General features: G+C 68.1%; 80 protein-coding genes and 7 pseudogenes (1 of these 87 only partly in view). 37 read left to right on the forward strand and 50 right to left on the reverse strand.

Annotated elements, in window-relative coordinates; translation table 11 throughout:
* Positions 1-591, forward strand: the 3' portion of a protein-coding gene (locus DN051_RS38530; RefSeq protein ID WP_053760419.1) for a FadR/GntR family transcriptional regulator. 159 nt of this gene lie to the left of the window's left edge; only the last 591 of its 750 coding nucleotides appear in the window; its start codon lies off the left edge, out of view; its stop codon occupies positions 589-591.
* Positions 592-672: 81 nt separating this feature from the next.
* Here the strand turns inward: DN051_RS38530 and DN051_RS38535 are convergent, their stop codons facing one another.
* The 12 genes from DN051_RS38535 to DN051_RS38590 form a co-directional block, all read right to left on the reverse strand.
* The gene (locus DN051_RS38535; RefSeq protein ID WP_162625083.1) at positions 673-3,264 is read right to left on the reverse strand and encodes a right-handed parallel beta-helix repeat-containing protein; all 2,592 of its coding nucleotides are present in this window, start codon (positions 3,262-3,264) and stop codon (positions 673-675) included.
* 184 nt (positions 3,265-3,448) lie between these two features.
* Positions 3,449-4,240 carry an SDR family NAD(P)-dependent oxidoreductase gene (locus DN051_RS38540; protein WP_112441518.1) on the reverse strand — a complete coding sequence of 264 codons (792 nt, stop codon included), beginning with the start codon at positions 4,238-4,240 and terminating at the stop codon, positions 3,449-3,451.
* A gap of 26 nt (positions 4,241-4,266) precedes the next feature.
* Entirely contained in the window at positions 4,267-4,608 is a 342-nt protein-coding gene (locus DN051_RS38545) for an L-rhamnose mutarotase (RefSeq protein WP_112441520.1), read from the reverse strand.
* Between the two features lie 2 nt (positions 4,609-4,610).
* Positions 4,611-5,453 (reverse strand): carbohydrate ABC transporter permease, encoded by an 843-nt coding sequence (locus DN051_RS38550; RefSeq protein WP_112441521.1) that lies wholly within the window; start codon positions 5,451-5,453, stop codon positions 4,611-4,613.
* Positions 5,450-6,301 (reverse strand): carbohydrate ABC transporter permease, encoded by an 852-nt coding sequence (locus DN051_RS38555; RefSeq protein WP_246041179.1) that lies wholly within the window; start codon positions 6,299-6,301, stop codon positions 5,450-5,452. Before DN051_RS38555 ends, DN051_RS38550 begins: the two co-directional genes overlap by 4 nt.
* Positions 6,302-6,364: 63 nt before the next feature.
* Complete coding sequence (locus DN051_RS38560; RefSeq protein WP_234388877.1) at positions 6,365-7,639, reverse strand: ABC transporter substrate-binding protein; 1,275 nt, start codon at positions 7,637-7,639, stop codon at positions 6,365-6,367.
* A gap of 44 nt (positions 7,640-7,683) precedes the next feature.
* A complete protein-coding gene (locus DN051_RS38565) occupies positions 7,684-9,129 on the reverse strand; it encodes a hypothetical protein (protein ID WP_246040762.1) in 1,446 nt (481 codons plus the stop codon).
* 20 nt (positions 9,130-9,149) lie between these two features.
* Positions 9,150-10,034, reverse strand: a complete 885-nt coding sequence (locus DN051_RS38570; protein WP_112441527.1) for an amidohydrolase family protein — start codon at positions 10,032-10,034, stop codon at positions 9,150-9,152.
* A complete protein-coding gene (locus DN051_RS38575; RefSeq protein ID WP_112441529.1) occupies positions 10,031-11,044 on the reverse strand; it encodes an aldo/keto reductase in 1,014 nt (337 codons plus the stop codon). The genes DN051_RS38570 and DN051_RS38575 overlap by 4 nt, the downstream gene beginning before the upstream one ends.
* 5 nt (positions 11,045-11,049) lie before the next feature.
* Positions 11,050-12,069, reverse strand: a complete 1,020-nt coding sequence (locus DN051_RS38580; RefSeq protein WP_112441531.1) for a hydroxyacid dehydrogenase — start codon at positions 12,067-12,069, stop codon at positions 11,050-11,052.
* A complete protein-coding gene (locus DN051_RS38585; protein WP_112441533.1) occupies positions 12,066-13,340 on the reverse strand; it encodes a mandelate racemase/muconate lactonizing enzyme family protein in 1,275 nt (424 codons plus the stop codon). The genes DN051_RS38580 and DN051_RS38585 overlap by 4 nt, the downstream gene beginning before the upstream one ends.
* A 199-nt stretch (positions 13,341-13,539) precedes the next feature.
* Entirely contained in the window at positions 13,540-14,391 is an 852-nt protein-coding gene (locus DN051_RS38590; RefSeq protein WP_053760431.1) for a fumarylacetoacetate hydrolase family protein, read from the reverse strand.
* Positions 14,392-14,575: 184 nt separating this feature from the next.
* Here DN051_RS38590 and DN051_RS38595 point away from each other — a divergent pair, with 184 nt between their 5' ends.
* The gene (locus DN051_RS38595; RefSeq protein WP_112441535.1) at positions 14,576-15,385 is read left to right on the forward strand and encodes an IclR family transcriptional regulator; all 810 of its coding nucleotides are present in this window, start codon (positions 14,576-14,578) and stop codon (positions 15,383-15,385) included.
* 16 nt (positions 15,386-15,401) lie between these two features.
* Here the strand turns inward: DN051_RS38595 and DN051_RS38600 are convergent, their stop codons facing one another.
* Positions 15,402-16,589, reverse strand: coding sequence for a GntR family transcriptional regulator (locus DN051_RS38600; RefSeq protein WP_112441537.1), 1,188 nt, complete (start codon positions 16,587-16,589; stop codon positions 15,402-15,404).
* A 352-nt stretch (positions 16,590-16,941) separates the two neighbouring features.
* Here DN051_RS38600 and DN051_RS38605 point away from each other — a divergent pair, with 352 nt between their 5' ends.
* Positions 16,942-18,819, forward strand: a complete 1,878-nt coding sequence (locus DN051_RS38605) for a right-handed parallel beta-helix repeat-containing protein (RefSeq protein ID WP_112441539.1) — start codon at positions 16,942-16,944, stop codon at positions 18,817-18,819.
* 364 nt (positions 18,820-19,183) lie between these two features.
* Here the strand turns inward: DN051_RS38605 and DN051_RS38610 are convergent, their stop codons facing one another.
* Entirely contained in the window at positions 19,184-20,032 is an 849-nt protein-coding gene (locus tag DN051_RS38610; protein ID WP_053760435.1) for an endonuclease/exonuclease/phosphatase family protein, read from the reverse strand.
* Between the two features lie 550 nt (positions 20,033-20,582).
* Complete coding sequence (locus DN051_RS45335; RefSeq protein WP_162625084.1) at positions 20,583-21,404, reverse strand: hypothetical protein; 822 nt, start codon at positions 21,402-21,404, stop codon at positions 20,583-20,585.
* A gap of 845 nt (positions 21,405-22,249) precedes the next feature.
* Here DN051_RS45335 and DN051_RS38615 point away from each other — a divergent pair.
* The 3 genes and pseudogenes from DN051_RS38615 to DN051_RS38625 all read left to right on the forward strand — a co-directional run bounded on the left by DN051_RS38615 (position 22,250) and on the right by DN051_RS38625 (position 23,857).
* On the forward strand, positions 22,250-22,702 hold the full coding sequence (locus tag DN051_RS38615) for a hypothetical protein (protein WP_112441541.1): 453 nt from the start codon (positions 22,250-22,252) through the stop codon (positions 22,700-22,702).
* Positions 22,703-22,807: 105 nt separating this feature from the next.
* Positions 22,808-23,029 (forward strand): annotated as a pseudogene (locus tag DN051_RS38620) (transposase); the annotation flags it as partial.
* A 468-nt stretch (positions 23,030-23,497) separates the two neighbouring features.
* Positions 23,498-23,857 (forward strand): hypothetical protein, encoded by a 360-nt coding sequence (locus DN051_RS38625; protein ID WP_162625085.1) that lies wholly within the window; start codon positions 23,498-23,500, stop codon positions 23,855-23,857.
* A 109-nt stretch (positions 23,858-23,966) separates the two neighbouring features.
* Here the strand turns inward: DN051_RS38625 and DN051_RS45340 are convergent, their stop codons facing one another.
* From DN051_RS45340 to DN051_RS46810, 3 genes are all read right to left on the reverse strand, one after another.
* Positions 23,967-24,320, reverse strand: a complete 354-nt coding sequence (locus tag DN051_RS45340) for a hypothetical protein (RefSeq protein ID WP_162625086.1) — start codon at positions 24,318-24,320, stop codon at positions 23,967-23,969.
* Between the two features lie 176 nt (positions 24,321-24,496).
* Positions 24,497-24,727: a hypothetical protein gene (locus tag DN051_RS47915; RefSeq protein ID WP_425471702.1), complete on the reverse strand. Its 231-nt coding sequence runs from the start codon at positions 24,725-24,727 to the stop codon at positions 24,497-24,499.
* Positions 24,724-25,287: an IS701 family transposase gene (locus DN051_RS46810; RefSeq protein WP_425471703.1), complete on the reverse strand. Its 564-nt coding sequence runs from the start codon at positions 25,285-25,287 to the stop codon at positions 24,724-24,726. The genes DN051_RS47915 and DN051_RS46810 overlap by 4 nt, the downstream gene beginning before the upstream one ends.
* A 46-nt stretch (positions 25,288-25,333) precedes the next feature.
* Here DN051_RS46810 and DN051_RS45345 point away from each other — a divergent pair, with 46 nt between their 5' ends.
* The 3 genes from DN051_RS45345 (at position 25,334) to DN051_RS38650 (ending at position 27,830) form a co-directional block, all read left to right on the forward strand.
* Positions 25,334-25,591: a hypothetical protein gene (locus DN051_RS45345; RefSeq protein ID WP_162625087.1), complete on the forward strand. Its 258-nt coding sequence runs from the start codon at positions 25,334-25,336 to the stop codon at positions 25,589-25,591.
* 46 nt (positions 25,592-25,637) lie between these two features.
* On the forward strand, positions 25,638-27,044 hold the full coding sequence (locus DN051_RS38645; RefSeq protein ID WP_112441547.1) for an IS1380 family transposase: 1,407 nt from the start codon (positions 25,638-25,640) through the stop codon (positions 27,042-27,044).
* A 489-nt stretch (positions 27,045-27,533) separates the two neighbouring features.
* Positions 27,534-27,830, forward strand: coding sequence for a hypothetical protein (locus DN051_RS38650; RefSeq protein ID WP_112442803.1), 297 nt, complete (start codon positions 27,534-27,536; stop codon positions 27,828-27,830).
* Between the two features lie 62 nt (positions 27,831-27,892).
* On the opposite strand, the pseudogene DN051_RS47920 reads toward DN051_RS38650, so the two are convergent.
* A pseudogene (locus tag DN051_RS47920) lies at positions 27,893-28,447 on the reverse strand (hypothetical protein); the annotation flags it as partial.
* Between the two features lie 70 nt (positions 28,448-28,517).
* Between DN051_RS47920 and DN051_RS38660 the strand changes: the two are divergent.
* From DN051_RS38660 to DN051_RS38670, 3 genes are all read left to right on the forward strand, one after another.
* On the forward strand, positions 28,518-28,907 hold the full coding sequence (locus DN051_RS38660) for a hypothetical protein (protein WP_112441549.1): 390 nt from the start codon (positions 28,518-28,520) through the stop codon (positions 28,905-28,907).
* A gap of 181 nt (positions 28,908-29,088) precedes the next feature.
* Positions 29,089-30,669 carry an IS1182 family transposase gene (locus tag DN051_RS38665; protein WP_112437672.1) on the forward strand — a complete coding sequence of 527 codons (1,581 nt, stop codon included), beginning with the start codon at positions 29,089-29,091 and terminating at the stop codon, positions 30,667-30,669.
* Positions 30,670-31,182: 513 nt separating this feature from the next.
* Entirely contained in the window at positions 31,183-31,896 is a 714-nt protein-coding gene (locus DN051_RS38670; protein WP_199314810.1) for a formylglycine-generating enzyme family protein, read from the forward strand.
* Positions 31,897-32,219: 323 nt separating this feature from the next.
* Here the strand turns inward: DN051_RS38670 and DN051_RS38675 are convergent, their stop codons facing one another.
* Positions 32,220-33,458 carry a DNA topoisomerase subunit B gene (locus tag DN051_RS38675; protein ID WP_112441551.1) on the reverse strand — a complete coding sequence of 413 codons (1,239 nt, stop codon included), beginning with the start codon at positions 33,456-33,458 and terminating at the stop codon, positions 32,220-32,222.
* Between the two features lie 509 nt (positions 33,459-33,967).
* On the opposite strand from DN051_RS38675, the pseudogene DN051_RS45355 reads away from it, so the two are divergent.
* From DN051_RS45355 to DN051_RS38695, 5 genes and pseudogenes are all read left to right on the forward strand, one after another.
* Positions 33,968-34,040 (forward strand): annotated as a pseudogene (locus DN051_RS45355).
* Between the two features lie 73 nt (positions 34,041-34,113).
* Positions 34,114-35,268 carry a leucine-rich repeat domain-containing protein gene (locus tag DN051_RS38680; protein ID WP_112441552.1) on the forward strand — a complete coding sequence of 385 codons (1,155 nt, stop codon included), beginning with the start codon at positions 34,114-34,116 and terminating at the stop codon, positions 35,266-35,268.
* Complete coding sequence (locus tag DN051_RS47365; protein ID WP_199314812.1) at positions 35,265-37,211, forward strand: ankyrin repeat domain-containing protein; 1,947 nt, start codon at positions 35,265-35,267, stop codon at positions 37,209-37,211. Before DN051_RS38680 ends, DN051_RS47365 begins: the two co-directional genes overlap by 4 nt.
* Complete coding sequence (locus tag DN051_RS38690; protein WP_112441554.1) at positions 37,208-38,422, forward strand: AAA family ATPase; 1,215 nt, start codon at positions 37,208-37,210, stop codon at positions 38,420-38,422. The genes DN051_RS47365 and DN051_RS38690 overlap by 4 nt, the downstream gene beginning before the upstream one ends.
* A gap of 11 nt (positions 38,423-38,433) precedes the next feature.
* A complete protein-coding gene (locus DN051_RS38695; protein WP_112441556.1) occupies positions 38,434-39,654 on the forward strand; it encodes a vWA domain-containing protein in 1,221 nt (406 codons plus the stop codon).
* 383 nt (positions 39,655-40,037) lie between these two features.
* Here the strand turns inward: DN051_RS38695 and DN051_RS38700 are convergent, their stop codons facing one another.
* On the reverse strand, positions 40,038-40,745 hold the full coding sequence (locus tag DN051_RS38700) for a hypothetical protein (RefSeq protein ID WP_162625089.1): 708 nt from the start codon (positions 40,743-40,745) through the stop codon (positions 40,038-40,040).
* A 754-nt stretch (positions 40,746-41,499) separates the two neighbouring features.
* Here DN051_RS38700 and DN051_RS38705 point away from each other — a divergent pair.
* Positions 41,500-42,261: a GNAT family N-acetyltransferase gene (locus tag DN051_RS38705; RefSeq protein WP_063797332.1), complete on the forward strand. Its 762-nt coding sequence runs from the start codon at positions 41,500-41,502 to the stop codon at positions 42,259-42,261.
* A 71-nt stretch (positions 42,262-42,332) separates the two neighbouring features.
* Here the strand turns inward: DN051_RS38705 and DN051_RS38710 are convergent.
* A pseudogene (locus tag DN051_RS38710) lies at positions 42,333-43,090 on the reverse strand (transposase family protein).
* 138 nt (positions 43,091-43,228) lie between these two features.
* On the opposite strand from DN051_RS38710, the gene DN051_RS38715 reads away from it, so the two are divergent.
* On the forward strand, positions 43,229-44,131 hold the full coding sequence (locus tag DN051_RS38715) for a hypothetical protein (protein WP_162625090.1): 903 nt from the start codon (positions 43,229-43,231) through the stop codon (positions 44,129-44,131).
* Positions 44,132-44,501: 370 nt separating this feature from the next.
* Here the strand turns inward: DN051_RS38715 and DN051_RS38725 are convergent, their stop codons facing one another.
* The 6 genes from DN051_RS38725 to DN051_RS38750 all read right to left on the reverse strand — a co-directional run bounded on the left by DN051_RS38725 (position 44,502) and on the right by DN051_RS38750 (position 51,211).
* Positions 44,502-45,401, reverse strand: coding sequence for an aminoglycoside phosphotransferase family protein (locus DN051_RS38725; RefSeq protein WP_112441562.1), 900 nt, complete (start codon positions 45,399-45,401; stop codon positions 44,502-44,504).
* 269 nt (positions 45,402-45,670) lie between these two features.
* On the reverse strand, positions 45,671-46,717 hold the full coding sequence (locus tag DN051_RS38730) for an ABC transporter ATP-binding protein (RefSeq protein WP_112441564.1): 1,047 nt from the start codon (positions 46,715-46,717) through the stop codon (positions 45,671-45,673).
* Positions 46,710-47,723 (reverse strand): ABC transporter ATP-binding protein, encoded by a 1,014-nt coding sequence (locus DN051_RS38735; protein WP_053756908.1) that lies wholly within the window; start codon positions 47,721-47,723, stop codon positions 46,710-46,712. The genes DN051_RS38730 and DN051_RS38735 overlap by 8 nt, the downstream gene beginning before the upstream one ends.
* Complete coding sequence (locus tag DN051_RS38740) at positions 47,720-48,607, reverse strand: ABC transporter permease (RefSeq protein ID WP_246040764.1); 888 nt, start codon at positions 48,605-48,607, stop codon at positions 47,720-47,722. The genes DN051_RS38735 and DN051_RS38740 overlap by 4 nt, the downstream gene beginning before the upstream one ends.
* 83 nt (positions 48,608-48,690) lie before the next feature.
* Positions 48,691-49,620 (reverse strand): ABC transporter permease, encoded by a 930-nt coding sequence (locus DN051_RS38745; RefSeq protein ID WP_112441567.1) that lies wholly within the window; start codon positions 49,618-49,620, stop codon positions 48,691-48,693.
* 1 nt (position 49,621) lies between these two features.
* Positions 49,622-51,211, reverse strand: coding sequence for an ABC transporter substrate-binding protein (locus DN051_RS38750; RefSeq protein ID WP_112441569.1), 1,590 nt, complete (start codon positions 51,209-51,211; stop codon positions 49,622-49,624).
* A 318-nt stretch (positions 51,212-51,529) separates the two neighbouring features.
* Here DN051_RS38750 and DN051_RS38755 point away from each other — a divergent pair, with 318 nt between their 5' ends.
* The 5 genes from DN051_RS38755 (at position 51,530) to DN051_RS38775 (ending at position 57,593) form a co-directional block, all read left to right on the forward strand.
* Positions 51,530-52,501 (forward strand): 2-hydroxyacid dehydrogenase, encoded by a 972-nt coding sequence (locus DN051_RS38755; protein ID WP_112441571.1) that lies wholly within the window; start codon positions 51,530-51,532, stop codon positions 52,499-52,501.
* Between the two features lie 169 nt (positions 52,502-52,670).
* Positions 52,671-53,945, forward strand: coding sequence for a glucarate dehydratase family protein (locus DN051_RS38760; protein WP_053756903.1), 1,275 nt, complete (start codon positions 52,671-52,673; stop codon positions 53,943-53,945).
* Positions 53,946-53,961: 16 nt separating this feature from the next.
* Entirely contained in the window at positions 53,962-54,939 is a 978-nt protein-coding gene (locus DN051_RS38765) for a 2-hydroxyacid dehydrogenase (RefSeq protein WP_246040765.1), read from the forward strand.
* Between the two features lie 123 nt (positions 54,940-55,062).
* A complete protein-coding gene (locus tag DN051_RS38770; RefSeq protein WP_246040766.1) occupies positions 55,063-55,974 on the forward strand; it encodes a 5-dehydro-4-deoxyglucarate dehydratase in 912 nt (303 codons plus the stop codon).
* Between the two features lie 413 nt (positions 55,975-56,387).
* Positions 56,388-57,593, forward strand: coding sequence for a hypothetical protein (locus DN051_RS38775; RefSeq protein ID WP_112441576.1), 1,206 nt, complete (start codon positions 56,388-56,390; stop codon positions 57,591-57,593).
* A 239-nt stretch (positions 57,594-57,832) separates the two neighbouring features.
* Here DN051_RS38775 and DN051_RS38780 read toward each other — a convergent pair whose 3' ends face one another.
* The 3 genes from DN051_RS38780 to DN051_RS38790 form a co-directional block, all read right to left on the reverse strand.
* Complete coding sequence (locus DN051_RS38780) at positions 57,833-58,492, reverse strand: SMI1/KNR4 family protein (protein ID WP_053756397.1); 660 nt, start codon at positions 58,490-58,492, stop codon at positions 57,833-57,835.
* A 76-nt stretch (positions 58,493-58,568) separates the two neighbouring features.
* Complete coding sequence (locus tag DN051_RS38785; protein WP_112441578.1) at positions 58,569-58,928, reverse strand: hypothetical protein; 360 nt, start codon at positions 58,926-58,928, stop codon at positions 58,569-58,571.
* A gap of 321 nt (positions 58,929-59,249) precedes the next feature.
* Entirely contained in the window at positions 59,250-59,978 is a 729-nt protein-coding gene (locus DN051_RS38790) for a TetR/AcrR family transcriptional regulator (protein WP_112441580.1), read from the reverse strand.
* Positions 59,979-60,121: 143 nt separating this feature from the next.
* Here DN051_RS38790 and DN051_RS38795 point away from each other — a divergent pair, with 143 nt between their 5' ends.
* The gene (locus DN051_RS38795) at positions 60,122-61,060 is read left to right on the forward strand and encodes an NAD-dependent epimerase/dehydratase family protein (protein ID WP_112441582.1); all 939 of its coding nucleotides are present in this window, start codon (positions 60,122-60,124) and stop codon (positions 61,058-61,060) included.
* Positions 61,061-61,316: 256 nt separating this feature from the next.
* Here DN051_RS38795 and DN051_RS38800 read toward each other — a convergent pair whose 3' ends face one another.
* From DN051_RS38800 to DN051_RS45995, 9 genes and pseudogenes are all read right to left on the reverse strand, one after another.
* On the reverse strand, positions 61,317-62,039 hold the full coding sequence (locus tag DN051_RS38800; RefSeq protein WP_112441584.1) for a hypothetical protein: 723 nt from the start codon (positions 62,037-62,039) through the stop codon (positions 61,317-61,319).
* Between the two features lie 371 nt (positions 62,040-62,410).
* Positions 62,411-62,574: pseudogene (locus tag DN051_RS47925) on the reverse strand (Tn3 family transposase); the annotation flags it as partial.
* A 25-nt stretch (positions 62,575-62,599) separates the two neighbouring features.
* Positions 62,600-64,141, reverse strand: a complete 1,542-nt coding sequence (locus tag DN051_RS46820; protein ID WP_246040767.1) for a DUF2637 domain-containing protein — start codon at positions 64,139-64,141, stop codon at positions 62,600-62,602.
* 167 nt (positions 64,142-64,308) lie between these two features.
* The gene (locus DN051_RS38815) at positions 64,309-66,150 is read right to left on the reverse strand and encodes an AfsR/SARP family transcriptional regulator (RefSeq protein ID WP_112441588.1); all 1,842 of its coding nucleotides are present in this window, start codon (positions 66,148-66,150) and stop codon (positions 64,309-64,311) included.
* Between the two features lie 701 nt (positions 66,151-66,851).
* Entirely contained in the window at positions 66,852-67,409 is a 558-nt protein-coding gene (locus DN051_RS38820) for a hypothetical protein (protein WP_112442805.1), read from the reverse strand.
* 281 nt (positions 67,410-67,690) lie between these two features.
* Positions 67,691-67,873, reverse strand: coding sequence for a hypothetical protein (locus DN051_RS38825; protein WP_112441590.1), 183 nt, complete (start codon positions 67,871-67,873; stop codon positions 67,691-67,693).
* A gap of 600 nt (positions 67,874-68,473) precedes the next feature.
* Entirely contained in the window at positions 68,474-69,301 is an 828-nt protein-coding gene (locus DN051_RS38830; protein ID WP_246040768.1) for a replication-relaxation family protein, read from the reverse strand.
* Positions 69,302-69,537: 236 nt separating this feature from the next.
* The gene (locus DN051_RS38835) at positions 69,538-72,177 is read right to left on the reverse strand and encodes an ATP/GTP-binding protein (protein ID WP_112441594.1); all 2,640 of its coding nucleotides are present in this window, start codon (positions 72,175-72,177) and stop codon (positions 69,538-69,540) included.
* A complete protein-coding gene (locus DN051_RS45995) occupies positions 72,153-72,755 on the reverse strand; it encodes a hypothetical protein (protein ID WP_246040769.1) in 603 nt (200 codons plus the stop codon). Before DN051_RS45995 ends, DN051_RS38835 begins: the two co-directional genes overlap by 25 nt.
* A gap of 252 nt (positions 72,756-73,007) precedes the next feature.
* On the opposite strand from DN051_RS45995, the gene DN051_RS38845 reads away from it, so the two are divergent.
* Positions 73,008-73,514, forward strand: a complete 507-nt coding sequence (locus DN051_RS38845) for an NUDIX hydrolase (protein ID WP_112441598.1) — start codon at positions 73,008-73,010, stop codon at positions 73,512-73,514.
* Positions 73,515-73,906: 392 nt separating this feature from the next.
* On the opposite strand, the gene DN051_RS38850 is transcribed toward DN051_RS38845, so the two are convergent.
* From DN051_RS38850 to DN051_RS38880, 7 genes are all read right to left on the reverse strand, one after another.
* Positions 73,907-75,052, reverse strand: a complete 1,146-nt coding sequence (locus DN051_RS38850) for a C40 family peptidase (RefSeq protein WP_112442807.1) — start codon at positions 75,050-75,052, stop codon at positions 73,907-73,909.
* 5 nt (positions 75,053-75,057) lie between these two features.
* A complete protein-coding gene (locus DN051_RS38855) occupies positions 75,058-77,829 on the reverse strand; it encodes a hypothetical protein (protein WP_112441599.1) in 2,772 nt (923 codons plus the stop codon).
* A gap of 1 nt (position 77,830) precedes the next feature.
* Positions 77,831-78,187 carry a hypothetical protein gene (locus tag DN051_RS38860; protein WP_112441601.1) on the reverse strand — a complete coding sequence of 119 codons (357 nt, stop codon included), beginning with the start codon at positions 78,185-78,187 and terminating at the stop codon, positions 77,831-77,833.
* Positions 78,184-80,868 carry an ATP-binding protein gene (locus DN051_RS38865; protein ID WP_112441603.1) on the reverse strand — a complete coding sequence of 895 codons (2,685 nt, stop codon included), beginning with the start codon at positions 80,866-80,868 and terminating at the stop codon, positions 78,184-78,186. The genes DN051_RS38860 and DN051_RS38865 overlap by 4 nt, the downstream gene beginning before the upstream one ends.
* The gene (locus tag DN051_RS38870; RefSeq protein ID WP_112441605.1) at positions 80,865-81,449 is read right to left on the reverse strand and encodes a hypothetical protein; all 585 of its coding nucleotides are present in this window, start codon (positions 81,447-81,449) and stop codon (positions 80,865-80,867) included. Before DN051_RS38870 ends, DN051_RS38865 begins: the two co-directional genes overlap by 4 nt.
* Positions 81,446-81,721, reverse strand: a complete 276-nt coding sequence (locus DN051_RS38875) for a hypothetical protein (protein ID WP_381284337.1) — start codon at positions 81,719-81,721, stop codon at positions 81,446-81,448. Before DN051_RS38875 ends, DN051_RS38870 begins: the two co-directional genes overlap by 4 nt.
* A 68-nt stretch (positions 81,722-81,789) precedes the next feature.
* Positions 81,790-82,725: a conjugal transfer protein gene (locus DN051_RS38880; RefSeq protein WP_112441609.1), complete on the reverse strand. Its 936-nt coding sequence runs from the start codon at positions 82,723-82,725 to the stop codon at positions 81,790-81,792.
* Between the two features lie 259 nt (positions 82,726-82,984).
* On the opposite strand from DN051_RS38880, the gene DN051_RS38885 reads away from it, so the two are divergent.
* A complete protein-coding gene (locus DN051_RS38885) occupies positions 82,985-83,230 on the forward strand; it encodes a hypothetical protein (RefSeq protein ID WP_342781507.1) in 246 nt (81 codons plus the stop codon).
* Between the two features lie 361 nt (positions 83,231-83,591).
* Here the strand turns inward: DN051_RS38885 and snpA are convergent.
* A pseudogene (snpA, locus tag DN051_RS38890) lies at positions 83,592-84,245 on the reverse strand (snapalysin); the annotation flags it as partial.
* Between the two features lie 942 nt (positions 84,246-85,187).
* Here snpA and DN051_RS38900 point away from each other — a divergent pair.
* The 7 genes from DN051_RS38900 (at position 85,188) to DN051_RS38930 (ending at position 93,158) form a co-directional block, all read left to right on the forward strand.
* The gene (locus DN051_RS38900) at positions 85,188-86,579 is read left to right on the forward strand and encodes a Mucin-2 (RefSeq protein ID WP_112441613.1); all 1,392 of its coding nucleotides are present in this window, start codon (positions 85,188-85,190) and stop codon (positions 86,577-86,579) included.
* Positions 86,580-86,660: 81 nt separating this feature from the next.
* Positions 86,661-87,128, forward strand: coding sequence for a DUF4265 domain-containing protein (locus tag DN051_RS47930; RefSeq protein WP_425471704.1), 468 nt, complete (start codon positions 86,661-86,663; stop codon positions 87,126-87,128).
* 1,043 nt (positions 87,129-88,171) lie between these two features.
* Complete coding sequence (locus tag DN051_RS45360) at positions 88,172-89,230, forward strand: hypothetical protein (protein WP_162625092.1); 1,059 nt, start codon at positions 88,172-88,174, stop codon at positions 89,228-89,230.
* A gap of 262 nt (positions 89,231-89,492) precedes the next feature.
* Positions 89,493-90,026, forward strand: a complete 534-nt coding sequence (locus DN051_RS38915; protein WP_246041180.1) for a hypothetical protein — start codon at positions 89,493-89,495, stop codon at positions 90,024-90,026.
* 319 nt (positions 90,027-90,345) lie between these two features.
* Positions 90,346-91,554: an acyltransferase family protein gene (locus DN051_RS38920; protein ID WP_112441617.1), complete on the forward strand. Its 1,209-nt coding sequence runs from the start codon at positions 90,346-90,348 to the stop codon at positions 91,552-91,554.
* A 199-nt stretch (positions 91,555-91,753) separates the two neighbouring features.
* Entirely contained in the window at positions 91,754-92,071 is a 318-nt protein-coding gene (locus DN051_RS38925; RefSeq protein ID WP_112441619.1) for a hypothetical protein, read from the forward strand.
* A 583-nt stretch (positions 92,072-92,654) separates the two neighbouring features.
* Complete coding sequence (locus DN051_RS38930) at positions 92,655-93,158, forward strand: hypothetical protein (RefSeq protein WP_162625093.1); 504 nt, start codon at positions 92,655-92,657, stop codon at positions 93,156-93,158.
* Positions 93,159-93,508: 350 nt separating this feature from the next.
* Here DN051_RS38930 and DN051_RS47935 read toward each other — a convergent pair.
* Positions 93,509-94,516: pseudogene (locus DN051_RS47935) on the reverse strand (AraC-like ligand-binding domain-containing protein).
* Between the two features lie 377 nt (positions 94,517-94,893).
* On the opposite strand from DN051_RS47935, the gene DN051_RS38940 reads away from it, so the two are divergent.
* The 3 genes from DN051_RS38940 (at position 94,894) to DN051_RS38950 (ending at position 114,992) form a co-directional block, all read left to right on the forward strand.
* On the forward strand, positions 94,894-95,691 hold the full coding sequence (locus tag DN051_RS38940; RefSeq protein ID WP_112441624.1) for an ALF repeat-containing protein: 798 nt from the start codon (positions 94,894-94,896) through the stop codon (positions 95,689-95,691).
* Positions 95,692-97,884: 2,193 nt separating this feature from the next.
* Positions 97,885-114,702: a non-ribosomal peptide synthetase gene (locus DN051_RS38945; protein ID WP_162625094.1), complete on the forward strand. Its 16,818-nt coding sequence runs from the start codon at positions 97,885-97,887 to the stop codon at positions 114,700-114,702.
* A gap of 77 nt (positions 114,703-114,779) precedes the next feature.
* Complete coding sequence (locus DN051_RS38950) at positions 114,780-114,992, forward strand: MbtH family protein (protein WP_281289071.1); 213 nt, start codon at positions 114,780-114,782, stop codon at positions 114,990-114,992.
* Between the two features lie 99 nt (positions 114,993-115,091).
* On the opposite strand, the gene DN051_RS45365 is transcribed toward DN051_RS38950, so the two are convergent.
* A complete protein-coding gene (locus tag DN051_RS45365) occupies positions 115,092-115,250 on the reverse strand; it encodes a hypothetical protein (protein WP_162625095.1) in 159 nt (52 codons plus the stop codon).
* Between the last annotated feature and the right edge of the window lie 93 nt (positions 115,251-115,343).

Genomic DNA, 115,343 nt, shown 5'->3' on the forward strand with positions numbered 1-115,343 from the left:
TACGAGGTGAGCCGGACCGTGATCCGCGAAGTGACGACGACCCTCGCCGAGAAGGGGCTCGTCGCAACTCGTCAGGGCTGGGGCACGGTTGTGCTCGACCAGGAGCAGTGGAGCCTGCTCGATCCGCTGATCCTCGACGCGCTGTTCCAGCGGAAGGACCGACTGGTTTTCCTGGACAACCTGATCGAGATCCGGACCACCCTGGAGTGCGCCATGGCGGCGAGGGCGGCCAAGCGCATCGACGGTGATCAGGCGGCGGCGCTCTCCGCCAAGCTCGACGAACTGGCGGCGTTGAGGGACGACGCGACGGCCTACTCGCGAGCGGACATCGAGTTCCACGAGATCATCCATCGCGCCTCGCAGGACGCGTTCGGGCGGGCCATCGTCTCCAGCATCCAGGGCAAGGCGGTCCGATCGCCCCAGTACAGCGGGCATCCGACCCGCGAGGACATCGACGTGACGCATCAGGCGCACGAGCGGATCGCGGCCGCGGTCATCGAGCGGGACGCGGAGGCGGCTGCCGACGCGATGCGGGAGCACATCACGTCGGCGTGGGCCCGGCGCCGTCCCGTCGACCCGCTCAAGCAGTAGGTTCCGCTGCGAGAACGGCGGGACGCGCACCTGTCGGGCGACGGATGCACCGCCGGCCATGGCCGAGGGTGCATACGCGCGTCACGGCCGTCCGATCCCCTTCGCGGAGACACGGCGGTTCCACTCTTCGATCCACCTGGATCCGTACGCCTCCGCCACCGCCCCGGAGTCCGAGAACTTCATGGTGGCGAGGTCCAGGCCCGTCTCGGCCACCGAGGAGGTGAGCACACTCCCGGTGTTGACCTTGTCGCTCCACCGCGACGGCTTGTACACCGAAGCCGGCTCGGAGAACGCTGCTGTCGGCTCGACGAATCCGGTGTCGCCGACGACCACCGCATGGTCGATCTCGACCCGGGAAGGCACCCAGACCGAGTCCGGGTCGTCCCACACCGTGGCCCGACTGCATCCGTTCGTGCCCGACGTGGAGTAGTCGGCTGCCTTGCAGTCCTTCCCTGTGGTGGTCACCCGTGGCACGTACCACTCGGTGATCTCCGGGTAGGAGATCGGTTTTCCGTCCGAGTACGCGTGCCTGCCCCTCGTGTAGTGCCGGTGCCAGGCCGCGACCGTCTCCGGTGTCGCGCTGTACTTCTCGCCGGCGCGCACGTCGAGGAAGGTGTTGAAGCGGCTCAGCAGTACCCAGCTGTTGTCCAGCGGGAGGGACTTCTCGCCCTTGCGGTGGTAGATGCCGCCATGACCCGCGTGCTTCACGCCGATGAAGACGTTGTCGTTCGCGGTGTTGCTGTGACCGGAGTTGAGGTTGACCCCGGAATGCGCGCCGTTCACCACGTTGTGGTGGAACCGCACGCCGGAGGCGCCGTCGTCCAGGTACAGGGCGTCGTTGGTCCCACCGATCTTCTCGAAGTGGTTGTAGGCGACCTCGTTGCCCAGGTAGGTGAAGTCCCGACCGGCGTAGACGACACCCTGGTCACCGGCGTTCTTCACCACGTCGTAGAAGTGATTGTGGTTGACCCGCATGTCGTTGCCCATGATCTGCACCGCCATGTGCGGGGCGTCGTGGACGTAGTTGTACTCGAAGGAATTGCCCACCCCGTACAGGTAGCCCGCCGGAGTGTACGTCGCCAGCTTCGAGAAGCGGGTGATCTCGTTGCGGCGGGCGATGTTGTTCCCTCTTTCGAGGGTGGCGCGGTCGCCGCCGCCCAACAGGACTCCGCCGCCGCCGAGGTCGTGCAGGTAGGAATTCTGCACGACGTTGTCGTGCCCGCCCTGCACGGTTTCGTAGTCGGGCATGGCCGTGATGGTGTCCGTCGTGCGCCCGATACGGATCGCGTCCATGCTCACGTTGGAGATGTCGACCCCGTCGACGAGCGTTCCGACGGCGTCGAGGAGTTGCACGCCGCTGATGAGCGACCCGGTCATGGTGAGTCCCCGCAGCGTCACGCCGCGGGTGCCGTCGAGCAGGAAGAAGTTCTTGTCGAATGTCTGGAGTGTGGTGACCTTGCCCTCGACGGTCCCGCCCTCGGGCTTGTAGTACAGCATGTGGTTGTCGTGGTAGCGGTCGATGTAGTACTCGCCGGCCGTGTCCATCTCCGACAGGACGTTGAGCACCTTGACCTTGGTCCACGCGTCCTGCGGAATGTACATCGAGGGGTACTTGGTGTAGAGCCTGTCGTCGCTCCAGGACAAGATGCGCACCATGTCGTTGGCGTAGTTGTTGCCGAAGTACCCCGACAGCCAGCCCTCGGTCTCGGCCTTCGTGTTGTCGACGTCCTCGATCCAGCGCGGATCCAGTTGCACGGGCACGTCCGTGTAAGCACCGAAGCCGCGGGTTCCGAGATCGTCGACGACAGGCTCTGCCTCCGGCGCCCAGCGCTGGTAGCGGTCGTCGGCGAGTGCCCGGCCCCCGACCGTTAAGATCGACGGCGTCATGCGCCGCATCTCCTGCGGAGACCAGGTGTCCCGCTGCCCGGGGTCGTCATGCAGCTGCTTCTTGTCCTCGAACTGGGCCCTCGGGGTGGTCCCGGAGAAGTTCCAGTCGTTCTGCGGGCCGAAGCGGGCGTCGAGGTCCACGTTGACGAGATCACGGGGAGTGTCGGCGTCCCACTTGTCGCCCGTACCCCACAGGTGACAGTCCGTCTCCGTGGTCGAGCACGTGTTGCCGTTCGGGTACTCGGCCAGGACCTGGGCCCTGCCACTGACGACGAGTTCGGGCGCGAAGGGCTGCTGGACCCAGTTGAAGCCGTTCTTGTAGAGCGTGCCGGGATCGATGCCTGCCGCGCCCAGGTCGTAGACCCAGACTCCTTGGCGCAACTCGGTCGTGTCGAGACGGTTGTGTGAGGAGTACCGGGGCTGGGCGAGCGTCTCCGCGGGGAGGTCGGAGAGCCTCTTCCAGCCGTCGGCCGGCAGGTCGTGGGACCCGGTGATCGTCACCTTCTCGTTCTGGTACGCGGTGTACGTGACCCACGAGTTCTCCGGTCCTGTGAGCCGGACCGTGTCGTCCAGGACGTAGGTGCCGCCGCGAATGAGGACCGTGCCCCGCGCATGGGCCGTGGTGCGGCCGGCCAGCGCGTCCCGGGCGGCGGCGATGGTCCGGAAGGGGTCTTTCCTGCCACCGCTGTTGTCGTCGTTGCCATCGGTGGCCGAGACGTAGACGGTCAGCTTTCCGCCCGCGCTGGTGGCCGACGACGCGACGGCCGGTCCGGCGAGTGTCGCCATCAATGTCAAGGCAAGGCCGGTGGCGGCAATCCGTGCTGGTCTTGGCTCAGTTCTCATCATTGAGGAACCTTTCGAGCACATAACACATGTATGACATGTGCACAGTAGGGTGATCGACGACCGGGGACAAGCGGTCGGGCAGAAGAAGTCGGCGTCGGTCCATGTGCCCCGCCGCACCGTCAGGTCAGCTCTTCGCGGGCCGCAGTCGCAGGCCCTGCATTCCGCCGTCGACGGCGAGGGCGGTGCCGGTGACGGACGCTGCCGCGGGGGAGGCCAGATACCCGATCGCCGCCGCGACCTCCTCGGCGGACACCAGTCGCCCTGTCGGCTGCCGGGACTCGAGTGCCTTGCGCTCCACCGCGGGGTCCTCGGAGCCGGACAGCAGACGGTCTATCCAAGGGGTGTCGGCCGTACCGGGATTGACACAGTTCACGCGGATGCCCTCGCCTATGTGGTCGGCAGCCATGGCGAGCGTCAAGGACAGCACCGCTCCCTTGCTGGCGCTGTACAGCGCGCGCTGTGGCAGTCCCGCTGTTGCGGCGATCGAGCAGGTGTTGATCACCGCTGCGTGCCGGGAGGCGCGCAGATGAGGCAACGCGGCGCGCGTCGTGCGGACCATGCCCAGGACGTTGACGTCGAGGACCCGTGCCCACTCCGCGTCGTCGTTGTCCGCCACCGTGCCCTGGGCGCCGATGCCTGCGTTGTTGACCAGGATGTCCAGGCCGCCCAGGCGCTCCGCGGTGTACGTGACCGCGGCACGGACCGATACGTCGTCGGTGACATCGCACCGTACGGAGAGCAGCAGTTCCGCGTCGTCGGCCGGGAGGGACTCCGGGGCGCTGTCGAGTACGGCGACCCGGGCGCCGCCCCGCGCCAGGTACCGGGCGGTCGCGAGCCCAATCCCCGATGCCCCTCCGGTCACCGCAGCGGCGAGACCATCGAACGCGAGAGGCGGGGGAGCGGGTATGTTCGGCATGTGGGTGTTCCTTTGGGTGCTGTTGATCAGTCCAGATGGAAGAGTTCCTCGCTGTCCACCCACCGCTCCCGCGGCCCGGCCGAGTCGAGGGGCTGCTGGCAGGGGTCGGTGAGAGCCCACCAGCGCTGGGTGTCTGGGTCGCCGGCGATGGCGGCCATGTCGGCGGCGTAGTCGTTGCCGGTGTACTCGTAGTAGGCGAACAGGGTGTCGTCCCGCAGGAAGATGGAGTAGTTCGTGATGTGGGCGCGAGAGAGTGCGTCCAGCACGGGCTGCGGAACGGAACGGTGCAGTTCGCGGTACTTGTCGGCGTGTTCCGGACGCAGCCGGATCACAGAGGCGACCCGACGGGGCGTAGGACGTTCGGACATGGCTATCCCTTGACGGCTCCTGCGGCCAAGCCGCTCATGATGTGCCGCTGCATCACGATGAAGATCACCAAAATGGGGATCACCGCGAGCAGCAGAGTGGGGAAGACCTTGGTGTAGTCCGTGGAGTACTGGCCCACGGCCGCGTACACACCGGTGGTGACGGTGTAGATGCCGCTGCCCGGACCGAGGATCATCTGCGGGCTGGCGAAGTCGTTCCAGACGCTCAGCGAGTTGAGGATGAACACGGTGGCGATGATCGGCCGCATCAGCGGCAGGATGATTCGCCACAGCGTGTGGTACTTGCCGGCGCCGTCGATGGCCGCAGCCTCGTCCAGCGACCTGGGCAGCACCCGGATGTACCCGAAGAACACGAACAGCGTGAAGGGGATGGTGGTGGCCGTCATGAACAGGATCAGCCCGGGCAGGGTGCCCATCAGCCCGATTGCGCGCAGCACGAAAATGACCGGCACCAGGATCACCTGGGTGGGTATGAACATGCCCGCGATGAAGAAGAACAACAGCAGCCGGAAGACCGGCTTCGGTGTGCGGGCCAGCGCGTACGCTGCGGGGGCGCACACCGCCATGGCGATGGCGTTCACGCACAGCACCAACGCCAAAGTGATGCCGTAGCCCTTCAGAATGCTGAAGTCCGGATTGGTCCAGGCGTCGGCCAGGTACTGGAACGTGGCCGTGCCGGGATTCAGCGAGAAGGGGTTGGCGAGGATCTCCTGCTGACTCTTGAAGGTGTTGATGACCAGGATGTACATCGGCACGAGCATGCCGAGGGACACGAGACAGATGAATGCCACGCGGACCGTGGCTGCGGTGGAGGTTGTCTTGTTCATCCGATGGACTCCGCGTCGTCCTCGGCACGCTTGCGCAGCACGAGAACGGTGATGGCCAGGACCGCAGCCGCGAGAATCAGCACAACGGCCTGGGCCGAGGCGACGCCGATGTTCCGTTGGGGGAAGGAGACTGCGAGGATCGAGTAGGCGAGGGTCTTGGTCGACCCGGCGGGCCCACCTCCTGTCAACGACACGACCACGTCGTACGTCTTCAGCAGGGAGATACCCGAGGTGATGACGGCCACCGTCACAGTGGAGGCCAGGGAGGGCCAGGTCACGGCACGGAATGTGCGCCACCGGCCGGCCCCGTCGATCCGCGCCGCCTCCAGGAGATCCGCCGGCACCGCCTGCAGGCCCGCCAGATAGAGGATCAGCTGGACGCCGAACAGCGACCAGACGATGACCAGGATCATCGACCACAGGGCCCAGTCCGGGTCACTGAGGAACGGCAGGCTGTCGGTTCCGACCTTCTCCAGCATGGTGTTGACCACGCCTTGGGGCCCGAGGACGGCTTGCCACAGAAAGCCCACCACGAGCGCGCTCAGGACATGCGGGTAGAACATCACCACCCGACCGAAGGTGTTGAACCGGTTGGTGCGCTGCAGCAGCAGTGCCAGACCCAGCGCGGCCAGGTTGACCAGGACCGCACCCACCACCGCCACCACGGCGGTGATCACCATGGTGTCGGTCATGTCGGTGGAGCCGAAAATCGTCCGGTAGTTGTCCAGACCCACGAACTCCGGTACTCGGGTGGGGAATCCGTTGTACTCGGTGAAGCTGTAGTAGAAGGCGTAGATCACCGGTACGACCAGCAGCGCGACGTAGATGAGAACCGCGGGGATGAACATGCTCACGCCGACACCGGCGTTGCGCCACCCCCGCGGCTTCGCGGGAGATGTCCGTTCCATGGATCAGCGGTTCTCTTCGACCCACTGGTCGATGGCCTTGGCGGCGTCGGCCGGGCTGGCTCCGGTGTACAGGCTCTGGGCGACCTCGGTGAACTTCGGGTTGAAGCCCGTGACAGGCAGCCGGACGTTGCCCTGGCCCTCGCCGACGGCCACCAGCTCGGGGGCGGCATCGAGGACGCTCTGGATCTGCGCGTCGATGTCCGTCTGCTTCAGTCCGGAGTCCTTGCGGAACACCCCGTCGGAGCCCAGCTGGGCCTCGATCGCCTTCGCGTCGGTGACCAGGTACTCCACCAGCTGCTTGGCGCCGTCCTCGTCACCGATCCCCTTGCGGATCATGTACGGGTTGGCCATGGTGGCGCCCTGCGGACCGGGGTAGGCCTTGCCGTCCGCCGTCGGCGGGGAGATGACGCCCACCTCGAAGGGCAGGTCCGTGGCCTTGTTGAGCGTGGCGGCGAACCAGCTGCCGTTGGTGTAGAGACCGACTTTGCCCGCGATGAAGTTGCCGTCAGCCTGCGACGGGTTGAGCCCGGCGTCACTCTTGGCTATGTAGCCGGCGTCGATCCAGTCCGAGTACATCTCGAATGCCGGCTTGTACGCCTCACCGACCGTGAGCTTCTCCTCGGAGACCGCGGTCTGCCACTTGGGGTGCAGCTGATTCAGTGTCGGGTGGTAGATCTGCTGGAGCTGAAGGCCGGTCTGGTAGTCCCCGGCGGTCTGCATCGGGGTGACACCGGCCTTCTTCAGGTCGGGAAGGTACCCGGCCAGCTCGTCCCAGGTGGTGGGTGGCTTGCTGATGCCGGCCTTCTTGAACGCGCTCTTGTTGTAGTAGATCAGCGACTGGGTCTGGGTGCCGACGCCGACTGCGTAGTGCTTGTCGCCCAGGGCGTACTCGTCGAACATCGGCGTGTTCTTCGCCCAGGCCTCGTTGCCCAGGTCGAGGAGTTCAGGCGCCGTATCATCGTCCGGGAAGATCGACTGGATGACGTCGGGCGCGGTGCCGGCGGCCAGCTGCTGGGGGAAGGACTCGGCCACGGACTTGCCGGTCGGGCCCTCGATCTTCACCTTCAGGCCGGTCTTGTCCTCGAACGGCTTGACCAGGCTCTCCCAGTACGCCTGATCGAGGTTGTCCGTGAGGTTGACCATCATCCGGATCTCGCCGTCCTCGCCCACGGACGAGCCGGTGCCCGACGAGCAGGCGGCCACCAGGAGGAGCGGCACCACGCAGGCCATCGCGGCACCGTAGGTCCTGCGCGCTCTGCTGATTGACGTCATTGTCATTTCTTTCTTCCTCGATGGTGAAAAGCCGGCAGTACGGTCGGTCGTCATAGCCGTCCTCGGTAGGGCAGGGGGCCGACGGCCGTGATGTCGGTGGGCGCTTCCCCGCCGTCGACGCGGTAGATGCCGTCGTTGGCGACGAAGAACTCGGGGACGTCCGGGTAGCGCAGTTCCTCGGGCAGAGGCTCCCGGCCGGTCCAGGCGAAGAACTCGCGTGTGAAGGTGTCCCTGTCCTTACGTCCGTAGAGGTGCAGATCGCCTGCGGTCAGCGGACTGCGCACGCTCCAGTGGAGACCTGACTCGGCCCAGTAGGAGCGGTCGCTGACCAGGACCGACTGGCGCTCCCGCGGGGCGAACACCCGGTCCCAGAACGCGTCGCCCGGACCGAGCCTGGCCATGAGGAACAGCAGGTCGTGGGCGTGCCAGGCGGTGCTGGGTGCGACATCGGCCTCGTTGTGCCAACCGCTCGCGGAGGCGAAGTATCCGGCCGGTGTCTGATAACCGGCGTAGGTGGCGAGGCAGGCTTCGGTGAACGCCTCCAACTCCGGGTCCGGGCCCTCTGCCAGGACCTCGTGGATGCCGTACAGGGTCAGTCCCATGCCCGCGATCAGCATCGGCGTGTCGGTCTTGAGGGCACGGTCGCCCTTGACGTGCCAGTAGCGGTGGTAGCGGGTGGCGCCCGTGTCGTCGGTCCACGCGGACCGTGCCACGTGCCGGCACAGCCGCCGCGCTTCGGCGAGCAGGTCTTGATCGCCCTGTGCGCGATACCCGAGCACCAGGGGGACGATCATGAGGCCGTAGTACTCGGCGGGTTCCAGGATGCCGCCTTCGGCCCGGTCCCGGGTCGTGCGGAAGGCGCCCGCGCTGTCCGCGTCCGGCACGCCCCGGTGATGGAAGAGCCGCACGAGCTCGGCCAGATCTTCCGGGATCTGGTCCGCGTACGTCTTGTCGTCGCCGAGTTCGGTGTAGAGCTGCTTGACCCAGACCCGGGCGTACTCCTGGTTGCAGGTGCCGTCCACGCCGGGCCGCCCGTCGCCGTAGATCTTGCAGGCATCCAGGTTGCGCCGCACGGAATCCAGGGCGGCGGCCACCTCGTCGGCGGGCAGCAGATGACCGGCGTGTCGCAGGGCGAGCAGCATGCCCAGGCCTCCGACGGCGTTGTGAATGAGGCCGTTGGTCGCCGACTCACCCACCTGGAAGCCGATGTGCCGGTACTGGCCGTCGGGTTGCATCTCGGTGGACTGGTAGCGCAGCAGTCGGCGCAGCAGGGCGATGCCCCGTTCGTCGGGCTGCTGAGCCAGGGCCTGGCCGTAGGCGCCGACGGCCGGGCCCGCGAAGGTGGTGTGGCCGCTGGTGAAGTCAAGGAAGGTGAAGGGATTGGTCCCCCACACGCTGTGGTTGTGGAAGCCGTTGATCGCGCCTTGCCGCGTCACCCAGCTGTGCAGCCAGCCGGCGAGTGCGGCCGTGTCCGGCGCGGTGGTGCGGTGTTCCATGGCGTTCCTTCCGGAGCGGTTCACACGGTGGCGTCACGTGCTGCGTTCAGCAGGGTCGGGTCGATGCGGTAGAAGCGGGCGGCCGTGCCGCCGAGCACAGCCGCGCGGTCGTCGGGTCCGAGACCTGCCAGCAGTTCCGCGCAGGTTTCCCAGGTGCGTCGGTGCCCCCCGGCCAGCAGGGAGATCGGCCAGTCTCCGCCGTACATGAGACGGTGCGGGCCGAACAGTTCGAGCGCGTCCTCGAAGAACGGCCGGACCGTGTCGGTGGTCCACGAGTCCAGGGGACCGCGGGCGGAGTAGAGCCCGGAGACCTTGGCGTGGACCTGGGGGTGGTGCGCGGCGGCGGTGAGTAGCTTGCGCCATCGGGCGTGCTCCTCGCGGTCGCCGCCGATGGGGGGTTTGCCGAGGTGGTCGATCACCAGCCGCAGTTCGGGGTGCCGTGCCGCCAGTTCCGGTACCTGCCTCAAGGCGCCCGGTGACGCGGTGACGTAGTCGAAAGTGAGGTCGCGCGCGGCCAGCAGGGCGAGCCCTTTGCCGACGTGGGGGCGGACGATCCACTCCGGGTCGGGCTTCTCGTGGATGAGCGCGCGTACGCCCACCATGTGCGGGTCGCACCGCAGCTGTGCGAGGCGGGATCGGGCGCGCCCTGGGTCGTCCAGTGGGACCCAGGCGACGACGGCGACGACTTCCGGGTGGGTTGCCGCGGTGGCCAGCATGTGGTCGGTGTCCGCGTCGTTGTCGGCGGCCTGTACGAGGACGCTCGCGGTGACTTCGGTGGCTTTCAGCGCCGGTCGGGCGTCCGTGAACCGCATGGCGCGGTTGATCGGTGCCATCGCGGGCCCCAGCCAGTCGTAGTCGGCGCGGGCGGGGTCCCATACGTGCAGGTGGGCGTCGATGACGATCATCGTCGTCCCCTGCCGGTGTGTGAGGGGGCGGTCGTGGAGGCGTCGTCGGGGACGAGGCCGAGAGCCGCGAGTTCGTTCCAGAGCGCATCCGGTATCGCTGCCGACAGCCGGTCCGCGTTCGTGCGGGACTGGGCGGCGTCGCGGGCCCCCACCACCACGGAGACGACCGCTGGGTGCCGCATCGGATGGGCGATTGCGGCTTGCGGCAAGGTGACCTGGTGGCGTTCGCAGACGTCCGCTATGGCCGCAGCGCGGTCGGTCAGCTCACGTGGGGCGGGCAGGTAGTCGTAGGTGGCGCCGGCCGGGGGACGGGGTGCGGCGAGGAGGCCCGAGTTGTAGACGGCCGCCGCGACGACCCCCACGCCGTGCTCCAGGGCGAAGGGCAGCAACTCCTCACGAGCGGAGTGGTCGAGCAAGGTGTGCCGGCCCGCCACCATGACGATGTCGACGTCGCAGTGTCGGATGAACCGGGTGAGCATCTCCGCCTGGTTCATGCCGACGCCGACGGCCTTCACCAGCCCTCGTTCACGCAGTTCGATCAGGGTGCTGATGCCGGTGGTGGACGCCTCGGGCCAGTGGTCGTCGGGGTCGTGGAGGTAGACGATGTCGACGTGGTCGAGGCCGAGACGTTCCAGGCTGCCCTCGAGCGAGCGCAGGATGCCGTCCCTGCTGAAGTCCCATGTGCGGCGGAACGCCGCGGGCACCGCGAACCCGCCGTCATCCTCCCGGTGCGCCGTCTCCGGGCTGGGCACCAGCAGCCGGCCCACCTTGGTGGAGACGACGAACTCGTCCCGCGGGTGGTGTGCGAGAGCGGCACCGAGCCGCTGTTCCGACAGCCCCAGTCCGTAGTGCGGAGCCGTGTCGAAGTAGCGGACGCCGCTGTCCCAGGCCGCGTGGACGGCTTCGTGGGCGTCGGCATCACCGACCCGGCGGGCGAGGTTGCCCAACTGGGCCGCGCCCAGGCCGAGTTTTGTGAGTTCGGGGAGACGTGCGGAAGTGCGGGAACGCATCGGCCTCACCGCACCCTCTTACGTGCGGAAGCCGCCAGGTCCTCAGGGTGGGCGAACGGCTTTCCGGCCGTGAAGCGCTCCACCTCATCGGTGACGGTTTCCCCGATGCGGTGCAGCTCACCGCCCATGGAGCCGGCCAGATGCGGGGTGAGCACGACGTTGTCCAGGGTCCACAACTCACTGTCCGCCGCCGGTGGTTCCGGGTCCGTGACGTCGAGCACCGCGTCGATACGGCCGGTGCGCAGCTCCCTGATCAGGGCGTCCTGGTCGACGACGGCGCCTCGAGCGGTGTTGATGAGCGTGGCTCCGTTGGGCATCAGTGCCAGTTGCCGCGCGCCGATCTGACGGCGTGTCTGTGGCGTGAGGGGCTGGTGCAGGGAGACAACCCTGCTGCGTGCCATGAGGGTGTCGAGCGGCACCAGGCGGGTGCCGAGTCGGCCGGCCTGCTCATGGCTGAGCGTCGGGTCGTACAGGAGGACATCCAGGTCGAAAGGGCGGAGCAGGGAGAGGACCGCGCGGCCCACGGTGGAGGCGCCGACGACGCCCACGGTCTGCCGGTAGTTGCCGAGGTCTGTCGGCGCGGCGAAGTGGTCGGGCCGCTTCCTGGATGTGCGGTAGGCGTGTTGGGCGAACAGGATCCGCTTGTTGGCCAGCAGAATCATTGCCAGCGTGTACTCCGCGACAGGGGTGGAGTTGGCTGCGCGGGCGTTGGCTGCGACCACTCCGCTGGTGGCGAGGGCCGCTGGGTCCTCCAGGCATGTTGCGGCCACGCCGCCCGCGTAGATCACGGCCCGCAGCCGGGAGGGCGCGGCCAGGTGAGCGGTCCGGACGACGGGTGCGTCCCAGCCCGCGATCAGGATTTCCGCGTCGGCCAGTGCCTTGCGGGCCGGCGCCGAGTCCAGTTCGTCGAGGACCAGTTCGGTGTCGATGTCGGTGGCACGGCGCAGCCGGGCCAGGGTTTCCGCGTGGAAGAGGGCGCGGGGCAGCCGTGGGTTCATGGCGAAGACGGCACGTGGTCGCGTCATGGGGTGCCCTCCCTCTCTGCGTCATCGGTGAGGGCAGCACGGCCCGTGAGGCCTCGGGGTACGGCGGGCGCTCCCGGGAAGGGGTAGGTGTCCACCGGGTTCGGGACCACGGTGCCCTGGTTCGTCGCCGCAGGTTCCGGTACGAGCCGCAGGCCGGCGGTTCGCGGCCGCACGTGGGGACCGTCGGGATGAGACCAGCCGACGACGGAGAGGTCGAGTCCGGCCAGGGCGGCTTCGTCGACCGTAATGCCCAGGCCGGGGGTGTCACCGAGCACGATCCCGCCGTCCGCGATCACCTGGTCCACGGTGACACCCACCGGTGACCCCGTGTCCTGTACTTCGCTGACGAGATGGTTGGGGATCGCAGCTGCGGCATGGGCCAGCGGATTGGCGTGGTAACCGACGGGACTGACGGGCAGGTCGTGGCTGTGGGCGAGTGTGGCGACGCGCAGGAAGTGGGTGATGCCCCAGACTCCGGCAGTCTGCACGACTTGCAGGGCGTCGGCGGCCAACAGGGGACGGAACTGCTCGAGCCCGGTCAGGTTCTCGCCGGAGGCGACAGGGGTGCGCCCGGCTCGGGCGACCGCCCGATGGCCCGGCACGTCCCAACGCCGGACCGGTTCCTCGATCCATGCCAGTTCGACATGGTCCTCGATACGGGCGAGCAGCCGGACAGCCTGGTGTCTGCCCCAGGTCTCGTTGACGTCGAGCATCAGGGCGGGGGAGCGGCGGTTGCGGCGCAGTATCTCCGCGACCGCGTGCAGCCGGGCGATGTCGCGGTCCGGGTCGAGACCACCTTTGATCTTGGCGCCGGTGAAGCCGCGGTCGGCCCAGCTCGAGTAGAGGGTGGCCAACTCCTCGTCGCCGAGGGCGATGTCGAGCCCCGATGCGTAGCCGGGCACGAAGCGGTCTCCTGCGCCCAGCGTCCGCCACAGCGGCTCGTCGGCCATCTTCGCCTTGAGGTCCCAAAGGGCCATGTCGAAGGCGCCGATGGCGCCGAAAGCGGCGCCGCTGTGACCGCTCTTGAAGGTGTGCGCCAGCATCCGGTCGTACAAGGCGGTGACAGCACGCGGATCCTGCCCTTCGAGGGCGGGAAAGACCCGCTCGGCGTCGGCGTGCGCACCGAGACCGACGCCGGTGAGGCCGCCGTCGGTCTCGACGAGCACCACCGGGACCTCCGTGATACCCCCGGCGACAACGCCGTTGGCGTCTCCGACGGGGCGGCCCCAGTGGTGCACCGTCCGGAGGGTCCGGAATCCCGTGATCTTCAAGTGCTCCCCCTCTGTGTGCGCGCTCGCGCCCCGTGCCTGTGGCAGTGGTGGGGGAGCGCGCCGGTACCTGCGTAGTGACGGGAGAATCGCGTGGTGAGGACGTCAGGGAGGGGCATGTAACGGCCCCTCAACGCAGTCGTAACGTATCATACAAGTGATGAGTTGAGGTCCGTCGGCAGTGAACTTCCGGGGCTGTGGACTAGGCGGCTGCAAGGGCCTGGCGCTGCCGCCCCAGCCCTTCGACTTCGATTTCCATCACGTCGTCAGGTCGTAGATACGGAAAGCGCCCTGACAGCGCCACGCCTTCCGGGGTACCTGTGTTGATGACGTCGCCGGGTTCCAGGACGAGGTACTGGCTCAGGTCGTGCACGAGCTGTGCGACGGAGAAGATCATGTCCGAAGTGCTCGAATCCTGGCGCGGTTCACCGTTCACGAACGAGCGCAGCCGGAGATTCTGCACGTCGGGCACGTCGCCGGCCGGGACAAGGTACGGGCCCAGCGGGTTGAACGTCGCCGCGGACTTGCCCTTCGACCACTGCCCGCCGGAGTGCTCCAACTGGAAGGCGCGCTCGGACACGTCGTTCGAGACCGTGTAGCCGGCCACATGGTCGATCGCCTGCTCGGGGGAGTCCAGGTACTGCGCCCGCCGCCCGATGACGACGGCGAGCTCGACCTCCCAGTCGGTCTTCGTCGAACCGCGAGGTATCCGCACCTCGTCGTAGGGGCCGACGACCGTGTTCGAGGGCTTGAAGAAGATCACCGGACGGGTGGGCGGCTCGCTGCCGGACTCGGCGGCGTGGGCCGCATAGTTCTGCCCGATGCAGATGACCGCGCCGGGTCGTGCGACCGGCGGTCCGAACCTCAGCCCTTTGCCGTCGAGTACGGGAAGACTGCCGTCCGTCAGCGCGCGCCGCGTCCGCGCGATGCCGTCTCCTTCGAGGAACGCGCCGTCGATGTCGGGCGCAAGGGCGGACAGGTCGCGTGTGAGGCCGTGGTCGTCGATGACGGCGGGACGTTCCCGCCCGGGCTCTCCGAGTCGTACGAATCGCATGGTGCGCACCTTTCGGTGGAGGCCGGTCTCGGCTGAATCGGACAAGGGCAAGCGGGCTGGACGGCGCACCGATCCGAACACCTGTTCGGCTTGGTGGATTCCGCGGACAGTATCGGTGTACAGGGCCGTCAGGTGTCAATATGCTGCCGATCTGTCAACTGGCTGACACTCAAAGGGCGAGAGCATGGCTGATCGAGCAGGATCTGTGTGGGCCAGCGCCACACCGGCACCGGCCGTCCTCAGAGCGGGCGCAGTACTCGACGCGCTGGCACGGGTCCGCGGCCGCGCTGTCACACCGGCCCAACTGGCCGCCGCCGCAGGCGGAATACCACGCGCGTCCGTCGTCAACATCTGCGCGGCACTCCAGGAGTGCGAGCTGGTCAGGGCCGTGGAGGGCGGCTTCGTACTCGGGCCGGGCCTGCTGCGGCTGTCCCAGGCCTACCTCGACGCACTGGATCCCGTGCGCGCCTTCAGGGAGGAGGTGGGCCGGCTCGGCGACCGGGAGGAAACCCTCCAACTGGCGACCCTGGAAGGCGCGGACGTGGTCTATCTCGCCGTGCACGAGGGCAGCGTCCTGATACGCCCGACCAGCAAGGCCGGGGCCCGGCTGCCGGCCACCTGCACGGCCCTGGGCAAAGCGATGCTGGCGGGCATACCCGAGGACGAGGTGCGCGCGCTGCTGGCGGGCCGTGAGCCTTTCGAGGCACGCACGTCCTGGTCGCTCACCACCCTCGACGCGGTGCTCACCGAACTGCGCCGCGCTCGTACGGTCGGCTACGCGATCGACGATCAGGAAACCGCCGAGGGTATCGTCTGTGTGGCGGTGGCCGTACCCGGACCGGCGACGGGTGGCCGTCCCTTCGCCGTCAGTTCGTCACTGCTCAAGTCCCAGGCGACGCCTGACCGGATGGCCGCCGTCGCCGCCCTGATCCGGGCCGTCGTGTGGCGGATGGCCGGCAAGGGCGAACGGCTCACCGGCGACGTGGACGCGTGAAAGGCGAGAGCCTGCCTCACGCCTCTCCGGTGAGGCGGCCCCCATCAGCGCTGGGGGGCGAAGACCCGGGGCCCGCCGAAAGGTAGCGGAACACCTCGCCCGCGGCATGGTCGGCGAACATCGGCCCGGCGATGTCGGGTGTGCCGGACCGCAGGACGTCCAACAGTTCGGCATGGTGCTCCGCCACCTCGGTCCAGCCGCCGACGAAGCGCGGGTCGCCCAGTACGTGCAGCTCCCACAGGCTGGACTCGATCAAGCGCCACAGCCGGATCAGGGCCGCGTTCCCGGTGGCCTCGCACACGTGCCGGTGGAAGGACATGTCGGCGTCCCGGAGCGCCCCGATGTCGCCCTGGGCCGCCGCACGGCGCAGCCGATTCACGTCGTCGGCCAGCAGACGCGCATGCTCAGCCTTCAGGGACCCGGCCACCCGGCCCGCCGCGTACTGCTCGAACATCACCCGGATGTCCCGCACATCCTGCGCCTGCCGTTCGGGGATCCGGGCCACGTAGGTGCCACGATGCGGCTGGGAGACCACCAGGCCCTCATGCGCCAGGCGCTTGAGGGCTTCACGTGGCGGGGCCTGGCTCGTGCCGAACCGGCGGGCGATCTCCGACTCCACGAGACGTCGGCCAGGTTCGAGCCGACCGTTCATGATCCATCCGCGCAGCTGCGCGTAGACGTGGTCGGAGAGCAGCTGACGTGGCATGCGAGCCGTTCCAGGTACGGGCTTGCCCTCCTGCTGCCCCGACTTCGGACCGCTCCGGCGCTTATGCGCCAACGGTGGGCCCGGACGCCTCGCCTGCTGCTCGCGCCAGATCCGGGCAACCGTGGACTGCGACATGTCCAGCGTGCCCGCCAGAGCGCGTGTGGACGGCACCGGCCCGCCGTCGCCGACCCGTTCGAGCAGCGCGGCGATATGCGCCTCCGCTCGCTGCCGGTGGCCGCTGCGCGGCCGCCCTGAACGAGGAGCGTCCCTGAGCCCGGGCACGCCCCGGCTCAGAAACCGTTCACGCCACTTCGCCACTGTGGCGGGGCGCACCCGGAGCTGCTGCGCGATCTCCGCGTCGTCCAGCCCTTCGGCACATGCCAGGACGATACGGCTGCGCAACCGCATGGCTCCGGGGGGTTGCTCGGCGAAGCCTGTGAGTGCCGCCCGGTCCGCTTCGCTCAGCTGCGGAAACGCCGGTGGATCCGGAACGGCCATGATCCCGCCTCCATTGAATTCATGGACTTATGACTCGTGAAGACCTCGATGGTGCTCGCGAGCCCATCAACTTATCGCTCCAACCAGTGTGTTGACGGCGCCCCGGCGCAAGGCCATTAATTGGCGTTGCTCGATCAGTGACCCACTAGAGCGCGGTCGACGGCATGGATGGCGAGCTCGGGCTCCCTCCGGCGCGAGACCAGTGGCCCGGCCGCCGCAGGCGACGACCGGCCGGCCGCAGCGGACCCGCACCACCGAGGCGGTCGTGTCACACCAGCCCGGACGTGTGCACCCCGTCCAGCCGTCCCATCCCGAAGACGCGATATCACCTTTCACGTGACGAGGAGGCCTCGTGCCATTTCTCCCTGCACGACGAAAGCCCAAACTGCCACTGCTGCTGGCAGTCGGCACCCTGCTGGTCACCGGCGCGGTGCTGGAGGTCCCGGACGCGAAAGCAAGTGCGGCCGGCTGCAAGGCCACCGAACTCTTCGTCGCACCCGGCGGAAACGACAGAGGCAAGGGGAGCAAGAGCAGCCCCTTCAAAACCATCGAACGAGCCCGTGACCACATACGTGACAAAGGTCTGAACCAGTCCGGCCGCATGCGCTGCGACATCCACGTCAACCTGCGCGCCGGCGACTACCCGGTCAAGCGCACCGTCGACCTCGACGACCGCGACTCCGGAACCCAGGGACACCGAGTCGTCTACCGCTCGTACGACGGCCCGGGCAAGGCCCGGGTGACAGGCGCCGAAGCCGTCACCGGCTGGAAGGAGTACAAGGACGGCATCTACCGGGCCGACGTCGGCACCGACCAGCCCTTCTACACCCTCTTCGAGGACGGCAAACGGGCCACCACCGCCCGCTACCCCAACCGCGCCGCCGACGACAAATGGTCCCCCTACATGACATCCGTGCTCAAAGAGCCCGAGAAGGAAGCCGTACGCCAATGGCTGTACTCCAACCCCGGTGAGTGGGACCTCGACTGGGACCTCAGCAACGCACAGGTGATGATCTGGTCGGGCGGCAGCTGGAGCTGGTTCACCGACACAGTCCCGATCCGGGACTGGAACCAGCCGAAGAACCAGATGACGCTCAAGTACTGGACCCGCTACGCCCTGATCAACTCCCGCGGCGGCTCCCGCTACTTCCTGCAGAACTCCCTGGACTTCCTGGACCAGGCAGGCGAGTACTACATGGACTTCAAGGCGGGCCAGCTCTACTACAAGCCACGCGGTGACATCGACGACGTCACGGTGCTGCGCCCCACGGTCAAAACACTCTTCAACCTCGCCGGGGCCGACCCGAGCCGACGGGTGGAGGGCATCACCCTTGACGGACTCACCCTGCAGTACACCGACTTCGTCGACTGGTACCGATCCGGGTGGATCAGCGACGGTGACTCGGGCTACCCGCACAAGTACCCCGAGTACGATCGCCAGATAGAGCTGCCGCGCAACCGCTTCGGCGCCGTCACCGTGACCAACAGCGAGGACATCACCCTGTCCCGGCTGCGCATGTCCGACACCGGCTACCACGCCGTCTACGCCCTGTTCGCCAACGACGGACTGACGGTCCGTGACAGTCTCCTGGAGAACATCGGCGGCGACGGAATCAAGGTCGAGGGTCCCTATCCCGGAGAGGGCAACACCTCGAACGGCCACCTGCTGACGAACAACTACATCACCCATTACGGCGAGCTGGTCCCCGGCGACGCCTCCGGCATCGAGTTGATGAACACGGGGCACAACACCGTCAGCCACAGCCACATCAAGCACAGCGCCCGCTACGGCGTCAGTCTCGAGGTGCGCCCCGAGGTGGCACCCAAGGACAACTACGCCCGAGGCAACACCTTCGAGTACTTGCGCATCGAGGAAGCCGGTCTGGACAGCGGTGACATGGGCGCCTTCTACACGTACGGCGTCAGCAACGTCGAACCGCACACCGTCGACAACCATGTGCGCCAGGTCGTCATCGGCGACGTGATCCCGGACGCCTCGATGCCGGACAGCGGAACACGGGGTGTGCACATGGACGCCGGCGGCTGCGGCTTCAGCTTCGAGGACATCGAGGTCGGGAAGACAACCGACCAGTCCTACCAGAGCTACCAGTGCAACACCGTTGAGAACGGCAACTGGGAAGCCGACTTCGACCCGTCGCGCATGGAGTACGACAAGATCGGCGTCACCGACGACTTCCCCTACCCCCTGCCGGACGGCGACACCCAGTGAGGAGCGACTGACAAGGCCGTGGCCTTGCCGGCGCAGCGCCACTCGGCGCTGCGCCGGCCGGCAGCGGATGCTGTCGGCGCGGTCATCACCTCGGCCGTGCCCACAACCTGCTCCCGGTGAACGACGGCACGGCTTCGGACCACCGCCGGTGAAGGACGCCACCGCAGCACGGCGACTCCGGGACGGGCCTCGCAGGCCTGTCCTCCGGTCCGGTGCGTTCCAGCCTGCCTCCACCAGGGTCGGCTCGATCTGGGAGGTCCCTCATGAGTGGTGCCTCCAGATTCTTGATCGCCTTATCCCTGGCCTTGTTGCGGACTGGTCTGCCGAGGGCAGCCGGCAGCCAGGCCACTCCTGTGACCGTCACTCAGGGCGCGACGAGGACCTTGCTGAGCAGCGGAAGGTGGTCGGAGGCCGTCGGGTTGCTCGTGATGACGCGGGTGACAAGCGGCGTCACCTTACGGGTCGCATAGATGAGGTCGATTCGCTCGGTGGGGGCCTCGGCCGGGTACGTCGCACCATCGCCGCGACCGTGCACCGACTTGGCCCACGCGTCGGTGTACGCCTCCTGCAACGGCTGCGACTCAGGGGCGGCGGGCAGCGCGTTGAAGTCACCCACGAGGATCCCGGGCTTCTTCTCGCCGATCAGGTCCACGATCTGCGCAGTCTGCTGAAGGCGGTCGGTCTGCGAGCTGGCGGCCAGGTGGGTGTTGTAGACCTCCACATTCTTGCCGTGGACGTCGAGCGTGGCGTGCAGCAGACCGCGCTGCTCCTGGCCCGGCGACTTGTACAGCCAGGTGTTGTCGGAGGCGGTGATCGGGTACCGCGACAGGATCGCGGTGCCGTACTGAACGCGGTGACCGCCGGGCGTCGGCGGGACGTTGTCGATGTTGGCGCCGAAGACCACGTGGTAGCCGAGCAGAGCCGCCAACTCGGCGGGCTGGTCCGCCCAGTCGCTGCGCGCGGAGTAGTGCTTGTCGACCTCCTGGAGGCCGACCACGTCGGCGCCGCTGCGGCGGATGACATCCGCGACGCGCCGCAGGTCCAGGACGTCGTCGGTGCCCTGAGCGTGGTGGATGTTGAACGTCATGACGTCCAGCACGCGGGGGCCGGGGACCCCGTTGGCGGAGATCTCCTCTGCCGAGGCAGGACTGGCGGATCCGGCGGCGGCGAGGGCGACGACAGCGGCGAGTACGGACAGGGTCCGGCGGAACATGAAGGGCCTCCTGGTACAAGTTCACCAACAATCCCGATCATGACCCGGTCCGCTGACGTGCCGTCGACTGCAATGTGAAGACACGTAGCCCCGCCGGCAACGGCGGGGAGTCGGCAGGCCGATCCCGACCCTCGGGGCTCGCATACGCCTGGCCGAGACCAGTCGTTCGGTGACTGTTCCCTTGGCCCGCTGGGTCGATACCGCGGTCCGGTTCGATGGCTCGCTCCACCCGCCCGAGCGACGGGTATCCCGTACGCGTTCACCGGGCTGTCGGTGATTCGCGGGCGCGGCAGACATCAGGCTCAAGAGACACGGGCCTGAACGCGGCTTCGTCGTCGCGCGGGCTTGGGCAGGCGTCGGTGTGGCCAATGGTGTTGGCGTGGGGAGCTGCTCCCTCTCCGGGATACTCTGCCATTTGGCGTCTTGGCGCTGCCCTAGTAGGAGGCGGGCCTGCCGCCCCTACTTGCCGCACAGCAGCTGGGTGTCGAGCACGACAGCTGGGTGTCGAGCACGACTGAATCCAGGGTGAGTCGGCGGGTGCCCTTTTGGCTCACCGGCAGCCACCGGGCGGGCATGGGTTGTAGCAGCCGCCGGGAGGACATCCGCCCTTTTCGCCTGGGGAGGAGTCGGATTCTTCGCCGGTGTTTCCCTCGTTGCTGCTTCGGTCATCGTCGGACGATCCGATGTCGGAGTCAGGGGCAGGATCTAGATACTCGGGATTCTTGGTGGGATCCTTGTACAATCCCTTGGTCGGTGGGCAGACTTGGCCCTTTTCGACTGCGTGGAGTGTGATCTCGGGTCGGTACTTAAGTGCTTGTCCAGCTTCGATGCTCTGGAAGCAGACCTTCCAGTCGGCGAAGTCACCAAACTTGTTGTCTCGGTCGTAGCCGTACTCGTCCTGATAGGCCGCCTCAAGGACAACGGGACCGCCATCGGTCCCCAACATCTCCACAGCCTTGCCGTAGGTGATGCCTTCCACGGTGGGCATCTCAGGCCACGGGATGGGCTTGCCGTCCTTCTTCGGGCACGGGGCTCCAGGCGTCACGGCCGCGAACTCAACTTTGCTCAGGGTCACTCTCTCGAAGCACACTCGCCAGTCGGCACTTGGGGTCTCGTCCAGCTCGCTGGCATCGTGGGCTGCCCCGCTCAGGCCTGTCTGCTTCACTCGTGTGAGGGCCGTGTCCACGAGTTCGCCGACCTGGCTCCCGATGGGGCTCGGCGTGGCCGTGACTGTAACGGTGGCTGCCATCTCCGGGATTGCTGACTCCTTGTCCTCGCAATCCTCACCACACGATCTCACCAGAAGGAGCAGTAACACGATGGCGAGGACAGACACGCCAGCAAACCATTTGCCACTCTTGCCTGTTGCCATTTTCTCTGGCACCCCCTCCGGGCCACCCCGGTGTGCACGCGTTCGCAACCATTGAGCGGGGTAGCCTTATGGCACACCGCCCTTACCGCCACTGAGCATGTCACTGTCGCCGGTGATGAACAGGAAAGTGAAATGCGTGCTCTGTGTTTTATCGGAGCGGGCGGCGTAGCGGCAACCGGTTCATTGATCCTTGGTGCGAAAGTGGTACTGATTGCGCACACGTGGGCCGGAGAGTGCCATACTTCCCCCCCCCGGTACTCAGGCACAGGGGTGCCAGCAGGGGATCTTCGGAGGATGCGGCCGGCTTGTGTCCTGAGATTGGGAAGCCTGGTTTTCGGCGGCGGATACTGCTGGCCTGCCACTGAACTATGCACGTGCTTCCCCCAGTCCACAGCCAAGCCCCCGTAGCATCTGGCACGTCAGTGGCTCAACACCCTCTCCGGCGCCCCATCGCGGCCTGCACTGTCGCGGAAACTTGGAGGTCTATGGGTTGACATTTGTTCGTTGGCAAGCGGAACTCCGCCACAGTGGCGGATGCGCCGACCGATCAGGGCGCGGTGTGCCGGCGAAACCCATCAGCGGGTCTCTGTCGCGCTGTCTGGCAACGTCCGTCTGATTGAACCGCGCTGGCGGAAGCGGTGAAGTGGCTCTGGGTTATGGCCTCTTCGTCCCGAAGCAATTTGGAGTGAGACGGATCCTTGGGATGCTGTGGTTCCCATCTATGTTGATGGTCCGCAGACGTACGCGCTTGTTCGCCGTTGTTCGTCTGCGTTCTGACGCCGTTAGTACTCCAGCCGTAGATCGTGATCACGGGTGTGAAGGTCGCCCGTCGGTAGCCTGCGTGTGTGGCTGAGACTTGGGACGAAGCGCAGCTGATCGCGGACGGCTTCGAGTGCGTGTACGCCGAGTTGGAGTGGTACGACGGACCGCGAGTCGGCCTTGCTGACATCGGCGGGAAACCCCACTGCTTCGACGGCTATGGCCAATACCTCGGCGACGAGGCTGACGAGTACCGTGTCTGGCCCGCCAGCGAGGCCGCGGTGCAGTGGGTGCGCGAACAGTGGGCGATCTTCGCCCGGTGGAACCAGCGCCGTGAGGCCGGGACGGTCACGCTTGAGAGTCATCCGAGCCACGGGGGAATCGATGCTCGGTACGACGAATTGACACTGCTACTGACCCCGCACCGCCAGCCACCGGACGACTCGCGTCGGCTAGTGGGCGAGCGGCGGTTCACCGCCGGTGCCCGCTACCAGGTTGAGGGGCTCGACTATTGGTTTCGGTGGCGTCCAACCAGGTGAGGTTGCCGGTGATCATTGGGTGTTGCGTGGACATCCAATGATCACCCGGCGGCCTCGGAGGCCAGCGCAGTACAGGCCCGATGGCAAGAAGCGTTCGAGGGTCTGATGAGCCGGATAACAGGCCGGTTCACCAGGGTCGAACCGCGGCGACGAGTACGGCGGTTGGTACTTGGGTTGCTGTCGGACCTGCCGCGCAAGAACTGCTGGACCCTGGCCGAACGCGCAGGCGACGCCAGCCCGGACGGCATGGAGCACATGCTGCACCGCGCGAAGTGGGACACCGATGCGGTCCGTGACGACCTGTTCGATCTTGCTATTGACGCCTTGTGCGGTACATGCCAGCATTCCAACGCACGTGACCTGAATCACAGCGACTTGAACATTCACGAGGGGATCACCTTGAGAAAAGCCATCCCAGTCTTGGGCGTCGCCAGTGCCACGATCGCCGGCATGCTGACTTTCGCGACGCCCGCAGCGGCCCATCAAGCCAGTGCCTATGTCTACACGTGGGGCGGTTTGGTGACGGCCGCGCAGGTCACGGTCTACAACGGCCACCAGCATGGGCATGTCTGCGACAAGGATGACGACGGTATGGGCGTCTACGGGCGCTTCAAGGTCACCGGGGGCGACATCTACGACGTTGCCGATTCCGATGGCGAGGGGGGCATCTGCCCCGGGTTCACCGCGCCGAGCGGTAAGTACATCACCGCGTTCGAAGCAGTCTTGCGGAGCGATCCACCGCGCAGTTCCGGCTGGAAGACGCCCTGAAGACGACCCGTCACGAGGGAGATCACGTTGAGAAGAACCACCTCATTCCTTACCGTTGCTGCTGCCTCGGCAGCCGGCGTGCTCGCCGTTGCGACGCCCGCGGCGGCCCACTACGGCTCCGCCTTCGTCAAGGACGCGGACGGAGAGCTGCTCGGGTCGATCTGGTCGTCGTACGACCACAAGACGGGGGTGGTATGCGACGAGAAAGCGGACGGTGTGGGGGTCTACGGCCGCTTCAAGGTCACCGGCGGCAAGATCTACGACGTTGCCGACAATGATGGGGCCGGCAACAGCTGTTATGAGTTCGTCGCGCCGACCGGCACTGTACTCACTCAGATCGAAGTTGTCTGGCGGGGCGGGCGTACTTCCGGCTGGCAAAGCGCCTGACGGCGGCTGTCGAACGGCCAGGTGCGCAGGCGCCTGGCCGTTCGCGCGTGACTACAGACCTTGACGGTTCGAGTTGTCAATTAGTATTCCAGCTGTAGTTCGCGATCTTTCATGCCTGGGTGGCTTGTCGCTGGTGGTGGCTGTCCTGGGATCGGGCCTGGTGGCGGCGTCGCCAGTGGGACCAGTCGAGCCGGTGGGCCGTATCGTGGACGTGTTGGACGACGAGCGCAATGAACAGGCGCTGGATCTCGTTGCAGGTGAGCGATATCAGTCCGTCGGGCCTGGGGTCGCGGGCGTGTTCGTCGGCACGGACGATCGTGAGGAAGGCATGGGCGAGCATCGCGAGGGTGACCCAGCGGTGCCGGGATGTCCAGCGTCTGACCCGGTGTTCGTCCGGTCGGGCCAGGCCTTTGCCGGACGGGAAGATCTCCTCGATCGTCCATCTGCGTCCGGCAACCCGCACCAGGGTGGACAGCGGAACCCGGATTGCTGAGTAACAGCGGAAGAAGGCGAGTTCGCCGGTGCGCCGGCCCTGCGGCGGACGAGCAGGTGGTGGTGACCGGGCCGGTCGTCGGCGAAGTTGGCCAAAGCCCAGTCGTAGAAGCGGTGGCCCTTGGCTCCGGCGCCGGCGGAGAGCTTTTACCAGGCTCGCTTCGGCAGCTTTTTGACCAGGGTGTCAGCCCGGAGCTTGCCCGCACGGGTGGTGATCTGGTGGTCGCGGGCGACGGCGAGGACGTAGCCGATCGCGTCTCTCCAGCTCGGTTCGCAGGTGCGGATTGCCCCGCAGACCTCATCGCCGGCGACCCAGGAAGCGGGAACACCGGCGTCCAGGGCGCAGCCGATCATACGTGTGGCGAGTGCAGGTTTCATCGTGAAGCCGACAGTGTCGGGCATCCCGGCATCCCGGCATCCCGGCAGCGGGCCGGGTCCTCGGTCCAGGAGCGCGGAACGTACAGTTCCCGGTCGATCGCCGCATGGCCCCGCCGGGTGGAGTAGGCGAGATAAACAGCAAACCTGGCTGTTCTCGATGCGTCCGGCGGTGCCCGCGTACTGACGCTGCACGCCCACCGTGGCGGGCCCTTCTTGAGATCACCGGTCTCGTCGACGACCAGGACTGCTGTGGCGTCGTGCAGTTCCTCGACGACGAAGCCACGGATGTCGTCGCGTACGGCGTCGGCGTCCCATTTGGCCCTCGACAGCAGATGCTGCAGTCCGTCCGGGGTCGCGTTCCCGGCATGTTCGGCGAGCGGCCAGCAGTTCTTGCGCGGCAGGTCCGACAACAAGCCGAGCACGAACGCCCCTGCCCGCCGCCGTGGTTCCACCCGGGCGAACCGTCCCGCGATACGGCCCATCAGGACCTGGAACGTCTCCTGCCACCGGGCAGGATCTATGCTGTGACCTGCGGCGACCGTCTGATCTTCTGTCTTCACGCACCGATGATCACCGGTGGCTGCACCCGTTCCCAGACCGGCCCTGATGAGCAGGATCACGGTCGGGGTCGAAGTGCCAGCTCTGGAGTTGAGTCGGCCGGTGCACATGTCCTCCCGAGAGATCCGCATACCCCTGAATGCGGTCGTTGCAGTCCTGCAGGACCTGAACGAGTTCGTGGTTTCCCTCGACCAGCTCGGATCCCGCATCGCATTCGGAACTGCCCACGAGCCTGCGCGTTTCATCTGGGGTTGCGTCCGGATCATGATCGGAAAAGCGAAAGTGCCTTCTGAGCTGCAACGATGAGGCTTGTCTAGGGTCTCGATCGTTCCAGCGGGAAGGCACTTTCTGCGTGCACACTACCCGGTCACGCCCCAAGCTCGTCGTCAGCGCCGACGGGCACGGGGTGGTCAGCCATGCCGGCTCGCGTCTACTCGCGGATCTGGCCGACGCCACCGCACTGACCAGCGCTTTCTCCGACGCTCTGTGCCGACTGCGGCCTCGTGGCACCGGGCACGACCCCGGCCGCGTCGCGGTGGACCTCGCGGTGATGCTCGCCGACGGCGGCGAGGCGATCGCCGACCTGGCCGTGCTGCGCGACCAGCGCGACGTGTTCGGCCCCGTCGCCTCCACTCCGACCGCCTGGCGGGTACTGGCAGGCATCGACACCGCGACTCTGAACGCCCTGCGGGCAGCTCGGGCCAGGGCCCGCGAGGTCGCCTGGCTGCAAGCAGACGAGACTGGACACGCCATACCCGCCTCGCAGGCCGGAGGCCGTGAACTGCCCGGCCTGGTCCTGGACATCGACGCCACCCTGGTCACCTGCCACTCCGAGAAGGAACAGGCCGCCGCCACCTACAAACGCGGCTTCGGCTACCACCCACTGCTCTGCTTCCTGGACAACACCGGCGAGGCCCTGGCAGGTCTCCTGCGACCGGGCAACGCCGGAGCGAACACCGCAGCCGACCACGTCGCCCTCCTCGACCAGGCCCTCGCACAGATCCCCGACGCTCACCGCCACGGCACCCCAGTCCTCATCCGCGCCGACAGCGCGGGCAGCGCCAAAGCCTTCCTCGCTCACATCCGGGCCCTGCGGGAACGCGGGATCCACACCTTCTTCTCCGTCGGGTATCCCGTCACCGAGCCAGTCCGTCGCGCGATCCGGGCCCTGCCCGAGCACGTCTGGCACCCCGCGCTGGAACAAGACGGTGCCTTGCGCGCCAGTGCCGAGGTCGCCGAGCTGACCGGCCTGGTCGACCTCACCGGATACCCGGACGGCACCCGCATCATCGTCCGCCGCGAGCGTCCCCACCCCGGCGCCCAGCTGTCCCTCTTCGACCAGGACGAAGGCATGCGCCACCAGGTCTTCCTCACCGACTCGCCCGTCGCAGGCAGCGGCTCGATCCAGCACCTGGAGGTCCGCCACCGTGCCCACGCCCGGGTCGAGGACCACATCCGCTGCGGCAAGACCACCGGCTTCGGTCGCTTCCCCTCCCGCCACTTCGCGATCAACCAGGTCTGGCTGGAGCTGTCCCTGACCGCGGTCGACCTGCTGGCCTGGACGCGAACCCTGCTACTGGACGGCGAGTTGGCCACCGCCGAGCCCAAGAAGCTCCGCTACCGGCTCCTGCACGCCGCAGCCCGGATCACGGGCGGAGCCCGTCGCCTACGGCTACGGATCACCACTACCTGGCCCTGGCGCCACGAGCTGACCGCCGCGTTCAGCCGCCTCGTCGCACTGCCCCGACCGGCCACGTGACAGACAAGACCGCCACTGACCACCCACGACCCGAGGACCCAGGAGCACCCGGCCATCGCGCCGGGCCTGCGGCATGCCCACCATCCAACAGCAGCCCCACGACCTCCGGCACGGGCGTTCACCCAGCTCAGCCGACCCGAACCGAAACACGGAGGCGAGCACACCATCGGTAAGTTCATCGTCGACTGGGATGTCGCCCGGCGCCTGTCCCGAGCACGACACGTCATCAGTGTCGCGCTGGACGAGCAACTGAGCGAAGAAGACAACGCCGAGATCGATGCCCCGTGTGATCAGGGCCGCTTCTACGGCATGGACAGCACCATCAGCCCCTCCACTGACCACTTCAGCTGAGGCACCAAGCGCATCGGGCCGGACCAATCGAGACGGGGATCAGTTCGGCCCGAGGCCTGGTACCGGGCTAGCAAGATCACGATCTACAGCTGGAGTATTAGACACTCAAGAGTCCCGGGGCGCGATACAGTGCGCGCCGTGGACATACCTGGCTGGTTGGTCTGGATCGTTCTCGGTCTGGCCGTCTTGCAGGCCCTCGGCCTCGTTCCCGTAATCCGGCGACTGCGCGGATCCGATCCGTCGGTGCGCTTGAACGCGCGCCTTGATCTGCTGGACGTCGTCGGCTCTCTGCTGCTCCTCGGCGGGCTGCTGCTGAGTTTCGCAGTGGCGGAATCTTGGTTCTGGCTCACCGTCGCCGGCTTCGCGCTCATGGCTGCCGTCTACGCTGCGAAGGGTGTCCACTGGCTCGGCGCTCGCCGCCGTCCCACGACCTGATCCAGATGACAGGCTCTAACCGCTAGATGATCTAGTCCAAGGGATCAGTGATCGTAGGCGATGCGGCCTCGGTGCCTTTCGAGGTGAAGCTGTTCCTTGAGGGTCTCGTTGATCGATTCGATGACCTGTCGCAGCGGCTTGAACAGGCCTGCGCCAGGCCGTTCCCGTTGAAGGGCAGCCTGCAGCAACTGGACTCCATGCTTGGCTAGTTCGCATTCGAAACCACGGCCGAAGTGGTTCTTGTCGCCGATGAGAGTCTGTCGGGGGCGCCCCTCGCGGAAGCTCGTTGTGGCTCCACACCGAAGGGGTGGTGGCCAGGATCCGGTTGACGCTTCGTATCAGATCGGCGGCCTTGCGCGGCCGCTTGTTGTAGCCGGGCTGCTGGGGCAGGTAGGGGAAGAGGTGGTGCAGGTGGGCACGGGCATGGCGGAGCCACTTCGCCTCGGAGGCGTAGCCGAGTATGGCCTGATTGTGGCGAGGGTGACCAGTGCGGCATCGCTCAGGCGGGGCGTAATGCCGACCGGCGGGCACCACGGCGCCGGGGGGATGCTCCTTCAGCATGTCGTTCGGGTCGTCGCATAGGGTGCTGTCGCGAGGGTGTCCACGTCGTTCGTCACAAAACGATCTTGGACACCCTCGTTCTCGTCTCCGCAGACACCCCTTGGACGACACCACCAGGAGGAACCAGTGTCATACCCGCCGCTGCTCACCCCCGACGAGAAGCTCGCCGACGCGAAGAAGCTGTTGAGCCTCCCGCCTATCGTCGTGATCTGCGGCTCCACCCGCTTCATGACCGAGATGAACGAGGCCGATCTGCGGGAGACCAAAGCCGGAAAGGTTGTCGTCAAACCGGGCTGTGACATGAAGTCGCAGCACGAACTTTGGGCCGATCCAGTCGAGGCCGAGGCACTGAAGGTTGGACTCGACGATCTGCACCGGGCGAAGATCCGGCTCGCTGACGAGGTGCTCGTAGTCGGCGACTACATCGGAGACAGCACCCGAGCCGAGATCGCCTACGCCCGGTCGCTGGGCAAGCCCGTGCGGTTCACGCACCCCGAAGTCGACGCTGACGCCTGACCACCCGCTGCCGCCTCGACAACCAGGGCCGGCAGCCCGCCGCCTGACCGTCTCGCGGTGGCTTCGGCCCCGCCCACCCCGCACCCTCCGCAGTCATCCCTTGGAATTGATCATCTAGAAGGCTGCTGAAAATCTCGGGTTCTGGCCCCGGCTCGGTGGAGTTGGGGCCAGTCTTGTGAGCATGCAGGGGGAATGGGCTGGGGAGTTGGTCGGGCCGGATGTGTGGGAGACCTGCCGGGAGTTGATCCCGGCCGGGAGTGTGTTCGCGTTCCTGGCCGAACATCGCGAGGCGCTGTTCCCGCCGTCGATGTTCGCGGACATGTATCCCTCGTCCAACGGGCGGCCGAGTCTGCCGCCGCAGGTGCTGGCCGCGACGGTGGTGTTGCAGAGCCTGCAGGGGCTGTCGGATTTCGAGACGGTCCAGGAACTGCGGTGTGACCTGCGGTGGAAGGCCGCTTGCGGGCTCGGGCTGTACGACATGGCGTTCGATCCGTCGCTGCTGACGTACTTCCGGCGTCGGCTGCGTCATTCGGCCGATCCGATGCGGATCTTCACCAAGGTCAAAGAGGTCGTGGCCGCGACCGGTGTGCTCAAGGGCAGGCAGCGGCGGGCGCTGGACTCCACCGTGCTCGATGACGCGGTGGCCACCCAGGACACCGTCACCCAGATCATCTCCGCGATCCGCCGGGTGATCCGCGAGGTTCCCGGCGCGGAGGAGGTGGCCGCGGGGCACTGCCGGGCGCACGACTACACCGACCCGGGCAAGCCGAGGATCGCCTGGGACGACGAGTCGGCCCGCGCCGCGCTGGCCGACGCGCTGGTCACCGACGCCCTCAACCTGCTCGGGCGCCTGCCCGAGCAGAACCTGGGCGAGAAGGCGGCGAACGCGGTCGGCCTGCTGGCCCTGGTCGCCGGCCAGGACGTGGAACCCGCCGAGGACTCCGACGGGCGCGATGGCCGCTGGCGTATCGCGAAGCGCACGGTGGCGGACCGGGCGGTGTCCACCGTCGACCCCGACACACGGCACATCCACAAGAACCGCACCCGTCACCAGGACGGCTTTAAAGGGCATGCGTCTTTCGAGCCGGAGACCGGCCTGTTCACGGCCGTCGCCCTGACCAGCGGCTACGGTCCCGACAATCACGAGGCCGCCGTCGCCTGCGAACTTCTGGAGGGGGAGGACGGCGAGTTAACCGTGCTCGGCGACTCTGCCTACGGCACCGGGGACCTGCGCGCACAACTGCAGGCCGACGGCCACACCCTGGTGATCAAGCCGCCACCGCTGCGGCAGGCCGTCCCCGGTGGCTACACCATCGATGATTTCCGTATCGACCAGGCCGCCGGCACCGCAACCTGCCCGGCCGGACACACCGCCAACCTCGGCCAGATCAAGGCAGGCAGCGCCCGCACCGCCCAGTTCAAGCGCGCATGCACCGGCTGTCCCCTGCGAGAGCGCTGCACCACCTCCAAGACCGGACGCACCCTCAACGTCCACCCCCACTACGAGCTGCTGGCCGCCGCCCGGTCACAGGCCGCCACCGACGTCGGCTGGCAGGACGAATACCGCCGATGGCGGCCACCTGTCGAACGCGCCATCGCCTGGCTCGTCGCCAAGGGCAACCGCCGGGTTCCCTACCGAGGCGTCATCGCCAACAACATCTGGCTCCACCACCGCGCCGCCGCTCTCAACCTCCGCCGACTGATCACCCTCGGACTCACCCGCACCAACACCACCTGGCACCTCGCCCCTGCCACCGCATAGCGAAAAGGGCCGCCCGGCCTACGGCCGGACAGCCCCACAACAAGATTTTCAGCAGCCTTCTAGGCGCACTACTTCTTCTTGGCCTGGGTCTTGCTGGGGACGCCGACCTGCCACCCGCAGCAGGACGCGCGTCACGGTGCCAACACGCAGTGGTCCGAGAAGGAGCGCGGGGCGCGGTGGCGAACATCAACTTGGGCAGCGGCGGTCATTCGTGGCCGCTTCGAGCGCTGAACTGGGCGAACGTATGGCACGCGTTCCTTCTGGGCTCGACTGCCTTCACGGTGGTTCGCTGCTGCTCCCCGCTCGATCTTGTGCGGTAGTGATGCCGAGCAGCGGCTTCCAGGAGGAGATCAGTTGGCCACGCCCCATTCCTCGATCCCCTCCTTCAGCCCGGATGCCCGACTGCTAGCGTCCCGCACCATGTGGGCTCGAGAGATTGTGGCCGGCCGACCAGCTTGGCGGCACACCCCCTCCGGTGTGATCTTCCGGGCTGTTCCCGGTGGGACGTTCCGGATGGGCTTGTCCGACGCGGAACTGGACGCAGTTCGTGCCATCGAGCGGGCCGACGGCGCTGATGACGACCTCGAAGCGTTCTTTGCCGGGGCTGTTCGGGCCCGGCCGGTGCGAGAAGTACGGGTCGAGCCGTTCCTGATCGCCCGGCATCCGCTGACGGTGACGCAAGTACGGCACTGGCTGCCCGAGTACGAGGATGGTTTCGCCGACTCGGCTTCGAGCACGGCCCGGTTCGAGACTGACTTGGATGGCCTGCTTGGGACGTTGCCGTTCCGGCTGCCCAGCGAGGCGGAGTGGGAGTATGCGGCCCGGGCAGGTACGACAACCCTGACCTTCCACGGGGATGAGAGGCCGGACGAGGACCAGGTGCTGGACGACTTTGCCGACGAGGAGCGCACTGCCGCGGCTGAGAACGCCTTCGGGCTGGCGGCGATGGGGTCGGCAAACGAAATCTGTGCTGACGAGTGGATCCCGCATTTCATGGACGCGCCGGTGGACGCACGCCCGCGCACCGGGGACGGACCGCGGGTGGTGCGCGGAGGGGCCGGCGACCTGTATCCGTGGCAGGGCTGCGACGAGTGGCTGCTGTTGCTCTCCGCCACCCGCTACGAGTTCCAGGACTTCACCGCCGTCCGCCCGGTTGCACCTGTGCCAACCGGGCAGGGGCATGCAGAGCACACGGCCAATGGACCGGACCAGGCCAGTACGTTGTGACGAACGAAAGTATGGAATGCGCCGCGCTGAGTGAGGGGCGCTGGCCGCCGGGGGACGGGGCCGGCACAAGGTGCTCAATGCGGGAAAACTTCCGCGACTGCTACCGCATGAGCCTGCTGAACCCTGACGCCCCCGGCACTCTCCTGGAGGATCAGGATGCAGGGTGTGCCGGTACGGCGCGGGCGATCACATTCGTAGCGAAGAATCGCGCGTCCTCCCTGCCAGGCGGGTAAGGGTTCTGATGCCTGATCGAGCGTGCGTGCGCTGCCGACCACCCTGCCCGTCCCGCTTCCCGGGGAACCGGCAGGGTGGTTCGTTCCTGGTCAGTCCCGGCGGGCATCCTGGACGACCTGGTTGATGACGGCTGCGGCCTGCTCCGGGTGTTTCTTCAGCCACCCGCCAAGGTATTGCGGGACGGCCTGGCCGACGCAGTCGCGTACTTCGGAGTTGCCCAGCACACCGCTCGTGGAGCCCTGGAACTCGGGACGGTCCAGTTTCACCGAGACGACCGCTGTGAGGCCCTGGCCGATCCGATCGGCGCCAAGGTCGGGGTCTGATGCTGTCAGCAGCCCGTGCTCCCGAGCGTAAGCCGTGACTGCGGCCGCCACCCCGTCTCGGAAGCCCGCCGTGTGCGTCCCCTCGTCGGTAGGCCGGCTGTTGGCGAAGCTCCGGACCCGCTCCTCGCGGGAGCCACACCAACGGAAGGCGACCTCCATCACCCCAGCCATCCGCGGGTCCTCGCGCTCGACGGCGACGGTGTCCATCAGGGTGGGCGTCACCCTGTCGCCGTCGAGATGGACGACGAAGTCCCGCACCCCGCCCGGGAATCGGAACCGCGCCGAACGGGACTCACCCGGGCGGCGCCGGTCGGTCAGCGAAACGTCCAAGCCCTGGTTCAGGAAGGCCAATTCTCTGAAGCGCTCCGCCAGTCCCTCGAACGAGCACTCCGCGGTTCCGAAGATGTCGGCGTCGGGCCAGAAGGCAATGGTTGTACCGCTCCCGGTCGCTGGCCCCGCCTCACTGAGAGGGATGACGGCCTCGCCGCGCTCGTACTCCTGGACCCAGCGGACTCCCTCGCGCCGCACCTCTGCCGTCATCCGCCGCGACAGAGCATTGACGACGACAGGCCCCACACCACAGAAGCTGAGCGGCACTTCGTGGCGTCTGTGGAGTGCCGACCAGGGGCGCATATGGGTCAGCAAGGCTTCGAGCCCGGGACCGCCGGCGCCCTCCGCCTCGTCGATGGGCAGGCCCAGCCCGTCATTGGTGACACACACCCCGCCGTCGGATGTGAGGGTGATGTCAACAGAAGTGGCATGGCCGGCCAGGAGCTCGTTCACCGCCAGGTCCGCGACCTCGAACACCATCTGGCGCAAGCCGCGTTCACTGGTCGAGCCGATGCACATCCCGGGCCGCTTTCGAAAGGCATCCAGCCCCTCCAGTACTTGGATGTGGCTGGCGTCGTACCCGGTGAATCCCTCGCTCACCATGTCCCCTCCGATGGTGTTCAGCAGAGAGTTCCAGGCTAGGCGAATCCCTGGAAAACACCAGTTCAGAGCCATCTTGGGATGGTGTGGGCGGGTGTGTGAGCGACTGCCCGAGGGCGTTCGACCCAGGCGTCGCGAATGGTCGCCGGAGTGCGGTCGCGGGCCCATGGAGCGCGTGTACACCATGGTTTCCAACGGCCCTGAGGGCATGAATTTCGGCTTCGGTCGGGCCCGCCCCTGTGCGGCGCCACTCCCCGGCTGGCAGTTCAGCTCGCGGGGAGACTCCAAGGCTCCGTCTCGTCCTCGTCCTCCTCGCGTCCGGTCACATCCTGTTCGCGCAGCGGCTGCTGGCCGCCGCCGGCCAGGGCGGAGGCCGGAAAGCTAGAGCGGCGGCCGAGTACGTCCCTGCGTCACAAGGCCGTGCGGCCGGTTCGCGACCGCCTCTGGCCGATTGCCGGTGCCCGCACCCCGGAGAACTTCCGGATTCCGACTGGCACCCATGGTCGGAACTCACGTGGTGGATCGAGGCTGACACCCGCGAGTTATCGAACTCCTACGCGATTGTGGCTATGATGATCCGCAGCAAGGCCGTAGCGCAGAGGTCGTCGCGCCCACGCATCGAGCTGGAGGACGTCGGTTCGAATCCGACCGGTCTTGCGCCTACTTGATGTGGACGACGTGAAGGTCGACGCGGAACGCCGGTCCCCGGCGACAGACCGGTGGAGTGGTGATGGCCCAGTTGACAACGCCCGTACGCTGCCCGGCGATCGAGCACCCCGATCTGCCCTTGGCTGATCCCGCGCGACTCGTGCCCTTGCTGGACCGCCTCGCGGACGAACGCTCGGTCACCGGTGACGAGACCTTCCCGCTCGGCACCCTGCGCGCCGACGGCCGCGTCGACCTGTGCAAGCAGGGACTCGGCTTTGACGGCGCTGCCCGCCTCGTACCCGCGGCTCTTGCTTCCCCGCACTCCACGCATCTGCTGCTCGGCACCAACTCCCTCGGAGACGAGGGCGTGCGCTCCCTTGCCGAGGCTTTCGCCGAGGCGGGCCGCGCCGGTTCCGGTCACGGGGTGCGCACCCTGTATCTCGGCTGCAATCGCATCGGCCCGGCCGGTGTGACCGCCCTCGCCGAGGCACTCGCCGATGACAACACCGTCCGGGCTCTGTGGCTCAAGCGGAACCCCGTCGGCGAAACCGGTGCCCGCACCCTCGCCGGACTACTGCGGCGCAACACCACGCTGCGCACCCTCGACCTGGTCAACTCCGGTATCGGAGCCGAGGGAGTGCGTGTCCTGCTCGAGACGCTCCTGGACCGCGAGGCCCCGCTCGAACGCCTCTTCCTCGGCGGCAACGGCCTCACCGCAGCCGAAGCGCCGCTGCTCGCCGCGCTCGTCCGCGACGCCGGAGTGCGTGAGCTCTACGTCCCGGCCAACCACCTCGGCGACGCGGGCATCGCGGTCCTGGCGGCCGCGCTCGATGCCGACCGCCCCGTCCGGTTGGGCCTCGGCGGCAATGGAGTCGGCCCTTCCGGCGCACGAGCCCTCGCGGACGCACTCGACGGCATCGACACCCTTGATCTCGGACGTCCCATGTCCGAACGCAGCCTCGGCGCCCCGGGCAACACCACCGGCGACGGCGGCGCCCACGCGCTCGCTACAGCCCTCCCCGGCAGCCCCCTGCGGCGCCTCGAACTGCGCCACACCGGCATTACCGGCCGCGGCGCGAAGACGTTGTTGTCCGCCCTGGACGGCGGACATCGCCTCGAATACGTGGGCCTCGGTCCAGGGCTGCCGCGACGGATCAAGCGGTCGTTCTTCGAACAGCTTCACCCGGCCCGCCTTACACACCCCGACCTGCGCGCGATCGGCAGCCTCTACCGATGAGCCGGCACACGACACCGCTGCCCGCAGCACTCTCGCCCGTCGACGCCTCCTCCTGGGCTCGTGTCCGCCGCTTCGCCGTGCCAGGCTGGATGATCGAGTCTGCCACCGAGGCCAGGCTGGCTGGCGACTGGCGGGCAGCCTGTGCCGCGGCCGCCGTCGACGTCCCGGACGATCTCGACCCCGAGCGCGTGGCCGACCGCCACGGCCCCGAAGTGGCCGCCCAACTGACCGACGACTTGCGCTACTTCGCACCCGATCTGCTGCGCTGGCATCTGCCGCGCACCCTCGGCGGCCACACCACCCACGCCGCCTGCCGTCGCATCGTCCTCGCTCTCTACGGCACCGCCGGACCCGTCCTGTCCGTGACGAACCTGCCGATGCTCAAGGGGCCGCAGCGACTGCGCCTGCACCTCGGTCCCGCCCGCCCGGCCGGCACGACCGACAAGCTCCACGGCGTGTCGTACGGCACGGAGGACTGGACGTGCGCCCGCCGCTTCTGGGACGCTCGGCGCGCAGGCGAATTGCGCCTCAGCGCCGGTCCCGCCGCCACCGGCCGCCTGCCGTTCGTGCGTCCGGACGGCACCCCGCTCACCCCGGACGAACTGCCCGACACGGACCCGGGGAGCGCCGACCCGGCCGCTCGCGCCGAATGGATCGCCGTGCTGCAGGCCCGCGGTGCGCACGTCGAGGCGTATGCCGCTGCCGGACTCGAACTCGACCTCACGCCCCCGCCCCGGGAGCGACACTCCTTCCGGGACCTCGACGTCGCCGAGCTCGTCACGTACGGCGCCGTGGACCTCGCCCGTCTCGCGCCCGAACTCCGCCTGCTGTGGAACGCCGGACGCGGTACGACCTTCCGCGTACCCGTGCACTGGCGTGCCCACCTCTGGGCCACCCTGGACGTCACGAACGCCGACGAGCCGGCCGTACGGATCGTGGGCCGCGAGCGTCGCCGGGAAGAGGGCACCACGATCCTGCCGTCGTACGCCTGGCAGCGCCTCCCCGACATCGGCCTGTTGCGCGCGGGACGGATCAGGCCCGAGGACCTGCACCCGCTGGTGACCGCCGCGCTTTTCCCTGAGGCGGCTCCCGCCACCGGCCCGGCCGGCCCGCAGGCGGCCGACCCGGTGCGGGTCCGCTGCGGCGGCGTCTGGCACGAGGTCGTCTCCAGGAACGGAATCCTCGACATCCCGCACACGCGGGAGGAGCAGCAGCGTGAACGGGCCCTGCACACCTTCGGCGGTACGATCTCCGGCTGCTTCGCCACCCAGCTCGCGTGGACGACGGGCGAGGGGCGGCTGCCACGGGCGCTGCAGGCCCAGCGGCGCGAGCTGTTCATGTACGTCCAGCACGGCGACGTGCCGGCGGTCATGGGCCTCCTCGACGCCGGCTGGGACCCGCATGTCAGAGACGGCAACGGGCGCAGCCTCCTGCACCTCCTGCACCTGCTCGACCACCGGGAGCTCCTGCCGCGGCTGCTCGCCGCCGGGGTCGACCTGGAGGGGCAGGACAAGAAGTACTGCACACCCCTGCAGAACGCAGTCGCTCACGGCGGTTCGGCCGCACTGGTACGGGACCTCCTCGACGCGGGCGCCCGCATCGACGTCGTCGACGAGATGGAGCTCTCGCTCGCCCAGGTGATCCGCCGCTACCGGCGGACCGACCTGATGTTCCTGCGCCGCCGCGTGCAGAAGGAGCATCCGGGCATCGGCTCCGAGTGGTTCGAGGAGTACCAGGACGAGCGGGAAAGGGACGAGGAGCCGGGCTGGGACGAGGAGCCGGGCTGGGAAGAGGTGCCGGAGCCGGATCCGGTTGACGGACCGTACCCCTCCCAGGAAGCCGACCCGTTCGGCGAGAGCGACCCCTTCGACCCGCCGCACCCCTCCGGTCCGGCCGCTGACCCTACCGGCCCCGAGGCCCACGACGAGGACACTCCCGCATGACGACCAGTTTCGCCGCGCCCCGCGCCGACGGCGTTCCCGCGCCGCTCGCCGCCGCTGACGCGCTCAACGCCCGACTGCGTGACACCCGCACCGAGGCCGGCGGCAATCCGCAACTGGAAGCCCTTGCCCTGGCCGTGACGGCGAACCAACCCGTCCTGCTGTGGGGTGAGCCCGGCATCGGTAAGTCCGCCGGCATGCAGCAGCTCGCCGACGCGCTCGGCGTTCAGCTGGAGACCGTCGTGGCCAGCGTGCACGAACCCTCCGACTTCGCCGGCCTGCCGATCGTCGGCGACGACCCGGCCACGACCGGCGTACCGATGGCCCCTCCGGACTGGGCCGTCCGGCTTGCCCGTCGCGGCCACGGTTTGCTGTTCTTCGACGAGCTGTCCTCGGCGCCGCCCGCCGTGCAGGCCGCTCTGCTGCGAGTGGTCCTCGAACGCCGTGTCGGCAGCCTCACTCTTCCCGAGTCGGTGCGGATCGTCGCCGCCGCCAACCCGCCCTCCAGCGCCGCCGACGGCTGGCACCTCAGTGCGCCGCTCGCCAACCGTTTCGTGCACCTCGACTGGACTCACGATCCGCGCACCGTCGCACGCGGCATGGCCGGCATCTGGCCCCAGACCGCTCTGTCGACCGTCGACCCCGCCCGTGTCTCCAGCGCGATCGCTCGCGCCCGAGGGGTCATCTCCGGCTTCCTCACCGCCCGCCCGGGCCTGGTCCACCACATGCCGAAGGAGGCCGAGGGACGCGGCCGCGCCTGGCCGTCCCCCCGCTCCTGGGAGGCGGCGCTGCGGCTGCTCGTCACCGGTTACGCGTCCGGCGCCGGGCAGCAGGCGACTGCGGCCGCCGTCATCGGCGCCGTGGGCGAGGCCGCCGGCATCGAGTTGCTGTCCTACCTGGAGAACCTCGACCTGCCCGACCCCGACCGCGTGCTCGCCGACCCGTCCGCTTTCGCGCTGCCAGACCGCGGCGACCGTCAGTTGGCCTTCCTCATCGCCGTCGTCGCCGCCGTACAGAGCGAACCCACCCGCTCGCGCTGGGAGGCCGGCTGGGAGGTCCTCGCCAAGGCCGTCGACGCCGGGGTCCCCGACGTCGCCGCCCGCGCCGCCCGCGACCTCGCCGTGATGCGCGAGCCGGACTGGCCCATCCCGGCGGGCATCGACGCCTTCCTGGAACTCCTCCAACTCGCGGGCGCCCTGCCCGGCGCACGTTGAGCGGCGCCCCCGTGCCCGCCACTCCCGCGACCACCGGCGGCGAACTCGCACCGGAACTGGACCGAGCCAAGCTCCTTGCCGCGCGCTACAAGGCAGCCGAGGCACGCCCGTACCTCGCCTCCGCCCTCTACGCCCTGACGATCGTGCCCACCAGCCAGGTACGCACCATGGCCGTCGACCGGCACTGGCGGTGCTACGTCGCACCCGCCTTCGTGGCGGCCACCGCGATCGAGGAACTGGCCGGCGTGTGGATCCACGAGGCGGCCCACCTGCTGCGTGACCACCACGGCCGGGCGGAGTACCTGTCGGCGACCGACCAGCGGGACCGGCTGCGAATCAACATCGCCCAGGACTGCGAGATCAACGACGACTTGCTCACCGACGGACTGCGCCTACCCGAAGGCCGCATGGAACCGGGCCTGTTCGGTCTGCCGGACGGCGGACTCTTCGAGGAGTACCTGCCCGGCATCCCCGCGTCTTCGCCGCACAGGCTCGACTGCGGTTCCGGCGCGCACGGCGTTCCGGCACCCTGGGACCTCGGACAGGGCGGCTCCGACAGCACCAGCGGTCTCAGCCCGGTCGAGGCCGAAGCCCTGCGCCGCCACACCGCCGAGGCGGTGCGCGCTCACCACCGCTCCCGCGGCTCGGTCCCGGCCGGCTGGCGCCGCTGGGCCGAACAGACCCTCGAGCCTGTCGTCGACTGGCGCAAGGCGCTCACCGGCGCCGTCCGCGAGGCCGCCTGGGCGGGCGGCGCCGTCGACTACACCTACCGGCGCCCCTCGCGCCGTACCCCCGTTCTCGGCGGCCGGGTTGTACTGCCCAGCCTGCGCCGGCCGCTGCCCCGGGTGGCCGTCGTCGTCGACACGTCCGGCTCCATGGGCGACGACGACCTCGCCGCAGCCCTCGCTGAGATCTCCGGCGTGCTGCGCGAGGTCGGTATCGGCGGCAACCGGGTTGCCGTCCTCGCCTGCGACGCCGATGTCCAGGCCGTCGCCAGGGTCACCGCCGTCGATCAGGTCGAACTCGCCGGAGGCGGCGGCACCGACATGACCGTGGGCATCCGGGCCGCGCTCGCCGCCCCCGAGCCCCCGCAGATCGTCGTCGTCCTCACCGACGGCCACACCCCCTGGCCCGACGAGCCCGTCAGGTGCCGCCTCATCGTCGCCCTGATCGGACCGGACGCGCCGCAGCCCCCGGCCTGGGCGGAGACCGTGCGGATCACACCGGCCTGAGCCCACTTGCCCAGTCGTCGATGCCGGGGCCGCTGCTTTGCTCCCGCTCGCCCAGTTCGACTGCGGCGTCCATGTGCGAGGCGTGTGCACCGCCACCGGGGCGAGCACCCTGCGGCGACAGATGGACGGCCGTGCAGTCCCATTCAGCCTGCGTGGCCTGAGTTGACGTCAGCCTCGGCCGTGCACTTCCCGCGTTGATCGCCAGCCTTGGACGCCTGCCCGATCCCGACCCGCAGCGTGGGGACGAGCGGCCCCGCCACCGCTCGTCGCCAGGTTCAAGAACCGTCCGAACGGCGGCACTTCAACCTGACATGCGGCCTCGATCAGGAAATTCGCCGACCGCGCTCGTCGGCCCCGAGTCAACAATTTCCGGATTCACGTTCTCAAGATTTCTTGTCAAAGGAAAAGTGGGGCCAGTTGCGAATCGCCTGGCCTACCTCAGGATCAACATCCGCGAGTGCGTCCGCAATCTGAGCAGTGGAAAGAACCGGTCCGACCAGAATATCCCGGAGCCGGCGGAAGCCCTCGGCCCCAGCCGCACCCCATAGCCGCTTCGCTATGACTATCAGGCCGACTTCGAACCATACATAGTTGCAGACCCCGGCATCACCGTTGCCCTCAACCGGCTCCCGGATGCGTTCCAACTCCTGAACCGGCCACTTGACAGATGAACTCCAGGTCGCCTCGACGAAAGCGTCCAGAGCAGTTATGTGATCGGATTCCACTTCTGTGATGTAGCCGAGCATGCCGAGGTTGGCGAAGAGCTCTTGAGCCCAAAACGACTGCGGGGCTTTGTCCCACCCTTCTCCATGCGAAAGGTGGCTTATCTCATGAGAAATGAAAAAGTCGGCGAACCGAGCCGGATCCAACTCGCCCCCGAATGCCGTGAGCGCGCTCTGGCGGCGTTCCGGTGTTATCCCGGGCCACACCATTTCGATAAAAGTCGCCCAGAAATCGGGCTGTTCTTGACCTATGACGACACGAGTGGAGCCGGCGTGAACCACCCCGTACCCCGAGTACTCCGCGACCTGGCCCCACTGCTTCTCACCCACCACAAGAACCGGTGGCAATGACGGTGCGCCGACGGTCAAGGCCAGCCACTCCGACGTCCGCTGCGCACGTTCTGCAACTGCTCGCCCTCGCTCAATTCCGCCGGGACTCACGTAGACCTCGAAAGGAAATCCGTCAACCGACTCTAGCCCGGTTTTGTCAATTGGAGATCCGTCAGTCATTCCGTGTTCCGATCGTCGATATTTGTACTGAGTCATAAGATTCGTTGCGGCGTGACAGTCGATACCGTGCGGTAAGGGTGGCGGCATCGAATCCACTCCCCGTAGATGACCAGACCTTATATCGAATCCGGGGTTGTCGACCCCTCTTCCTGCAGGTTGGCTCTAGAATTCAATTGATGTGACTTCCTCGTACAATTTGCCGATGCTGAGCGCTGGAGAAGGTGTCCTATGGTGGTGCTCTTCCCCGCTGCCGTCGCCTCTTGCTGGAGCAAGTTCGCTGTATCAACAGGGTCTTCTGGCTCCGCGGCGCGGCGGTTGCATTCTTGATAGCGATCCTCGCCGTCGGGCCGATCGGCGCCGACGTACTCCGTACTTTGGTGATCCTCTTGAATTTGGGCGACACCGCTTTGGAATCTGCGCGCCAGAATTGACCACCCCGGCCGAGATGTTTATAGTCGCATGACTTGCCAGTCAGCAACGATACGGCCTTGAAGGCCGCCGATGTCATGGCATGACATGAAAGAATGCCGGGCTACGAACCGAATGCCTAGGGTAGCAGTGAAAGCCGATCCGTGCGAAAAAGTCGCGGTCCGTGCTCTGGAGATCAAATTCTATGATTGCGTCAACGGTTACCGACCTTGAGCCCCAGCTTGCCAACTTTCGAGAGTACTGGCTGGGCTGGGGGCAGGAAGCCAGCGCCGATGATAGCCTCACCTATTACCGTAGCGGCGTCGCAAATGGCCAACTCAACGGAGTTCTTCGACTGCAGAAGAGTCACGAAATAGATATATCTGTCGCTCGGGCAAAGAGTTGCCTGGCTGGCATGCCGTGGCTGTGGTGGGTAGGGCCGGACAGTGAGCGTTCCGTCGCCGACAAGCTTATTGCACAGGGCGCCGAAAGAATCGGCACAGTGCCGATCATGGCTGTTCCACTGGATCGAGTCGCCGAGGTTGCAGGACCGCCGGACCTGAAGATCGAGACCGTGGAGAGCTCTGATTCTCTCGTTGAATGGGTTCGAACATACTGTCCGTCATTCGGCATCGAGCCAGAACTGCTGGACCTTGCTGTGCGGGTTGAAGCGGGCCGATCAGATTCTTCTCGAGTGGTTCGTTTCATTGCCCGTATCGGTCAGGAAGCCGTAGGGACCGCGCTTATGAGGGAAGCTCACGGAGTGGCCGGGATCTACGTGGTGTCGACGGCGGCATCCCACCGCCGCCAGGGTATCGGTGCACTGCTTACCTCCGCGGCCTTGGATGCGGGGCGGCAGAGAGGGCTGCGTATCGGCTCTCTTCAATCCAGCCAACTGGGCGCACCCGTCTACGCGCGCATGGGGTTTGAAAAGGTGTCCGAGTACCAGCTTCTTCACATTTCTTGACCTGCTCACTGGCCTAGCAGCGGCTGACACAATGAGGTGGATCGTCGCTGAGTGAGCCCTTTCCATCTTGATCAGGTGGCTGGTTCGAGTGCGACGACGGCATGGCCGATGGCGGTGATCCGGGTGGTCGCTGCAGCGGAGCTTCCTCAGGAGGCGCCGGCATTTGAGGGTAGCCATTCCGCGTTCACCGAGGCTGCGGATCTTGGCGTGATCGCGGTTGTGATGATGACGACGCCAGCCGCGCAGGTTCTTGCCTCGGAACGGGACGCGGACAGCAGGGCCTGCGCCCTGATACCCCTTGTCAGCCCAGCACTTGACGTCGTCAGCGGCGAGAGCGGCGGGAATGCCGTGGGTCCGGGCCGCGGTCAGATCGTGCACGGCTCCGGGTAGCGCGTCCGAGGCCCAGATCAGGCGGCCGGCTGGATCCGCGAGGACCTGCACATTCATCCCGTGGTGCTTCTTCTTCCCCGAGTAGTACGGCCGGTCGGCGGCGATGCGGTCGATCGGCGGCACGGTGCCGTCGAGGATCACGCACGCCTTCTTCCGCACCGTCGTCATGGCCTGTTGCAGCGTGGGCGCGAGAGCGGCCAGGAGGTCGACGGCCTCGCGTATGTACCGGTGGACCGTCGCGATCCCGATGCGGAAGCCTGCTGCGGAGGCGGGCGTAGGTGTCACCGCAGCGCGGGTGGGCCAGGACGAGCACGGCCTGCCGGCCACAGGTCAGGCGCCGCCACCGGGAGCCGATCCGACGGCGGTAGCCTGCGAGGAGACCGGATTGGTGCTGCAGAGTGCGACTGGACAGGTCGATACCGGACGGGTAGACAAGCACGCGGAAGCTCCTGACAGATTGGTGATCTTGGTCGACAACCCGCCTACCAGGGGCTTCATCCTGTTATCAGCCCAACGGCGTACTGCTGATGCAGGCAGAAAAGGCTCAATGTCAGTGCCGTGCTGTTCACTTGGCCGCGTGGACACCTCTGCTTTGCGCGCCCGTCTGAACGACGCCTGGCGCGCGCCCGAATTGCACTGCCCGCTGCCCAATCATGGGGCAGGGCATGTCTGTGTGCCCAGTGACGCGGAGGATCTGGCCGAGCTGGAGCGCGTCGCTGCGGAAGTGGTCGACGGGGCGGGTCTGCCTGTACGTGCGTGGGTCGTCGGGGGTAGGGCGGCAGGGGTGCCCGACGGTCCGCCGGTGGGCGGGGAGGGTGGGCTCCCTATCGGCGGGGAGGGCGGGCTGCTGGAGCTGCGCGGGTGGGTGCTGGCCGAGCACTGGTTCGGTTACGGTGTGACGGCCACCGCCGATGGCCCGCGCCGCGTCGTGATCCTCGCCCGGCGCGCGTTCACCCGCCGGCCCGGTGTCGGGTGGGTGGAGTTGCTGAGGGAGGCCACCGGGTGGACGGAGCCCGATCGGTGCGGCGTCGACTGGGCCGCGACGGAGGCCGCGCTGGGCACCGCGCTGCCCGGTGACTACAAGGACATCGTCGACGCCTTCGGCGCGGGCAGCTTCGACGAGTACCTGGACCTGCTGGTGCCGGGTGCGCTGGGCACGGATCTGGTCTCCTGGGGCCAGAACATGGCGCGGTACGCCGACCTGTTCCGGCCATACCCGGTCCACCCCGCCCCCGGCGGCCTGCTCACATGGGGGACCTCCGAGCAGGAGCAGACCTTCCACTGGCTGACCGGACCGGCCGATCCCGACGACTGGCCGGTTCTGGTGCAGTACCCGGACGGTGAGTGGCAGCGCTTCGACTGCGGCACCGGCGAGTTCGTGCTGCGCCTGCTCACCGACCGCACCCCGCCGTTCGCCTTCCCGCCCTCAGCCGGACCGTTCCCCCACTGGTTCGCCTCATATGAGCTGCCGGAGGGCTAAGTCCTTTCTAACCCCGGCTGTCAGCGCCGCTGACCATGCTCGGCGAAGCGTCTGGGCCGTCGGGACCGACTGCGGATCTGCTGCTCATGGACTCGCTACAGATCGGTTCGGTCGTCAGCAGGCCGATGAGCACAGGTATGCAATTGGAAAAGGCTCAGTGCCGTGTCCGAGAGGGTAGTTGAGCGTTCGGACGTGCGCGGGGACCTCGCCGTGAATCGTGTCGGATGAGCTGCGGGACCGCCTGGAGGCGCTGCTTCCGCGGCGTGAGCGGCGCTCCGGTGGGAACGGCGGGCCGACAGCCACGAAGCGTTCCTCAAATTTGCTTGTTGCTTGATCAACCACCGGCAGCTACGTCATTGTGTTGGCGTTGCTAGCCGATGATGGCTTGGGTGATCTGCCGGGTCGTCTGGGCGGCGACCCGGGGGTTGACGGCGGCGTAGGTGGTGTAGGCGTTCAGGCCGGTGGCCAGGGCCCAGCCGCGGCCCCGCATCCAGGTGGCGTCGTCCACGCCGAGCGCATCTCGGAAGACGGCTCGGCTTTTTGCCGACATCAAGGTGAAGGCGATCATCAGGTCGCAGGCAGGGTCGCCCATGCCGAGCCCGCCGAAGTCGATGACGGCGCTGAGGCGGCCGTCGGAGGTCAGCAGGTTTCCGGTGTGGAAGTCGCCGTGAAACCACACCGGAGAGCGGTCCCATCCAGGCGTGCTCAGTGCCGCGTTCCACAGTTCCGTCATCGTTGTCGTGTCGAACACGCCGTCGACCTCGGCGATGGCGTCCCGCGTCGCGCGGTCCCGGACGGACAACGGGCGGCCGGTGAGGTCTTCCCTGGTGTTATCGGCGGTCATGTCCCCGGGTGCGAACCGCTGCAGGGCGGCCAGGAACTGAGCCAGTTCAACTGCGGCCCTGGAGGAGTTGCCCAGTGCGTCGACGGTGGCCACCTCGCCGTCCAGCCAGCGGAACACCGCCCACGGCCACGGATATCCGAAGTCGGGGTCGCCCACCCCTACTGGTACCGGGATGGCCAGGGGAAGGTGCGGGGCGAGTCGGGGCAGCCACTGGAATTCCTTCCTGGCTTGCCCGATGGCTCCGGCATGGCGGGGCAGCCGGACGGACAACTCGTCGCCCAACCGGTAGATCACATGGTCGGATCCAGCGGGGTCGAGCAGCTTCAGGGCCAGCCCTGCCCACTGCGGGAACTGCGTGTCGATCAAGCGTCTGACCAGTGCCTCGTCGATCCGGGGGCGTGTGTTTGCGGTTCTCTCAGCTACCAAGAGCCCTCCCGTGGCCGGCCCGCTCCGTGCGGCGGGCAGTCGCAGCCATCACAGTGCTCACGGCTCCGCCTGTCGACCGATTTTGCGACGCACAGCAGCCCCGTTGGGGCTGGCCGGCATGCAAGCCCCGCATTGTGCGGCGGAGCACCGATGGCGATCGTCCGCCCATGACCTTCCTCGATGGCACCTGCAGCTGGTTTGAAAGGGTCGTTGAGTGGTGTGCGGACGCTCACCGTCAGGGAGGGCGGGGGAGTCCGCGTCGTTGGTGCTTACGCGGACTCTGTTGCGAGTGGGAAGTGGCACCATGCCGTGTGCGGGTCGGCCGCGCCTTGGGTGTTGCGTGCGACCGGCGGTGGTACCTCGTCGGCGCACCGGTCCTCGGCACGCCAGCAGCGGGTGCGAAAGCGGCAGCCTGACGGGACGTCGAAGGGTGAGGGGATCTCTCCCTGGAGTTGGATCTCCCGGTCGCCGGTGGCCTGGGAGGTGTCCAGGACCGGCGCCGCCGATATCAGCGCCTGGGTGTAGGGGTGCTGTGGGCGTTCGAAGACGTTCTCGGTGTCGCCGTGTTCGATGACCTTGCCCAGGTACATCACGGTCACGCGGTCGGAGATGTACCGCACCACTGACAGGTCGTGGGAGATGAACAGGTAGGCGACGCCGAGGCGTTCGCGCAGTTCCGACAGGACGTTCAGTACCTGGGCTTGTACTGACAGGTCCAGGGCGGAGACCGGCTCGTCGCAGACGATGAGGTCCGGGTCGAGCGCGAGCGCGCGGGCGATGCCGATGCGCTGGCGCTGCCCGCCGGAGAATTCGTTGGGGTAGCGGTGGGCGTCGCTGTCGCGCAGTCCGACCAGGGACAGCAGTTCGCGGACACGCTTCTCCCGAGCCTTGGTGCCGGTTACCACGTCCCGGTGGGTGCGCCAGGGCTCACCGATCAGGTCGGCGGCCGACATGCGTGCGTTGAGTGAGGCGAAGGGGTCCTGGAAGACCATCTGGACTCGGCGGCGCCAGGCCAGGAGGTCCTTGCCGCGCAGGGCGAAGGGGTCGGTGCCGTCGAACCGCACCGTGCCCGCGTCCGGATGTTCCAGGCCGAGCAGCACTCGGGCCAGGGTGGACTTGCCGCAGCCCGATTCGCCGACGAGCCCGAGGGTTTCACCGCGGCCGAGCCGTATGTCCACTCCGTCCAGGGCAGTCAGCCGGCGGCGGCCGCTGCCGAAGGTCTTGGTGACGCCGCGGACTTCGAGCAGGGGTGGGGTCTGCTGTGTTCGGTCGGCGCGGGCTGTTTCGGTAGCGGTGGTGAAGTGGCTGTCAGGCATGGGGGAGCTCCTCGGAGATGTGGCAGGCGGCCGAGCGTTTGTCACCGAGGGGGCGCAGGGGTGGCCGTACTTGGATGCAGCGTTCGTGCACCAGCGGGCAGCGGTCCTGGAAGACGCATCCGGACGGCACTGCGCTCAGTTCGGGTGGGCTTCCGGGCACGGCCGGCAGCGGGCGCCCGCGCACGGCGTGTTCGGGAACCGAGTCGAGCAGGCCCCGGGTGTAGGGGTGACGAGGGTCGGCGAAGACGTCGCGCACCGGCCCGTTCTCCACGACTGTTCCTGCGTACATGACGACCACGTCGTCCGCGCGCTGCGCGACCACGGCGAGGTCGTGAGTGATCAGTACGACGGCCATGTCGCGTTCGTCCTGGAGATCGCGCAGCAGCCGCATGATCTGCGCCTGTACCGTCGTGTCCAGAGCGGTGGTGGGTTCGTCGGCGATGAGCACGTCGGGGTTCAGGGCGACGGCCATGGCGATCAGCAGGCGCTGCCGCATGCCGCCGGAGAACTGGTGCGGGTAGGCGCGGGCCCGTTGTCGGGGCTCGGGGATGCCCACGCGGGTCATCAGCTCGATCGCCTTCTCCTGGGCCTGGCGGCGGGAGAGCCCTTGGTGGATGCGGAACGGTTCGCCGATCTGCCGGCCCACCGGTTGTACGGGGTTGAGGGCGGTCAGGGCGTCCTGGAACACGATCGACAGCACGGGTCCGGCGAGTTTGCGGCGTTCGGTCGGGCTCATGCGCAGGGTGTCGTTGCCCCTGACCCGAATGGCGCCGCCGGTCACGTCGGCTGCGGGGTCCAGCAGTCCGACGACGGACAGTGCGGTCATCGACTTGCCGCAGCCCGACTCGCCGAGGAGGGCGAGGGTGCGGCCGCGGTGGACGCTGAAGCTGACGCCGTCGACGGCGCGCACCCGTCCTGCGTGCGTGGTCAGGTCGACGCAGAGTCCTTCGACGTCCAGCGCGGGGGTGTCGGCGCGGGGCGGTGAAGGTACGGCGGTGGTCGTCACGGGATCATCTCCGGGGGTACGGCGGCGGAGGCACCGCGGCGCTTGGTGGGCAGCGTGAGTCGCCAGCGCTGGGCGGGGTCGGAGGCGATGCGGGCCCAGGCCGCGAGGAGCGTTGCGGAGACCGTGGTGAGAACGATGGCGAGTCCTGGCAGCACGGTGATCCACCAGGCGGTCTGCAGGTACTGGCGTCCCTGGGCGACCATGAGGCCCCAGCTGACGTCCGGGGGCTGGATGCCGATGCCGAGGAAGCTGAGGGAGGACTCGGTGAGCATGACGAAGCAGAAGTCGAGGGTGGCGACCGTCAGCAGTGTCGGCAGGGCGATCGGCAGGATGTGCCGGTGGATGATGTGCCGGCTGGGGGTGCCGAAGGTGCGGGCCGCGTCGACGAACAGGCGGCTGCGCAGTTCGGCTGCCTCCGCCCGCGCCGTGCGCAGATAGACCGGGATGCGGGCCACGGCGAGTATCAGTACAAGGTTCAGCGCGCTGGGCGAGAAGACGTACAGCACGACCACCGCGATCAGCAGCGAGGGGAAGCTGAGGATGACGTCGGCGACGCGCAGGCAGACGCTCTCGCGTCGGCCGCCGTGGTAGCCGGCCCACAGGCCCAGGGCGGAACCGATCAACAGCGAGCACAGTACGGCCGGGACGGCCACGGACAGTGTTGTCGCGGCGGCGTCGACCAGCCGGGCGAGCACGCTGCGTCCCAGGACGTCGGTGCCGAGCAGTCCGTACACCCCGTCGGTCAGGGACGGTGGCCGCAGCGAGGAGTCCAGGTCCTGTTGCTGTGCGCGGTCGCCTATGACGAGTCGGCCGAAGAGTGCGACGAGTACGACCAGGGTGAGGATGGCGGCTCCGGCGGCCGCTGCGCGGTCGCGGCCCAGCATCCGCCACCATTTTGCCCCGGGGCGTGTGGGTTGGGTGGGGTCCGCGGTGGTGGGGTCTTCACGGGTCATGCTGCTTGTTCGGCTCACGCCGGCACCGCCTGTCGTACACGGGGGTCGGTCAGCGCGTGGCAGACGTCGACCAGGATGTTGAGCACGAAGATCGTCACCGCGGTCAGGAGCACGGCCGCCTGGAGGACCGCGAAGTCGCGCTGGAGAATGGAGTCGATCATGAGTTTGCCGATGCCGGGCCAGCCGAAGATCGTCTCGACGATCACCGCTCCGTTGACCAGGCCGACCGTCAGGTCTCCCGCCACGGTCAGTACCGGTGTCACCGCGTTGCGCAGGGCGTGGCCGAAGACGACCCGTTGGGGTGTGGCGCCCTTGCTGCGGGCGATCTTGACGTAGGGCGCGGAGAGCGCGGAGACCATGCTGCCGCGCACCACTTGGACCAGCACTCCGAAGGGGCGGATCAGCAAAGTGGCGATGGGCAGTACCCAGATCTCGGGTCCGCCGAGGGTTCCGGAGGTCGGCAGCCAGCCGAGGCTCACACCGAAGACGAGTACGCCCATGATGGCGAACCAGAAGTCGGGGATGCTTGCGGCCGTCATCGACAACAGGCTGGCGATCCGGTCGGCCGGGGAGTTGGGGCGGTAGGCGGCCAGGCTGCCGACCAGTACTGCTCCGGTGATGGCGAGCAGCATGGTCACACCGGCGAGTTGCAGGGTGACCGGGAAGGCGTCGAGCACCATGTCGGTGGCTGGCTGCCCGGTCCGCAGCGAGGTGCCGAAGTCCAGGGTCGCGGCGTCGGCGAGGTAGTTCCACAGTTGCGCCAGCACCGGCAGGTCGAAGCCCTGAGCGGTGGAGAACTCGGCGCGCTGCTGGGCGGTGGCGCTCAGAGGGAGGTAGAGGTCGACCGGGTTGCCGGTCATGCGGGCCAGGAAGAAGACGCCCAATACCACGAACAGCAGGGGGATGGCACTGGAGACTATGCGCTTGCGCAGGAAGGGGATCATGTCAGTGCTTCGCCGCCTCGGCGCGGCGGACCTCGGCCAGCCGCAGTTCGTCCCCGGATGCGGCGTTCGGCTCGTACCGGATCGACGGTGACAGGCCGAGCAGTCCGCTCATATGGGCGATGTGGGTGTATTGGACGACGGTGTCGTTCTGCCGGGCGAGCAGGTCGGCGAAGGCGTTCTGGCGCTTCGTGCCGGACAGCAGGCCCGCGTCGGAGATGCGCCCGTCGAGGTCCTTGGTGCCGAAGGTGGACTGCGGGCCGTCGCTGAGCAGGTATTGGCTGGTGGTGAAGGCTGCGTCACCGGCCTGGTTGCCGTGCATGATCAGCAGGGCGATGGGCCCGACGTTCTTCGGCAGCGGTCGGAGCTGGTACTGGAGTTGGGTGGCGGTGTCGGCCATGCGTACCCGTACGTTGAGCCCGATCTGCTCCATCTGGTACTGGAGGGCCTCCGCGGTTTCCGACACCCCGGAGAACATGCCGTTGCGGGCGACCAGGGTGATGGTGCGGCCGGTGGGTACGCCGTCGGCCTTCGCTTCCTTCACCAGGGCCCGGGCCGTGGCCACGTTCTGCCGGGTCGGCTCGATCTCGTCGCTGTGTCCGACCACTCCGGGTGGGACGAGCTGGCCGGCCGGTTCGGCCAGTCCGCCGAGCAGGGCGTCGATGATGCCCTGGCGGTCGACGGCCAGGTCGATGGCCCGGCGCACCCTGAGGTCGTCGAGGGGCGCCTCGCGGCCGTCCAGCCGCAGGGCGGTCGTTTCGTTGTTGGGATAGGCGGCGGTCGTGTCCTTCTGTGCCTCCGTCGAGTCGAGTGCGACAGCGATCTCCGCCTCGTCCTTGTCGATCATGGCGGCCCGGACGCCGGCGTCGCTGCGCCAGACGTAGCGGGCCCGCGGAAAGTCGGGAGCCTCGCCCCAGTAGCCGTCGTAGCGACTGAGGGAGATCGCGGTTCCGGCCTGCCACGAACGCACGGCGTAGGGGCCGGTGCCGATCGGGACGCGCACCTTGGCGTTCGCGTCGGTGGTGCGCGGAACGATCTCCAGGAAGCTCAGGCGCAGCGGAAGGATGGGGTCGGGCTCGGCGGTGGTGACGGTCAGCCGGTTGTCGCCGACCGCCTCCGCCTTCAGGTCGTCGTTGCCGAAGACATAGCCCTCGACGTTGCAGGCGAGGTCGGAGTTGACGGCCCGTTCGATGGAGAAGGCGGCGTCCTTCGCGGTGAACGGCTCGCCGTTCTGGAAGGTCACCCCGCTGCGGGTTTCGAAGGTCCAGGTGCGAGGACCGGTCTGCTTCCAGCCGGTCGCGAGCAGGGGGTGCAGTTCGCCGGAGACGGGGTCACGTTCGACGAGGGGCTCGGTGATGTTGGACCGGACGACGACGCCGGTACCGGTCAGTGAGGCTTCGCAGGGTTCCAGCGTCGGTGGTTCCTGGGTGAGCACCACGCGCAGGGTACGGCCGTCGGCTTGTCCGGCGTCGCCGCCGGCGCTGTTGGCCACGGCGCATCCGCTGGACAGCAGCATCGTGCCCGCCAGGAGTATCGCGGTCGTCGGGCGGGGCCGCCGTCGTTCGGGCGGAGTGGAAGAAACGGGGGACTTCATCGTCGGCGTATCTCCGGGGGAGTGCTGATATGTCGCGATCCGAGTTCGGGCCGACCCCCTACGCTGTTTATATTTGCGTACACGGTCCGCATCCATGAACGCCGAAGCTAAACTGCGGCTGTGGCAGCGTCAAGACATGAGCAGTGACGGATCTGTCGTCCCGGGCCCGTCGCTGCATCGGTTCCGGGACTTTCGCCGCCCGGCCCGGCCTCGCAGCGGTGACAGATCGCCACCGTGTCCCGCCCCGGTCCTGACTGCGCGCCAGCCGGCGCCGTGCGCGTGCGCACGGCAATCCTCGACAAAGACGGGAACACCGCCATGCCCCACCACGCCGCCCCCGGTGACCGGACCGCCCCGCGCACCGTGCTCCAGGTGTCTGCGTTGCTCCCCGAGCTGGAGAGAACGCTGGCCGACCGCTACCACACCGTGCGTCTGCACGAACTGCCCGATCCCGCCGCCTACCTGCGCGAGGAAGCGCACAACGTGGTCGCCGCGGTGACCAGCGCGCGATGGGGCGTCGGCAACTCGCTGATGGACGCGCTGCCCGGACTCGGGGCCATCGTCCACTTCGGCGTGGGCTACGAGACCACGGACGTGGCCCATGCCCGCTCGCGCGGCATCGACGTCAGCAACACCCCCGACGTGCTCACGGATTGTGTGGCCGACCTCGCCGTCGGCGGTCTGATCGACGTCATGCGCGAACTGTCGGCCGCCGACCGATACGTGCGGGCCGGCCGGTGGCGTGCGGCACCCTACCCGCTGACCTCCCGGGTCAGCGGGAAGAAGGTGGGCATCCTCGGGCTGGGCCGTATCGGCCGGGCCGTCGCGCGCCGGCTCGAAGGCTTCGGTACAGACATCGCGTACTGCTCGCGGGTTCCGGTGCCCGACGCTCCTTACCGCTACCTGCCCACCGCGCGGATGCTGGCCACCGAGTGCGACGCGGTGGTCGTCACCGTCGCCGGCGGGGCGGGCACCGGGGGGCTGGTCTCGGCGGAGGTGCTGGAGGCGCTGGGACCTCGGGGCTACCTGGTCAACGTCGCTCGCGGCACCGTCGTCGACGAGTCGGCCCTGGTCGCCGCGGTGCGGGAAGGGCGGATCGCGGGTGCGGCACTCGACGTGTTCGCCGACGAACCGAACGTGCCACAGGCGCTGATGGAGTCGGACAGGGTGGTCCTGCTTCCCCATGTCGCCAGCGGAACGCGCGAGACGCGCCGGGCGATGGGCGAGTTGGTCCTGGACAACCTGCAGCGGTTCCTCACCGAGGGCGCCCTGGTCACACCGGTTCCGTGACCGAGGGGTGTCGACGGGTGCCCGCTTCCGTGCCGGTGACCCGTCTCCCGGCCACATCAACAGCGCGGCGACGCGGCCCCGTTCCCGCGGACTGCGGGACACGGCCATTGACAGCCTCCCACCTCGCTGTCTACAAATGAGAACGCCGACTACATATGAGGATGGCTTGATGGCAGGGAACGCAGCTCGCATCGCCGACGTCACCGTGACCCCCGTGGCCTTCCGGGACTACCCGCTGCTCAACACGGTCGGCGTGCACGAGCCCTATGCGCTGCGCACGATCGTGGAGATCACCACGGAGTCCGGTGTCACCGGCATCGGCGAGACCTACGGCGGCACCCTCCACCTGGAACGGCTGCGCCGCGCCGCCGAAGAACTGACCGGCCTCGATGTCTGGAACCTCAACGACCTGGTCGCCCGCACCACACGTGCGCTGGGCCCGGACACCACCGGCGGCGACGGCATGTCCGGAATGGTCACCGGCAGCAGCGCCGTGGACCGGGTCATGTCACCGTTCGACGTCGCCTGCCTCGACATCCAGGGCAAGCTGATCGGCAGGCCGGTCAGCGACCTGCTGGGAGGAGCAGTACGTCCTTCGGTCCCCTACAGCGGCTACCTCTTCTACAAATGGGCCGGACACCCGGGACAGGAGGACGACGACTGGGGCGCCGCCCTCGATCCGGCGGGCCTGGTCGACCAGGCCCGCCGGATGATCGACACGTACGGCTTCTCCTCCCTCAAGCTCAAAGGCGGCGTCTTCCCGCCCGACGAGGAGACCGCGGCGATCAGGGCCCTGCGTCAGACCTTCCCCGACCTGCCCCTGCGTCTGGACCCCAACGCCGCCTGGAGCCCGAAGACTTCACTGCGCGTCGCCCGTGAACTGGACGGAGTGCTGCAGTACCTGGAGGACCCGACCGAAGGCATCGACGGCATGGCGTCCGTGGCCGCGCGGACGGCGACCCCTCTGGCGACCAACATGTGTGTCGTCTCCTTCGACGACCTCGCCCCGGCAGTGGCCCGCGCATCCGTGCGCATCATCCTGTCCGACCACCACTACTGGGGCGGTCTGCGGCGCTGCGTCCAGCTCTCCACCCTCTGCGACACCTTCGGCCTGGGCCTGTCCATGCACTCCAACTCCCATCTGGGCATCAGCCTCGCGGCGATGACCCATCTGGGCGCCGCCGTACCGCACCTGTCCTATGCCTGCGACACCCACTGGCCGTGGAAGCAGCCGGACGAGGACGTGGTCGACACCGAGGCGCTGCGGTTCAGCGAGGGCCGCGTCACCGTCCCGACGGCTCCCGGCCTGGGAGTGGAACTGGACCGGGACGCACTCGCCCGGCTCCACCAGCAGTACCTCGACTGCGGGCTGCGCGACCGCGACGACACCGGCTACATGCGCCGCTACGACTCCACCTTCTCGACCAAGACCCCCCGGTGGTGACTCAACCGTGCGCATCATGCTCAACCACCGCATCCTGAGCCGGTTCCACGAACCGCTCACAGCGCGCACCGAGGGCCGGCACACCTGGCTGGAGTCCAGCCACTGGCCCGCGGCACGGATCTCCGACGCCATCAACGACATCGAGGTGTATGTCGGTTCGCACCTGAGTGCCGAAGACGCCCGGCGCGCCGACCGGCTCGGTCTCGTCCATGTCGTCGGCGCCGGCTACGACGGCATCCCGCTGGACGCGCTCGGCCCGCAGGTGGCCGTCGCGACCACGCACCATCACGGCCGTTCCATCGCCGAGCACGTGCTCATGTCCGTCATGATGCTGTCCCGTGACGTCCTGAACGCCGACCGCGCACTGCGGGCCGGACACTGGCGCAACGTGGCCGTCGATCCAGAACTGCCGTTCGGGACGACGGTGGAGGGCCGCCGGATGGGCATCATCGGGTTCGGTGAGACCGGCACCGAAGTCGCCCGGCTCTGCCAGGCAGTGGGCCTGCGAATACGCGCCGTGCGCCGCAACCCCTCCGCACCGATCCCCGACGACCTGCGGACCGACTGGATCGGCGGCAATGACCGACTGCCCGACCTGCTGGCCGAATCCGACGTCGTGGTGGTCACCGTCCCTCTCAGCCCAGAGACCCGCGGACTGATCGGCCGCGACGAACTTGCGGCCATGAGACCGCAAAGCCTGCTGATCAACGTGTCCCGCGGGCCGGTGGTGCAAGAGGAGGCGCTCTACCAGGCGCTCGACTCCGGCACCATCGCCGGCGCCGCTCTGGACGTGTGGTGGTCCGGCCCGCCGGCAGTGCCCAGTCGGTTGCCGTTCCACCGCCTGCCCAACGTGCTGATGACCCCCCACCACTCAGGCCACACCACCGATACCTTCGCCGCGCGCGCGGCGGAGATCGCCGACAACATCAACCGGCTGGAGCAGGGCCGACCACTCGCCAACGTGGTGCGCCCGAGCGCTTCAACGCCGGCCTGACCCGACACCCCCGCCCCCTGCTCCGGGCCCCCCGAAAGCAGGCCGCCGCCCGGCATCCGCCGACTCCGGCCGCTGTCCCACCCGTCCACCGCTGCACCGCTGCCCCAGACAATGGAGACCCCCATGCTTGAAGGCGTCCTCTTCTTTCCCGTCACGCCCTTCACCGACATCGGCGAGGTCGACCTCGCCGCGCTGCACCAGCACGTATCGGCCGGAGTCGACGCCGGCCCCGGCGGAGTGTTCGTCGCCTGCGGCACCGGCGAGTTCCACGCTCTGGACGTCGAGGAGTTCACCGCGGTGGTACGGACCGCCGTCGACGCGGTCGCCGGACGAGCCCCGGTCTACGCCGGAGCAGGCGGCGCGCTCGGGCTGGCCCGGCACTTCGCCCGGGCGGCAGCGGAAGCCGGCGCGGACGGCCTGCTGCTCATGCCGCCCTACCTGGTCGAGTCGCCCGCCGAAGGACTCGTCGCCTACACTCATGCGGTCGCTGAGGAGACCTCCCTCCCGGTCATCGTCTACAACCGGGCGAACGCGCGATTCGATGAGCAGACGGCGGCGGAAGTGGCCCAACTGCCCACGGTGACGGGCCTCAAGGACGGCACCGGCGACCTCGATCTCGTGGCTCGCATCATCCCCGCCGTACGCGAGGCCCTGCGCGAGTCCGGCAAGGACTTCCAGTTCTTCAACGGCATGCCCACCGCCGAAGCGAGCCAACTGGCCTACCGGGCCCTGGGCGTGGAGCTGTACTCCTCGGCCGCGTTCGCCTTCGCCCCAGACATCTCCCTCGCCTTCCACCGGGCCGTCGAGGAGAGCGACCACGAGCGCATCGACGCGTTGCAGCGGGCCTTCTTCCACCCGCTGGTCAGGCTGCGCAAGCGGGCACCGGGGTACGCGGTGGCCCTGGTGAAGGCAGGAGTGACCCTCGAGGGGAGCAAGGCCGGGCCGGTTCGCCCGCCGCTCACGTCACTCGGTGCGGGGGAGATCGAGGAACTGGCGGCCATCATCGCCGAGGGGCGTGCCGTACTCACCTCCTGACCAGGCGCCAGACAGGCGCGGTCCCAGGGGGGGGCGCATGTGCGCCGGCCTCGTCGGCACCGATGGACACTGTCCGAGCAGTCGAGAGGCCGGCTAGGCGTTCGCCCCGTACGGGGCAGCGCGGCGGCGTGGCCCGGACAGGCCGAGGCAGCGCGAAGTCCTTGCCACGCGGAAGTGGCCGGGCTTCGCCTGGCCGGACCGTGGTGAGGCGGGCGTCGGGGGCATGAGACCGGTGAGGTCGCATGTTCCGGCGACGCGTATGCGCCAGCCGATGGCAATTCGAATGACGCCGTGACGGCGCCGCCCGCTTTCGCACAGCAAATGAGTGCCCCGTCCCGCAGTTCGGTCGTGGCGTCGAGTTCTTGATCGCTGCGAGGTCGAACTGCGGGTCCTTGGGGCACTAGCATCCGCGAATGAGGAACATCGAGATGTTGGTGCCCGGCGCAGGGCAGGCCGACATCGCTGGCCTAGTGGAGCTTGACGCCGACGAACTCGCTCTATACGTGGCCGAGCCGGCGCACCCGTGGTGGCGCCGCAGGCCCTGCGCGCACGCGCTGGCCGAGCGGGTACCGGAACGGCATGTCGCCAACTTGATCTCACGCGTGTGCGATCCGGACGATGTGGCCGAGGTTCGCATCGCGCTTCTCGACCTTCTCGCGGGCCGGGCGGAGCTGCTGCCTTGGCTGAAGCACGAAGACCGGCAGCACGAGCGTTCGTACGGGATGCCCGAGGCGATCCTCAAGACACGCGGCATGCTCGGCGATCGCTCGGCCGCACGTGGGTTGGCATCGCTCGCGGCTTCTCCGTGGCCGCGTTGGCGCGGGGTCGGCGAGGCCGGGCTGGACGCGCTGGTGATCCGGTACGGGGTGGAGGTGGTCCTGGCCGACCTCGGCGACAAGCGGCCCGAGGACCGTGCCTTCCACGTCCGGATGCGGCATCGGGCCGGAGCGGACGTGACTGACGCGCTGGCGGACCCCGATTGTGGTGTCGCGTACCTGGCCCAGTCGCTGCTGTCGGATCCGAAACGAATCCGCGGCTACCTCGACGAGGCGCTGACGGTCGAGGCGAAGCTCTGGTCCGCATACGCGCTGCATCGCCTCACCGGCGACGCTGATGAGACCCGACTCATCTACGACACCCTGGGGCGCCCGCGGATCGAGATAGCCGGTCTGGACGACGAACTCCGAAGCGCGATCCTGCATGAGTACGCGAGCGGCTGCGAACGACAGAGCGATCCGCGGTGGCGTATCGAAGCCCTCTGCACCGAGCCACCCATCCGTCCCGACCAGGACGAGCAGCTCCGCCGGGCAACGGCCGTGCTGACTGAAGCGGGCCTCGCGCCGATGCCTCCTGTCTCCTGCGGCGAGCACAACCAGCAGGGAGGCGGGACCTATCACGTGATCGAGTTCGGCGAGAGCGAGCTGTTCATCAGTACCCTCGGCCGGTTCGCCACTGGCGCCGACACGGACCTGACTGCCCGTCAGTCCCTTGAATCGGCCGGCTTCCGCTGGATCGATGAGACCACCGGCGCGATCCGAGTCACTGGCCTGTGCGTCTACTACTTCGGCAAGCGCGAACCCGTCACCATCGACACCCTGCTGTTCTACTGGCAGGACTAGGCCGTGTCCGGTGAATCGTCATTCGATCCTGGAACGGGGCCGACTTCCTTGATCGTTTGGTCGCGTGGGACGGGGCGATCTGACGAGCGAGGAGTGGGCGCGGCTCTTGCCGCAACCTGCCTGCTACCGCCGCTCGGCGTCGCCGCCGCGAACCGCCCGGACCGCTTCCCGCGACCGTTCCGCTGGTCGGCGGGCAGGCTCACCTCAAGTTCCTCTCGGCAGCACGCAACGTCACCTGATCAAACACCCCGCTCGGGCACTGAGGCTGCTGCCCACGATTCAGCACGCCAACCCGGTAGTTCCTTGTCCAGCCATTCTTCGACGGTCCGCCGCCACGGATCGGTGGAGTCACTCTCGACAGCATCGGCCCAGGTATCCGCCGCCAAGTCCGGCTCCACGAACAGGCTGTGGAGGTAGGCGCCGAAGTCGTCAGCGACTTTGGTAAATACCCCCTTCGGCAGGTATCCCGGGATAGGGATGCCATGTACGAAGGCATGGAGCTGGCCATGGGTGGCCGGGTTCAGGTCCAGGAACAGGGTGTCGCTCCCGCCGTTGCGGGCTATCGGAAGAAGGCCGGCCAGTGAGACCTCCTGAGCGAGCCACCCATCACGGCTGCGGCGGTACTCGCCCAGCAGAGTGCCCCAGCCGTAATCACCATCATCGTCACGGCCGAGCTGGTAGAGGTCGTCGAAACTCTGGAACGGCTCCGGTTCACAAGCTGGCAAACGAACCGAGTACGTCAGCCTCTTCCCGCCCGCCGCCTCCAGGAACGAGCGATAGGAAGACGGCAGCGGCAAGCCGATCGCCCATTCAAGCCGTTCAACCTCATCGACCTCGAATGGCTTGAACGGCCCCACGACGAGGCGGCCTCGATACCAGCGCGACAACTGCTCCGACATGGCCTGATTTTCGCACTCCGTTGCATCCCTTGGTCCTCCCCAGCCCCCGAGCTCCTGGACGCCGAGCTGAGCACCTTCATCGGCTCTGCGCCTGCACCGTCAGAGTCAGTGGTTCAGCAGTCGCTCGCGAGTTCGGCGGCCCGGCGCCGTCGCGGATCTCGCCGTCGAGCTCTACAGCGGGCGTCCAGGCCGGGTCCGGCACCTTGAGGACCGCATGGTGGATGGCGTCGGTCATGGTCACGCCGACCGAGTACGACAGCCACTGGCCATGCTTGGCGAGCCAGGCGACGAACTCGTAGGTACCGCCGTAGGAGTTGGTAAGGATCCCCGTTTGCCGTCCGTGTCGCAGCCGTCTCGGTAGCTGGGCCATGTCCAGCTTGGTGGATTCGATGTGGTCGCTCGCGGTGTTGCAGCCCGCGTTGCCGGGCCGCAGCATGACGACGACCGGTTCGCCGGGTCCCCCGCGGCCGTGGTCGACGAACTCCTGGCGGGTGAAGGCCGAAGGTCTACTTCAGGTCGCGGCGGCGTCCCGCTCCCGGAGTACGTGCTGACGAGGATCCCGCCGATGTCCATGCTCACGTTTCTGCCCGCGTCCGGGCGCTGCTGGCCCGGCCGACTGCCCATACGTGGGCAGGGGCACTTTTCGCGTTTGTGATGAAGCCTCGGACAGCTCACCTCATGACAGCGCGAGTTTGTCTCCGCGGCAGTGGCAGTGATCGTTCCGGCAAGCGTGTGGGCCAGCGGATTTGAGTCAACATCAGGTGCCGAGGCCAAGTGCTGCGCCGACGCGGCGCGCTTCGTGGTCGAAGAAGGCGCGGGGGTCGGCGATGATCTCGTGGCGGTGGCCGAAGAGCTCGAAGGAGATGGCGCCGAAGAGATATGTCCAGGCCATCAGGCTGCCCATGACCAGTTCGGCCGGGGTGTCCGGGGGGAGTCCGCTGAGCAGCGGCGCCAATGACTGCCGGGCGTCGTCGGGCATTGCGGGCCGGGTGGCTTCCGGCCGATGGCCGTCCTTGCCCTGTGCGTCGGTGAAGAGGGCGCCGATCAGGTAGGGGACCCTAGTCGCCTGCGCCACGGTGTCCTGAGGGGCGGCGTAACCGGGCACAGGCGACCCGTAGATCAGCGCGTATTCGTGCGGATGTGCCAGCGCCCAGTCCCGCACCGCGTGGCAGACGCCGACCCAGCGCTCCAGCATGTCCGCCGGCTCGGTGTCAGCTGTGCCCAGTGCGGCGTGGGCGGCCTCTGCGGCGTTACTCAAGGAGGTGTAGCCGTCCAGGATGAGTGCGGTGAGCAGGGCGTCGCGGCTCGGGAAGTAGCGGTAGAGCGCGGAAGCGGAAGCCAGGCCGAGCTCTCTGGCGACGGCGCGAAGCGAGAGCGCGGCCGCTCCGCCCTCAGCGAGCTGTGTGCGGGCCACCGCCTTGATCTCCGCGGTGAACTCGATCCGGGCCCGTTCCCGCGCTGTGGGCGTCTTTCGAGGGGTGGACATGGGGCCATCCTCGCATGGATCGGCAAAAACGAGAACGCCGGACGCAACCGAGAACAGTGTTCTTGACAGTCTCCCGGCGCTGCGTCAGTCTCTCGACATCGACCAAAGCGAGAACACTGTTCTCTCGTGCTCCGGAGGAAACCGTGAGTAAGCACCTGATCGTCGGCATGGGGCCCATCGGCTCGGCCACCGCGCGACTGCTCGCCGCGCGCGGCGAGGAGGTCGTCCTGGTCAGCCGATCCGGAGCAACGCCCGCGACAGCAGACCTGCCCGGTGTACGGTCCGTGCGCCTGGACGCCACTCAATCCGCCGCACTGGCCGAACTGGCCACTGGAGCGGCCGTGCTGTACAACTGCGCCAACCCCGCTTACCACCGCTGGGCAACGGACTGGCCTCCGCTCGCTACCGCTCTGCTGGCCGCCGCTGAACGCTCCGGAGCCGTCCTGGCCACGGTCGGCAACCTGTACGGTTACGGCGCGGTCACCGCCGCGATGACCGAGGACACCCCGCTCGCCCCCAACTCCGAGAAGGGCCGGGTACGCGCCCGGATGTGGGAGGACGCGCTCGCCCTGCACCGCGCCGGACGCATCCGGACCACCGAGATCCGCAGTTCCGACTACATCGGCCCGCACGCCCAGAGCCCGCTCGGGGCCCGCGTGGTGCCACGGCTGCTGGCCGGCCGCGACGTCCAGGTGCTGTGCAGCCCTGACACCGCCCACAGCTGGACCTACACCGAGGACGCCGCCCGGCTGCTGGTCGCAGTAGGCGGTGAGGAAAAGGCATGGGGCCGGCCCTGGCACGTCCCCAGCAACCCGCCCCGTACTCAGCGCGAGGCCATTGCCGACCTCGCGGAGGCCGCGGGAGTCGCGCCGGTCCGAGTCGGTCAAATCCCGGCCGTCATCACGTCGATGCTGGGCCTGGTCAACCCGACCGTGCGAGCCCTGCGCGAGGTCGCTTACCAGCTCGAACGGCCCTTCGTGATGGACGCGCGCGCGGCCACCGCCGCCTTCGGCCTCAAGCCCACCCCCTGGACCGAGGTGCTCACCGCTACTGCGGACGCCTACCGAACACCGAACGTCTAACCGGTCGTCTCAGAAGGCGTTGTGATGACCTGGGTGCAGACGCGGCCCTGATGTGGTGGGCGTTCTTCCTGTGCGCCGGACGGAACGGTCGCCGGCCGGTGGTGTTCGCAAGGTTCGATGGGAAAAATTCCAGTTTCGAGAGGACTTTGGCGAACGACGACCTGCGGAAACGTGATCGCTTAAAAGGCTCTCGCAGAGCTCTCACAGATGGTCATTTGTGAGAACGGAAGGAGACGCGAACCGGGACCTCGAACCCCTACGGACATCTCAGAGCCGATGCCGCCAAGCTCTCGGAGGGCGGGCAGTCCTGCGGTGTGCCGTTCACCAGCCACGAACCGTTCCACTCGATGTTCCACACCTCACCACGGAGGTTCTCGAACTCCACGAAACTCCCAGGGGAGTCTTCAAGGAGACTGAGCTCCCTCAGCAGCACGTCGTACGTAGTGAACCCGCGGGAGGGACCCACGCTGCCGCCGCCGGTCTTTGTGTTCTCATACCGCATCCTGAGGTACGGGACCGGCGGCCGGGTGATGACCGTCGGTCGTAGCATTCGCTTGAACCGCAGGACAGCCACCTCCAGGTTCTCGTCCCCGCGGAACTCGCACTGATACGCGGGGAAGACCGCTGAGACGAGCTCGTTCAAGTCCTCATTCCGGCCGTGGTGGTATCCGTGCACCGGGGGTGAAGCCGCGGCCACGGCATCGAACTGGTAGGTCCCGTAGGAGAACCCGGGGACGACCGCGAGCGGCCGGGCGTCGGATCCGCGCCCGAGCTGGTGCTGCCTCGCAAAGGTGAGAACGGCCCTCGCAAGGCCTTTGTCGTGTGCATCGATCGAGTTCATTTGGTAGGCCCAGCACCCGTCGACGTCCATGGCCAGGGAGAACACGAAGCGCGACATGGGCGACCATCGCCAGGCCTTGGGCAGGCCGGGTACCTCTTCGACGTTCCCGATATCCGTGACAGCCTGTTCGATGTCCATGTCTGCTGACAGTACAGATTTGAGCGCCCACGGTTGAATGCGACCGGGTCGGCTTGCGAAACCGGATCCGTGGCGAGGCCGACTGCCCGTGAAGATGGCTACATGGACGATCTTCTGAGTCGTCCTCGTCGACCTCGATCGCATCTGGGTCGCGCAGCGGTCGTAAGCCGCCGTCGGCCGGGATGGAGGGGGGTGAAGCTGCAGCGGCCGAGCACGTTGAGCTTGCGATGCTGGAGAGGGGACAGCCGTGCGATGTCCTTCTCGCCAGCGGGGCGACCTCAGCTTCGATGTACTGGGTGTTGCAGAGCAGCATGGCGTTCAGGACCAGGCCGAGCGCACCGAGCTGGTCCTCCAGGGCGTCCCGGCACGCCTGGGGCGGTGCTGATGGTCCGCACCGGGGCGACGAACCGCGGACCGTCGACCGAGGCCAGCAGGCTGTTCCCCAGTACTGCACGATCGGCACCTGGCCCTGGGCCTCGATCAGTGCGGCGTTCGCCGCGGCGATGGTGTCGGCGCGCGGGTAGAACTGGTCGACGTCCTTGCTTAGGCCTCCCTCATGTCTATCGGCCGTCGGGAGTGTGGTGGTGGGCGAGTGCTTTCCAGCGGCGTTCGAAGTCCCGGGTGCGGTCGCTGATGTAGTGGGTGGTGACGGGCTTGTTGTGCTGTGCGGCGATGCCGCGGTTCGCGCATTCTTGCGCGATCGCTTCGGGTGATGGGGTGTCACCGATTGCTCGCTGCTCGGACCAGATGGTGTACAGACGGAACGGCAGCAGGTATCGGCGCAGGGTTGATGGGTTGACCGGGCCTTGCTTTCGGCCGTGTATGCCTTGGTCGTGGAGGTAGGTGGAGAGCTGTCGGGCTGTGGGTTCGCTTCCGTATGTGGTCTGGTAGTTGATCCAGGCGAGGTAGTAGCGGTCGACGGTGGTGAGCGCGGGGTCTTCGGCCGCGTGGTTCTGGTGTAGTGGTAATGGGTGGTTGGTCGCGGTGCTTGTCCTGGGGCTGTGAATGTCTGGGGTCGGGGGGACGTTTACAGCGGTGAGTGAGGGATCATCCTGATTCGGGTGGTGGTTGTTGGCGGCAGGATGCTGTCCGCCTGAGTCTGGGGTTGGTTCGTTGCCTTGGTTGTTGGAGACGCCGGCGGGTCGGAGATGGTGGGCGGGCAGCGGCCTCTCGTAATCCGCGGCCTTCTGGGCATGCTGTTGGGCGTTGTCGTGGCGGCCCTGGTTCCGGGCTTGTGTCATGGTCTGCGTTGGTGGGTTGGCTGCGGTGTGGCTGTGGGTGCGGGCCCCATGGAGCCGGTCAATTGGTGGTGCGGCGTTCCGTAGCGGCGTTGACTTCTGGCGCGGCTGTGTTGTCGGGGCTCGGGGTGCTCGTGGAGTGGGCGTTTGCCGTGGTGCACGTGCCGGAGCTGGCGAACCGGGAGGTTGCGGGTGTGCTGCGCCGGTTGGCGGCTGACGGCTGGGCGGTAGTGGGCCGGGCTTGATGTCGCCGGCGGCCAGGCCCGAGGGGGCCGTCTCCGCGAGGGGGACGCCGTACTTGGCCAGGCGCAGGGGCATCAGGGCCTCGACGGGGGCCTTGCGGCGCCAGGCGCGGCCGTAGCGGGAGCGCAGGCGGGCCTGGTAGACGAGCCGTTCCTGCTCCAGCTTGATCACCTGGTCGTAGGAGCGCAGCTCCCACAGCTTCATCCGGCGCCAGAGCAGGAACGTGGGCACGGGGGAGAGCAGCCAGCGGGTGAGGCGGACGCCCTCCATGTGCTTGTCCGCGGTGATGTCGGCGATCCGGCCGATCGCGTGGCGGGCGGCCTCGACCGACACCACGAACAGGATCGGGATGACGCCGTGCATGCCCACGCCGAGCGGGTCCGGCCAGGCCGCCGCGCCGTTGAAGGCGATCGTCGCCGCCGTCAGCAGCCAGGCTGTCTGCCGCAGCAGCGGGAAGGGTATGCGGATCCAGGTCAGCAGCAGGTCCAGGGCCAGCAGGACGCAGATACCCGCGTCGATGCCGATCGGGAAGACGTAACTGAAGTCCCCGAAGCCCTTTCTGACGGCTAATTCTCGTACGGCGGCGTAGGAACCGGCGAAGCCGATACCCGCGATGGTCATGGTACCGAGGGTGATCACACCGGTGAGGAGGCGGTGAGCGCGGGGCAGCCGTCGTGGCGCGGTGGGCAACTGCGGGGCCCATGGTGACTGCCGCCCGCCCGAGGAGCCTGCCCTGTCACGGTGGGGGTGGTTGACGTGCCTCGGGCAGCGGCTTGGCCGGGGCGGGCTCATGCCTGGTGTGGGGGTGTTGGTGCGGGGGCGAGTAGTGCGTGGATCAGCTGTTGGGTTTCGGGTTCGAGTGGGGTGTCGAGGTGGCGGCTGATTTGTTGCAGGCGGCTGATGGCGGTGTGGACACCCCGGCGGTTTCCGGCGGTGTGTTCGATGTGCAGCCAGTCCCGGTAGAGGACTTCGGCTGTGTCGTCGGCGTCGAGTCCGGTGGCGACGGCCTGTCGGGCCTGGCTGAGGTTGTGGTGGGGGCCTTCGGTGGTGCGGTGCGCGGCTACGGTGTGGGCGACTTCAACGATTTTGGTGGTGATGTCCTGTTGGAAGGGTTCGGCCCAGGCGGGGGGTTTGTGTCCGAAGGGGCGACCGCGGACGAGGGCGAGGGCGTCTTCCAAGGCGGGGAGGGACGCGGACTCGTTGGGGAGGTACTGGTCGGTGAGGTGCTGGAAGCGGCCCCAGTCGCTGTGGATGGCTGGGTGGAGGCGGTAGGGGTCGTCGCCGTGGCGGCGGCGGGGGACGTAGGGGGTGCCGTCGGGGGCTTTGCCGAGGGCGCGGCGCAGTTCCTGTACGCGGGCGTTGAGGGTGCTGGTGGTCCACGGGGCGGCGGGATCCATGGCGTGGCACAGTGCGTCGGCGGTGTGGTGTGGGCGGAAGCAGAGCAGGGCCGCGAGTTGGGCGACGCGGGGTCCGTGGCCGGTGGTGGGCACGTTGTCGACCTCGATGGGGCCCAGGACCCGGATCTTCGGGCTGAGTGAGATGTCCGGACCGTCTTCTGGGCTGCCGGTGGTATGCGTGTGGCGGGCTAGGGGACTGGCGCTCGCGGCGTTGCGGGGGCTTGCCGCTGGCGCCGTGCGGTGGTCGGCGGACACGGACGCTGGATGGGGAGCCGGCGGGTGCTTCGGGCCTGGTGTGCTGGTGGCGGCGAGCAGTGCTGGGAATACGGAGTTGTCAGGCGTGTTGGTGCCGGGCTCTGGGGTTTGAGCACTGCCGCCAGCAGGACCGGTGCCGGTCTGCACTGCGGCTGATGCGCCGAGCCGGTGGTCGGGTGGCGGCGGCTTGGACCTGACCTTCTTCGCCTGGTGCGGACGCGGGGTCTCTTGCTCCTGATGGTCTGTCGGTTGAGTGATGTTGGTGAGGTCGGTGGGGTGCAGGTGCTGCAGGGTGGCGGTGCGGCCGGTTTCGGGCACGGGCTGGGGCCCGGGGGCCGCGGCGTCGAGTAGCGGCGCTTGGGGGAGCAGTTTGGTCATGTGGCGGGTGGTGGGGCAGACCAGGGTGAGGGTGTGGGGGCGGGGTGTGTCCAGGAGGGTGGTGATGTGGGTGGTGGAGTCGGTATCGAGTGGGTCTGCGCATAGGAGCAGTTGTGGGCGTTGCCGGAGGCCGGGGTGTTGGTGGGCTTGGAGGAGGTGGTCGGTGAGGGTGCGCAGTGCCGTTGCCGCGTCGGGCTGGTGGGTGATGGCGGCGCGGGGAAGTAGCCGGGGGAGATCGTCGCCGAAGCCGATGGTGGTGATGTCGGCTTCGGGTGCCCAGGGGCTCATGCCGAGTTCGACGGCGAGGCTGGTGAGGAAAGCGGTGATGTCGTCCTTTCGGCCGTCGAGGAGCAGTGCGGGTTGCTGCAGCAGGTTGATCAGGAGCAGGTCACCGGCTTCGGTGTGGCCGATGGTGACGAGCCCTGGGCTGGGTGGTGACACGTCGTGGGCGGCGAGTGGGGTGAGCAGGGGTGCGTCGTCGGCCAGGGTCCACCAGCCGTCGTCCCCTTCAGCGAACGGTTGTTGCGGCGTGTCAGCAGGTTCCGCAGGCAGGACCTCGATGATGCCGGTGCCGAGGAGGGCGGCTCGGATGCCGGGCATAGCGGGTCCGTCGGCGTGGGTCGTACGGTCGGCGAGGGTACGAAGGGCGAGGTCCAGTCGGGCTGCGGCATCCGCGGGCTGACCGGCCTCGCATGTGCTTGGGCCGCTCTTCGGGTTGGACCGGCTGCGGCGTCTGCGGACGCGGTGCAGCGCCAGTCCGGTGGTGACTGCGGCAGCGGCCAGCGCCAACACCCCTAGGACCAGGTGCAAGCTGCCGGACCCACCCCGCGCACTGCGTGAGGCGGCGGTGCTGGAGCCGTCTGCGCCTGGCGCCGACGGTTGTGGTGACGGCTGTGTGCCGCCTTCGCTCGGCTGCGGTACGGCGGACCCGGTGGCGGAGGGAACGGGGCTGCTCGTCGGCTGTCCCGGTGCTTGAGACCCGGACGGGCCGGAGTCTGGTGACCCGGAGGGACGCTGCCCGCCGTGAACGTCTTCGACGACACGGTGAACGTCGAGCATTGCCGCATCCAGCGTGAGGATCTTCGGGGCCGCCAGCTGCGCGCCGTCTGCCAGTGCCAGGTCGGGATCGCTGGGGTTGGGGTGGGCAGGATGGCCGCCGGCCGGCTGAGTGGTTGCGGCTTGCGGCGTGGCGTCCGCCGGCGCCATGCCGCAGACGGCTGTGGCGATCAGTGCGGCTACGGCGGTGGCGACCAGGCGCGGGGCGGCCGGCAGGGCGCGTGGGAGATGGCCCGTTGGGGCCCTCATGGCGTGATCCTGATGGTCGCGGTGTCGAACTGGGGCAGGTGGAAGCCCATGTGGCGGGTGCCGGCCGGCGGTTCGGGGAACTGCATGAAGACGCGGACGTGTTCTCCGGGTTTGAGCGAGGACAGGCCCATGGTGGTCAGTGGCCGGCCGTCGGTGTCGCGCAGCACGTAGTAGCGCTTGCGAGCGCGTTGGTCCACGAGAGTTGCGCCACCCAGTGACTGGCCGTTGCGCAGCACGTCTTGCTCGTTGCCGCGCAGTCCGGCCGGTACCTCGACGGTCTCGGCGCTGTCATTGCTCAGGGTGCCGCGGACGGTGAGGAAGCCGCCGGCGTCCCGCTCTGCGGCGGTGAGCGTCAGCCGCAGGCCGTGCTGGCCCTGCAGTTCGGCCAGGGCCTCTGCGCCGTTCGGTGATTGCTCCCGGGACGTTTCGCCCTGAGCCTTGCCGACGGCGGCCGCGGCGGCTCGGTCCTTCGGGGCAGCCGTCTCGGCGCCGTCGGCCCCGGTGGTGCAGCCCGCCATGCCCAGGAGGAGACAGACACCCAGAGCGAGTGCCACCCACGGAGCCTGCCGAAGCGGCCGGGTCGGTACCCGGCCTGGTCCCGGCTTGCGGGTCGCCGGCCGTGTGGGACCCGAATCCGGTGCCGTTGCCGCGGGGAGCCGGGGGTGGCCGGAGCGGTGGGTGCCGGGGTGGAGGGCCTGCGGCTGGCTGCGGCCCGTGGGGACGGTGGCGGCGGCTACCGTGTCGCGTGCGGTGTCGCGGTCGGTGGTTCTGCTGCTGGTGGTGCTGGATGCTGCCGGGGTGTCGGGGGTGGCCGGTTTCCCGGTCCGGACGGCCTTCATGGCCGGTCCCTGTGAGGGCGAGGCCAGACGGTGATGACGTCGCCGTCGTGAGTGACGTGCCGGTGGGGCAGCTGGTGGCGGACGTGGTCGGCGGCGGAGGTGTCGAAGTCGGTGGCGGAGGTGAGAACCAATGCGTCACCGGTGAACGAGGCCATTTCGGTACCGACCGGCCAGGTCACCTCCGTTAAGTCTTCTGGGATGCGAACAGTAGGTGTGGGCTGGGACATCGTTCTTCCTTCTTCTGGGCAGCAAAAATTGATTACTTGGTGGAACAGGGATCGCTCCCGTAAACGAAAATAGTTGTTCGCGTCAGCAAAGTGCAAGGGGGTGGTGGGGTGTGTGGGTGTCCTGTGACATTCCCAGGACGATCTGCCCGCTCAACGGGGCGTACCTGCGGAGGGTTGGTGCGGCGGTTGTCGGACCGGACCGTGGAACGTGCCTCACCGGCCTCTGCCGGTTTTTCGCCCGGGCAGGCAGGACGGCTTGTGCGCGTTTCCCCACCGGGCGGTGGAGGGTGCGTTGTGCCTGGCCGGACCGGGTGGGGCGCAGAAGGCGTCAGCGGCTCTGACCGGGTGCGGGCAGGGGAGCCGGGGGTGTGCTGCGCGCCGCCGCCCGATTCTGGCCGGCTCTGTGGCTGCTCGCCGGGCCTGTCGCTGTGCGCAGGACGGTCTGCGCGGCTGCCCTGCCCATTTTGCGACGGGACTGCTCACCCCTGCTGAGCGGTTGGAGGTGCGTGAGCGTGGGGACTGGCGGGCATGGCGCGGCGTCGTGTGGGCCGGTCACAGGTGGGCCCATGACGTAGGTTCGCCGGAAACGAGTGGTGTCCACACCTTTGCGTAAGGCCCGTGGGTTTCCAGATCTTCCAGGACGGCCGCGCCCAGCGGCACGGTACGGGCCATGGTGGCCACGTGCGGGTGTTGAGCAGTCATGGCCTTCAGGTCGCTGATCCGGTTTTCGAGGGTGCGGCGGGAGGCGTTGGTCAGGACGAACAGGACCCGTGGAAAGACGGGGTACCAGCGCAGCCAGGCCGGCCCGGGCCGTGCGGTCGCGGTGTGCTGGTGGTGGCGTGCCCGGGTCATGGATTGCGGGGTGTGGGTGAACAGGCGGGCGTAGTCGATGAGTTTCGTGGCGAGGCGTTCGCTGCTCATGGTGGTGCGGTCGATCTCGAGGAATGCCCGGAGTTTGGTACGCCCGCCGGAGCCGGTGAGCGTGTAGTGCAGGACGGCGTCGGCGATGACGCGTTCGCCGTCGCCGATGGGGTGGGCGACTTCGGGTGTCCAGTCGAAGGGGCCGTGTTCGTCGCCTCGCCGCCGGGCGTCGGCAGCGAAGGCGAGGTGGGTGCGCAACACGGCAAGGGTGTGTGGGATCTTCAGTGACGCGGCCTCCGGGGAGTGCACCGTGAAGGGCGGCCTGCCACGTAGTTCGGGCAGGTCGCGGGTCAGCCGGGCGCCTTCTCCGGTCAGGTACCAGACGCGGGTGCGGTGGGAGCTGGGCAGCACGGTGAAGTCGACAAGGCCGAGTCTGCGCAGCTTGTTGAGGGGTGCGGAGACGGTCGGCCGGGAGACGTCGGGGCGCAGCAGGGGGATGAGTTGCCGGGTGGTGGCCATACGGTGCAGGGCCAGGCCGGCGAGGAGTAGGTGCGGCAGGGATTCTCCGGGGCTGGAGGTGTGCCCCGGCCGCAGCGTTGCGGGCGCGGGGGCCGGTGGGCTGGCAGCAGCAGGGGTGGTCGACTCGGGCGGGTGGGGGAGCGGAGGCTCACCAGGTTCCGGGCCCGACGCCGGGGCAGGGCGGGGGCCTTGGCCGGTGGGGCAGGGGCGGGTGTGTTCGAAGGCCGTGTGCATGGTCACTGGTATCCCTTCGAGGTGTCGCGGCGTGCGCCGGCCGGGTCGGCAGTCGGGTGCTGGGTGAGGAAGGCGTGGACCCGACCGAGCTGAGTGCTCGCCCGCGCGGCGTGCTCGGCCATCGGCTGGGCGTCGGCGTTGGTGCGGGCGGCACGCCGGAGGGCGGCGGCCTGGTGGGGGCGGGCCTGGTCGGCGAAGACGTCGTCGAGATGAGGGCCGGTGATCTGGAGCGGGCCGGTGCGGCGGCCGCGGACGGTGAGCGAGATGTAGTGCTCGTACCGGTCCAGGGCGGCGACGATGTGCGGGCTGGGCTTCTCACCCCATTCCGCGGTGATCGGTGCGATCGCGGTATGGGAACCGGCGGTGGTCGCCAGAGTGGACGCGTTCTGCACCAATGACAGCCGCACCGGGCCGGGCAGGCGGGCCAGGAGCTGGGTCATGCCGTGGACGTGGACCTTGTACTTGCGGAAGTCCTCGAACATGGCGGCGATGGTTTCGGGCGCCGCGCCGGTGAGGGTGATCAGTTCGTCGAAGTAGGCGCGGAACGGAACCCGTTGCTTCTCCGGGGTGTCACGGCGGGAGCGGACAGCCCGCAGCAGGTCACGGGCGAGGAGTGCGGTGATGAGCCGGTCGGTGGGCCCGTTGCCACCCGGGCACACCCACACGATCATGCGGGAGTCCATGGCGGCGCGGATGTCGTAGACGCCGGCGCCCTGGCCGAGGAAGGCGCGGGTGACCGGGTTGGCGGCCAAGCGCGCGAGGGGGTTGAGGACGACGACGAAGCTGTCGGCTGGCAGAGTGGGGAACACGGTCTGCCACCAGGAACGGGTCTCCGCGTCCAGCCGTTCCTGCACGGCGGCGAGTGCCGCGGTGCGAAACGATTCGTCGGTCAGCAGGGATCGCACGTGAAAGAGGGTGGCCTGGTCCCCGGGCCGCCCTGCAGTGCATGCGGCCTCGTTGACCGTCACCAGCACCGTCAGCGCGGCCGTGAGGATGGTCAGGGCGCGGGGAGCTGTGGCGTCGTCCCAGGCGAGCGCGGCGGCATAGGCATCGGCGGTCGTCTCGACGACCTCGTGCGCGGCCTGGCCGTGGTGCATGCCGATCGGATTCCACGAACTCACCCGGGTCGCAGCCCCGCCCGAGTTGAGGTCGATCAGCGCGATCCGCTGCATCAGCGTCTCATGGGCGAGGAAGGGCACAGCACGGGGCCAGGAATCGCGGTGGGGGTCGACGAACAACAGTCCGCCCCCGGCATGCGCCCAGCCGACCGCTTGCGCCAGGGCACGTTCGGTCTTGCCTCCGCCGGCCTTGCCCACCCCGACCTCGAACAAGGTCTCCTCAGCGTAGGTGGCCACCAGGCGGCGTCGCCCGTCCGGTCCGCGATGGATGCCCTGCAGCAGCAGCCCGGGATCCCCGTGCGCGAAGGCCGGCAGATCAGCTGCCAGCAGCGGCAGCCGGCAGTGCACCGTCGGCGGTTTGAGCAGCCCGGTCACCTCGTCCAGGCGCACCCAGTTGGGACGCGGCGGCTGGCAGTGCCCCAGCCGCCAGCGGCGCTCGAAAGAACGCCGACTGGGCCAGCGGTCCGCGCCGAAGCGCCACGGGCCCACTCGCAGCCCACGCATCGCCCACCGCGACCCGCCACCGAACACATCCAACGCGGCCTGCATCTGCGCCAGCCTGGCCTGCGCGCGTCCTTGTGTGTTCGACGCGCACATCACCAGCAGCTGCACCCGTACCAGATGGTCGTCCTCGGCCAGTTTGCCCAGCGCGTCGGCCGCCTCCACCCGGCGTGGGACGGGCGGCATGACCACACGATTGCCACCACCGCTTGTCCCACCGCCGTGTTTACCGCCGACGAGCTGCTGCAGCTGCCAGGTCAGTGAGTCCCGGATGGTGCCCGCATCCTCGCGAGCCCACCGGGCGGCCCGCTGCGTCTCCCTCCGTTCCATGCGCCGGGCCTGGCCCATCAGCTGCAGGCGACGCGCCCGCAGGACCCACTTGGGAGCCCGCTGGATGTCGAGCCGGATCTCCGCCAGATCACCCAGCTCCGCGCGCAGGTCGCAGACAGCATCGACCAGCGGCTGCAGCGGGTCCGGCTGCAGCGGAACGTCCCGCAGGGGTGCGGTGGGCCTGCCCCGCAGGATGAACTCGGCCCGCACCACGTGCTTTCGGGGCTTATCCGCAAGGGGACGGGCCCGGTGCACGATGACGGCCGGCCCGAACGGAGTGATCGACAAGAGCCGTTCCCCGCCGGCCGGGCCCTCAACGCGGTACATAAGTGGCGACGTACCATCCGCGCGCAGCCGGATCTGCACCGCCTTCGCCCGGCGCGGAGCCCACCACGGCATGCTCGTCGACGCCCGAGCCAACTGCACCCCGCGGCGAAAGATCTCCTCCAGAGCGGGGTCGAAGTGCCGCGACGCGGTCAGTTCCAGGGCCATCCGCTCAGCCGAGGCCTTCCGCGCCAGGCGGCGCACCACCACCTCGCCCGCCGCCCACACGGCGATGACGCCCGCCGCGAACGCCCACCAGTGGGCGGCAACCCGGCCGGCCGTCTCGATGAGGCCCGTGAACAGTGCGAACACCGTGCCGGTGACCGATTCGCCGGCCTGGCCGGTCAAGTTCGGAGCTGCGGCGTCCACCGGGAGCCTCCCTTCAGCATCGTGGTCCGGGAGAAATGCACCTGGCTGATGCGGCCGTCGCTGAAGGCGCCTGCGCGGTCCGCACCGGCCCACACCAGGTGCACCACCGCCCGACCATCCGCACCGTCACGCCTTGCGATGCCCGCCTGAATGCGGAACCGCGCCGTGGCGAACGCAGGCGCCAGCCCCTGCCCGGCGGAGGAGAAGACGTCCGGCCACCGGGCACGACCGAACCCGGTTGCGTCCGCACGCAGAATGGCGCGCCCGGCGTCCAGCAACTCGCGTTCGTCCCCGGCGGAAAGGTCCGGCGGCCAGGCAGCCTCCAAAGCCCTCTGCACGGCCGCGTCGCCGGCCTGCCCGTCGCCGCGCGGGGGCAGCGCCCGCCCGGTGGCCGGCTGCGGTGTCGAAAGGGCCGTCGCGTACTGCAGAGCCGGAGGCGTCGCTGATGCCGCCCTGCTGCCGTGGCCGGGGTGTCCAGGAGGAGAAAGCGAGGAGGCGTGGCCGTCAGGCGCGGCGACAGGCGGCGGTTCCGCAGGCCCGGGTGCGCTGGAATGGCGGGGCAGAGCCAGCAGGACCATCCCGCCCACCGCCAGGACCAAGGCGGTGACCAGCAGCGGGCGAGGCGACTGTATCCAGGCCACGTGTTCGCGGCAGAGTTGCCGGTCAGCGCAGCGAGAGCCGGCCGTGAGGGACGCCAGTTTGGTCGAGTCCTTGGTGGATTCATCCCGCTGAGCCGTTGCTGTGCGTCGGAGGCGAGAGTGGCCGGTCTGGCCTGCCGGAGTGTGATCTCGGCGGGGGATGCCGCCGGTTTCCTCTGGCGTCGTGTGCCCATGAGCGAGTATGTCGCACGGGTGGACGAGCGTGACGAGGTCATCGCGCTCGTGGACAGGAGGGAGGCGATCCGCCGCGGGTGGCTGCACCGCGTCGCGACCATCGTGTGCCGTGATCTTGCAGGGCGGATCCTTGTCCACCGCCGCCCCGACGGCACCTCGCTCTTTCCCGGGCAGCTCAACTGGATGCTCGGCGGCGCCGTGGACGTCGGCGAGTCGTATGAAGACGCCGCCGCACGTGAGTTGGCGGAGGAACTCGGAGTTCATTCCAGTCCTCGATTCGTATTCAAGTTCTTGTGCGCGGGTGCTATCAGCCCGTACTGGATGGGCCTGCACGAGACGGTTGTCACGCAGACCGTCCGGCCGGACGCCGCGGAGGTCGCCTGGCACACCTGGCTGACCGAGCCCGAACTGGCCGACCTGGTCCGTGACCAGGCCTTCGTTCCAGACGCCCGCGAAGCCTTCGACCGCTACCGCAGCCTCCAGCGGCAGGTTGACACCGGCTGAGCTGTGAGGCGGCGGTGCGCACTGACACCGTCTGCCCGGCCGTAGCCGACGATGCGGCAGTCGACCGGTGGACAGGGCCCGCTCGGGCCCTGTCAGGCGCTTTGGAGGCTGCCGCCAGAGGGCAGCGTCTGCCTGAGTGAAGGGCTGGTCACCTGGGTCGACGGTGCCGACATCCGCAACGCGCTGCTCCAACAGACCACGGCAGCGGTTCAACCCTGCTTGCTCGTCTCGTGGCGAAGCCCGGCTCAGGGCAACGAGGCAGATCAAGTCCGCCGGGGCCGGCATTGCGCGCACAGTGCGTAAGGCGCGCTGCTGGCGCAGGGTCCGTGATGCAGCCGCAGAGCCCGCGAGAAGCCGCAAGGCGCCAGGAGAACCTGCGGGCAGATTGGCGGTCATAGCAGCCTGGCTCCTCCCGCATAGCCGGACATCGCGTCGACCGTGTCAACCCGAACGACCGTGTCCGGCCGGGGTGCGTTGACCATCTGGCCGCTGCCGACGTAGATCCCGACGTGGTAGATGGTCGAGTCGCGGCCCGGCGCGTACGCGAAGAACACCAGATCACCCGGCTCGAGCGCGCCGGTGCCAAGTCCTGCGGGGATACGCCTGCCCACGCCGGCCTGAGCGGCCGCGGTGCGCGGCAGTTGCACGCCCACTTTGGCGTAGGCGTAGGTGGTCAGGCCCGAGCAGTCGAAGCCTTTGATGTGCGCGCCGCTCTTGCCGCTGGGTGTGCAACAGATCCCGTAGGACCTACCGGTCGCGTTGCCGCCACCCCACGAATACGGCACGCCCCGCTGGGACAGGGCCGCCTCGATGACGGTACGGACCTTGCCGGTCACGTTTTTCAGACCCGGGTCCTTCGCGGCTGCCGTGTACTGGTCGATCCGCCCCAGGACGTTGGCGACGTACGCACTCGAGCGGTTGTACTGGAAGAGCGCGGCCTTGAGCTGGCCTCGCTGGGTGAGGTCACGGCCTCCACCGCACAGATACACGGCTGCACCGAGCGCGGCGTCGTCGGCGTTGTGCGGGTCGGCCTTCTTGTCCCCGTTCGCGTCCCGTCCGGCGCCATCCCAGGTGGAGGGCAGGAACTGGAACGGGCCGACGGCGCGTTCTCCGGTGTCGGTGCCGTCCCAGCGGCCCTTGTCGGTGTCGGGGAACACGGTGGTGTTGCCACCGGCTCCGGAGCCGTTGAGGAGGACCCCGTAGATCCGCGGGCGGATGTCTCCGGACGTGGTGATGGTTCGTCCGGTGGCGTGATGGGACTCGACCTTGGCGATCCCGGCCAGGATCGGCCAGCGCATGCCCCGGCAGTCAGGCACGTGCCGGCGCACAAGTGTGGCGGCCTTCTTGTAGGCGGCCAGCATCCGGGCGGGAATGTCCGACACCGAGCCGCTCTCGGCCGTCTGGGCCGTGTCCTGGCGTGCGGTATGGAGTGCCACGTACGCGCTGATCGCGTTCGATACCGGAGCCGCGCAGCACACGGCGGTGAACAGCAGCAGCACGATCACACAACCCCAGCGCCCCGGACGCCGTCGGCGCATGCGCTTCACTCGCGCTCACCGCCCTCGTTCCTGCGCCGCGCCCTGTCACGGCGGAGGCGTTCGGCCTCGGGCTCGGTCCTGCGCATCAGGTCCCGCATGCGGGCGCGGGCCTCATCGCGCGCGCGGCTCCGCGCGCTCCCACCGCCCGGAAGGACCGCCCCCGTCGGTGGCGGACTACCACTTGCTGCCCGCTGCGGGGACGACGTCGTGGGCGGACCCGGCCATGCAGAGGCGGCTCCGGTCGACGATGCCGGCGCACTGGTCCGCGCCGAGTCCGACGTCCGAGGGCTCGGAGTCCGGGAGGTCGGTGGGCTGCCGACACGGGCCGTCTGCTGCGCGGGCCGCGACCCCGGGGCGGGCGTCGGTGCCGCTGTACCGGGAAGGCGACGGCCGGGGGTGAATGGGCCGGGTCCGCCGCGGTCGTCGGTGCTGTCCCGAAGGACATGTGAGATGTGCCGGCCGGTCTCGGCCCAAGCCCGGCCGTCTTCGCGCACGGTGTTGCCCCATACCCGCACCTGCTGTCGGGCATCCTGCGCGTGGCGGGATCCGCCCGAGCGGGCCCGGCGGAGGTCTGCGGGCAGGCCGACCGTTGCCCCGTAAGCGGCCCGGCCGCCGCGTTGGAGGATGCGATACCCGCGAAAGCGGACCAGCCGGTTGTGGGCGCGGGTGGACAGCAGGGTCCGGTCGGCCTGCTGGTCGTGCAGCACCCTGCCCGAGGAGCGGTCGATGACCTGACCGCTTTCATCCCGGTAGCGGTCGGGCGGACCGCCAGGCCGGTGCGGGCCACCACCGCTCGCACCGCCTCCAGGACCTCCCTGCCCGCCACCGGTTGGGCCGGTATCGCCGTCGGCGGTGGGCTTGCGCCACTTCGCCAACTGCTCCCGGTCCGGCCTGCGTCCGATCAGCAGCCAGTGCGTACCCTTCACACCGAGCCGTGCGCCCAGGCCGCCCACGGCCGCCGCCGCGGTGAGCGGGGCCAGACCGCGCCTGGCTTCGGCGGTCGCGTCGGCGAGCACCGCACCGGTGTCGACCGGCATGCCCGCCCCGTCGACCATGGAGGAGAGCGCGCCCATCAGCCGCTGCCGGGTACCCAGCATCCCGAACCGGCCGCCGCCTACGCCACCCGTGAAGGCACGCAACCCGCCCCCGTATCCGCCCGTTGCGGCGGGGGAGTTCATAGCGAGGGCGGCGCCGAGTTCGGAGGTGTCGCCGGGCAGGTGGGTGCCGCCGACCTTGGCGTAGCGCATCCGCATGGCCATACGCCGGCCGAAGGAAGCGATCCCGGCCAACAGCCTGCGGTGCCCGGCCGCGCCGGCGATGGCCAGCACGTCGATCAGCAGGATCCGCTCGACGACGAGGTCGGGTCCGTCGGTGATGACGGCGTCCACGGCGATGCCGAAGAACGGCAGATACGCGCAGACGCCGACCACGGCCAGGACCGCGATCCCCCACAGCGACAGCCACTTCCACACGGACTGACGGGGCGGGCCGGGCAGCATGCCCGCCACGAAGACGACGCTGCCGGCGGCCGCGGCCGCCACGCAGATGCCTTGAGTGCCGAGCAGAACGATTGCGCTGGACAGCAGCATGCCGCAGATGAACAGCGCCGCGATCAGCAGCAGGGCAGCCCCGCCCACCCGCCACCAGGTCGGCTGTTCCGCATACGCGGCAGCCGCCTTGCCGACCGAGCCGGCCTTCTTCATGTCCTGCAAGAACGCGGCGAACTCCCGGTCCTCATCGGTGACAAGGGCATTCGACGTATCCAGCAGCTCCCCGCCGGGCGTCAGTGACGGCAGCTCGTCACCGCCGGGAACGCCTTCCTGAAAGCCGCGCTCGCAGTACGCCCTGCCCGGCCCGCGGATCTTGCCGCAGACCTCCTTCCCCTCCCGCGTGACCTTCGCGCCCACCTGGTAGCCGCCGGTGATCCACTTGAGGTGAACGGCGTAGGCCCGGCGGTCGGCAGGCTTGCCGGGGTCGAGGATGCGTCCGTACTGCAGCATCATGTACGGCTTGACGATCAGCGCGTTGGTGACCGAGTCCTGTATCGGACGGGCGACGTCCTCGGCTGCGGCAGGACGCTCGCTCTCGCGCTGCAGGCACTTCAGCTCCTGTTGCCCGGCCATCCCGTCGCACGGGCCCGCGCTGGCGAGTTTTCCGCCCCAGTCGTAGGAGGCCACCGTCTCGTGGGCGACCTCGGCGGCCACCTGCTGGCTCTGCCCCAGGGGTCCGTCGGAGGCGAGCAGGTAATCGGGGCGGACGAACACGGACGCCGCGAACGCCGCGATCAGCAGGGTCAGGAAGATCTCGCCCAGGCCTCGACCGACCCGCCCGCGCACGATCATGAAGCCGGCGAACACGAACGCCCAGGCCAGCAGCAGCCCTTTCACCCCGAGTGTGTCGACCACCAGCCGGGTGTAGACGTCGGCGACCTTTTCTGCCGGGTCGGTGAGGACCTTCAGCAGCGGGAACCGGAACGCTACCTCGATCGCCCACCCCGCAAGGCCCACCAGGATCCGGATCAGGGTGAACAGACCGGACAGGGCAAACGCCAAGGCCTGGGTCTCGAAGGCCACGATGGAGCCGCCGTCGGCGTTCAGTTCGTACCCGTTGATCGGCACCCCTTCGGACGAGGTGATGTTCAACGGAGCGAGCAGGTCTCCTGTTTCGCTGCTGCTGCCCGCCGCATGGACGACCTGACTGTTGACCAGGACGAACACACCGGTGAGCAGCACGACGAAGCCGACCGAACGTAAGGTGCCTCGGTCCGCGCGCACCACCTCAGGACCGCCCTCGGCCAGTGGCGCTGCGCCGCCAGATCACGACGGGAGCCAGACCCGCGCCGACTGCGATCAGCCTCCACACCGTGCCGGCGGCGTCGTGCTGCGCGGGTGAGGGGGAGGTGGTGCGGGTGCCGCGCTCGCAGTAGGCCTTGGCGGGACCCGCTATCGCCTCGCAACGGTCCTGTGGGGTGGGACGGGTGCCGGCAGTGAACACTTGTCCGGTGTGCGGCCACCAGGCTTCCGGAATGCTCACTTGGACGGCGAGGACGAGCGCACCGACCGCGACGGCGACCGGCGCCAGTAGCCCGGCGGCTGAAATTCTGCGTGGGGAGCGACTGGGGGACAGAGAGCTCATGAGATGTGTTCCTTTGCCGGATCACCAGCTGGGTCATCGGTGAGCGCCGCTGAAGGCGGCGTGGAGGTGCGGTGTCCTGGGGTGGTGGTGATGGAGGCGGCGATGCGCTCGATGCGGGGGATGACGACCTTGACCCGGCCCGTGTTCTGCCGCGGGCCGGTGATCAGGAACTCCCCTTCGCGTCCGCGTTGGCCGACAGGGGACAGTCCGGTGGTCACCAGCCGCAGCAGTTCAGGATCGGTCGGGTCGAGTCCGATGAATTCCAGACCGCGGCGGGCGCGTTCCCGGTCGGTGGTGCGGGCGAGCGCGCGGTACGCCATCAGGCCGCGGTCGGGGCCTAGTTCCTCCGCGTCGTGGGATCCGGCGATCAGGCCGGCGCCGTGCTTGCGGCCGTCATGGAGGATTTCGTGGACCAGGGCGGTGCCCTCGGCGGACGAGGTGAGCCAGTACAACTCGTCGAGGACGACGGCCGTGAACCGCTCCGGATTTTCGAAAGCTGTCTGCCGGGCGAGTGCAGCGATCAGGTAGAGCACCGCGCGCCCGATCAGTGCCTCCAGCGGCTGCTGGTGCAAGACCTCCGGCTTGTCGAACGCCGTCTTCGGCGGCAGCTTCAGCCCCGTCGTGGTGATCACGATCATGTCCGAGGCGCTGGAGGCGTCCAGCCGGACCGAAGGAAGGGCCGGGTCGAACACCATTGCCGCCAGCGGGTTGGTGGCCACCACGTGGACCAGTCCGGCGAGGGTGGCGGCCGCGTCCTGCCGCCTGCCCGCCTTCCCGGCGGCCATGTCCTCAAGAACCTCCAGTACCCGCTGCATCGAGGGTGCGTCACTGGTTGCGGCCTGCTCGACGGCATGGTGCAGGACCTCGCCGCTGGTACTCATCGGACCGATACCGAGCTGCAGGGTCAGGTAGGACAGGGCGTAGTGGCGGCCCGCGGGCCCGTGGAACACGCGCAGCGGGTCGATGGACACCTCGGCCTGGGCGGCGTCGACGATCTGGACGCGGCCCCTCGCCGCGGTGCGAGCGAAAGTGGCCCACTCGCGAACGGGGGTGCGGTCGATGCAGATGGCGCAGCCACCGCGCGCCCACACGGCATCCGTGATCAGCTTCTGCAGCACGCTCTTGCCGGCGCCGAGGTCCCCGACGATGCCCATCGACGCAGACGCGTCGACCTTGGGCGCGTCCGCCACGTTGATCATCACGGGGCGGGTGGTGCCGCAGTCCAGGTCGATGCCGAGGAACATGCCGTTCGGGTCGCCGACCTCCGAAGCGGTGAAGGCGCCGCCCAAAGCCCAGTCCTCGGAGACCTGGTGCTGGGTGAACTCCCGGACCGCACCCGGCCGCACCGCGCCGGGAAGCCCCACCGTGAACAAGGCTTCCTGCAGACCGGCGGGGCGGACGGCGCGGTAGTCGGCGCCGCCGAGCAGCGCCGCCAGCGCGCGGGCGCGTGCGTCGCAGACCGCGGCGTTCGGGCCCCACACCGTGAGCACGGTCACCGACTGCACCTCGACCTCGACGGAAGTGCGCGACAGCCGGGCGTCCAACTCGCCCAGGTCGCGGGCGGCGTCCGTCAGCGAGGCAGGCATGCCGGTGGGGCGGGCGTCGTACTGGTCGGCCTGGTCGACCAGTTCGGTCTTCTTCCGCCGCACCTGCTCACGGGCCTTGTCCGCCGGCACGAGAGTGAGATCGATGGTGTAGTCGACAGGAAAGTCCAGCGTCTCCAGCTGAGCAAACAGATCGGCGCTGTCCTGGCTGACCGCGGGCGGGCATTCGGCCAGCGCCAGTTGCGCCTGATAGCCCACCCCGGCATCCGACTCGACCTGCAGCCAGCGCCTGCGCAAAGGGGACCCGGTGCTCTGCCGCCACCAGGCTCGCCGTCCCGACCGCGTGACCTGACCCGTGGCCTTGACGTCATCGGCATCGTCGAGGACCGGGTCGATGCCACCTTCCTGCAGGCGAACTTGGCCAAGGTCGGCGTAGCTGGGCGAGCGCAGCACACCATCGTGGACGTGCCCGCCGAACAACACGCTCGTCTCTGCCTCGGACAGCAACGGCTCGGCCAGACCACGACGGAGCGCGTGCTGGATCATCCACACGATCTCCGCCGGGCGGGCCGGGCGAAAAGCGACCCCGCCGGTGAGTGCGGCCTCCACCCGCGAGGCCTGAGCCCGGTAGGCGGTCACCTCACGCCGGGCCACCGGCGACGGTCGCATGCCCAGCAACGCGGAAAACTCCACCCAGGCCGCGCCGAGGGCGGCGGAGACCTGCAGGCCGGTCATCTCGGTCTGCAAGGGCACGGTCAGCCACAAGGTGCGGCGGTGCATCTCCTGCTCGTCCAGCAGATCCAGCGTCGCCTCGACGTTCTCCACCCACGGGTGCTCTTCCGCACCGGGTGCCGGCCCGGCAGGCTCGATTCCTTCGATCATGCGCAAGGCGATCTCGCCGGGGTCCGCTTGCGCACACAGCCCGAACAGGCGTGGTGCCCCGGACAGAGAACGGACCAGGTGAGTGATCTTGGAGAGTTGCTCGTCACGGACCGCGGCCGGCACGTAGGTGCCCTGGACGGTTTCCACGCGCTGACCGTGCACGTCGGGTCCGGGATGCAGCCGGTAGACAGCCCACACCGCGCCGTGCGTCGACCAGAGCAGGTGGCCGGCGATGTGACGGATCGGCACCTTCACCGCGCACCCCCACCCTGCTCGGTCAGCGCAAGGAGTTGCTGCACACCCGTCATCGGCACCACTGACCTCTCGGCGACGGTGGGTGCAGGGCCGCGGCTCAGGGCCGAGTGGTGTGCGACCGGGTTGGGACCTGCTGCCTCGGTGGCACGGCCGCGTACGGCGCGGGGCACCGAGGCTCGCCCGGCGCGGGCCGGCGCGGGCCCGCCTTCGATGGTGAAGGCGCCGTGCAGCGGTCGGGCAGTGCGGTCACGGGCGGCTCGGCCACCGATCCGCCCGCCTCGCGGCTGCCATCCCAGCAGCACCCAGCCCAGCGCGGCGTGCAGCGGAGAAAGGCCTTTGATCTTCGGGTGGCGTACCGCCCAGATCGCCAGTACCCAGACCATGATCGGGATTGGCCCCATCCATGACCACCAACTGACGGACTTGAACAGGACGAAGCCGCCGCCGACTGCGACCACGATCTGAGCGGGCGTGTACGGGCCGAGAGGAATCTTCCAATCACCGACCCGGCCAACCACCCAGGGATGACGGCGAGCAGCGGTGTAGAAGCGACCGACCCGCCCAGCGGCGGCCGCGCTCACAGCCCGTCTCCCGTACTGTCGGAGCGCGTGAGATCCGGCGGCCGGACGGTACGCCGGGGGCTGGGATGCGCGGGTGCTCCCTGAGCGGGGTTGGCGACCTCGTCCTCGAACATGTCCGCGAGGTCATTGCGGGAGTTGTACAGGCCCAGCGCGATCACCATCAGGATCAAGGCACCGATGGCCGCCTTGGGCGAAAACTTCTGCAGCATGACGACCACGACAATGACGGCGAGGCCTACCTGCAGGCCCTTGGTCGCCCAGTCGCCGAACATGTCCAGCCACGCATTCCCGAGATCCTCGAGCTTCCCCGCCAGGAACACCCCACCGCTGTCGACGAGATTCACGGCCGGGCACCCCCGTCCCGGGCGCCGTCGATCCGTGCGCGCGTTGCTGTGATCTCCCACCGGCCGGCACGGGCGGCAAGGCTGAGCTCGTAGGCCAGCGGCCATCGTCCGCTGGCATCGGCCGCTTCCACCTCCGCACGGACACGGACCCTCGTGCCATCCGCCGGCACCCGCCCGGCCGCCGACTCATCAACAGCTGAGACCTGCCGCACCGTGACGCCGCTGTACGGGACGGGGGAGACCAACGACGGCTTCACGCCGGGCGCGAGATAGCGGTCCACCTCACCGGCCCCCGCCAGATACGCGGCGAGGAACTCCTCGACGGTGGACGACAGGGCACTGCCCGGCGGGACCGTGACCGCGTAGGGCGACTTCGGCGTCGTGGCCCGGCCCGGACCCGCCACCACGCCTGGCTGACCGGCCACCGCGAACGAGGCGCCCGCACCGTCCACCACCACCGGCACGGCGTAGTACCGCACCGACCCGCCGGGATACTGCGCAGCCAGCGTCACCGACCACACACCAGCGCCGTGCTGCGCACTGCGCACCGCGGTCACAGACTCCGGCGCTCCCTGCGCACCGGCGGCCAGGTCGGGCAGTTCGACGTCCGGTGCCATCGACTGCGCAAGCCGTGCCTGCGCAGTCGTCGTATCGTCAACGCTGCTGCGCAGCCACGCGCTGACGAACACTTGCGCATATCCCGCCGGGTCGGCCGCTACTGCCGCCGTCCGCACGGTGGCGGGCTTCGTGGAAGGGGCAGCCGCCACGGTTGCCGGACCGGGCCACACGCTGACGCCCAGCGCGAGGGGACCAGCCGCGATCGCGGTCAACAGCGCCAGCCGGGACAGACGCACGCGACGGCGCATCCCCTTCAGCCGGGCCCCCGCAATCGTCACAGCCTCGCTCTGCGAGACCTGCTTGCCAGGAGACATGGTCAAACTCCCAGGTCAGAAACGAACGTTGCTGACCTCGAGGAAACCCGGCGACCCCGACCAGACCGGCGACCACCAGACCCTGACCACAGTCACGAACAGGACACGAAACCCGTGGTGGGGTCATGGTCGGCCCGACCATGACCCCACCACGCCCCTGACAAGGGCCGGGGCGTGGGTATCGGCCGGAGGGCGGCTTTCGAGAAGGGAGCCGCCGGACCTGACCCAGCGACGTCACCGTGATCTGGAGCCGGCCCGCTTGGATCCGGACGGCGACCTGCTCGCCTACGTCACCGAGGTGCGGATGACCAGTCTTGTCGGCATGGTCGATCCGCCCCGCGAGGATGCCAAGGCCGCGGTGGCCGGCGCCCAGGCCGGGCACATCCGGGTCCGTATGGTGACCGGTGACGACGTCACCACCGGTGCGGCGATCGCCCGGCAGCTCGGCATCCCCGGCGAGGCGGTGCTCGGTGCCGACTTCGCCGACATGAGCGAGGACGAGTAACTCGCGCGCATCGACGGCATCGGTGTGGTGGGCCGTGTCGCGCCGGAGCGCAAGGTGCGGCTTGCCGACATGTATGGGAGGCCCGCTCGCCAGGATTTGCCTGCGTTGTGCGAACGGCTTTGTCCTCCCAGGACGGCCGTACGGTGCACCTGCGTCTGTCGGCCGGCCTGCCAGAGTGCTCAGACGGTCGTCTTGAGCATGCGGCTGAAGCCGTCCTCGATGGCGAGCCGCTTCCCGCTTTGGAACGCGATCAGCGCCAGGGCGGGCTGTGGAGCGGACTCCCCGGACCCTGGCCGGGCTCCACGGTCCCTGTCGGCGGCGCATCGCTCAGGGGGTCAGAGGGCTGGTCCACCGTGCTGGGGGCCTGCTCGAGCCCGGTGGCCCACAGCTCGTCCACACGCGAACGCTCGGTGGCGTTCGGGTAGGGGTTGGTGCAGGACGGGCCGGCGCTGCCGCCCGACATCAGCTCACTGCACGGCCCGCCGTAGTTGTCCGGCAGGCCCAGCACGTGCCCGGTCTCGTGGGTGACGACGCGGACCGAGTCGTACTGCTGGTTCTGGCCGTAGTCGAGGAAGATGTAGCCGTTTCCTTCGCCGTTGGTGGAGGCGTAGGAGCCGCGCGAGTCATTGCCCTCGTGGTAGGAGAAGTCGGCGCCGCTCGACGCCTCCTCGAGCTTGACGCTGGACTCGGAGCTGTTCCAGATCGAGGCCGCGCTCGATATCTGCGAACGGAAGCTCGGCGCCTGGGAGGCGTCGTAGTAGACGGTCACCGCCTGCGTGTAGGGCTGGGCGGCGCGCTTCTCTGCGACCGACGTGAGCACAGCGTCGAAGAACGCCTTGTTGTTCGTGGCCTCCGCGACCGACCCGACGTACCCCGCCACGGAGGTACCGGCGGCAGCGGACGGGGTACCGGCGGTCTGGGCGCTCGCCGGCACCGCCGCGCCCAGCGCGCTGGTGGCCAGACCCAGGCCGAGAGCGAGGGCGAGAAGCCTCGCGGACGTTCGGGACGACTTCATGTGGGGGGCTCCTACTCACTCGGTGACGCAGAGCGCCCCGGGGTGCCGTCGACGCAGTGTGAACAGCGGTTCTGAACTGCGACGACGTCTCGTGGGTCGACATTCTTAGAACGGCTCACAGGGAGCGCAATGGGGTCCCGCCACTACGGCGCCTCGTAGGTCCCGGGACCTGGCCACGGCAGTGCGCGGGTCTTCGGTCCGCACATGACGGCGGGAGCGGAAAGTGTCGCGGCGTCAGAAGCCTTGCACCACAGGGCAACGGGCGTGTGTGCAGACCGGGCGGAATCCCGGGACGCACGGCTCGACCCACATCAGGGCCAAGACGGACATATGCCCAGATGTCTACCGTGGCGCGTCTACTAAGCGTGCCGCTTAGTCGGCGGAGCGCTGTGACCGACGTCATAGAACGCGAGCTTCCGCTCCTTTCGCGCCTCGCCGGCCCCGGGGTGCCTTCCAGGGGGTCACCTCCGGCGTTGGGCGGCATTCCTCGCCGCTGAGCCGCTGTCGCTCAGTCCTGATCGGGGTGGAGGCCGGGCCCGCCCTGGGGCCCGCCGTGTGGCGTGGGGGAGGGGTCGGCGGATTCCTCGCCCGCCGCGAGCAGTGTGTCCGCGACATCGGGCGGTGCCTGCAGCGCTCGCCGCCGAACCCTGCCCGCCAGGGCATGCAGCCACGCCACGGTCGAGACAGGCCGAGCGATGTCCCATTTATCGCTTTTCCACCCATTGGCGTCAGTGCTGGCATGCAGGCTCAATAACGGGTGGAACGGTGGCCGACAGATGTCGTGCCTGGCACGGACCCGATATCACTCGGCACGGCCGACTCACCCGGCGCGCGGACAGCGCAGACCCGGCCGGACCGCTGGTGCCCTTCGGCGGTACCTGACAGGCACGCGGGAGATCATGGTCGCAGACCAACCGGGGACGACACAGGGGCAGGGGAATCATGGTCGCGTACCACGCATCCGCGCTGGACGGAGTCGCCCGCAACCCGACGCTGCCGACACCTCTGCTGCTGCGTCTGCTCGCGTCCGACGGCGGCGGTGACGGTCCGCCCCGTCACGCCCTCCAGCGAGTCGGCCTCCCCGAGCCGGCCGTCACGGTGATCCTGGCCCACCCGAACCCGCGCGCCCGAATCGACTTCGCCATGAGCAGCAGGGCCGAGCCTGCACAGCGGGCCCGGCTCGCGGACGATCCCTCCCCCAAGGTGCGGGCCGCTCTGGCGCACGGACCCGAATGGCACGACCCGCGTACGGTGGTCGCGCCGCTGCCCGACGTCGTATGCGCCCGATTGCTCGACGACCCTGATGCTTCCGTACGAGCGGCTCTGCTGGACTCACCTCACCTGGCGGCGTCGTTCGTGGCCTCGATGGCCACGAACGACGATCCGACGGCACGCCGGCAAGCGGTGCGTGCATGGGAGATCCTGGAGCCGGGCAAGCGGTCGGCGCTGCTGGCCGACCCTGACCCCGAGGTACGGCGGGCCGCCGCGCTGTGGGAGTGCCGATGGGACACACGCGTCACCGCCGAACTCCTCCGCGATCCGAAGTCCGCCGCCGAGGCGCTGCGCCGCGGGCTCCTCGTGCGTGCCGACGCCGAACGCTGCCTCGCTGAGCGGACGCATCTGGCTGCCGTCGCCGAGAATCCCTCGCTGCCCACCGACCTCGTCGAGCGGTTGGCCATCGACCCCGACGAGGCCGTAAGGCTCGCGGTTTCCCTCCGGCCCGACCTGGGCGAGAGACGGCGCATGGCGATCGACTTCACGGTGGGGGCCTTCGCCAGGGGAGACGTGGAGTGGGTATTGGACGGGCTTGCCGACCCCGACGTGCTGCACCTGGCCGCGGTCTCCGCCCACCCACTGCTCCGGCGCACCGCCGCCCGGAGCCCCCACCTGCCGCCCGACCTTCTGTGCAGACTCGCCCGCACAGAAGACCTGCTGGTGGAGGAGCACTTGAGCATCCACCACCCCGACACCCCGGAGGAGGTCCTGATGCGGGTGTACGCCCGGCTCGGCGGGACGTTCTCCGCCTGGATGGCGGAGACGCACCCACGCTTTCCCCGCGAGGGCCTTGCCGCGCGCTACGCGGACCACCCGGACGGCAACTACCGTCGGCTGGCTGTCCGGGACCCTGCCGCTACGCCCGGGCTGATCGAACGGCTCAGTCATGACTCCGCGGTCTGGACGCGTCAGGCGGCGGTCGGCGACCCGCGCCTGCCGCTCCACCGGCTGCGCGAGGCCCTCCATATTCCTGATCTGGCCTCCAGCGCGGGTGCCAACCCCGCGCTCCCCGAGGACGAAATGGCTGCCGTCCTGAACCGGGCGGGCGTTCCTGCCTGACCGTCAGCCGGACTCGTGAGGCGGGCCCGGCCCAGGGCCGGGCCGCTGTGGGCAACGAAGCTCGGTGATGACACGGCCGCTGTGGAGAACGCCCCGTTCCTCCAGGACGGGGTGGCCGAGGGCGACGTGGTGCGGTACCGCACCGACTCCGACGGGCTGTACTGGGCCGTCGAGCTGGTCAGCTCTTCCGGCAGCTGCACGAATAGCACAAGCGTCCCTCGGCATACCGCGCAACCACAGTCACCAGCCGCACGCCAGCGTCGCGTTGCACAGTGGTCACCGAACTCGGCCCCGATTGCGCATTGGCTTCGGGTTGGGTGGATCGTCCTTAGACGCGTCGGAGTGCGCAGGCCTCGTCTGCACAATCTCCGCGTCGTTGGCACTGCTTCGGCGCCGCGTGTCGACGAAGAACTGCGCATGTTCTGCCGGGTCGGCTACGACGGCTGCGGTGGACATTTTGGCCCGCCTTTTCGACGGGACGGTGGTGATGGGCGTCAGCACCGCGGCGACGGCGATCGTGGTGAGCAGGGCCAGGCATGCAGGGCGTAGTCGGTGCTTCGTAATTCCGCACTCCGGGTCACGGTTGCAAGGTGACGCGGTGAACCGTTCAGGTCGGAACTTGTGTTTCTGGCCTGGCCCGGGCGTACCCGTGTACCCCGACCTGACCACCGACCAAGGTAACGATGGGGACACGAGACTCCTGGGTGGGCTCGTGGTTGGGCCGACCAGCCGCGTCCGTCGGCCTGTGGCAGGAATGAACGAGTCGACCACCATCGCGAAAGTGACCGGGGCGAGGATCCGGGCCGAGCGCAGACCGGACAATCCTGGGGGAGGGGACGGTTCGGCTGCGCTCCGGACTCGGGAGGTCTTCGTGGAAGCCCGGTTGCGTACAACTCTGTCGACTGCGCAGCCCTTTTGGTGATGGCGCTTTCCAGCGGTGCGCAACTGGTTGAAGGAGGTCGGCTGCGTAGGATCCGGGTTCATTGCGCAGCTGTCTGCCTATGTGGACTGCGCAGAACACCGGCTCATTGCGCAGCGGCCTGCGCAGCGAGCGCCGGCGTGGCTGCGCAACCGCGATCGCGCACCGAGGCCGTGGTCGGGCCGACCAGGCGCCCCGACCACGGCGGCCTCGTGTGGTTGTTGCTGGATCGTGTCCGGTGGTCGGGGGTTGTGGTCGTCGGTGTGGTCGGGGTGGTCAGGTGCGCTGAAGGGATGAACCCCTCCCAGGGTTCCTTTCTCAGCGGTCACCGCAACTTCGCAGCTACCCCCTCGCTGCAGACCTGGGGCGGCAGCGTGTTCGTGGCCAGTGGGGGAGGGCGGTGACTCGTCTCGGGCGGGGGTCCGTCGTCGAGTGATGGCGGCGGATCGGTCCCCTCAGTTCACGCAGGTCGATGACACGACGCTCGGCGGGATCGTCTGCTCGAGCACGGACCGGCCGGCCCTCCGTGATGCCGGGCCGGGGCACGCGGCCAGCGGTCCGTCCGCACCTGGCAGCCCCTCCGCGGCCGGGTCGTCCAATCGGGCGGGGCCCGGTTTCGAGGCGGGTATCCGCCGTGGGCTGATGGGAGCCGACCGGTTCACCCAGATCGCGAATGGCCTGTTCCGCGACCCTCGGCTTTCGTTCAAGGCCAAGGGCCTGTTCGGGGCTGGTCAGCACGCACCGGGACGGTTGGCGGATCAGCGTCGCGGACCTGGCACGCCGCAGCCGTGACGGCGAGGCAGCCGTCAGGAGCGGGCTGAACGAGCTGGAGAAGCGGGGCCCGCTGTGCCGGGAACGCGAGCGCCATCGGGACGGCACGCTCGGTGCGGCAGCGTACGTCATCACCGATTTGCCCAGTCAGCGAATCTGCAGGTCGCAGCCGATGTCGGGTTTTCCACCGGTGGATGACCCGACATCGGCTGACCACCTGACTAAGAACACCATCAGGGAGAACACCACGAAGCAGAAGACCAAACCCCTCCGTCCGTGCCACCGCAGCGACACCACGAGGCCCGCAGCGAAGCAGCAGCCTGAGCCCGCAGCATCGCCATCGCCCGGGCCGCGGGCGGATGCGATGCATCCGGGTATCCGACTGCTGCTCGACATCGGAGCCCGCCGTCCGGACCTCCTGCTGACCGGGAAGGTCCTGACCGAGCGGGGCCGCGTGATCACCGCGATGATGGAGGCCGGCTGGAACACCGAGCGCATACGCCACGTCATCACCCACCGGCCCATACCGGACCGGGTCCGCACCACCGTCGGCGCGATCATCGCTGCCGGGCTCCGGGCAGCTCAGGCCGATCCGCCGCCCGCCATCGCGGACAGCCGGCACCACGACGGCGACGTCCGGGAAGACGAAGCGACCGCGTGGCCGTTACCGAGCGGCCGTCCACGGCGCCCCTATCCCGCACTGTGGTCGCAGCCTTGGCCCACCGGGCGCTGGTGGAGCGCTCCGGCTATGGCGCGCCCGGAACCGCAACCGGGGAGTACCTCTGCCCGGCTTGCCTGCGCTGGCTGCTGTGCAGAACCTACCCGGACCCACACCACGGCGGGCACACCCCGACAGCGACGGCCGGTGCCGCACCTGCGCCACCGTATCCGCCGCCTTCTTGGAAGTAGGCGCTTCATGACCACCCAGCCCCGCCGAAGCACGGGGCTTCCAATCGGCTAACCGGAGGGATGGCGTGGGTACCGCGTGACGTGGGGCGGTGCGGCTCTGATGGCCACCTGGCCCGGTGCGCGGCTAGTGATGCCTGCAGGAGTCCGGGAGGCTGCATCCGGCCCAAGGGCTTCGTACTGTGACCACGCCAGGTCTGCCAGGACGGCCTGAAGGCGGCGTTGGTCATGACAACAGGCGCCCTCATCTCGGGGACCGGCGGTATCACGGTGTGGCGGACGCCGGTGATGAGGCAGACTTCTTCGCCGTGGACATCATGGAAGGCGAGCTGCGGCGCCTTGGGTCCGGACCGGAAGCTGAGGACGACCAGCGACGACCGTTTCTCGTGCGCGTCCGATTCGCCGCGCAGGAACCGGCCCTGGTCATAGCCAATGCGCGTGCCGTGCTGACGTGCGTGGTCGAGCAGACAGGCGACTGGCCTGAATCGAAACGGTGGCCGCAGTTGCTGCCGGCATGGTTCATCCAGCGATGTGAGCCCGAACCCGCGGAGCCGGATCACGGCGAGCCTTTCGACGCCGAGGCGTGGCTGCGGCGATGGCAGGCAATGTCGCCGGAGCAAAGAGCGGTAGCAAGCCAGGCGCCGTGGACGCTCTCGGCTTGGCTGTTCTACTTCGACCCGACCGAGGAAGGGGCCGGTGACGATCGCAGCTGGTGGTGGTGGCACGCGGGAACCGATGAGTCGGGCGGCGGCTGGGTACAGGTGGCCACCACCGGCTGGCCGTTCGGCAGCGGTTCGCTGTCCTGGCTGATTAAGGCCAGCGGTGGCACAGATGTCGCCTACAGCCCCTGAGCGTCGCGCATCGCGGTTGCCCTGGCCGACACGGCAAGTTCGCGAGCTACGGCTGGAGTTAGGCAGTGCGGGGCCAAGACGTCTGAGATGTATGTGGCGCTGTGAGTGTTTCGACAAGTGGGACGCTGTTCCGGCCCCTGCCGTGTCGACACCGGTCGCTGTACCGTGCCGTGGGTCGGGCCATGCCCAGGGCCACCTTCCGATCAGTTTGGGCGTGTATCGAAAGTTGATTTTCGATGTGAGCGGGATCTGTTGCGGGGGTGGCGCCCGGCGGCCGCCTTTCCAACACTGGTGACATACGGGCGACGGGGGGACAGACATGGCGACGCGCACAGAACCGGCGCAGGCACCGCTACCGGAGCGGCGGCCGGAGCTGGACACGATCCGGATGCTGGTCGTGATCGGGCTGGTCTTCTTCCACTCGGCGCTCGTCTTCGCTGCCGACGACGACTTCTACGTCAAGAACACCGAGACCACCGAAGCCATCATGATCATCGCCGGGTTCGGGGTCGTCTGGGCTATGCCGCTGCTGTTCCTCATCTCCGGACTCGGTGCCTGGCACTCGCTTCAACGCCGCGGCGCGGGCGGCTTCGCCGGCGAGCGGTTGCTGCGGCTCGGCGTTCCGCTGGTCTTCGCGACCCTCGCGCTGAACCCGTTGCCGCAGTGGCTGCGGCTGCGCTCGGCCGACGCCGACTACAACGAGTCGTACCTCGGCTTCCTGCCCCGCTTCTACGACGTGCACCTGGAGCCCGAAGAGTTCCCCTTCCTCGTCCAGGGCAAGCACTTCGAGACCGGCCATCTTTGGTTCGTCGTGCTCCTCCTGGCGTTCTCCCTCATGCTGGTGCCGCTCCACCGGTGGTTGCCGCGCGAGCGCGTCCGCCGCATCGGCGACCGGGTGGCGGAGGCGACCGTGCATCGGCGGGGCGTCGTGTTCCTGCCAGCCCTCGCCTTCGCGGCGATCTGTGCCTTCGCACGGCTGGAGGAGGAGTACGCGGGCTGGCACCGCTGGTCGTACCTGCTGTTTTTCGTGGCTGGATTTGTGCTCGCCACCGACGACCGCTTCCGCGCCGTGATGCGCCGCGACGCCGGGACCGCAGCCTGGCTCGGCGCCCTGCTGTTCGCGGCAGCCGGCCCCGGCTTTGCCCTGGCCGACGAGCCCTTCACTGAGATGACCGCCCTGGCCACCGTCTCAAGGGCGCTGTTCGGTGCGGCTGGATGGTGCCTGGTGGTCGCCATCCCAGGTCTCCTCGACCGTCGGCGGCTAGAGCAACCGCGTGCGGCGCCGAACCCGGCCCCGACGACACGTCGGCGCCTTTATGGCTATCTTGCCGCAGCCGTGCTGCCGCTGTACGTCCTGCACCAGCCGATCGTGGTCGCCGTTGCATACTTCGTGATCGGTTGGGATGCGCCGATCCTAGTTGAGTACACCGTGCTCGTGGTGATCGCTCTCATCCTCACCCTCACCGCGTATGAGCTGCTGGTCCGCCGTACGCGGGCGACCCGCTTCCTGTTCGGGATGCGACCCTAGGGCGTCTCGAATGTACTGGTCACAGCCGCTCGTTGTGAGCCGCTACGAGGACGGTTGCCTCGCAGCGGACCGCGCGCTTGACGTGCCTCGTGGCCACCGAGCGGTGCATCGACCAGTCTGTTGGCTTCACACCTTCACACTGAAGAGCTCGGGAATCGTTCGTGCTCGTAGCTGAGCCGATGCCGGTCAGCAACGATCGGTGGATGCGTCGGCTGACGCAAAAGAACTGTGCCACCTCGCGGCGCTTTCCCAGCAGGGGAGGGCGTTTTGCATCCATCGCGACGCGAAGGGCTTCAGCCGCGTCGATTACGCCGTGCACGGGGAGCTGGTGACGTCCTTCGAGCCAGGGCAGCCGCACTTTACGAATGGCGCGGCAGCCGACGTGGCGCTTGGCTTCGTCCACAGTGGTGACGAGCTCGGCGACGTCGCGTTCCTGCGGTTCCTGGAGGGCGAGCTTGGCATCTACCTCCCCTGGGAGGAGACGGAGGCAGAGCTGCCGGCAGCCGCCTTCACCTGACGGCGCCTGGCAGCCTGAGCACGTCTTTGATGTGCGCGCCGCCCGCTTGACCATGCTGCTCCGATCGCAGGCACCCACCACCAGGGTTCCGACGCCGAAGAACCTGCCTTTGCTTGGGTGCTCAAGTACACCGCAACAGCCCAGCCTGCAAAGATCAGTGAGAGAGGACTGCTGTCCACCGCCAGCTACGGAGTCGGGCTCCAGCATCCATGCCGAATCAAGTCTTCGGCATGGGTGACAGTAGAGCGGTGGCTCGGGCATCGCGGTACTGCGGGAGAGCAGACATGACCAGGTCGGAGGAGTCTCAGTGGCCCGGGCGGATCCACCGAGCGCGATCAGTAGCCCGAAGAAGTAGTGAAGGACCGGTTCTCCGGCCTGCGGCTGCGTGATCTATCAATACCGTGATCTGCAGCTGAGCTGCCGACGATGGGCAGCGTTGGTTGCCATTGAGCGTCCTCGCACGGCCCGGACGCGGCCCGGAGAGGGACATCGGGTATCCCATGTCGGTGCCGGGGGGTATGGTGCCGCTGCGATCAAGCGTTGGGGGCGGGTAGGGGTTTTGGGAGCGAAAACGTGTCTGCACGTGCGTGCCGACAACGACGGGCCGGACGAGTTGCATCAGGCGCGGCCAGCGCACCGGGCGTGGGGGACAGGTCAGAACAGGGTCAGTCGTCGCGGTGTGGCAGTCGTTTCGGTCCGCGTGCGGCTTGTCGCGGTAGCGGCGATGTCCTTGCTGGCTGGCGGTTGCGGCATGCTGGACGATTCGGTCGAGGACCGCTGGGAGTCCAGAACTGGGTTTTCAAGTTGTGGCGAAGTGAGCTTGGCCCAGGGCGAGGAGATCCAGAAGGAGGCGGTGCGGGAAATCGCCTGCCTCCGACAGGCCCTCAAGAGTAGCGAGAGCGCAGAACTGAAGGTCACTTATCCTACGGTGGAGGGTGACGCGATCCGCGAGTACTATCGCATGACGCCGCAGGGCAGGCTTGAGGTCTACACCGACAGCACGGAAGACCGCTACTCGGACCAGAAGTGGTCGTTTGCTGAGTGCTACACCCCGGAATGGTTCGCTGAGATTTCCTGCGATCAATGAGTTCGGCAAGCTCGGCCGAGGAGCTTAACCCTGAGCTTGGTGTTCAGCCTCGGCTGTTCACCTGACTACGAACTTTCCCGCCTCGCGTACCGGGACACTTGAGAGGCACTCATCCCCGGCTTGAACGCCTGGGCCCTCTGTAAGGACCCGGTAATCTGGCCGGTATGACAGTTCCGTTCGTGCTACCGAGGCCCGAGCGTCAACAACATCATCGGTTTGCATCGGTGGGTCGGCCGGTCGCCTTGCGCCAACTTCGCAGTGTGATCACGGCCTTGTTCGGTCCGTACGTCTGCGCCGGGACCGGACAGGCGGCTCCGCGGGTGAGCGGGACCGTCAGGAGGTGTCTGCCGTCAGGACGTGTCGACCGTCCGGGTTCCGCGGGCGGTGCCGGGCTTCGACGGCCCGGGGTGGTGTCGCTCCCGCCAGTCGCGCGGCGAGATGCCGTACGCCCGTTTGAACACCTTGCTGAAGTGGGTCGGGTCCGTGAAACCCCAGCTCCGGGCTATCCCGGCGATGGTCCGCAGACGCCCACCCGGTCCGGCCAGCTCTCGTCTGCACTCCGCCAGCCGGTGGGATCGGATCCAGTCGCCGAGGCTGATCCCCGACTGGGCGAGCACTGTGTAGAGATGTCGTACCGAGATGCCGTGCACGGCGGCGATCCGCGCGGCCGACAGGGTCGGGTCAGCGAGGTGCTCCCGGAGGTACTATGTGATCCGCAGCCCGAGAGACCCCTCCAGCGCCGCTCGATTGATCCGGGACGTGGCGAGCTGGGACATCAGGGCGGCCCGCAGCAGTTCGATGCTTGGTTGGACGATTGCCTCGGCGTAAACCCCGTTGAGTGTGTTCTCGCTGACGGCCAGTTCGGCGAAGTACCGGAAGGCCAGGCGTGCGACGGGGTTGTCGGAGCCGAGCGGGATCGCGGCGATGTTGCGGAGCGCCGGGTCGGGGAGCGCGAGTACCGCCCGGGGGATGCGCAGGAAGTGGTGGTCGAGTGCCCGGTCGAAATGCAAGGTGTAGGGTGCAATCGACTCGTACACCGTGAGGTTCTCCGGCCGCAGCAGGGACTGTCGGCCGTGTTGTTCCACCACGCTGGTCCCCGACATCTGCAGACCGACGAAGACCGCCGGCTCCTCGTCCTCTCGCGCCAGCCGACTTGTCCGGCGCACGGTGACCGCCGTCGACTCCGCTGAGCAGATCCGTATCGGTCCGACAGCGCCGAGCCCCATTCGCACGGAGATGTCTTTCGCCCGACGGTGGTGGTCGACATCGACCCGAACGAAGGATTCCCATAGCACCGAGCGGATCGTCTCCTCCCGGTCCTGCTGCGGTACGAGGGACGTGTCCAGGACCGAGTTCATGGGATGAGCCCTCGTCGGTTCCGGTCTGACCGCACGACGTCCCGCCCCCCAACTCACCCCATGACAAGGGTGGTTCTGGAACCTGGCCGACACGGCTTTTCCACCTGGTGTGGCCAGGGCACCCGTCTTCCGCAGCTGAGCATCGGCATTATGCCATGTCCGTGTCAGCCAGCCTCCCTCATCTCACCTCCCCGGTTCGGCAGCGCCGCCTGGTCCACCTCTGAAGCCACGCTGGCCCTGGCAGCATCGGCTGAGGCTTGGCTCGGCGCGTGGGGAACCGTCAGGTGTTCGATTCGCGTCCGCTTTTGTGGATCTAGGTAATACGCAACACCTGCATCCCTCACCCCGACCGACTCATCGAGCATGGAGGCACACCCATGAGACCGACTCGCGCCGCGCTGCTGGTCGCCGCAATCGCTCTGACGCCTGCCCTCCTCCTCACCGCACCGGCTCACGCCGCCGGCACGGCCGCGTCCGCCGCGCCCCTCACGTCTACGACACCCGTTACGCCCACGCCGGCGACGGCCTGCCCGGACACCTCGTCCACCGGCACTCCCGTCGACGAGATGACGGCGGACCAGCTCCGGGCCGCGATCCAGGGCGTTCTTGCGGACGAGAATTCCGGTACCGGCGTCCGGCGCGAAGCGAACGAGGCCCTGGGCGGCACCGTCGACGATATGCGTGCGTTCCTCACGACGGGCTGCCGCATCGCCCAGGCCGAAGACGATCGTGTGGAGGTATTCCGCATCCTGCATGTGGCGACCCAGAACGGAGACAGGAGGGTCATCCAGGACGTCTACAAGGTCCTCGACAGCGATACTCCGGAGGCTCTGCGTGCCTTCCTTGAAACGGGGTACGCCCAGGCCCAGTTCGAGGACGACTCCGTCGCCGTCGCCCGCATCCTGGGCGTGGCGACCGAGAACGGTGACAAGAGGGTGATCCGGGAGGCCAACGCGGCCCTCGATGCCTACACTCCCGAAGCAATGAGCAACTTCCGGTGGACCGGGTACCGGCTCGCCCAGGCCGAGGACGACGCCGTGTACATCGCCCGCATGCTCACCAACCCGGACATCAGCGACGCCATGGTCGACGCGATCCAGGCGGTTCTCGACGACGGCTCCCCCGAGGCCCTGCGGCACTTCCGGACCGTCGGCCAGTACGAGATAGACGGCTGATCGTAGCCGCCTGGAGCGGTTCGCCGAGGCATGCGCCGGAGGCGTTCCGCAGCGGTGGGTCCCCCGACTGTTTGTCGGGGGACCGCCTCACGGCACTGTGGCATTCGCCGTCGCCTGGATCCGCTGCCGGTGCAGGCCGAGAGGCGCGCAGGATGCGCCGTGACTGCATGCTGTGCAAGCCTGACGGTGCACGCTGAACACGACCGTGGTCAGTACCCATGGCCTTGCGATCAGAAGCGAGACCGCGGCCGTGTTGCCGATCATTGCAGGCAAGCCGCATCGTGCGGTGCAGGTAGTGCTCCTACAGTCCGGCTACGTGTCGCGGGAGGTCTGGCGTCGGCAGGTCAGAACCTGGCGGAGCAACCGCCGTTCGCGCGGGGCGGACCATCAGCGGGCGGCCATTGACCGGCACATGTGCCACTGTACGGCGGTGTTCTCGATGCACCCTTGCCTACGACGTGCCGCGCACCGGAAAGGGCACCGCGTCCCCCGAGTGTGGGCTGTGACCGCCATCGCGCCACCGTGGTCCGTCACTTCCTCGTCGATCAGCGCCGATGGCTCGGAAAACCCCGTCATCCCAGGGGAGTTGAGGTCTGTCCCGAGATCATGATCACGGATGGGCGCTTGACCTCGGCCATCGACTTCGGGACGGAGCCGCTCGTTTGACAGTCTCGAAGCTGGTGCAGTTCCCGTGCCGGGCGGCCCGATTCGGTCGGGCGGATCCGTGGCGTCGGGCGGAGCGATCCAGTGTGTCACGGTGAGTTGCCAGGGTGGGAGGCGATCTCCGCAGGCACTCCATGGTTCCGCTTGTGATTGATAGTATGTCGAAATGTTATGTAATCTTGTCCAGTGGTAGTAAACGTATGGATCATCACATCGTGTTTCTGAGCATGGTGTGTTGATGTCCGTTTGCTTCCTGTTGACCTTGCGTTCTTGTGGGGAGTTGATTGCTCCAAGATTCTGTGGAGACATTGTGGGTGGGGTATGGCGGGGATGTGGGCCCGAAGTCGGGCCGGTGGCAGGGCTGTTGCGGCGTTGCTGAGATTGATGCTGGGGCTGCGGGCTGTCCCTGTCACGCCCGGTCAGACGGCGGTACATGTGCCTGCTTCTGCGGGAAGCTCCGGCTCGGCGACCGAAGCCCGAGGTGTGTCTCAAGCGGGGGCGTTGACCGAGGCCAAACGGACGGGTGAGTCGGTGGCAGCCGCAGCGCTGCGTGGGGAAAACCGCGGGGTGTTCGCCACGCCGGAGGGCGATCTGGAAGCGCGTGACTACCTGGGCCCGGTGGGGGCTCATAGGGCGTGCCGGCCGCCAGGTGAGTATGTCGTGGCCCGCGGCGCTGCCGGAGCCTCGGCGGGGAGGTGCAGTGGGCGCGCGTCCGTCCGTGCTGCCCGATGCAGATCTGCGGATGGCGGCCCAGGGGGAGTCTTCACCTAACTGCTGCTGGTCAAGACGGCTCACGCTGGGGAAGTCGGGAGCTGACGGAGCTTCGGATGAAGCTGTTGGCGCAGGGGTTGCGGGTTCAGGAGAGCAGGTTCTGGTGCAGCCAGGGGGTATCGCTCGATCGGCCGATGGCGGCAACTGATTCACCCATACCCGAACCGGGCCGGAGCTGTTGGGGCACGGTATGACAAGGTGCCGCGCTGGTGGCCATGTCTGCCTATGCGCATTCGGTGCGAGGTGCGTCAATTGACTGGTCTCAGACGACTGGCATACGTCTAAACCTGCACCTGGGCAGTGCGAACCTTTTCACAAAGGGCCTTATAGGTGGGGGTTGTGGCAGTAAGTCACTTCTGCGATCGTCGATCCTTGGGCTGATTCGTGTCCTGCGCGCACCTTCGCGTTCTTCTGGGTGTCGATCTCTGTGTCCGTTCGATCCGCTTCTCGGTCCTGGATTCCGTCTGGTCTATTGATAGGTGAAAAATTCGCACTAGTGCACGGATTTCCAGTGTTTTGGCCTGCGAGCGCTGGCGATAAATACGGCATGGCGGTTCGAAGCCGCCATCGTAAAACGACATGAAACGCCACTGATTACCCACTTCGCCGGGGACGTTGACAGTGTCCAGTTCGGCTTGAGAGGGTGAAGTGGATCAACATTTCTCCTCAAATTGCTTAAATTAGTTGCTCCCGGTGTGGAGCGCGAGCGTTGACCGAGGTGTGGATATGTCTGGATCGCATGGTGGCCGTCGTGAACTGATGGCCGGACAGCTTGGTGTATGGCATGCGCAGCAACTGAATCCGGATAATCCCATCTACAACATGGGTGAATACATACAGATTCACGGAAAGGTGGACACCGGTTTCTTCGAGGCGGCCGTGCGAAGAGTCGTCCAAGAAGTTGACTGTCTTCGCCTGCGCTTTGAGGGAACTGCAGACGAAGTCCCGCGGCAGTATTTTGATCTGCGGGACGATTGGCTGTTTCACGTGATCGACGTGAGTGGTGAGGCGGATCCCCGTTCCAGCGCGCAGAGTTGGATGCGGGCGGACATGCGACGTCCAGTGGATCTACAGAGCGGTGAACTCTTTACCCACGCCCTGTTCAAGGTGGCGGAAGATCTCTTCTTCTGGTACCAGCGAATGCACCACATCATCGCAGACGGACTCGCTGGAGCCCGGATAGCCGCCCGAGTGGCTGAGGTCTACACGGCATTGATGGCCGGCGAATCCCTCACGGACAGTGCACGTCCCTCGAGTTCCGTACTGATGGATGCCGATGCCGATTACCGGGTGTCCGCAGAATTCGAACAGGACCGACAGTACTGGACGGAGCGTCTTTCCGATCGCCCTGAAACGGTCAGTTTGAGTGGCCGGGAACCTTCCACTGCGCCCCATGAACTGACACGTCATTCGCTCCACATCCCTCCCGACGCCGCCGCGGAAATCAGAAGCTCCGCACGTCGTCTGGGAACGAGCCTCTCGGGTCTGGCCGTGGCCGCGAGCGCCGCCTACCTGCATCGCGCAACGGGACAAGAGGACGTCATTCTCGGGGTCCCCGTAATGGGCAGAACAAGTGCACTGCGCGACATCCCTGGAATGACAGCAAATATCATTCCCCTGCGCCTCACAGTGCAGCCGAGGGCCACCGTGAGGGAACTCGTGAAGCAGGTGGCTCGCGGAGTAAGAGATGCCTTGCGGCATCAGCGATACCGATACGAGGACATCCTCAGAGACCTGAAGCTCGTAGGGGGCAGCGGACTTTACCCTCTACTGATCAATATTGTTTCCTTTGACTACGACCTGAAATTTGGTGACGCCCTCAGCAGTGCGCACGGACTCGGTGGTATAAATTTCAATGACCTTTCGATTTCGGTGTACGACAGGTCATCCGACGGAAGCATATCCGTGGTTGTGGAAGCCAACCCGGACCTCTACAGCCGGCGAGCAGTGCATGAGCATGCTGCGAAATTCCTTGACGTGATGAACTGGATGGCGCGTGCCACTGCGGAGGAACGCGTACACCAGATCACGTTGATGAGCCGCTCCGAGCAGCGTCTGGTTCTCGAGGAATGGAACGACACCGCCCGGGAGGTGCCCGCGGCGACGCTGCCGGAACTGTTCCAGGCCCAGGCTGCCCGCACTCCGGACGCGGTCGCGGTGGTCTTCGAGGGAATTGAGGTGACCTACGCGGACCTCGACGCGCGGGCCAACCGCCTCGCCCGGTTCCTGATCGACCGGGGCGTGGGACCCGAGTCGTTGGTCGCGGTGATGATGCACCGCTCCGTCGACCTGGTGGTCGCCCTGCTTGCGGTGGTCAAGGCCGGCGGCGCGTATGTACCCGTTGACCCGGACTACCCTGCCGACCGCATTACTTACGTCCTCACTGACGCCCAGCCAGTCCTGGTCCTCACCAGCACGGACCTGGCCTCCCGCCTCACCGACAGCCACCCGCCGTACGCGGCCGTCGACGACCCCCGGACCAGCGCCGCACTCGAGGACATCCAGGGCACCGACACCGCCGACACCGAGGCCCGCACCACCCTGTCGCCCGCCCACCCCGCCTACGTCATCTACACCTCCGGGTCCACCGGACGGCCGAAGGGCGTAGCCGTACCCCACGCGGGCATCGTCAACTGGCTGACCTGGATGCAGGGCGCCTACAACTTGACCGCCTCGGACCGGGTGCTGCAGAAAACCCCCTTCGGTTTCGATGTGTCGGTACGGGAGTTCTTCTGGCCGCTGCTCCAGGGCGCGACATTGGTGGTCGCCAAGCCCGCAGGCCACCGCGACCCCGGATACCTGGCCGAGTTGATCCAACGCGAACATGTCACGATCGCGCACTTCGTCCCGTCCCTGCTGCAGGTCTTCCTCCGCGAACCGGCCGCCGCCGCGTGTACCGACCTGCGCGCTGTGTTCTGCAGCGGCGAAGCGCTCCCCAGCGACGTCGTCGGGCAGTTCCGTCACCTACTGGACGTTCCGCTCCACAATCTCTACGGCCCCACCGAGGCGTCAGTCGAGGTCACCGCATGGACGTGTGACAGCGACACCAGCAGGAGCAGTGTCCCCATCGGACGCCCGGTCTGGAACACCCAGGTCTATGTGCTGGACGCGGCGTTGCGGCCGGTGCCGGTGGGTGTTGCGGGTGAGTTGTACCTGGCCGGCATCCAGCTGGCCCGAGGCTACCTGGATCGGCCGGGGCTGACCGCGCAGCGGTTTGTGGCCAACCCGTTCAACCCGGCTGAACGGATGTACCGCACTGGTGACCTCGCACGCTGGAACACCGACGGGCAGCTGGAGTATCTCGGGCGGACGGATGACCAGGTGAAGATCCGCGGTTTCCGGATCGAGCTGGGTGAGGTCGAGGCCGTGCTGGCGGCGCACCCGTCCGTGGCCCAGTCGGCGGTGGTGGTGCGTGAGGACCGTCCCGGCGACAAGCGCCTGGTCGCCTACCTCGTCCCGGCGAGCGGCCCGCAGGGGGTGGACATCGCCGTCATGCGCAGGCATCTGCACGAGGTGTTGCCGGAGTACATGGTGCCGTCGGCGTTGGTGGTGCTGGATGTGCTGCCGTTGACGGTGAACGGGAAGCTGGATCGTAGGGCGCTGCCTGCTCCGGACTATCAGGTGGCTGATGGTGGCCGGGGGCCGGCCTCGGTGCAGGAGGAGCTTCTGTGCTCGGTGTTCGCCGAGATTCTGGGCCTGTCCATGGTCGGGGTGGAGGACAACTTCTTCGAGCTGGGCGGTCACTCGCTGCTGGCGACCCGGCTGGTGAGCCGTATCCGGTCGGTCTTTGGGGCCGAGGTGCCGATCCGGACGCTGTTCGAGGCGCCCACTGCGGCTGCCCTGGCGGAGCGGTTGACTTCCTCCGGTGCGAGGCGGCAACCGCTGGTGCGGGTGGAGCGGCCGGAACGGGTGCCGTTGTCGTTCGCGCAGCAGCGACTGTGGTTCCTGGGCGAACTGGAGGGCCCGTCGGCCACCTACAACATCCCCCTCACCCTGCGACTGACCGGGTCGCTGGATGTCGCCGCTCTGAAGGCCGCACTGCGCGATCTGGTCGGCCGGCACGAGGTTCTGCGCACCGTGTTCGCGACGGTTGACGGGCAGCCCTACCAGCAGATCCTTTCGGCCGAAATGGCCTCGGTGTCCCTAGCGGTCGAGCAGGTGACCGACCTTGAGTCCGCGATCAACGAGGTCGCGGGTCATCGCTTCGACCTCGCCACCGAAATCCCGGTACGGACCTGGCTGTTCGAGGCCGGTCCCGATGAGCATGTCCTGGTGATGGTGGTGCACCACATCGCTGGTGACGGATGGTCCCTGGCCCCGCTGACGCGTGATCTGTCGGCTGCTTACACGGCTCGGTCCACCGGCCAGACACCGGAGTGGGCACCGTTGTCGGTGCAGTATGCCGACTACAGCCTGTGGCAGCGTCAACTACTGGGCGAGGAGGCCGACGCGGCCAGTGTGCTGGCCCAGCAACTCGGTTACTGGCGCGAGGCACTGGCCGACCTGCCCCAGGAACTGACGCTGCCGTTCGACCGGCCACGCCCAACGATGTCCTCCCACCAGGGCGGCCGCGTCGAACTGACCATCGACGTCCAAATCCACAACGCCCTGGCGGAGCTGGCCAGAGCACAGGGTGTGACGGTGTTCATGGTGGTGCAGGCGGCGTTGGCCGTCCTGCTGCACCGGATCGGTGCCGGAGACGACATTCCGGTCGGCACCTCGATCGCCGGCCGCACCGACGAGGCCCTGGACGACCTGGTGGGGTTCTTCGTCAACACCCTCGTCCTGCGCTCGGACCTGTCCGGCGATCCGACCTTCCTGCAACTGCTGGCCAGGACACGGGAAGCGGACCTCGGCGCCTACACGCACCAGGATGTGCCGTTCGAGCGGCTGGTGGAGGACCTGGCCCCGGTCCGGTCGATGGCCCGCCATCCGCTGTTCCAGGTCATGCTCACGCTGCAGAACACCGTCGAGGCTCGTCTCGACCTGCCCGGGCTGAACATCGAGGCACTGCCTGCGGCCGTTCTTCCCGCCAAGTTCGACCTGGACTTCCAGATCGCCGAGCAGATCACCGACGGCGGCACCCCGGCGGGCCTGTCCGGACTCATCACCTACGCCACCGACCTGTTCGATCCCGCGAGTGTCGAGGCGATCGCACGGCGCTTCCTCATGGTCCTGGAGACGGTGACCGCGGATCCGTCGGTGCCGGTCAGCCGCATCGATGTCCTGGACACCGCGGAGCGGGAGCGGATCCTGTCCGGGTGGAACGACACCACCTACGAGGTTGCGCAGGCCACACTGGCCGAACTGTTCGAAGCCCAGGTCACGCGTACCCCCGATGCGACCGCGGTGGTCTTCGACGGCACCGAGTTCACCTATTCGGAGTTGAACGCGCGGGCCAACCGGCTGGCCCGTGTTCTTGTGGGCAGGGGCGCCCGGCCGGAAGAACGTGTGGCGGTGCTGATGGATCGCTCCGCCGATCTCGTCGTCGCACTCCTCGCAGTGATCAAGACCGGAGCCGCGTACGTCCCGATCGACCCGGCTTACGCCGCCGACCGCATCACTTACATGCTCGACGACGCCCACGTCACGCTGCTGGTCACACACCAGGCCATGGCAGGCGCAGCGGATGACGGTGTGACCCGCATCGTGACGGATGCCCCAGACAGCACGGCGGCCCTGTCCACCATGGCGGGGGAGAACCTCACGAACCACGAGCGAGGAGCGGCACTGCTGCCCGCCCACCCCGCCTACGTGATCTACACCTCCGGCTCCACGGGGCGCCCCAAGGGCGTCGTGGTGAGCCACGCAGCAGTCTCCTCCTACCTCAACTGGGCAGTCAGTGCGTACCCCGGGTTGAGTGGTCGGACCGTGCTGCATTCGTCGGCTGCGTTCGACCTGACCGTTACGCCGTTGTACGGCACGCTGATCTCGGGTGGCGTCCTGCATATCGCGGACATCCGGGATGGGCTTCCCGCTGAAGCGGCTCCCACCTTCTTGAAGGTGACGCCGAGCCATCTTGGCCTTCTGTCCGAGGAGCCCGCCGGATCCTTTGCCCGGGGAGACCTTGTCGTCGGCGGCGAAAGCCTTGCAGGCGAGCAGCTCACACGGTGGCGATCCGTGCACCACGACGTCCTGATCACGAATGAGTACGGTCCGACCGAGGCGGCCGTCGGATGCGTCACCTTCACCGTCCGTCCCGGGGACCCGGATGTGCTGGGGGGCGTCCCCATCGGGCGTTCCGTTCCGAACATGAAAGTCTTTGTGCTGGACGCAGCCTTGCGGCCGGTGCCGCCGGGAGTGGCCGGTGAGTTGTACCTCGCCGGTGTTCAGCTGGCGCGGGGGTATCTGGGCCGCCCGAGACTGACGGCGGAGCGGTTCGTCGCCAACCCCTACGGCGGGTCGGGTGAGCGGATGTACCGAACCGGTGACCTGGTCCGGTGGACGGCCGATGGGCAACTGCAGTACCTGGGCCGCACGGATGACCAGGTGAAGATCCGCGGTTTCCGGATCGAGCTGGGTGAGGTCGAGGCCGTGCTGGCGGCGCACCCGTCCGTGGCCCAGTCGACGGTGGTGGTGCGTGAGGAGCGTCCCGGCGACAAGCGTCTGGTCGGCTACATCGTCCCCGCCAGTGGCAACGGCGGCAGTCACGTCAGTACCGCGAGCGTGGATCTTGCCGCGCTGCGCGCTTGTCTCGGCGAGGTGTTGCCGGAGTACATGGTGCCGTCGGCGTTGGTGGTGCTGGATGTGCTGCCGTTGACGGTGAACGGGAAGCTGGATCGTAGGGCGCTGCCTGCTCCGGACTATCAGGTGGCTGATGGTGGCCGGGGGCCGGCCTCGGTGCAGGAGGAGCTTCTGTGCTCGGTGTTCGCCGAGATTCTGGGCCTGTCCATGGTCGGGGTGGAGGACAACTTCTTCGAGCTGGGCGGTCACTCGCTGCTGGCGACCCGGCTGGTGAGCCGTATCCGGTCGGTCTTTGGGGCCGAGGTGCCGATCCGGACGCTGTTCGAGGCGCCCACTGCGGCTGCCCTGGCGGAGCGGTTGACTTCCTCCGGTGCGAGGCGGCAACCGCTGGTGCGGGTGGAGCGGCCAGAACGGGTGCCGTTGTCGTTCGCGCAGCAGCGACTGTGGTTCCTGGGCGAACTGGAGGGCCCGTCGGCCACCTACAACATTCCCGTGGCTGTGCGGCTGACCGGTGACCTGGACGTCGAGGCGTTGCGGATGGCGCTGAGCGATGTGGTCGGCCGGCACGAGGTGCTGCGGACGGTCTTCCCGACCGATGAGGGCAGGCCGCGTCAGGAGATCCTTGCCCCGCCTTCCTCCTTTGCTTTGCCAGTGGTTGAGGTGGAACGGGGGAGCCTGACAGAGGCGGTTGCCGGGCTGGCGGGTCATGCGTTCGATCTGGCGGCTGAGCTTCCTTTGCGGGCGTGGCTGCTGCGGGTGGTGCCTGGTGAGTGCGTGCTGGTGATGGTGGTGCATCACATTGCCGGTGACGGGTGGTCGATGGGTGCGCTGGCGACGGATGTGTCGGTCGCGTATGCGGCACGGTCCACAGGCCGGGTACCTGACTGGGAGCCGTTGGTGGTGCAGTACGCGGACTACACGGTGTGGCAGCGTGAGCTGCTGGGTGAGGAGACCGACCCGGACAGTGTGCTGAACGAGCAGTTGGGCTACTGGCGCAAGGCTTTGGACGGGGTGCCGCAGGAGCTGGTGCTGCCGTTCGACCGGCCGCGGCCGGCGGTGGCGTCGCATCGCGGGGGCCGGGTGGAGATCCTGGTGCCGGCCGGGGTGCATGCCCGGGTGGCGGAGTTGGCGCGTGCCGAGGGCGTGACGGTGTTCATGGTGCTCCAGGCGGCTTTGGCGGTGCTGCTGTCCCGGCTGGGTGCGGGCAGTGACATCCCGGTGGGTACGCCGGTCGCCGGACGTACCGACGAGGCGCTGGACGACCTGGTCGGGTTCTTCGTCAATACCCTGGTGATGCGTACGGATCTGTCGGGTGATCCCACGTTCGCCGGGCTGTTGGAGCAGGTTCGGGAGAACGGTCTGGCCGCGTTCGCGCATCAGGATGTGCCCTTCGAGCGGCTGGTCGAGGACCTCGCCCCGGCCCGCTCGATGGCCCGCCACCCGCTCTTCCAGGTCATGCTCACGCTGCAGAACAACGCCGAGGCCGTCCTTGACCTGCCCGGTGTCGACGCCACACCGTTGCCCGCCGGCGAACCGGTGGCCAAGTTCGACCTGTCCTTCGCGCTGGCCGAGACCTTCCACACCAACACCGACACCGACGCCGACACCGGTAATCGCCCGGCCGGTCTGCATGGCGTTATCGACTACGCCCTCAGCCTGTTCGACCGCGAAACGGTGGAGACACTGGCCGAACGGTTCGTCCGCGTCCTGGACACCGTCACCGCCAACCCCCTCCAGCACGTCAACGCCATCGAGGTACTGGACCCGGCGGAGCGGGAGCAGATCCTGGGCGAGTGGAACGACACCGCCCGCGACGTGCCCGCTGTGACGCTGCCTGAGCTGTTCCAGGCCCAGGCTGCCCGCACCCCCGAGGCGACCGCGGTGGTCTTCGCCGGCGTCGAGGTGACCTACGCCGACCTCAACGAGCGTGCCAACCGCCTCGCCCGGCTCCTGATCGATCGCGGAGTGGGACCCGAGTCGCTGGTTGCAGTCATGTTGGAGCGCTCCATCGACCTGAGCGTCGCGCTCCTCGCGGTGACCAAGGCCGGCGGCGCCTATCTGCCCATCGACCCGGACTACCCCGCCGAGCGGATCACCTACCTCTTCACGGACGCCCAGCCCCTCCTGGTGCTCACCAGCACGGGCATGGCCTCCCGCCTCACCCACAGCCACCCGCCGTACGTGGCTGTCGACGACCCTCGGACGACCACCGCACTGGAGGGCCTCGACGACACCGACCCCACCGACACCGAGCGCCGTTCCACCCTGCTGCCCGCCCACCCGGCGTATGTCATTTACACGTCCGGCTCCACCGGGCAGCCCAAGGGTGTGGCCGTGACCCACCTGGGACTGCCGAGCCTGTCCGCTGTGCAGGCGGAGGAATTCGCGATCACGGCAGGCAGTCGGGTGCTGCAGTTCGCCTCGGCGAGCTTTGACGCGGCGGTCTGGGAGATGGTGATGGCCTTGTGTAACGGGGCCTGCCTTGTCTTGGCTGCGCCGCACGACCTGCTGCCGGGCCAGGCGCTCGTCCGCCTGGTCGCGGAGCGGTCGGTCACACATGCACTCCTGCCTCCCGCCGTACTGGCTCTCCTGGAACCGGACAGTCTGGCGTCGATCACGACCCTCATCACCGGCGGCGAAGCCCTGAACCAGAACCTGGTCAGTCACTGGGCCGAGGGACGTCGTCTGATCAACGCTTACGGTCCGACGGAATCCACTGTCTGCGCTACCGTCACCGGCCCCCTGTCCGCTGACGCACACAACGCCCCGCACATCGGCACGCCCGTCGCCAACACCCGGGTCTATGTGCTGGACGCGGCTCTGCGGCCGGTTCCGGTGGGCGTTGCGGGTGAGTTGTATATTGCCGGCGCGGGCCTGGCCCGCGGCTACCTCGACCGGCCGGGGCTGACCGCACAGCGGTTCGTTGCGAACCCGTTCGGTGGTCAGGGTGAGCGGATGTACCGTACCGGTGACCTGGTCCGGTGGAACGCCGCCGGGCAGCTCGAATACCTCGGGCGGACCGATGACCAGGTGAAGATTCGTGGGTTCCGGATCGAGCTGGGTGAGGTCGAGGCCGCGCTGAGCGCACATCCGTCCGTGGCCCAGTCGGCGGTGGTGGTGCGTGAGGACCGCCCCGGCGACAAGCGTCTGGTCGGCTACCTCGTTCCGGCCACCAGTCCCTCAGGCGGTGTCGATACCGCTGAACTGCGCGCCCATCTCGGCGCGATGCTGCCGGAGTACATGGTGCCGTCCGCGCTGGTGGTGCTGGATGCGCTGCCACTGACGGTGAACGGGAAGCTGGACCGCAGGGCCCTGCCCGCTCCGGACTACCAGGCGGCCGACAGTGGGCGGGGGCCTTCGACGGTGCAGGAGGAGATCCTGTGCACCGTGTTCGCCGAGGTCCTGGGCCTGCCCCAGGTCGGGGTGGACGACAACTTCTTCGAACTGGGCGGCCACTCACTGCTCGCGGTGCGGGTGGTGGAACTGCTGCGCGCCCGGGGCATATCGGTGGATGTACGGGCGTTGTTCGCGGCGCCGACGGCTGCCGGACTGGCTGGCTCGGACGGTCGGGCCGAGGTGGCGGTGCCGGAGAACCGGATTCCGGACAACGCCCTGACCATTTCTCCCGACATGCTTCCCCTGGTGGACCTGACCCGCGGGGAGATCGACCGGATCGTGGCCCGGGTTCCCGGTGGAGCGGGCAACGTGGCGGATGTGTACCCGCTGGCTCCGCTGCAGGAAGGGATCCTCTTCCACCACCTGATGGGTGACTCCGGCGACGGGTCCGATGTGTATGTGCTGCCGGTGCTGTTGGGGTTCGACTCCCGGCAGCGGCTCGACGGGTTTGTGGACGCACTGCAGAAGGTCGTCGACCGGCATGACATCCTGCGGACCGCCGTGCTGTGGGAAGGACTGCCGGAACCGGTCCAGGTGGTAGTGCGCCGAGCTGCGATCCCGGTGGAAAGCGTCGACTTGCCCGAGGGGCCCGACGATGAGGTGACCGGCCGGATGCTGGCCGCGTGTCCTGGAGCGATGGACATAGGCCAGGCGCCGCTGATACGTGTGTACACGGCGGCCGACCCGGTGAACGATCAGTGGCTCGCGCTCGTTCAGGCCCATCACCTGATCTCCGATCACACCACCCTGGACGTGCTGCTGGAGGAGGTGCGCGCGTTCATCGAGGGCGGCGAGGACACCCTGCCCGCGCCTTTGCCGTTCCGGAACTTCGTCGCCCAGGCCCGTCTGCGGGTGGCGCAGGAGGAACACCAGAAGTACTTCTCGACCCTGCTGGGGGACGTGACCGAGCCGACCGCGCCGTTCGGCCTGCTCGACGTCCGCGGCGACGGCACCGGCGTGGTGGAGTCCCGCCGCGTGATGGATGCGGAACTTGCGCAGCGACTGCGGGACCAGTCACGCCGGCTGGGCGTGAGCCCGGCCACGGTCTTGCACGTCGTGTGGGCGCGGGTTCTGGCGGCCACCGCGGGCCGGGACGACGTTGTCTTCGGTACCGTCCTGTTCGGCCGCATGGCCGCGGGAAGCGGCGCGGACCGAGTTCTGGGCCTGTTCATCAACTCCCTGCCGGTACGGGTGCAAACTCGCGGCGCGCAGGGGCTGGACATGGTCCGGTCGGTGCAGAACCAGCTGGCGGACTTGCTCGTCCACGAACACGCCCCTTTGAAACTGGCCCGGCAGGCCAGCGGTATCAAGGCGGACACCCCGCTGTTCACCTCCCTGTTCAATTACCGGCACTCCAGGAACGCTGAGTCAGGGACGGACAAGAGCCTTGAAGGCATCACGCTGCTGTACGACCAGGAACGGACGAACTATCCGATCGGGCTGAGCGTCGACGACACCGGTGACGGATTCATCCTCACGGTGCAGGTTGCCGAACCCGTCTCGGGTGAATCACTGTGCGCCATGATCCAGACCGCCGCCGAAGGCGTCGTCACCGCCCTGGAGACAGCACCGCACCAGCAGATCGGCACGGTGGACGTCTTTGATCCCGCGGAGCGGCACCGGCTCCTGGGCGAGTGGAACGACACCGCCCGGGAGGTGCCCGCTGTGACGCTGCCGGAGCTGTTCCAGGCTCAGGCCGCACGCACCCCCGACGCGACCGCCGTCGTCTTCGAGGACGTGGAACTGAGCTATGCGGAGCTCAACGAGCGTGCCAACCGTCTCGCCCGCCTGCTGATCGGCCGCGGAGTGGGACCCGAGTCGCTGGTCGCGGTCATGATGCACCGCTCGGCCGACCTCGTCGTCGCACTCCTCGCGGTGACCAAGACGGGCGGCGCCTACCTGCCCATCGACCCGGACTACCCCGCCGAGCGGATCACCTACCTCCTCACCGATGCCCAGCCCCTCCTGGTGGTCACCAGCACGGACCTGGCCTCCCGCCTTGCCGGCGGAGAGCCGTCGTACCTGGCTGTCGACGATCTCCGCAGCACCACGGCACTCGAGGCCCTCGACGACACCGACCCCACCGACACCGAGCGCCGTTCCACCCTGCTGCCCGCCCAACCCGCGTATGTCATCTACACGTCCGGCTCCACCGGGCAGCCCAAGGGTGTGGCCGTCACTCACCTGGGACTGCCGAGCCTGTCCGCTGTGCAGGCGGATGAATTCGCGATCACGGCAGGCAGTCGGGTGCTGCAGTTCGCCTCGGCGAGCTTCGACGCGGCGGTCTGGGAGATGGTGATGGCCTTGTGCAACGGGGCCTGCCTTGTCTTGGCTGCGCCGCACGACCTGCTGCCGGGCCAGGCGCTCGAACGCCTGGTCGCGGAGCGGTCGATCACACACGCCACCCTGCCTCCCGCCGCACTGGCTCTCCTGGAACCGGACGGTCTGCCGTCGATCACGACCCTCATCACCGCTGGCGAAGCCCTGAACGAGAACCTGGTTACTCGCTGGGCCGGCGGCCGTCGCCTGATCAACGCTTACGGCCCGACGGAATCCACCGTCTGCGCGACCATCACCAGCCCCCTGTCCGCCGACGAACACAACGCCCCGCACATCGGCACGCCCATCGCCAACACCCGGGTCTATGTGCTGGACTCGGCTCTGCGGCCGGTTCCGGTGGGTGTCGCGGGTGAGTTGTATATTGCCGGCGCGGGCCTGGCCCGCGGCTACCTCGACCGGCCGGGGCTGACCGCACAGCGGTTCGTTGCCAACCCCTTCAACCCGGGTGAGCGGATGTACCGCACCGGCGATCTGGCGAAGTGGCGACCGGACGGTGTCCTGGACTTTCTGGGCCGTACCGATGACCAGGTGAAGATTCGTGGGTTCCGGATCGAGCTGGGTGAGGTCGAGGCCGTGCTGGCGGCGCACTCGTCCGTGGCCCAGTCGGCGGTGGTGGTGCGTGAGGACCGCCCCGGCGACAAGCGTCTGGTCGGCTACCTCGTTCCCGCCACCAGTCCCTCAGGCGGTGTCGATACCGCTGAACTGCGCGCCCATCTCGGCGCGATGCTGCCGGAGTACATGGTGCCGTCCGCGCTGGTGGTGCTGGATGCGCTGCCACTGACGGTGAACGGGAAGCTGGACCGCAGGGCCCTGCCCGCTCCGGACTACCAGGCGGCCGACAGTGGGCGGGGGCCTTCGACGGTGCAGGAGGAGATCCTGTGCACCGTGTTCGCCGAGGTCCTGGGCCTGCCCCAGGTCGGGGTGGACGACAACTTCTTCGAACTGGGCGGCCACTCACTGCTCGCGGTGCAGCTGACCAACAGGATCCGGACGCATCTGGGGGTCGAGGTCGCGATGCGGGCGCTGTTCGAGGCGCCGACCGTGGCCGGACTCGCGCAGCGGCTGACGGATTCAGGTGCGGCACGTCCCGCGCTGGTGGCGATGACACGGCCCCAGACGGTACCCGTCTCGTTCGCGCAGCAGCGGTTGTGGTTCCTGGGCGAGCTGGAGGGCCCGTCGGCCACCTACAACATTCCCGTGGCTCTGCGGCTGACCGGGGACCTCGACGTCGAGGCGCTGCGGATCGCGCTGGGCGATGTGGTGGCCCGGCACGAGGTGCTGCGGACCGTCTTTGCTGCCGATGAGGGCAGGCCGTACCAGATGATCCTTCCCTCACCTCCCTCTTTTGACCTGCCGGTGATCGAGGTGGAGCAGGAGGGTCTGACAGAGGCGGTTGCCGGGCTGGCGGCTCACGCGTTCGATCTGGCGGCTGAGCTTCCTTTGCGGGCGTGGCTGCTGCGGGTGGTGCCTGGTGAGTGCGTGCTGGTGATGGTGGTGCATCACATTGCCGGTGACGGGTGGTCGATGGGGCCGTTGGCACGGGATCTGTCGGTCGCGTACACGGCCCGTGTTGCCGGGCGGGCACCTGACTGGGAGCCGTTGGTGGTGCAGTACGCGGACTACACGGTGTGGCAGCGTGAGCTGCTGGGTGAGGAGACCGACCCGGACAGTGTGCTGAACGAGCAGCTGGGCTACTGGCGCAAGGCTTTGGACGGGGTGCCGCAGGAGCTGGTGCTGCCGTTCGACCGGCCGCGGCCGGCGGTGGCGTCGCACCGCGGGGGCCGGGTGGAGATCCTGGTGCCGGCCGGGGTGCACGCCCGGGTGGCGGAGTTGGCGCGTGCCGAGGGCGTGACGGTGTTCATGGTGCTCCAGGCGGCTTTGGCGGTGCTGCTGTCCCGGCTGGGTGCGGGCAGTGACATCCCGGTGGGTACGCCGGTCGCCGGACGTACCGACGAGGCGCTGGACGACCTGGTCGGGTTCTTCGTCAATACCCTGGTGATGCGTACGGATCTGTCGGGTGATCCCACGTTCGCCGGGCTGTTGGAGCAGGTTCGGGAGAACGGTCTGGCGGCGTTCGCGCATCAGGATGTGCCCTTCGAGCGGCTGGTCGAGGACCTCGCCCCGGCCCGCTCGATGGCCCGCCACCCGCTCTTCCAGGTCATGCTCGCCTTGCAGAACAACGCCCAGGCGGTACTGGATCTGCCCGGCATTCACATCGAACCCTTGCCCACCGGGGAACCGGCAGCCAAATTCGACCTGTTCATTGCATTGAGCGAAACCTTCCACACCAACACCGACGCCGACAGCGGCACCGGTAATCGCCCGGCTGGTCTGCGCGGCGGTATCGAGTACGCCGTAGACCTGTTCGACCCTGAATCGGTGGAGGTACTGGCCGAGCGGTTCGTCCGGGTCCTGGACACGGTCACCAGGGAACCGCACCAGCGGGTCAGCGTCGTGGACGTGCTGTCGGAGGAGGAGCGGCACCGGGTCGTGGCGCGGTGGAACGACACCGCCCAGGAAGTACCCGGGGCGACACTGCCTGAGCTCTTCCAAGCCCGGGTTGCGAAGCAGCCTGATGCGGTCGCGGTGGTCTTCGGTGGCGCTGAGGTGACGTATTCGGAGCTCGACGAGCGTGCGAACCGGCTTGCCCGGTTGCTGATCCGTCGCGGTATCGGTCCCGAGTGCATCGTCGGGCTGGCCGTGCCCCGCTCGGTGGACCTCATCGTGGGTCTGCTGGCGGTGCTGAAGTCGGGTGCCGGTTACCTGCCGATCGATCCGGAGTACCCGGCCGAGCGGATTGCCTTCATGCTGGCCGACGCCGCCCCTTCGTTGACGCTGACCACCACAGAGGTCGCCGGGCGCATTGCTACCGGGCCCGCGCTGCTGCTGGACGACCCTGAAGTTGTCGCCGAACTCGGCGCACTGACGGCCGACGTTCCCGGCGATGAGGAGCGGACCGGTCCGCTGCTGCCCCAGCACCCCGCGTACCTGATCTACACCTCCGGCTCGACCGGGCGTCCCAAGGGTGTGGTGATGTCCTGTGGCGCGCTGGTCAACCTGATGTCCTGGCACGCTTCTGCCATCCCCGCCGAGGCCGGTTCGCGGGTCGCCCAGTTCACCGCGATCAGCTTCGACGTCTCGGCCCAGGAGATCCTCTCGGCCCTCTTGGACGGCAAGACCCTTGTGGTTCCGGACGAAGAGATCCGGCGTAACCCGGAAGAGTTCGTGGCATGGCTGAGGCAGCAGAAGGCCACCGAGCTGTATGCCCCCAACATGATGGTGGACGCGCTTGGTGAGGCTGTCGCGGAGCAGGGCACGGACCTGCCGTTGCTGCGTCATGTTTCCCAGGCCGGCGAGGCCCTTGTGCTCAGTGATCGGGTCCGTGGCCTGTGCGGCGCGGCCGGGACGGTGCTGCACAACCACTACGGTCCGTCCGAGACCCATGTGGTCACCGCCCATACCCTGCCGGCGGACCGGGCGGCATGGCCCGGGGGTGCCGCGCCGATCGGCCGTCCGGTGTGGAACACCCGGGTCTACGTCCTGGACCCGGCTCTGCGGCCGGTGCCGGTGGGTGTTGCGGGTGAGTTGTACGTCTCCGGTGCCCAACTGGCCCGCGGCTACCACGCCCGGCCGGGACTGACCGCGCAGCGGTTCGTCGCCAACCCCTTCACCCCGGGTGAGCGGATGTACCGCACCGGCGACCTGGCCCGCTGGAACGCTGAGGGACAACTGGAGTATCTGGGCCGTACGGATGACCAGGTGAAGGTCCGTGGGTTTCGTATCGAGCTGGGTGAGGTCGAGGCCGCGCTGAGCGCACATCCGTCCGTGGCCCAGGCAGTGGTGATGGTGCGTGAGGACCGCCCCGGGGACAAGCGCCTGGTCGGCTACCTCGTCCCCACCGGTGGCACCACCCGCAGTGACGGCATCACCGCCGGGGTTGACCTGGCTGCCCTGCGCGCCCATCTCGGCGCGATGCTGCCGGAGTACATGGTGCCGTCCGCGCTGGTGATCCTGGAGGGTCTGCCGCTGACGGTGACCGGCAAGCTGGATCGGCGGAAACTTTCGGCGCCGGACTACACGCGGTCCGCACCGAGCCGGGAACCCTCCTCTATCCAGGAGGAGATCCTGTGCAGAATTTTCGCCGAAGGACTGAATGTTCCCTACATCGGCGTCGATGACAACTTCTTCGAATGCGGTGGACATTCACTTCTGGCGGTCAAACTGGTGAGTCGGATCCGCTCGATCATGGGTGTCGATGTCTCCGTCCAAGTGCTGATGCAAGCCCCCAGCGTCGCAGGACTTGCACATCGGCTCAGCCTCCCCGAGATGAAGGAATCACTCCGTACGCTCCTTCCCATCAGGACGCACGGAAGCCGGCCACCGCTCTTCTGTGTCCATCCGCGATCCGGGTTGAGTTGGTGCTTCGCACCTCTGGCCGGATTCGTACCCCCTGACATCCCCTTGTACGGTCTCCAGTCGCGGGATGCCGACGCTGCGGGTGAGCTGCCGGGATCCATCCGGCAAATGGCGGAGGAATACATCAAAGAGTTGCGTACCGTGCAACCGTCAGGTCCGTATCATCTGCTGGGCTGGTCGATGGGAGGCCGCGTAGCGCAGGAGATGGCTGTACAACTGCAGGAAGACGGCCAGCAAGTGGCACTCGTCATCATGGGAGGCTATGCACCCGCCCCACTCGACACACACGACTCGGACAAGACCGGCCAGGAATCTGCAGACCTTATCCGTCAAGTGACTCAAGCACATGATGGCAACAGCCATGACGAGCATGCGGATGCTGGAGAAATATTCGACGAGGCGCCTTCTCTCCGTGATCTTGCAGGACTTCCGGACTACTTCCGCAGCGAGATTTCAGAGGAAGAGGCTGAAGTAAGGGCAAGAATCATTGCAAACAACACCCGTATCTACGTGAAGCACTATCCTCGCAAATTTCACGGCGATCTTCTTTTCATCTCGTCGGACGAGCTCGAGGACGGTTCGGGTCGCGCCATGTGGCAGCCCTACACCTCCGGCCGAATCAGCGAGTCACGGCTGCCGTGTTCTCACGACGACATGGCCAATCCCCCCATGCTCTCTCTGCTTTGGGATTCAATTGCCGGTTGGCTGCCCACGACCAAAGACAGCAAATTCTTCGGCTGAGATGCTGTCGAGCCACTCGCGGGCAGGGATCGGCCACCCTCAAACTTCTACCTCTGAGCGACAGATGGGACTTGATGATGACGAACCCGTTTGATGACCAGGACGCCAACTACCTTGTTTTGACGAACGAGGAGGGTCAGTTCTCGCTCTGGCCCACATTCGTCGACGTGCCGGACGGATGGGAGCCGGTCTTCGGAGAGGCAGCGCGTCAAGCATGCCTTGACTTCATCGAGAAGAACTGGACCGACATGCGCCCCAAGAGCCTGAGAGACGCCATGAACGCCGGCTGAGCAGGGTAGGGGACTGGCGCGGCGGCTGATGCTCCGTGCCAGTTCCCACCGCTTCCAACCGGACGCGTAGGTCGCCCGCATCCGGCTTTCCGACAGAGTTCACCGGTCGGCATGCGCCGTGCCCCAGTGCACGTTCCCGGTCAGGCGGTAGACGCCGAGCCGGCTGATCCATCCGTACACGACGCCTTGTCCGCCTCTGGTCAGACAGACGACGCCCGACTTGTCGAGGTGCCGACGCGTCCCGTGCTCGCCGAGCACTTGAGCGGCCAGTTCCCGCGCCTGCCCGGCGCGCTACCTGGTCGTCGACAGAACCACGAAATCGCCACAGCGTGGCCGCGCGCAGCGGCGTCC

Origin of the sequence: Streptomyces cadmiisoli (assembly GCF_003261055.1) — a bacterium.
GTDB lineage: Bacteria > Actinomycetota > Actinomycetes > Streptomycetales > Streptomycetaceae > Streptomyces > Streptomyces cadmiisoli.

Bases quoted from the DNA above. Each gene is read 5' to 3' on its own strand.
- DN051_RS47365 (WP_199314812.1), top strand. From the start codon at position 35,265: ATGAGCCGGCACACGACACCGCTGCCCGCAGCACTCTCGCCCGTCGAC.
- DN051_RS38705 (WP_063797332.1), top strand. From the start codon at position 41,500: ATGATTGCGTCAACGGTTACCGACCTTGAGCCCCAGCTTGCCAACTTT.
- DN051_RS38565 (WP_246040762.1), bottom strand. From the start codon at position 9,129: ATGGAACACCGCACCACCGCGCCGGACACGGCCGCACTCGCCGGCTGG.
- DN051_RS38790 (WP_112441580.1), bottom strand. From the start codon at position 59,978: ATGTCCACCCCTCGAAAGACGCCCACAGCGCGGGAACGGGCCCGGATC.
- DN051_RS45360 (WP_162625092.1), top strand. From the start codon at position 88,172: ATGGCCTGTTCCGCGACCCTCGGCTTTCGTTCAAGGCCAAGGGCCTGT.
- DN051_RS38850 (WP_112442807.1), bottom strand. From the start codon at position 75,052: ATGCGCCGACGGCGTCCGGGGCGCTGGGGTTGTGTGATCGTGCTGCTG.
- DN051_RS38590 (WP_053760431.1), bottom strand. From the start codon at position 14,391: ATGCGATTCGTACGACTCGGAGAGCCCGGGCGGGAACGTCCCGCCGTC.
- DN051_RS38900 (WP_112441613.1), top strand. From the start codon at position 85,188: ATGGTCGCGTACCACGCATCCGCGCTGGACGGAGTCGCCCGCAACCCG.
- DN051_RS38535 (WP_162625083.1), bottom strand. From the start codon at position 3,264: ATGGCGACACTCGCCGGACCGGCCGTCGCGTCGTCGGCCACCAGCGCG.
- DN051_RS38915 (WP_246041180.1), top strand. From the start codon at position 89,493: ATGGAAGGCGAGCTGCGGCGCCTTGGGTCCGGACCGGAAGCTGAGGAC.
- DN051_RS38610 (WP_053760435.1), bottom strand. From the start codon at position 20,032: ATGTTCCGCCGGACCCTGTCCGTACTCGCCGCTGTCGTCGCCCTCGCC.
- DN051_RS38575 (WP_112441529.1), bottom strand. From the start codon at position 11,044: ATGCGTTCCCGCACTTCCGCACGTCTCCCCGAACTCACAAAACTCGGC.
- DN051_RS38740 (WP_246040764.1), bottom strand. From the start codon at position 48,607: ATGCTGGGCCGCGACCGCGCAGCGGCCGCCGGAGCCGCCATCCTCACC.
- DN051_RS38770 (WP_246040766.1), top strand. From the start codon at position 55,063: ATGCTTGAAGGCGTCCTCTTCTTTCCCGTCACGCCCTTCACCGACATC.
- DN051_RS38560 (WP_234388877.1), bottom strand. From the start codon at position 7,639: ATGACAATGACGTCAATCAGCAGAGCGCGCAGGACCTACGGTGCCGCG.
- DN051_RS38780 (WP_053756397.1), bottom strand. From the start codon at position 58,492: ATGTCGGAGCAGTTGTCGCGCTGGTATCGAGGCCGCCTCGTCGTGGGG.
- DN051_RS38800 (WP_112441584.1), bottom strand. From the start codon at position 62,039: ATGGACATCGAACAGGCTGTCACGGATATCGGGAACGTCGAAGAGGTA.
- DN051_RS38945 (WP_162625094.1), top strand. From the start codon at position 97,885: ATGGCCGGACAGCTTGGTGTATGGCATGCGCAGCAACTGAATCCGGAT.
- DN051_RS38765 (WP_246040765.1), top strand. From the start codon at position 53,962: ATGCTCAACCACCGCATCCTGAGCCGGTTCCACGAACCGCTCACAGCG.
- DN051_RS38830 (WP_246040768.1), bottom strand. From the start codon at position 69,301: ATGGCCACCACCCGGCAACTCATCCCCCTGCTGCGCCCCGACGTCTCC.
- DN051_RS38580 (WP_112441531.1), bottom strand. From the start codon at position 12,069: ATGACGCGACCACGTGCCGTCTTCGCCATGAACCCACGGCTGCCCCGC.
- DN051_RS38545 (WP_112441520.1), bottom strand. From the start codon at position 4,608: ATGTCCGAACGTCCTACGCCCCGTCGGGTCGCCTCTGTGATCCGGCTG.
- DN051_RS45995 (WP_246040769.1), bottom strand. From the start codon at position 72,755: ATGGTCCTGCTGGCTCTGCCCCGCCATTCCAGCGCACCCGGGCCTGCG.
- DN051_RS38860 (WP_112441601.1), bottom strand. From the start codon at position 78,187: ATGAGCTCTCTGTCCCCCAGTCGCTCCCCACGCAGAATTTCAGCCGCC.
- DN051_RS38950 (WP_281289071.1), top strand. From the start codon at position 114,780: ATGACGAACCCGTTTGATGACCAGGACGCCAACTACCTTGTTTTGACG.
- DN051_RS38785 (WP_112441578.1), bottom strand. From the start codon at position 58,928: ATGCTGCGGCCCGGCAACGCGGGCTGCAACACCGCGAGCGACCACATC.
- DN051_RS38675 (WP_112441551.1), bottom strand. From the start codon at position 33,458: ATGGCTCTGAACTGGTGTTTTCCAGGGATTCGCCTAGCCTGGAACTCT.
- DN051_RS38875 (WP_381284337.1), bottom strand. From the start codon at position 81,721: ATGTTCGGCGACTGGGCGACCAAGGGCCTGCAGGTAGGCCTCGCCGTC.
- DN051_RS38845 (WP_112441598.1), top strand. From the start codon at position 73,008: ATGAGCGAGTATGTCGCACGGGTGGACGAGCGTGACGAGGTCATCGCG.
- DN051_RS47915 (WP_425471702.1), bottom strand. From the start codon at position 24,727: ATGAAACCTGCACTCGCCACACGTATGATCGGCTGCGCCCTGGACGCC.
- DN051_RS38690 (WP_112441554.1), top strand. From the start codon at position 37,208: ATGACGACCAGTTTCGCCGCGCCCCGCGCCGACGGCGTTCCCGCGCCG.
- DN051_RS38595 (WP_112441535.1), top strand. From the start codon at position 14,576: ATGGCTGATCGAGCAGGATCTGTGTGGGCCAGCGCCACACCGGCACCG.
- DN051_RS46820 (WP_246040767.1), bottom strand. From the start codon at position 64,141: ATGACCATCGCGGGTATCGGCTTCGCCGGTTCCTACGCCGCCGTACGA.
- DN051_RS38540 (WP_112441518.1), bottom strand. From the start codon at position 4,240: ATGCCGAACATACCCGCTCCCCCGCCTCTCGCGTTCGATGGTCTCGCC.
- DN051_RS38920 (WP_112441617.1), top strand. From the start codon at position 90,346: ATGGCGACGCGCACAGAACCGGCGCAGGCACCGCTACCGGAGCGGCGG.
- DN051_RS38730 (WP_112441564.1), bottom strand. From the start codon at position 46,717: ATGCCTGACAGCCACTTCACCACCGCTACCGAAACAGCCCGCGCCGAC.
- DN051_RS38815 (WP_112441588.1), bottom strand. From the start codon at position 66,150: ATGCCCGGCATCCGAGCCGCCCTCCTCGGCACCGGCATCATCGAGGTC.
- DN051_RS38775 (WP_112441576.1), top strand. From the start codon at position 56,388: ATGAGGAACATCGAGATGTTGGTGCCCGGCGCAGGGCAGGCCGACATC.
- DN051_RS38570 (WP_112441527.1), bottom strand. From the start codon at position 10,034: ATGATCGTCATCGACGCCCACCTGCACGTATGGGACCCCGCCCGCGCC.
- DN051_RS38665 (WP_112437672.1), top strand. From the start codon at position 29,089: ATGCAGGGGGAATGGGCTGGGGAGTTGGTCGGGCCGGATGTGTGGGAG.
- DN051_RS38750 (WP_112441569.1), bottom strand. From the start codon at position 51,211: ATGAAGTCCCCCGTTTCTTCCACTCCGCCCGAACGACGGCGGCCCCGC.
- DN051_RS38550 (WP_112441521.1), bottom strand. From the start codon at position 5,453: ATGAACAAGACAACCTCCACCGCAGCCACGGTCCGCGTGGCATTCATC.
- DN051_RS38680 (WP_112441552.1), top strand. From the start codon at position 34,114: ATGGCCCAGTTGACAACGCCCGTACGCTGCCCGGCGATCGAGCACCCC.
- DN051_RS38600 (WP_112441537.1), bottom strand. From the start codon at position 16,589: ATGGCCGTTCCGGATCCACCGGCGTTTCCGCAGCTGAGCGAAGCGGAC.
- DN051_RS38755 (WP_112441571.1), top strand. From the start codon at position 51,530: ATGCCCCACCACGCCGCCCCCGGTGACCGGACCGCCCCGCGCACCGTG.
- DN051_RS38880 (WP_112441609.1), bottom strand. From the start codon at position 82,725: ATGTCTCCTGGCAAGCAGGTCTCGCAGAGCGAGGCTGTGACGATTGCG.
- DN051_RS38745 (WP_112441567.1), bottom strand. From the start codon at position 49,620: ATGATCCCCTTCCTGCGCAAGCGCATAGTCTCCAGTGCCATCCCCCTG.
- DN051_RS38760 (WP_053756903.1), top strand. From the start codon at position 52,671: ATGGCAGGGAACGCAGCTCGCATCGCCGACGTCACCGTGACCCCCGTG.
- DN051_RS45335 (WP_162625084.1), bottom strand. From the start codon at position 21,404: ATGGCAACAGGCAAGAGTGGCAAATGGTTTGCTGGCGTGTCTGTCCTC.
- DN051_RS38555 (WP_246041179.1), bottom strand. From the start codon at position 6,301: ATGTTCATCCCCGCGGTTCTCATCTACGTCGCGCTGCTGGTCGTACCG.
- DN051_RS45345 (WP_162625087.1), top strand. From the start codon at position 25,334: ATGAGCAGGATCACGGTCGGGGTCGAAGTGCCAGCTCTGGAGTTGAGT.
- DN051_RS38670 (WP_199314810.1), top strand. From the start codon at position 31,183: ATGGGCTTGTCCGACGCGGAACTGGACGCAGTTCGTGCCATCGAGCGG.
- DN051_RS38940 (WP_112441624.1), top strand. From the start codon at position 94,894: ATGAGACCGACTCGCGCCGCGCTGCTGGTCGCCGCAATCGCTCTGACG.